The 104,840-nt window shown below is 60.9% G+C and carries 88 protein-coding genes and 2 pseudogenes (1 of these 90 only partly in view); 33 read left to right on the plus strand and 57 right to left on the minus strand.

The features are described 5' to 3' along the window. The 3 genes from urtC to urtA all read right to left on the minus strand — a co-directional run. A protein-coding gene (gene urtC / locus CFE47_RS17450) for an urea ABC transporter permease subunit UrtC (RefSeq protein ID WP_286838879.1) crosses the window boundary here: on the minus strand, positions 1 to 144 show its 5' portion. Its footprint begins 924 nt before the window's first position; 144 of the gene's 1,068 nt are visible here — the first part of the coding sequence; its start codon is at positions 142 to 144; the stop codon falls past the left edge of the window. After that, positions 144 to 1,646, minus strand: coding sequence for an urea ABC transporter permease subunit UrtB (gene urtB / locus CFE47_RS17455; RefSeq protein ID WP_286838881.1), 1,503 nt, complete (start codon positions 1,644 to 1,646; stop codon positions 144 to 146). The genes urtC and urtB overlap by 1 nt, the downstream gene beginning before the upstream one ends. A 140-nt stretch (positions 1,647 to 1,786) precedes the next feature. Continuing rightward, positions 1,787 to 3,052 (minus strand): urea ABC transporter substrate-binding protein, encoded by a 1,266-nt coding sequence (gene urtA, locus CFE47_RS17460; protein ID WP_095014510.1) that lies wholly within the window; start codon positions 3,050 to 3,052, stop codon positions 1,787 to 1,789. 287 nt (positions 3,053 to 3,339) lie between these two features. On the opposite strand from urtA, the gene CFE47_RS17465 reads away from it, so the two are divergent. Continuing rightward, a complete protein-coding gene (locus tag CFE47_RS17465) occupies positions 3,340 to 7,950 on the plus strand; it encodes a DUF4329 domain-containing protein (protein ID WP_286838886.1) in 4,611 nt (1,536 codons plus the stop codon). 41 nt (positions 7,951 to 7,991) lie between these two features. Here the strand turns inward: CFE47_RS17465 and CFE47_RS17470 are convergent, their stop codons facing one another. The 10 genes and pseudogenes from CFE47_RS17470 to CFE47_RS17515 form a co-directional block, all read right to left on the minus strand. Further along, positions 7,992 to 9,002, minus strand: coding sequence for a FecCD family ABC transporter permease (locus tag CFE47_RS17470; protein ID WP_286838889.1), 1,011 nt, complete (start codon positions 9,000 to 9,002; stop codon positions 7,992 to 7,994). Next, on the minus strand, positions 8,999 to 9,931 hold the full coding sequence (locus CFE47_RS17475) for an ABC transporter substrate-binding protein (protein WP_286838978.1): 933 nt from the start codon (positions 9,929 to 9,931) through the stop codon (positions 8,999 to 9,001). Before CFE47_RS17475 ends, CFE47_RS17470 begins: the two co-directional genes overlap by 4 nt. Before the next feature lie 7 nt (positions 9,932 to 9,938). Continuing rightward, a pseudogene (locus CFE47_RS17480) lies at positions 9,939 to 10,706 on the minus strand (ABC transporter ATP-binding protein); the annotation flags it as partial. A 53-nt stretch (positions 10,707 to 10,759) separates the two neighbouring features. Next, positions 10,760 to 12,868, minus strand: coding sequence for a TonB-dependent receptor (locus tag CFE47_RS17485; RefSeq protein ID WP_286838892.1), 2,109 nt, complete (start codon positions 12,866 to 12,868; stop codon positions 10,760 to 10,762). Between the two features lie 149 nt (positions 12,869 to 13,017). Then, on the minus strand, positions 13,018 to 14,400 hold the full coding sequence (locus CFE47_RS17490; RefSeq protein WP_286838894.1) for a PepSY-associated TM helix domain-containing protein: 1,383 nt from the start codon (positions 14,398 to 14,400) through the stop codon (positions 13,018 to 13,020). 115 nt (positions 14,401 to 14,515) lie between these two features. After that, positions 14,516 to 16,567, minus strand: coding sequence for a TonB-dependent copper receptor (locus CFE47_RS17495; RefSeq protein ID WP_286838897.1), 2,052 nt, complete (start codon positions 16,565 to 16,567; stop codon positions 14,516 to 14,518). A gap of 93 nt (positions 16,568 to 16,660) precedes the next feature. Then, positions 16,661 to 17,050, minus strand: a complete 390-nt coding sequence (locus CFE47_RS17500) for a DUF2946 domain-containing protein (protein WP_286838900.1) — start codon at positions 17,048 to 17,050, stop codon at positions 16,661 to 16,663. 11 nt (positions 17,051 to 17,061) lie between these two features. Next, the gene (locus CFE47_RS17505; protein ID WP_286838902.1) at positions 17,062 to 17,544 is read right to left on the minus strand and encodes a copper chaperone PCu(A)C; all 483 of its coding nucleotides are present in this window, start codon (positions 17,542 to 17,544) and stop codon (positions 17,062 to 17,064) included. Positions 17,545 to 17,592: 48 nt separating this feature from the next. After that, the gene (locus CFE47_RS17510; RefSeq protein ID WP_286838904.1) at positions 17,593 to 17,988 is read right to left on the minus strand and encodes a DUF2946 domain-containing protein; all 396 of its coding nucleotides are present in this window, start codon (positions 17,986 to 17,988) and stop codon (positions 17,593 to 17,595) included. A gap of 264 nt (positions 17,989 to 18,252) precedes the next feature. Next, positions 18,253 to 18,609 carry a helix-turn-helix domain-containing transcriptional regulator gene (locus CFE47_RS17515; RefSeq protein ID WP_286838980.1) on the minus strand — a complete coding sequence of 119 codons (357 nt, stop codon included), beginning with the start codon at positions 18,607 to 18,609 and terminating at the stop codon, positions 18,253 to 18,255. A gap of 450 nt (positions 18,610 to 19,059) precedes the next feature. Between CFE47_RS17515 and CFE47_RS17520 the strand changes: the two genes are divergently transcribed. Continuing rightward, a complete protein-coding gene (locus tag CFE47_RS17520) occupies positions 19,060 to 19,308 on the plus strand; it encodes a DUF6124 family protein (protein ID WP_286838906.1) in 249 nt (82 codons plus the stop codon). Positions 19,309 to 19,366: 58 nt separating this feature from the next. On the opposite strand, the gene CFE47_RS17525 is transcribed toward CFE47_RS17520, so the two are convergent. Continuing rightward, positions 19,367 to 20,086, minus strand: coding sequence for a cobalt-precorrin-6A reductase (locus CFE47_RS17525; protein ID WP_286838908.1), 720 nt, complete (start codon positions 20,084 to 20,086; stop codon positions 19,367 to 19,369). After that, positions 20,083 to 21,288 carry a precorrin-6y C5,15-methyltransferase (decarboxylating) subunit CbiE gene (cbiE, locus tag CFE47_RS17530; RefSeq protein WP_286838910.1) on the minus strand — a complete coding sequence of 402 codons (1,206 nt, stop codon included), beginning with the start codon at positions 21,286 to 21,288 and terminating at the stop codon, positions 20,083 to 20,085. Before cbiE ends, CFE47_RS17525 begins: the two co-directional genes overlap by 4 nt. A gap of 38 nt (positions 21,289 to 21,326) precedes the next feature. On the opposite strand from cbiE, the gene cobG reads away from it, so the two are divergent. The 5 genes from cobG (at position 21,327) to CFE47_RS17555 (ending at position 26,676) form a co-directional block, all read left to right on the plus strand. After that, complete coding sequence (gene cobG / locus CFE47_RS17535) at positions 21,327 to 22,673, plus strand: precorrin-3B synthase (protein ID WP_286838913.1); 1,347 nt, start codon at positions 21,327 to 21,329, stop codon at positions 22,671 to 22,673. Further along, positions 22,666 to 23,292 carry a precorrin-8X methylmutase gene (locus CFE47_RS17540; protein WP_233893640.1) on the plus strand — a complete coding sequence of 209 codons (627 nt, stop codon included), beginning with the start codon at positions 22,666 to 22,668 and terminating at the stop codon, positions 23,290 to 23,292. The genes cobG and CFE47_RS17540 overlap by 8 nt, the downstream gene beginning before the upstream one ends. After that, positions 23,292 to 24,023, plus strand: a complete 732-nt coding sequence (locus CFE47_RS17545) for a precorrin-2 C(20)-methyltransferase (RefSeq protein ID WP_185705224.1) — start codon at positions 23,292 to 23,294, stop codon at positions 24,021 to 24,023. The genes CFE47_RS17540 and CFE47_RS17545 overlap by 1 nt, the downstream gene beginning before the upstream one ends. After that, the gene (cobJ, locus tag CFE47_RS17550; protein WP_286838918.1) at positions 24,023 to 25,660 is read left to right on the plus strand and encodes a precorrin-3B C(17)-methyltransferase; all 1,638 of its coding nucleotides are present in this window, start codon (positions 24,023 to 24,025) and stop codon (positions 25,658 to 25,660) included. The genes CFE47_RS17545 and cobJ overlap by 1 nt, the downstream gene beginning before the upstream one ends. Before the next feature lie 236 nt (positions 25,661 to 25,896). After that, positions 25,897 to 26,676, plus strand: a complete 780-nt coding sequence (locus CFE47_RS17555) for a hypothetical protein (RefSeq protein ID WP_286838920.1) — start codon at positions 25,897 to 25,899, stop codon at positions 26,674 to 26,676. Here CFE47_RS17555 and tspR read toward each other — a convergent pair. The 13 genes and pseudogenes from tspR to CFE47_RS17620 all read right to left on the minus strand — a co-directional run bounded on the left by tspR (position 26,673) and on the right by CFE47_RS17620 (position 43,716). Beyond that, positions 26,673 to 27,269, minus strand: coding sequence for a type III secretion system genes modulator TspR (gene tspR, locus CFE47_RS17560; protein WP_185705230.1), 597 nt, complete (start codon positions 27,267 to 27,269; stop codon positions 26,673 to 26,675). The genes CFE47_RS17555 and tspR overlap by 4 nt on opposite strands. A gap of 163 nt (positions 27,270 to 27,432) precedes the next feature. Then, a complete protein-coding gene (locus tag CFE47_RS17565; RefSeq protein ID WP_286838923.1) occupies positions 27,433 to 30,207 on the minus strand; it encodes a hybrid sensor histidine kinase/response regulator in 2,775 nt (924 codons plus the stop codon). Between the two features lie 114 nt (positions 30,208 to 30,321). Beyond that, a complete protein-coding gene (purD, locus tag CFE47_RS17570) occupies positions 30,322 to 31,614 on the minus strand; it encodes a phosphoribosylamine--glycine ligase (RefSeq protein WP_286838926.1) in 1,293 nt (430 codons plus the stop codon). A gap of 171 nt (positions 31,615 to 31,785) precedes the next feature. After that, positions 31,786 to 33,393: a bifunctional phosphoribosylaminoimidazolecarboxamide formyltransferase/IMP cyclohydrolase gene (gene purH / locus CFE47_RS17575; protein ID WP_286838929.1), complete on the minus strand. Its 1,608-nt coding sequence runs from the start codon at positions 33,391 to 33,393 to the stop codon at positions 31,786 to 31,788. 82 nt (positions 33,394 to 33,475) lie between these two features. Continuing rightward, positions 33,476 to 33,796 carry a DNA-binding transcriptional regulator Fis gene (gene fis / locus CFE47_RS17580; protein WP_002555375.1) on the minus strand — a complete coding sequence of 107 codons (321 nt, stop codon included), beginning with the start codon at positions 33,794 to 33,796 and terminating at the stop codon, positions 33,476 to 33,478. Continuing rightward, positions 33,793 to 34,806 (minus strand): tRNA dihydrouridine synthase DusB, encoded by a 1,014-nt coding sequence (gene dusB, locus CFE47_RS17585; protein ID WP_185705238.1) that lies wholly within the window; start codon positions 34,804 to 34,806, stop codon positions 33,793 to 33,795. Before dusB ends, fis begins: the two co-directional genes overlap by 4 nt. A gap of 185 nt (positions 34,807 to 34,991) precedes the next feature. Beyond that, entirely contained in the window at positions 34,992 to 36,230 is a 1,239-nt protein-coding gene (locus tag CFE47_RS17590) for a DUF3426 domain-containing protein (RefSeq protein ID WP_286838932.1), read from the minus strand. 30 nt (positions 36,231 to 36,260) lie between these two features. Beyond that, the gene (gene prmA, locus CFE47_RS17595) at positions 36,261 to 37,139 is read right to left on the minus strand and encodes a 50S ribosomal protein L11 methyltransferase (protein ID WP_185712021.1); all 879 of its coding nucleotides are present in this window, start codon (positions 37,137 to 37,139) and stop codon (positions 36,261 to 36,263) included. 263 nt (positions 37,140 to 37,402) lie between these two features. Beyond that, positions 37,403 to 38,764, minus strand: coding sequence for an acetyl-CoA carboxylase biotin carboxylase subunit (accC, locus tag CFE47_RS17600; RefSeq protein ID WP_135291444.1), 1,362 nt, complete (start codon positions 38,762 to 38,764; stop codon positions 37,403 to 37,405). A 17-nt stretch (positions 38,765 to 38,781) separates the two neighbouring features. Beyond that, positions 38,782 to 39,243, minus strand: coding sequence for an acetyl-CoA carboxylase biotin carboxyl carrier protein (accB, locus tag CFE47_RS17605; RefSeq protein ID WP_116627258.1), 462 nt, complete (start codon positions 39,241 to 39,243; stop codon positions 38,782 to 38,784). 24 nt (positions 39,244 to 39,267) lie between these two features. Further along, positions 39,268 to 39,723, minus strand: a complete 456-nt coding sequence (gene aroQ, locus CFE47_RS17610; protein ID WP_010213488.1) for a type II 3-dehydroquinate dehydratase — start codon at positions 39,721 to 39,723, stop codon at positions 39,268 to 39,270. A 307-nt stretch (positions 39,724 to 40,030) separates the two neighbouring features. Further along, positions 40,031 to 40,546 (minus strand): annotated as a pseudogene (locus CFE47_RS31790) (methyl-accepting chemotaxis protein); the annotation flags it as partial. A 1,499-nt stretch (positions 40,547 to 42,045) separates the two neighbouring features. Then, positions 42,046 to 43,716 carry a response regulator gene (locus CFE47_RS17620; protein WP_032887154.1) on the minus strand — a complete coding sequence of 557 codons (1,671 nt, stop codon included), beginning with the start codon at positions 43,714 to 43,716 and terminating at the stop codon, positions 42,046 to 42,048. 299 nt (positions 43,717 to 44,015) lie between these two features. Here CFE47_RS17620 and CFE47_RS17625 point away from each other — a divergent pair, with 299 nt between their 5' ends. The 5 genes from CFE47_RS17625 (at position 44,016) to CFE47_RS17645 (ending at position 49,214) form a co-directional block, all read left to right on the plus strand. Further along, the gene (locus CFE47_RS17625; RefSeq protein WP_032887153.1) at positions 44,016 to 45,083 is read left to right on the plus strand and encodes a DUF2333 family protein; all 1,068 of its coding nucleotides are present in this window, start codon (positions 44,016 to 44,018) and stop codon (positions 45,081 to 45,083) included. A 2-nt stretch (positions 45,084 to 45,085) separates the two neighbouring features. Further along, positions 45,086 to 45,622 carry an NUDIX hydrolase gene (locus CFE47_RS17630; RefSeq protein ID WP_032887152.1) on the plus strand — a complete coding sequence of 179 codons (537 nt, stop codon included), beginning with the start codon at positions 45,086 to 45,088 and terminating at the stop codon, positions 45,620 to 45,622. A gap of 179 nt (positions 45,623 to 45,801) precedes the next feature. Then, positions 45,802 to 46,173: a translation initiation factor Sui1 gene (locus CFE47_RS17635; protein WP_005784408.1), complete on the plus strand. Its 372-nt coding sequence runs from the start codon at positions 45,802 to 45,804 to the stop codon at positions 46,171 to 46,173. Between the two features lie 142 nt (positions 46,174 to 46,315). Further along, a complete protein-coding gene (gene speA, locus CFE47_RS17640; RefSeq protein ID WP_032887150.1) occupies positions 46,316 to 48,229 on the plus strand; it encodes an arginine decarboxylase in 1,914 nt (637 codons plus the stop codon). A gap of 91 nt (positions 48,230 to 48,320) precedes the next feature. Then, complete coding sequence (locus tag CFE47_RS17645) at positions 48,321 to 49,214, plus strand: alpha/beta hydrolase (protein WP_181644408.1); 894 nt, start codon at positions 48,321 to 48,323, stop codon at positions 49,212 to 49,214. Here CFE47_RS17645 and CFE47_RS17650 read toward each other — a convergent pair. Beyond that, positions 49,159 to 50,496, minus strand: coding sequence for an MATE family efflux transporter (locus tag CFE47_RS17650; protein WP_181644407.1), 1,338 nt, complete (start codon positions 50,494 to 50,496; stop codon positions 49,159 to 49,161). The genes CFE47_RS17645 and CFE47_RS17650 overlap by 56 nt on opposite strands. Positions 50,497 to 50,793: 297 nt before the next feature. Here CFE47_RS17650 and CFE47_RS17655 point away from each other — a divergent pair, with 297 nt between their 5' ends. Further along, positions 50,794 to 55,689 (plus strand): alpha-2-macroglobulin, encoded by a 4,896-nt coding sequence (locus CFE47_RS17655; protein WP_286838945.1) that lies wholly within the window; start codon positions 50,794 to 50,796, stop codon positions 55,687 to 55,689. Positions 55,690 to 55,809: 120 nt separating this feature from the next. Here the strand turns inward: CFE47_RS17655 and CFE47_RS17660 are convergent, their stop codons facing one another. Next, entirely contained in the window at positions 55,810 to 56,103 is a 294-nt protein-coding gene (locus CFE47_RS17660) for a hypothetical protein (RefSeq protein WP_032887145.1), read from the minus strand. An 89-nt stretch (positions 56,104 to 56,192) separates the two neighbouring features. On the opposite strand from CFE47_RS17660, the gene pbpC reads away from it, so the two are divergent. From pbpC to CFE47_RS17690, 6 genes are all read left to right on the plus strand, one after another. Beyond that, positions 56,193 to 58,523, plus strand: a complete 2,331-nt coding sequence (gene pbpC / locus CFE47_RS17665) for a peptidoglycan glycosyltransferase PbpC (protein ID WP_050442835.1) — start codon at positions 56,193 to 56,195, stop codon at positions 58,521 to 58,523. Positions 58,524 to 58,576: 53 nt separating this feature from the next. Continuing rightward, positions 58,577 to 58,885: a MazG-like family protein gene (locus CFE47_RS17670; protein WP_003188211.1), complete on the plus strand. Its 309-nt coding sequence runs from the start codon at positions 58,577 to 58,579 to the stop codon at positions 58,883 to 58,885. Continuing rightward, positions 58,878 to 59,627 carry a methyltransferase domain-containing protein gene (locus CFE47_RS17675; RefSeq protein ID WP_181644405.1) on the plus strand — a complete coding sequence of 250 codons (750 nt, stop codon included), beginning with the start codon at positions 58,878 to 58,880 and terminating at the stop codon, positions 59,625 to 59,627. The genes CFE47_RS17670 and CFE47_RS17675 overlap by 8 nt, the downstream gene beginning before the upstream one ends. 24 nt (positions 59,628 to 59,651) lie before the next feature. Continuing rightward, positions 59,652 to 60,254 carry a DUF4136 domain-containing protein gene (locus CFE47_RS17680; RefSeq protein WP_032887142.1) on the plus strand — a complete coding sequence of 201 codons (603 nt, stop codon included), beginning with the start codon at positions 59,652 to 59,654 and terminating at the stop codon, positions 60,252 to 60,254. A 44-nt stretch (positions 60,255 to 60,298) separates the two neighbouring features. Further along, a complete protein-coding gene (locus CFE47_RS17685; protein ID WP_181644404.1) occupies positions 60,299 to 60,856 on the plus strand; it encodes a DUF4136 domain-containing protein in 558 nt (185 codons plus the stop codon). A gap of 98 nt (positions 60,857 to 60,954) precedes the next feature. Then, the gene (locus CFE47_RS17690) at positions 60,955 to 62,964 is read left to right on the plus strand and encodes a pilus assembly protein TadG-related protein (RefSeq protein ID WP_286838952.1); all 2,010 of its coding nucleotides are present in this window, start codon (positions 60,955 to 60,957) and stop codon (positions 62,962 to 62,964) included. Here CFE47_RS17690 and CFE47_RS17695 read toward each other — a convergent pair. Then, positions 62,961 to 65,702, minus strand: coding sequence for a PAS domain-containing sensor histidine kinase (locus CFE47_RS17695; protein WP_181644402.1), 2,742 nt, complete (start codon positions 65,700 to 65,702; stop codon positions 62,961 to 62,963). The two genes, CFE47_RS17690 and CFE47_RS17695, sit on opposite strands and share 4 nt — an antisense overlap. Further along, positions 65,699 to 66,139, minus strand: a complete 441-nt coding sequence (locus CFE47_RS17700; protein WP_032887137.1) for a TadE/TadG family type IV pilus assembly protein — start codon at positions 66,137 to 66,139, stop codon at positions 65,699 to 65,701. Before CFE47_RS17700 ends, CFE47_RS17695 begins: the two co-directional genes overlap by 4 nt. Positions 66,140 to 66,211: 72 nt before the next feature. Between CFE47_RS17700 and CFE47_RS17705 the strand changes: the two genes are divergently transcribed. Then, positions 66,212 to 66,697, plus strand: a complete 486-nt coding sequence (locus tag CFE47_RS17705; RefSeq protein WP_177434329.1) for a prepilin peptidase — start codon at positions 66,212 to 66,214, stop codon at positions 66,695 to 66,697. A gap of 116 nt (positions 66,698 to 66,813) precedes the next feature. Next, positions 66,814 to 67,602, plus strand: coding sequence for a response regulator transcription factor (locus CFE47_RS17710; RefSeq protein WP_032887159.1), 789 nt, complete (start codon positions 66,814 to 66,816; stop codon positions 67,600 to 67,602). Here CFE47_RS17710 and CFE47_RS17715 read toward each other — a convergent pair. The 8 genes from CFE47_RS17715 to cpaB are packed head-to-tail and all read right to left on the minus strand — an operon-like array spanning position 67,599 to position 75,038. Then, entirely contained in the window at positions 67,599 to 67,871 is a 273-nt protein-coding gene (locus tag CFE47_RS17715; RefSeq protein ID WP_032887136.1) for a DUF3613 domain-containing protein, read from the minus strand. The genes CFE47_RS17710 and CFE47_RS17715 overlap by 4 nt on opposite strands. Then, entirely contained in the window at positions 67,868 to 68,608 is a 741-nt protein-coding gene (locus tag CFE47_RS17720) for a tetratricopeptide repeat protein (protein ID WP_032887135.1), read from the minus strand. Before CFE47_RS17720 ends, CFE47_RS17715 begins: the two co-directional genes overlap by 4 nt. Before the next feature lie 11 nt (positions 68,609 to 68,619). Then, a complete protein-coding gene (locus tag CFE47_RS17725) occupies positions 68,620 to 69,504 on the minus strand; it encodes a type II secretion system F family protein (protein ID WP_032887134.1) in 885 nt (294 codons plus the stop codon). Position 69,505: 1 nt separating this feature from the next. Beyond that, positions 69,506 to 70,390 carry a type II secretion system F family protein gene (locus tag CFE47_RS17730; RefSeq protein ID WP_032887133.1) on the minus strand — a complete coding sequence of 295 codons (885 nt, stop codon included), beginning with the start codon at positions 70,388 to 70,390 and terminating at the stop codon, positions 69,506 to 69,508. 10 nt (positions 70,391 to 70,400) lie between these two features. Continuing rightward, on the minus strand, positions 70,401 to 71,672 hold the full coding sequence (locus CFE47_RS17735) for a TadA family conjugal transfer-associated ATPase (protein ID WP_032887132.1): 1,272 nt from the start codon (positions 71,670 to 71,672) through the stop codon (positions 70,401 to 70,403). Beyond that, positions 71,669 to 72,859, minus strand: a complete 1,191-nt coding sequence (locus CFE47_RS17740; protein WP_032887131.1) for a CpaE/TadZ family protein — start codon at positions 72,857 to 72,859, stop codon at positions 71,669 to 71,671. The genes CFE47_RS17735 and CFE47_RS17740 overlap by 4 nt, the downstream gene beginning before the upstream one ends. After that, positions 72,856 to 74,073: a type II and III secretion system protein family protein gene (locus CFE47_RS17745; protein WP_095186493.1), complete on the minus strand. Its 1,218-nt coding sequence runs from the start codon at positions 74,071 to 74,073 to the stop codon at positions 72,856 to 72,858. The genes CFE47_RS17740 and CFE47_RS17745 overlap by 4 nt, the downstream gene beginning before the upstream one ends. A gap of 17 nt (positions 74,074 to 74,090) precedes the next feature. Further along, complete coding sequence (cpaB, locus tag CFE47_RS17750; protein ID WP_122756797.1) at positions 74,091 to 75,038, minus strand: Flp pilus assembly protein CpaB; 948 nt, start codon at positions 75,036 to 75,038, stop codon at positions 74,091 to 74,093. Positions 75,039 to 75,353: 315 nt separating this feature from the next. Here cpaB and CFE47_RS17755 point away from each other — a divergent pair, with 315 nt between their 5' ends. Genes CFE47_RS17755 through CFE47_RS17765 form a run of 3 tightly spaced genes read left to right on the plus strand, consistent with a single transcriptional unit; the run spans position 75,354 to position 76,212 of the window. Then, complete coding sequence (locus CFE47_RS17755) at positions 75,354 to 75,545, plus strand: Flp family type IVb pilin (RefSeq protein ID WP_032887128.1); 192 nt, start codon at positions 75,354 to 75,356, stop codon at positions 75,543 to 75,545. 26 nt (positions 75,546 to 75,571) lie between these two features. Beyond that, a complete protein-coding gene (locus CFE47_RS17760) occupies positions 75,572 to 75,760 on the plus strand; it encodes a hypothetical protein (protein WP_032887127.1) in 189 nt (62 codons plus the stop codon). Between the two features lie 53 nt (positions 75,761 to 75,813). Continuing rightward, positions 75,814 to 76,212 carry a response regulator gene (locus CFE47_RS17765; RefSeq protein WP_032887125.1) on the plus strand — a complete coding sequence of 133 codons (399 nt, stop codon included), beginning with the start codon at positions 75,814 to 75,816 and terminating at the stop codon, positions 76,210 to 76,212. Positions 76,213 to 76,337: 125 nt separating this feature from the next. On the opposite strand, the gene CFE47_RS17770 is transcribed toward CFE47_RS17765, so the two are convergent. The 4 genes from CFE47_RS17770 to CFE47_RS17785 form a co-directional block, all read right to left on the minus strand. Then, complete coding sequence (locus CFE47_RS17770; protein ID WP_181644401.1) at positions 76,338 to 78,020, minus strand: ShlB/FhaC/HecB family hemolysin secretion/activation protein; 1,683 nt, start codon at positions 78,018 to 78,020, stop codon at positions 76,338 to 76,340. Positions 78,021 to 78,203: 183 nt separating this feature from the next. Further along, a complete protein-coding gene (locus tag CFE47_RS17775; RefSeq protein ID WP_286838962.1) occupies positions 78,204 to 79,766 on the minus strand; it encodes a collagen-like triple helix repeat-containing protein in 1,563 nt (520 codons plus the stop codon). Positions 79,767 to 80,071: 305 nt separating this feature from the next. After that, positions 80,072 to 80,920, minus strand: a complete 849-nt coding sequence (locus CFE47_RS17780; protein WP_181644399.1) for a MaoC family dehydratase — start codon at positions 80,918 to 80,920, stop codon at positions 80,072 to 80,074. Positions 80,921 to 80,922: 2 nt separating this feature from the next. Next, positions 80,923 to 82,266 (minus strand): 3-oxoacyl-ACP reductase, encoded by a 1,344-nt coding sequence (locus CFE47_RS17785; protein ID WP_181644398.1) that lies wholly within the window; start codon positions 82,264 to 82,266, stop codon positions 80,923 to 80,925. Positions 82,267 to 82,370: 104 nt separating this feature from the next. Between CFE47_RS17785 and CFE47_RS17790 the strand changes: the two genes are divergently transcribed. Together CFE47_RS17790 and CFE47_RS17795 are read left to right on the plus strand one after the other, a co-directional pair. After that, positions 82,371 to 83,648, plus strand: coding sequence for an acetyl-CoA C-acetyltransferase (locus tag CFE47_RS17790; RefSeq protein ID WP_181644397.1), 1,278 nt, complete (start codon positions 82,371 to 82,373; stop codon positions 83,646 to 83,648). Between the two features lie 134 nt (positions 83,649 to 83,782). Continuing rightward, on the plus strand, positions 83,783 to 84,682 hold the full coding sequence (locus CFE47_RS17795; RefSeq protein WP_032887119.1) for a PA4780 family RIO1-like protein kinase: 900 nt from the start codon (positions 83,783 to 83,785) through the stop codon (positions 84,680 to 84,682). 141 nt (positions 84,683 to 84,823) lie between these two features. Here CFE47_RS17795 and cueR read toward each other — a convergent pair whose 3' ends face one another. The 3 genes from cueR to CFE47_RS17810 form a co-directional block, all read right to left on the minus strand. Next, entirely contained in the window at positions 84,824 to 85,225 is a 402-nt protein-coding gene (gene cueR / locus CFE47_RS17800; RefSeq protein ID WP_181644396.1) for a Cu(I)-responsive transcriptional regulator, read from the minus strand. Then, the gene (locus CFE47_RS17805) at positions 85,222 to 87,423 is read right to left on the minus strand and encodes a heavy metal translocating P-type ATPase (RefSeq protein WP_181644395.1); all 2,202 of its coding nucleotides are present in this window, start codon (positions 87,421 to 87,423) and stop codon (positions 85,222 to 85,224) included. Before CFE47_RS17805 ends, cueR begins: the two co-directional genes overlap by 4 nt. 66 nt (positions 87,424 to 87,489) lie before the next feature. Then, positions 87,490 to 87,870, minus strand: coding sequence for a hypothetical protein (locus CFE47_RS17810; protein WP_032887115.1), 381 nt, complete (start codon positions 87,868 to 87,870; stop codon positions 87,490 to 87,492). A 147-nt stretch (positions 87,871 to 88,017) separates the two neighbouring features. Between CFE47_RS17810 and CFE47_RS17815 the strand changes: the two genes are divergently transcribed. Beyond that, positions 88,018 to 88,215 (plus strand): heavy-metal-associated domain-containing protein, encoded by a 198-nt coding sequence (locus CFE47_RS17815; RefSeq protein ID WP_032887113.1) that lies wholly within the window; start codon positions 88,018 to 88,020, stop codon positions 88,213 to 88,215. Positions 88,216 to 88,299: 84 nt separating this feature from the next. Then, positions 88,300 to 89,493, plus strand: coding sequence for a multidrug effflux MFS transporter (locus CFE47_RS17820; RefSeq protein WP_181644394.1), 1,194 nt, complete (start codon positions 88,300 to 88,302; stop codon positions 89,491 to 89,493). A gap of 8 nt (positions 89,494 to 89,501) precedes the next feature. On the opposite strand, the gene CFE47_RS17825 is transcribed toward CFE47_RS17820, so the two are convergent. From CFE47_RS17825 to CFE47_RS17835, 3 genes are all read right to left on the minus strand, one after another. Then, entirely contained in the window at positions 89,502 to 89,675 is a 174-nt protein-coding gene (locus tag CFE47_RS17825) for a hypothetical protein (protein ID WP_163033283.1), read from the minus strand. Between the two features lie 147 nt (positions 89,676 to 89,822). Then, positions 89,823 to 90,836 (minus strand): zinc-binding alcohol dehydrogenase family protein, encoded by a 1,014-nt coding sequence (locus CFE47_RS17830; protein ID WP_122682039.1) that lies wholly within the window; start codon positions 90,834 to 90,836, stop codon positions 89,823 to 89,825. A 24-nt stretch (positions 90,837 to 90,860) separates the two neighbouring features. Further along, a complete protein-coding gene (locus CFE47_RS17835; RefSeq protein WP_032887109.1) occupies positions 90,861 to 91,154 on the minus strand; it encodes a putative quinol monooxygenase in 294 nt (97 codons plus the stop codon). Positions 91,155 to 91,270: 116 nt separating this feature from the next. On the opposite strand from CFE47_RS17835, the gene vimR reads away from it, so the two are divergent. Together vimR and CFE47_RS17845 are read left to right on the plus strand one after the other, a co-directional pair. Further along, on the plus strand, positions 91,271 to 92,197 hold the full coding sequence (vimR, locus tag CFE47_RS17840; protein WP_181644393.1) for a transcription regulator VimR: 927 nt from the start codon (positions 91,271 to 91,273) through the stop codon (positions 92,195 to 92,197). 137 nt (positions 92,198 to 92,334) lie between these two features. Next, a complete protein-coding gene (locus CFE47_RS17845; RefSeq protein WP_032887106.1) occupies positions 92,335 to 93,021 on the plus strand; it encodes an ArsR/SmtB family transcription factor in 687 nt (228 codons plus the stop codon). 46 nt (positions 93,022 to 93,067) lie between these two features. On the opposite strand, the gene CFE47_RS17850 is transcribed toward CFE47_RS17845, so the two are convergent. Beyond that, entirely contained in the window at positions 93,068 to 94,021 is a 954-nt protein-coding gene (locus CFE47_RS17850) for an adenosine deaminase (RefSeq protein ID WP_032887105.1), read from the minus strand. Positions 94,022 to 94,215: 194 nt separating this feature from the next. On the opposite strand from CFE47_RS17850, the gene CFE47_RS17855 reads away from it, so the two are divergent. Further along, positions 94,216 to 95,307, plus strand: coding sequence for a calcium:cation antiporter (locus CFE47_RS17855; protein WP_032887104.1), 1,092 nt, complete (start codon positions 94,216 to 94,218; stop codon positions 95,305 to 95,307). Between the two features lie 76 nt (positions 95,308 to 95,383). Here the strand turns inward: CFE47_RS17855 and CFE47_RS17860 are convergent, their stop codons facing one another. The 6 genes from CFE47_RS17860 to CFE47_RS17885 all read right to left on the minus strand — a co-directional run bounded on the left by CFE47_RS17860 (position 95,384) and on the right by CFE47_RS17885 (position 101,374). Then, entirely contained in the window at positions 95,384 to 96,742 is a 1,359-nt protein-coding gene (locus CFE47_RS17860; RefSeq protein ID WP_286838973.1) for an 8-oxoguanine deaminase, read from the minus strand. 144 nt (positions 96,743 to 96,886) lie between these two features. Beyond that, positions 96,887 to 97,573, minus strand: a complete 687-nt coding sequence (locus tag CFE47_RS17865; protein WP_032887102.1) for an SDR family oxidoreductase — start codon at positions 97,571 to 97,573, stop codon at positions 96,887 to 96,889. Between the two features lie 57 nt (positions 97,574 to 97,630). Then, on the minus strand, positions 97,631 to 98,212 hold the full coding sequence (locus tag CFE47_RS17870) for an IMPACT family protein (protein ID WP_032887101.1): 582 nt from the start codon (positions 98,210 to 98,212) through the stop codon (positions 97,631 to 97,633). 12 nt (positions 98,213 to 98,224) lie between these two features. Then, the gene (locus tag CFE47_RS17875; protein WP_032887099.1) at positions 98,225 to 98,884 is read right to left on the minus strand and encodes a TetR/AcrR family transcriptional regulator; all 660 of its coding nucleotides are present in this window, start codon (positions 98,882 to 98,884) and stop codon (positions 98,225 to 98,227) included. 87 nt (positions 98,885 to 98,971) lie between these two features. Continuing rightward, a complete protein-coding gene (locus CFE47_RS17880; RefSeq protein WP_181644392.1) occupies positions 98,972 to 100,366 on the minus strand; it encodes a uracil-xanthine permease family protein in 1,395 nt (464 codons plus the stop codon). An 87-nt stretch (positions 100,367 to 100,453) separates the two neighbouring features. Beyond that, positions 100,454 to 101,374 (minus strand): LysR family transcriptional regulator, encoded by a 921-nt coding sequence (locus CFE47_RS17885; RefSeq protein WP_032887097.1) that lies wholly within the window; start codon positions 101,372 to 101,374, stop codon positions 100,454 to 100,456. A gap of 125 nt (positions 101,375 to 101,499) precedes the next feature. Between CFE47_RS17885 and aptA the strand changes: the two genes are divergently transcribed. Both aptA and CFE47_RS17895 read left to right on the plus strand, forming a co-directional pair. Further along, positions 101,500 to 102,849: an omega-aminotransferase AptA gene (gene aptA, locus CFE47_RS17890; protein WP_032887096.1), complete on the plus strand. Its 1,350-nt coding sequence runs from the start codon at positions 101,500 to 101,502 to the stop codon at positions 102,847 to 102,849. 39 nt (positions 102,850 to 102,888) lie between these two features. After that, complete coding sequence (locus tag CFE47_RS17895) at positions 102,889 to 104,382, plus strand: CoA-acylating methylmalonate-semialdehyde dehydrogenase (protein ID WP_032887095.1); 1,494 nt, start codon at positions 102,889 to 102,891, stop codon at positions 104,380 to 104,382. Positions 104,383 to 104,840 lie beyond the last annotated feature (458 nt).

The raw sequence follows: 104,840 nt of genomic DNA on the forward strand, positions 1-104,840 counted from the left end.
GGCCGACACATGCAGCGGATTATCCGGCGACAACAACGAAAACAACGGCAGCGCCAGCAGCAGGATCAGGATCACCGCACCCACTGCAATCGTCACCTTGGGGCCGGCCTTTTGCGCGGCCGTCAGCATCAATGGTTGGTTCATCAGTCGATCACCCGTCCTTTCAGTGCGAAGAGTCCCTGCGGGCGTTTCTGGATAAACAGAATGATCAGCGCGAGGATCAGGATCTTGCCGAGCACGGCACCGATCTGCGGTTCGAGAATCTTGTTGGCGATCCCTAAGCCAAAGGCTGCCATGACGCTACCGGCCAACTGGCCGACGCCGCCAAGCACCACCACCAGGAACGAGTCGATGATGTAGCTCTGGCCCAGGTCCGGGCCTACGTTGCCGATCTGGCTCAGCGCTACGCCGCCTAACCCGGCAATGCCGGAACCGAGGCCAAAGGCGAGCATGTCCACGCGCCCGGTGGGCACACCGCAGCAGGCGGCCATGTTGCGGTTCTGGGTGACAGCACGCACGTTAAGGCCCAGGCGCGTCTTGTTCAGCAGCAGCCAAGTCAGCACCACCACGCACAGCGCGAAGGCGATGATCACGATGCGGTTGTACGGCAGCACCAGGTTGGGCAGCACTTGAATGCCGCCAGACAACCACGCTGGGTTGGACACTTCGACGTTCTGTGCGCCGAACACCAGGCGCACCAGTTGGATCAGCATCAAGCTGATGCCCCAGGTGGCGAGCAGGGTTTCCAGAGGGCGGCCATACAAATGGCGGATCACCGTTCGTTCCAACGCCATGCCGATCGCGGCGGTGACAAAAAACGCCACCGGTAACGCGATCAATGGGTAGAACTCGATGGCCTGCGGCACATAACGCTGCATCAACAACTGCACCACGTAAGTGGAGTAGGCGCCGAGCATCAGCATCTCGCCGTGGGCCATGTTGATCACACCGAGCAGGCCGAAGGTAATCGCCAAACCCAGAGCCGCCAACAGCAGGATGGAACCCAGGGACATGCCGCTGAAGGCTTGGCCGAGGATTTCACCGAACATCAATTTGCGTTTGACCTGGGCCAGGCTGGTCTCGGCGGCGGTGTGCACGGCGGCGTCTGCTTCTGCACCGGGAGCGAGCAACGCCTCAAGGCGCGTGCGGGCCAGTGGGTCGCCGGTACTGCCCAGCAAGCGCACGGCGGCCAAGCGCACCGCAGGGTCCGGGTCGACCAATTGGAGGTTGGCCAAGGCCAGGCTGAGGGCGGTGTGTACGTCCTCGTTGGTCTCGGCGGCCACCTGTTGGTCGAGGAATTTGAGCTGCGCAGGTTGTGCGCTTTTTTGCAGGGTAACCGCTGCGGCCAGACGCACCTTGGGGTCGGCGGCGAGCAGTTGCTGGCTGGCTTGGACGTTGTCGATCAGGCTGCGCAAGCGGTTGTTCAGGCGCACGGTCTTGGTCTCGCCGTTGACCGTGAGCTGGCCTTGTTGCAGGGCGTCCACCAACTCGATGCGGGCCGGGTTTGGCTGGGCAGCCCAGTCCTGCAGCAGCTTGGCTTGTTGGCTCGGGTTGGCGGCCAGGAAGTCTTCGGCGTCGCTGGCGTGTGCGGCCAAGGGCAGCAACAGCAGGGCCGTGAGGATGAAACGGTACAGGGCAGTGGGCATATTCTTGGGCCTTGCTCAATCTAAGGTGGGAGCTGGCTTGCCTGCGATAGCGGCGACTTGGTGTACCTGGTGCATCGCTATCGCAGGCAAGCCAGCTCCCACAGGGATTGTGTCGGCCTCAAGTGCCGACACCCCTCGGATCAGTTGCTCTTGACGGCGTAATCCGGCTTCTTGTCATTGCCTGGAATGTACGGGCTCCACGGTTGTGCACGGATCGGTTCCTGGGTCTGCCACACCACCGAGAACTGCCCATCGGCCTGGATCTCGCCAATCATCACGGGCTTGTGCAGGTGGTGGTTGGTCTTGTCCATGGTCAAGGTAAAGCCTGACGGCGCAGCGAAGGTTTGGCCGGCCAGGGCTTCACGCACTTTGTCGACGTCGGTGGACTTGGCTTTCTCCGCCGCCTGAGCCCACATGTGGATGCCCACGTAGGTGGCTTCCATTGGGTCGTTGGTCACGGCTTTGTCCGCGCCCGGCAGGTTGTGTTTCTTGGCGTAGGCTTTCCAGTCGGCCACGAACTTCTTGTTCACTGGGTTCTCTACCGACTGGAAGTAGTTCCAGGCGGCCAGGTTGCCCACCAGCGGCTTGGTGTCGATGCCACGCAGTTCCTCTTCACCCACGGAGAACGCCACCACCGGTACGTCGGTAGCTTTCAGGCCCTGGTTAGCCAGCTCTTTGTAGAACGGCACGTTGGAGTCGCCGTTCACGGTGGAGATCACAGCGGTCTTGCCGCCGGCGGAGAACTTCTTGATGTTGGCGACGATGGTCTGGTAATCGGCATGGCCGAACGGGGTGTAGACCTCTTCGATATCTTTATCCGCCACGCCTTTGGAATGCAGGAACGAGCGCAGGATCTTGTTGGTGGTGCGCGGGTACACGTAGTCGGTGCCCAGCAGGAAGAAACGCTTGGCGGCGCCACCTTCTTCGCTCATCAGGTATTCCACTGCCGGGATCGCCTGTTGGTTCGGCGCCGCACCGGTATAGAACACGTTCGGCGACATTTCTTCGCCTTCGTATTGCACCGGGTAGAACAGCAGCCCGTTGAGTTCTTCGAACACCGGCAACACGGATTTGCGTGACACCGAGGTCCAGCAGCCGAACACCACGGCGACCTTGTCCTGAGTCAGCAACTGTCGGCCTTTCTCGGCAAACAACGGCCAGTTCGACGCAGGGTCGACGACTACCGGTTCGAGCATCTTGCCGTTCACACCGCCCTTGGCGTTGATTTCGTCGATGGTCATCAGCGCCATGTCTTTCAGCGAGGTTTCGGAGATGGCCATGGTGCCCGACAGCGAGTGCAGGATGCCGACCTTGATGGTCTCGGCGGCCTGGATCGTCCAGGTCATGCCCATGGCGGCAATGGATGCCGAAAGAGTGAAAGCCTTGATCAAGCTGCGACGCTTCATGGTGCGATCTCCGTGACCGATGTTTTGTTAGGGGGCAGATGAGGGACGTTACGAAGGTGATAGCAAGGGGTGTGCCGAAGTCATCCAACCCTGATGGGCAAGGGCCAAGCAAACGTGCAAGCCGGGTGGGTTGCACCAATGTGGCGCCCAATTGCGCCTGTGGGGCGCGGCGATGTGCTGTTGTGGTGCTGGGGGCTGTCGCTACTTATCTACCGGCTGGACAAGGGACTTCACTCCGAGAATGAAAGTGCTGGGCGATGTGCCCAGGATTTTTTCCAGGAGTTGTCATGGCTATCAGATTGTCACGTGAAGAGCGGGCTGCCAGTTCAAACCGGGGGGCTTCCCAACTGCCGCCATTGAGCCCTGCTTTTTTGCATGAAGTGGACGCAGCGAACTGGGCTCACCAGGAAATTGGTCAACGACGAGACGTTGAATACGGCGGGGTGATTGTGCGAGACCCCACCGGCCAGTATTTCTCGACCGTGCCGGTGGCGGGCGAAGGAATGCAGTTCGATTTGCGGGCGGTGTTGGGCATCGGCACCGATGGCTACTATCTTCAGCCACAAGGCTATACCTGCGTTGCCAGCTACCACTCGCACCCTGCGCAACATGCATTAATTCTTCAGCGAAACCGCAGCTTTGATGAGCGCATGGCCAAGGCGTTTCTGGGGTTCATGTCCGGTACGGACTTTTATCGGGATGTGCATGATCGTGATTTTTTCCCGTCGTCCTATCTTTCCGGACCGGATGGATCGCTGATCCGCCATACCCCAACCGGCTCAGAGGCTGAACGCAGTTTTGCCTTGTGGGTGCAGGCCGGAAAACCACCCGGAAATCGGGTGGGTGTGTACGGCGGGTTTGATGAGTTCATCAAAAAGATTTCGACCTTCGGCTCGCTCAGCTTGATTGTGCCGACCCCATTGTGGGGTGGCTCTCGCGGCAAAGTGCCGTCCGACTGGGTTGTTTTCGAGCCTTTTTCCTCGTCAACGGTGACCGAGCAACCGCTGTTGACTGCGATCTTTCCCGAAGCGTCTCTGGCAGTGACGGCGGCGTTTTCTTTGCAGCCTTCAGAGGCGGTTGAATCGCACACGTGTGTGGTGCTGAAGCACGTTAATCAAGATCGTTACGTTGCAACCGTCGCGTCGCCTGGTCGTGAACCGCTGTTTTCGCTTGATGCGATGTTTCCGAAGGGGCCGGATGGGGATCTGCAATTACCCGCCGGGTATCGCCTGGAAGCCCTGTGCTTGGGTGACGGGCCTGAAGTGAGCCAGATTGCTGCGAGAGAAAGCTGGTTGGCCAGTGTGCTTTTTTCGCCGAAGCAGATGGGTGCGGCTATCCGAGAGGGCAGCAAGAGGTTAGCGCTGCAGGATCCTCAGCGTGGGCTTTCCCTCTACATAAATTCCCAGGATATGGCGTTGCTCAAGCTCAACGTCCCTCCCGAGAGTCTGGCTGCCGAGTTGTTCAAGCGAGGCAGCGATGGTGAGATCAATGACAGCGGCGCCCAGGCCGAGATGGCCGCTGGCACCCTGACGCCGCGCGATTTTTTGCGCCGGGTGATCGACGCCACCGACCTGCGGGTGGTCCGGGCAGGCCAGTTCTGGCGGAAAGTGGGGCCGGTAGATAAGCGGTCGGCGGTGTTGGCTGCGCAGACCCCGCTGACTTTGTCTGGCTCGTTTCTATCATCCCGGGATGCAGCGCTGTACGCCCATGAGTTGATTGGCAACCAACGAAGTGTTTACTACAGCGGTTACGTGCTCAAGAGGCCGGACGGTCAGTTTGTGATCACGCTTCCTCAGGAAAGCTTCGCTAATACATTTGCCTTCATGTTGTTTTTCCCCACGAGCGGAGAAGGAGCACTGATTCCTCCCGAGCACTACGAGCTCCATGCGCGTTATGGTTCCCATCCTGAACTGTCCATGGTCGATTCCGATTGGGTCAAGCAGCGACACTGGACGCGGGATGACGCGTTAATCAACCTGCAGGTGTTTTCCTGCGATGAAATGTACTCAATCCTCTTGGCAGGACGGGTAGCCTACCTTTCCGGGGCGCAGGACTGTTTACTGGAATACTCCCCGAATCGCTCGTCTGCTGAGGAACTGCTACGGGCTAATATCAGCCCCTCAGCCGGGGAGCAGGGGCTGGTGCGCGGGCTCGATCACGGGGAAATCAAACCAGCCGATTGGGTAACGAGATTAGCGTCTGCGGGTGAGTTCAAAATCATCCAGGGCAATCCGTTGTGGGGGCCTCGTGGGGTTGTCTACAGTGACTGGACGCCCAACTATGACTATGCGCCCCGCCTCGGCCCACCCGACTACGTCACCTATGGTTCCTTGTTCTCGACCCTGAATGAGGCTGCCCGCGACTTGCACAAGCGTGTGCATGGGCGCAATTTCGCTGCGCAGGCATACTTCGCATTCATCCTCAAGCGTAGGGATCAGGAACAGTACATTGCGACTGAAGTAGTGGGCGTTGTCTCCTCCAGCGACTTGTTCGATCTCAGTAAATTGTTTCCCAGAACCAGCCGTGACAAGTTCCAGCTGCCCGAGGGGTTTGAGCTGCATGCCTTGTTCAGGTCACAGCAGTGGTCGCCACAGTGGACTGCACCGGTGAGCAATTGGTTGACGTTGTATTTCGTCACGCCGCAGGTACTGTATTCCGCGCTTTATGAAGCTCAGCGCGATCGAACACGCAGCCTGCCGATCTTCTTTTCTACCCTGGACGGTGCGTTGCTGAGTTACCGACCCTCTCCTATCGAAGTGAAAGCCGGCGGCGAGGCGGACCGGTTGTTGGTGCTGGCACGAACGCAGTTGGATTCTGGCATAAAGACACATATGGACTTTGTCAGGGAGTGGGCAGCCAAGGGCGAGCTCCAGGTAGTGCGCACCAGTCAGTGCTGGGATGAGATCGGCCTGGTGAGTAACGACTGGGCTGGCTATAAAACGTTGACGTCGCGGCGCTTGAGCCCTGCGTTTGCTTCGCCGGATGACGCGGCACGGCATGCCCTGAGCTCTATTGGCAACCACTTTCGGCGCGCTTATGGCGGCGTCATTCTCAAGCTGGCCAACGGTCTGTGCGTGGCCACTGAGCCCTTGATACTGCCGCCTCGGGGGGTGACGCTGAACTGGATCTACCCTGACGCCAGCGTTGCCACGGGGCTCTACCCGGGGGGAAGCACCATCATTGCTCGCTATCGGTCGATGCCGGTTCAAGAGGTGCCTATCTTATTGCCAAGCCTGCAAAAAGCGGTCTACCAAAGCATGATACCCAGTGCCGTGCTGGCAGAGTTGCTGCACAGAGAGGTACACATCAAGCGTGACTACGTATTCGGGGCGAACGGGTCGATTCTCAGTTATGACCTGTCGGACTCTGAAGAGGAAAAATTACTGAGCGGCAAGTTGATCGCGCTTAACCGTGTTAAAGGTGATTTGGCCGACAACGAATGTGAGCAGCAACTTCGCACGGGAACGTTGTCACCACAGGACTTTATGAATTCGGTAGCCAAGGCCGGCCTGTTACGCGTAGTGAAGGGAGATGCGTTGTGGGGTCACCCGAGGACGCTCAAACCTCTTTTCGCATTGAACCCATACGTCCTGAGCCCATTGCTCGTGCGGAGGGTCGCAGCCGACCCACCTTGCAGTCCCATTTTTACCCGCGACCTTGATGCCGTCCGTCACGTCCAGCTCGGTTGGAAACCACAGCCTCAAGTGGCTTTTGGTTATGTGCTAAAGGCATTCGGCAGGGAGCTGTACATGGCGACTTTGCCCCTTGTCAGGCAGGAATTTGACGCCTTGAAAGCCGTGTTTGTCGACGGCCAGTTACCCCAGGGCTACGTGATGTATGGCTTGTACGTGTGCGCATCGACCGAAATGATCGCCCCGGCGAGTGACGAAATGGCCCGCTACTTCTTCACGCCTGTCACGATTGCGAGAGCACTGACATACGTGACCAGCCCCCGAAATGGACTGACACTGCCGCTTTACCTGCTGTGTTCGGACGGCGCATTGCTGTGGTACACCACGCCGAAAACGGCGGATGTGTTGCAGACGTGGTTGAATAAGCTGTACGACGACGCTAAGCGAGTGCGTGAAGGCACCCTGACGGTGCGCGATTATGTGCGTCTGATGGCGGGCAACGGAACGTTGCACATTCGGATCACCAGCCCGACCTGGAGTCGCAAGGAGCAGGTTGATGCCCAGTGGTCGCCCAAGCGCCCGCCACATGCTTTCGCCGACGACCCTTATTACCATTCATTCTGCGGTCCGCTGTATTTCTACGCCGACGACGCCGCTCGGTACGCTCAGCGATCGATTGCCCCCTTTGTCGACAAAGCGTACCTGGGGGCTGTACTGGTGCCGCCGCGCATTTCCGGGTTTGTCGCAATCGATCCCGTGGAGGACCGCCCCGGCTACGGCGACAGTACGTTGGAAGAGTTGTTCTGGAAGGGTCATGCCGGGTTCGACGTGCCGGAGACCAATGTGCTGCACAGCTACAAGATTGCAGCAGTGCATGCCTTTTATAAGGCAATTCCCAGCACTCCCAACCTGAACCGGGTTGACATAAACCTGCTGGCTAATTTTGTCTCCAGCGCTGATCTGGGTAATTACCTCTCTGTCATACGGAGCAATTTACCTGACGCCAAGAGCGTCTACCTGTCTTGCCGTGGGGGAGGAATGCTTCAGTACATACCTGCGATGACAGGGGAGGAAACCGCCATGCTCAGTGCCCGGCCAGCGGTCAGCCCCAGCATGTTGGTGAGTCAGTTACGACGCGTGGGCCGCCTATCAGTGTTAGTCACCGACAGATTCTGGAACGCACTAGGGCCTTTGGGTGATACAACCGACCCAACGGGGCTTGGGGCAAGTGAACCCTGGTATGGGCGCAACAAGGATGAACTTTGATAATCCCTCTCAAAGCAGCCGCCCAAAACACCTCATTCTGATCACGGCTTGCGCATCAGCCCGATAAAAAACAACCCGCCAATCGCCGCCGTGGCCACGCCAATCGGCAAGTCTTCGGGGGCGATCAAGGTGCGGGCAGCCACATCCACCCACACTAAAAACAGGCTGCCGAGCAGCGCGCACACGGGCAATAACCGGCGGTGTTCGGCACCGACAAGGCGTCGGGCGATATGCGGCACCATCAGACCGACAAAGCCGATGGAACCGCTGATGGACACCAGTACACCGGTCATCAGCGAGGCCACCATAAACACCTTCAAGCGCACATTGCGTGCGTTGAGACCGAGGGTCACGGCGGTCTGTTCACCGGCCATCAGCGCGTTCAGCGGGCGCGCCATGCCTACCAGCACGAGTAATCCCAGCAGCACCGTTGCGCTGGGAATTGCCAGCAGTTCCCAGCGTGCCAGCCCCAGGCCGCCGAGCATCCAGAACATCACCGCCGACGCTGCGCGATGATCGCCCATGAATAGCAACAGATTGGCCGCCGCCATCATCACGAACGATACCGCCACGCCGCACAGCAACAGGCGATCACTCTCCAGCCGACCATTACGACTGGCCACCGCCAGCACTACCAGCATGCTCATCAAGGCGCCAATAAAGGCGGCGATGGGCAAGGTCAGCAGGCCGACGATTTCACCCACATGCAGCACCACGATCACCGCGCCCAACGTGGCGCCGGACGTGACGCCGAGCAGGTGTGGATCCGCCAGCGGGTTGCGCGTGACAGCCTGCAATACCGCGCCGATCAGCGCCAGCCCGGCCCCCACCAAGGCACCCAGCAACATGCGCGGCACACGAATAAGCCAGACGATATGTTCCTGCCCGGCCGGCCAGTTCACCTCGCCAATTCCAAAGGCCTTGTACACCACGATCCGCCACACCACATCCACCGGCACCCGCGCAGGGCCGAAGCCCAGCGAGATGACGCAAGTGACCAGCAACACCGCAGCCAGGGCGGCCAGCAGCAAGGCATAGCGACGGGTGATCATTCGCCGTGGAACCCCTTTGCCAGGGTCTCGACGGCCAACACGTTGTCGATGCCCGGCGTGGCTTGCACGTAGGGGATCACGATGAAGCGTTGGTTCTTGATGGCATCCACGGCTTGCAGCGCCGGGTTGTTCATCAAGAAGGCCTGTTTTTGTTCAGCGGTGATTTCGCTGTAATCGACAATCACGATCACCTGCGGGTTGCGCTCCACCACGGTCTCCCAGTTGACGCGGGTCCAGCTGGCATCCACGTCATCGAGAATATTGTGCCCGCCGGCTGCCTCGATCAGCGCTTGCGGCATGCCCAGCCGACCTGATGTCATCGCGCGGTCTTCACCGCTGTCGTAGAGGAACACTCGTGGCTTGTCGGCGGGCAGGTCCTTTTGCACCTCGGCAATTTGCGCCTGCATCTGCGCGATCAGGGCGTTGGCGCGGTCTTGTACGTCGAAGATCTTGCCCAGGTTGCGCAGGTCGTTATAGGTGTCTTCCAGGGTTGCCGCCGGACGCTTCATGACGAAGGCACACGACTCGGTCAACTCGTACACGTTGATGCCCAAGGGTTGCAGGGTGGCAGGCGTGAGGTCGCCGCCTACGCGCATGCCGTAGTCCCAGCCGGCGAAGAAGAAATCCACGTTGGCGTTGAGCAGGGTTTCCGGTGAGGGATACTTGCTCGCCAGCTCCGGCAGGCCGTCGAGGGTGCTGGCCATTTCCGGGGACACCGACTTCCAGCCCGTGACCCCGCTGTAGCCGGCCATGCGTGGCTTGAGGCCCAGGGCGAGCATCATTTGGGTCATGTTGATGTCGTGGCTGACCGCGTGCTTGGGCGCCTCCTGAAAGGTCACGTTGCGGTTGCAGCTTTTGACAGTGACCGGGTAATGAGTCGCTTCGGCAAAGGCCACGGAAGTACCGAACAGCAACGTGAGGGGCAGCAGGGCGCGCCCAGGTGATTCGGGGGTAGCCGGACAAGGGGTGGGGGTCGATCAGTGCTTCGACGCCGAACACATCGCGCAGCAGCTCGGCAGTAAGCACGTCATGGGGCGAGCCGCTGGCGACGATGCGCCCGTGGTTGATCACGTACAGGCGATCACAGAAGGCGGCGGCCAGGTTGAGATCGTGGATGCTGGCGAGGGTGCCGATATTCAGGCGCTTGACCAGCCTTAAAAGCTCCAACTGGTAGCGTGGGTCGAGGTGGTTGGTGGGTTCGTCGAGGATCAGCAATTGCGGCTGTTGGGCCAGTGCGCGAGCGAGGATGACGCGTTGTTTTTCACCGCCGGAGAGGGTGGCGAAGGCGTGGTCTTCGAAGCCCTGCATGCCCACCGCCGCCAGCGCCTGCTGGATCAGTTGCTGGTCGTGCAAGGTGTCGCTGTCGAACAAGCCCTTGTGCGGCGTGCGGCCCATGGCGACGACTTCATCCACCCGCAGGCCGAAGGCATCGGGGAACTCCTGCAGCACCACGGCGATGCGTTGCGCGCACCATTTGGCGCTTTGCTTCCACACGTTCTGATGGTCGAGCAGCACGTCGCCCTGTACCGGTTTGGTGAAGCGATAGGCGCAGCGCAACAGGCTGGTCTTGCCGCTGCCGTTGGGCCCGATCAGCCCGACAAACTCCCCCGCACCGACCTGCAGGCTGGCGTCACGCAGGTGGAACTGGTGATGGCAGTGCTCCACGGGGGACCAGTTGAGGTCGCTTAGGGTGAGTGAGGTCATCAATACTCTCGGGTTCAACACCGCTCCCACATTGGGGCCTGTGTTTTGTTGGGTTAGAAGGTGTAGTCCGCCGTGACGAAGAACGAGCGCGGTTCGCCCAGGATCCACTGTTGGCCGTCATTGTATTGGCTGACCGCGTACGTGCGGTCGAACAGGTTATTGAGTTGCAGGCCCAGCGTGGTGTTGCGCATCGCTTTCCACGATACCGTTGCATCCACCACGGTGTAGCTCGGCAGCTCGTTCTGGTTGGCCATGTCGGCGTAACGCGCATCCACATAACGCACGCCGGCACCGGCGCGAATGTCGTCGGTCACGGCCTTGCTCAGCCACAGGTTGGCGGTACGGCGCGGGACGTCGACCGGGCGATTGCCGTCGCGAGAGACTTGCACGCCGTCAACGTCCTGTTTGAAGTCGTCGTACTGCGCATGCACGATCGCTGCGTTGGCTTGCAATTCCCAGGCATGGGGCAGTTGCAGGTCGAGGCTGGCTTCCAGGCCACGGGACGATTGCTGGCCGACTTGCTGCTTGAGGTCTGGGTCACCCGGAACATCGGTGAGCAGTTTCTTTTTAACGATATGGTAGGCGGCCAGCGTCCATTCACCACGCTGGTTCCAGAACGCTTGCTTGATACCGATTTCGGTCTGCTTGGCGGTGGACAGGTCGAATTGTTGCTGGCTCGGGCTCAGGGAAATCAGGCCGCCGACGCCATCGGTGCTGGTGGAATATTGGCCGTAGAGCGAGGTGTCAGGGGTGATTGCATACACCAGCCCAGCCTTCCAGTTGTTGCCGGTGAGGGTCTTGTCGGACTGGGCGCCAGTGCGCAAATCATCGCGGTCGACGTGGGCGTAGTCGCGGCGGATACCGGTGATCAACGACAGCTGGTCGGTGAGTTGCAGGCGGTTTTCCGCGAAGCCTGCGACGGTTTTGGTGGTGGTGGCGAAGACCGGACTGAACGCACTTTGGCTGTCGAACGCGGCGGGCGCCGGGTGGTTGATATCGACGGGCTGGCCATCTTCCAACACATCCTTGAACGGCGTGTTGCTGGCCAGGCGGAAGCGGATACGGTTGTATTCCACGCCGGTCACCGTCTGGCTGTCGAGGCCGAACAAGGTGTGCTTGAAGGTGAAGGTCTGGCGGTCGCCCACTTGTTCCTGGTTGTGCTTGATGCCGAAGTTGCCACTGCGGGTGAGCTGGCCGTTGGTGAAGTTGTAGTTCTCGGCGTTCTGCCAGCGGCGCTGGTTTTTCAGGTAGAACAACTCGTTGGTCGCGCTGACGCTATCGTTGATCTGCCACTCGCTGGTCAAGCGTGTCCATTGATCGTTGTAGTGCTGGATGTCGTCGCTGACGTTGTAGTTCTTGTCGCGCAGGCCCTTGTGCAATTGGCCGTTGATCAACGGTGTGCCGAAGTAGTTTTGCGGTCGCTGGTCGCCGTAGTCACTGGCCAACGTGAAGCTCAGGTTATCGGCCGCTTGCCAGCGCAGGGCGCCGCTGACGAAATCACTGCTGGAGTCGCCATGGTCGATGAAACCGTTGCTGCGCAGGCGATTGAGGTTCAGGCGATAGCTCAGGGTGTCGGTCAGCGAGCCGCCGCTGTCGAGGGCTTGCTGTTGGCGATCGTAGGAGCCGTAGCCCAGGCGGATGTGGTTTTCGATTTCGCCTTCAAACGGCTTTTTCGGCAGCGTATTGACCACCGCACCGGTGGCGCCTTCGCCGTACAGAACCGACGCCGGGCCGCGCAACACATCGACGCGTTCCACCGACCAGGTGTCCACCGGGAAGGTCGAGGTGCCCATGCCCATGTACATGCGGTTGCCGTCATACAACTGCATCACCGAGCCTTGGCCGGTGAAACCACGGGCCGACAACGAGGTACCGCCATCGCCCGGCGTGCCGGTGCGGCTGATGCCGGTGGCGCGGGAAATCGCGTCCTGCACACTGGCGTCGCCGCGCTCGCGGATCTGCGTGCCGGTCAGGCTTTCGACGCTGCCCGGGGTTTGCAGTGCCGTGAGGTCCAGGCGTGAACCCGCAGTGGTCGGGGTCTTGGGGTCGACGCGTTCGTCATCCACGGCCGCTGCGTTGACGGAGCTGGCGGGCAGGGTCAGGGCCTGGGCGTTGTTATGCAAGGCGAGCAGGCACAGCCCGGACGCGAGGTACTTGTTCATGGGGCAATCAGTCTTCTTGGAGGGATGCTCGCCGCTGATGGCGGCGAGCAACGATAACGCAGAAAGTGTTATAAGTTAACACTTATTCGCTGCGCGGCGAAAGTCGCGCAAGGCTACAGAAGCGCTTTGCATCGGGCATCTCACTGCGTTCATGCCGAACCTGAGGCAGATTCATGTTGGCGGAAAAAACGCGATAGGATCAGGCGATCCAACGCCCACACCGCGATCAGCGACGCGCCCACCAGAGGGAAAATGATCGCCAGGCCGAGCATGATCACCATGGCGGTTTTCCACTTCGGCAGGTCATGGCGCAACGGCGGAACACCAAGCCCGCCTTGGGGGCGGCGCTTCCACCAGATCACCACCCCGCTGACGGCGCTGAGCAAAATCATCAGGCAAATCAGCAGCACGATAATCTGGTTCACCACGCCGAACATCTTGCCTTCATGCAGCATCACGCCGGTCTCGGTGGCCCGCGCCACGAGGTTGTAGTGCTCCCAACGTACATCGGCGAGGACCTTGCCGGTGTACTGGTCCACATGCAGGGTGGCGTCATTGCGCGGGTCGTCGGCGAACACTGCGATGGTGAACACGCCGGTGGCGGTGGTGGGGAAGGTGATGCTGTAGCCGGGTTCGACGTTGCGTGCGCTGGCCAGGTCCACCACCTGTTGCAGGCGCACGTTGGGCGCGGCGGGGCCGGCATGCATGGCGCCGTGGTTCATGTGCTCGGCATGGTCGCCGGACATCGGCATGGGCGTGTTTTCCATGGCCCACGGCACGGTCTGTTGGCTCGCCGTGTTGAGCACGCGCGCCTGTTGGTCAGACTGCGGCACGTTGTTCCACATGGCGGCTGGGAATTTATTCCATAACTCGGCGTACTGCTTGCCCCAGAAGCCGGTCCAGGTCATGCCGCTGAGCAACATCACCAACAGCAAGGCTGCGCCCCAGAAACCGGTGACGGCGTGCAGGTCGCGCCAGAACACCCGGCCGCGTGTGTTGAAGCGTGGCCACAACACTCCCGCCGATGACTTGCCGCGCGGCCACCACAGATACACGCCGGACACCACCAGCATCACGCCCCAACCGGCGGCGAGTTCTACCAGGCGGTCGCCCACGGTGCCGATCATCAGTTCACCGTGCAGCGCGCGGGCGATGGCTTGCAGGTTGTACTTGGCGTCTTGCTCGCCGAGCACGGTGCCGCGATACGGGTCGACGAATACCGTCACTTCGCGGCCTTCGTTGTGCATCACGAATTGCGCACTGCTGGTGGCGGTGGCCGGTGGCAGGTATTTACTGATCGCGCCTTGGGGGTAGGCGGCCTGGGCGCGTTGCAATAGCTCGTCGGCGGTGAGTGAGTGTTCGGCTGCCGGGACGGTGAGCAACTCGCCGTACATCAGCGGATCGAGTTGTGGTTTGAACAGGTAGATGATGCCGGTCAGGGCCAGCAGCACCATGAAAGGGGCGACGAAGAGACCGGCGTAGAAGTGCCAGCGCCAGGCCAGGTTGTAGAAAGAGACTTTTTGAGTGTTCATCAGGGGCTCCGCAAGGCTTTAAGAATTTTTGTCTGTTATGCCGCCTTCGCGAGCAAGCCCGCTCCCACATTTGAAATGCATTCCAACTGTGGGAGCGGGCTTGCTCGCGAAGCTTTTAGAAGCTCATATCAACTTTGGTCCACAGGGTTCGCCCGGGCTCCTTGATGGCCTGCGGGTCATTGGCTGGGTAGCCGAACCCGGCGTTGCCGGCCAGGTTCAAGTGCTCGGCGTAGGCCTTGCCAAACAGGTTGTCGACGCCTGTGCTGACCTTGAAGTTTTTGTTGATGCGGTACGCCGCGTTCAGCGAGAACACGCCAAAGCCCGCGCTCTTGTCGAAGTCCTTGCCGACCACGTTGCCCTTGTTCTGGTCGATGCGGTTTTGCGCCGCGACCAGCCGCCACAAGGCGCCGGCACTCCAGTCGTCTTCGCTGTAGGTGAGGCCCAGGCGAGCATCAAGCGGCGGGATTTGTGGCAGGGCCTTGCCGTCACTGCTGTTCTTACCCCAGGCGTAGGCGAGGGTGGCGTCGGTTTTCCAGTGGCGGGTCAGCTTGTACGCCGCACCCAATTCACCACCCATGATGCGTGCGTCGACGTTGCGCGCCTGGGAGGTGGTGCCCATCATCCCGGGCTTGTAGTCGAACAGGATGAAGTCCTGCACGCGCCCGATGTAGCCCGAGGCCCAGGCTTCAAGGTCTTCGGCTTTGTATTGCGCGCCGAAGTCGAACTGGGTGGTTTTCTCGGGCTTTACGCCGTCGAAAGCATTCACTGAACCGACTGCGCCGGTGTTGGGGGAAAACAGTTCCCAGTAATCCGGGAAACGTTCCGAGTGGCCCAAGCCCGCGTAGAGCGTGGTGGGGCTGTCGGCGAGGTCGTGTTCATAACGCACAAAGCCTGAGGGCAACGTGTTGGCGCGGGTTTCATCGGCGGTCGGGTTTGCGCGGGCGCTCATCCCGGAACCGGTGGTCTGGCGAAAATCCTTGGCCGAGGCGCGGTCCAGGCGGGCGCCGGTGATCAGGCGCTCGCGGTCGGCGGCATACCAGGTGAGTTCGCCGAACACGCCGTAGTTATGGAAGTTGGCGTCCTTCACCCGGGGCAGGTCCTTGTAGGTGTCGATGCCCATGCTGCTGCGCTGGCGGTGCTCGTTGGTTTGCGCGTCGAGCCCGCCGATCAGTTGCACGTCGGCCCAGCGCCAGGTGGCCTTGACCCGTGCGCCGAGGGTACGGCGGTCGACGTTGGAGGCCATGGGCCCGGCCATCATCCCGGTGCCGGACGGCGTGCGCAGGCTGTAGTTGTCCATCACGTGGTCGGCGTAGTTGTAGTAGACCTGGGCTTCGACCTTGTCCAGCACGTCACCGATGTTGGACTTTTCAAAGCGCAGCCCCAGGCTCTCGCGCAGGAACTGCGAGCCGTCCATGCCGCGTCCGGCATAGCGCGCTTCGCCATCGCCACGGCCGGCGGTGAGTTCCAGCAAGGTGTCGGCGTCGGGGGTGAACCCGACGGCCACGTCGCCGTTCCACTTGTCGTAGCGCGAGGCCACGGTGTCGTTGTTGCCGTCCTTGTAGTCGTCGGCATGGGCCTGGTTGCCGATCACGCGCACGTAGCCCAATGGCCCGCCGGCGGCGGCGTCGATGACTTTGTCGAAGCGCCCGTTCGAGCCGGCCAACACACTGGCGTTGAGGCGTGTGCCCAACTCGCCGAACTGCTCCGGCTCGCGTTCGAACAGAATCGTGCCGGCCGATGCACCCGGCCCCCAGAGCACGGTTTGCGGGCCTTTGATCACGGTGAGCTTGTCGTAGGTTTCCGGGGAAATGTACGAAGTGGGCGCATCCATGCGGCCGGGGCAGGCGCCGAGCATCATGCTGCCATTGGTGAGGATGTTCAGGCGCGAGCCGAACATGCCGCGCAGCACCGGGTCGCCATTGGTGCCGCCGTTTCGCACCAGGGCAAAGCCGGGGATGGTCTTGAGGTAGTCCCCGCCATCGCTGGCGGGCACCGGTTGGCGCGGGTCTTTGGGGTTGGTGATCACGGTCAGCGGTGAACTGGGGGCGATCGCAGTGATCACCGTGGGGCTCAGTTCATGCTCGTCGTGCTCGTCAGCGTGGGCCAAAGGGACCAACAGTGCGCCGCACAATACGGCTAAACGGGTGTCAGCAGAAAACCTGGACATGAAAAATTCCATCAATCAATCGTAAACAACACGGCCAGCAGCCTGCGGCTGTCTGTCTAGAGTCGGCCGGGGTGAAGTAACGCTGTGAAGTGCTTACGCGATGATGGGTGGCGCGCGGCTGCGGGCGCCGGGGAAGATGCTCTGCCGGGCATGGCCCAGGCGTGTGGCGGGGGTGAGGGCGTTGGCCGGCGGTGGGCTGCTCAGGGTGAACGTTGAAATGCCGCCAGGCAGGGCAGGGCAGCTGTAGAGCAGGTCGCAATAGCCGCACTTGGACCAGAGCGCGTGGTGTTCGTCAGGCGCTTTTTGGGTATGCGGTTCGCAGTGCTCCATCGGCATGTCCATCGACATACCGGCGTGATGGTCCATCGGCATCGCTTGGGAAATCAGCGGACCGATAAAGATCATCAGCATGGCGAACAGGCTGATCCAACTGCCGCGTCTTAAGCGGGCGGGTGGAGAGAGCCTGGCGCGAGGGGCGCCCATCGAGTGTCAGTCTATTGCGGGTGCTTATGCTCGTGGCTGGCCATTGGCGGCACCTTTTGCACCGACACTTCGACCTCGACCTTGCCGGCTTTTTCGAAGGTGAGGGTCAGCGGGAATTGCTTGCCATCGGCCAGCAGGCTGCGGTCTTTGAGGCCCAGCAGCATCACGTGATAAGCCATGGGCGCGAAGGTCAGGTCTCCCTTGGCCGGTACGGCGACGCTGGGCACTTGCTGCATCTTCATCAGGTCGCCCTGCATCACATGCTCATGCAACTCGGCCTTGTCGGCCACCGGCGTTTCGACGCTAAGTAGGCGGTCCGGCGTTTCGCCGGTGTTGTGAATCACGAAGTACGCCGCGACGGTGGGCGCATTCGGCGGCAACTCCTGGGACCAGGGATCGCTGACCAGCAGGTCGCCGGCCTTGTAGTCATCGGCATTGGCAGCACTGAACACCGGCAGCAACAACGCGGCCAGAAGCAGGGAAGATTTAAGCATGGCAGTTCTCCAGAACGGTTCTAAAAACGCAGTTCACTTGCGAAGAAATCAGACCGTTGGAGAGGCGCGGGGGTTGAGGCTCGGCCACTGCTGGCGCGGTGTAGGGTTTTGCAGTGAGGGGGGCGGCAAGCTCTGCAGGGCTTCGAACCGCGTGACATACAACTGCGGCACATGCCCCGGCAACGCCACCAACGGCGCAGAGCCGGAGCAACACCAGCAATGTTGCATGGCCGAATGGTCGTCCTGCTGCGGCGCCGGAATCTCCAGCTTGCCCAGGGCAATCGTCTTCAGGCTGGCGCCATTGGAGGAGCAGAAACTGCCCCACAGCAATTGCTGCACCGGGTCCTGGGACTGTTGCATCGCACTGGCCATCGGCATGGCAAAGGCGTTGAACAGCACTGCAAAGCAGGCGATCCAGACGATTGCAAAGCGTTGACGGGCCATGGCGGACAATCCGTAGGGTTAAACGATCAGACGGGTATTTAGCCTGATCGTAGGGAAGAAGTAAAAAGAGGGTGTGTGGTTTGGTGTCGCAGTGGCTGTGGTTGAGGATAGACGGGAACTCATAAGTTGCCGGTATCAAAGACAGCGCTGCTCTAAATGTGGGAGCGGGCTTGCTCGCGAAGGCTGCGTGTCAGTCACCAAATGTATAGCCTGATACTCCGCATTCGCGAGCAAGCCCGCTCCCACATTTTGGATTGTGTTCGCTTATTGCTTGGTGTTGATCCTGTGGGTTGCGCGGGCAATGTCGTCTTGGGCTCTTTTGATCAATGAGCCATCGCCAGGGTCTTCCTCTAAGCAGGCTTCGAGGTAGGCGTCTATATCTTCTTGTGTGCATAGATAGTCGGCAGTGTCGAAATCCGTGAACGTTGTCTTTCTATCAGGTAGGTATTGGGCTTTTTCCAGCCATTGGTTCAACCGTGCTGCGACTTCGGGTTCATCTGATTCCAGGGCCTCGGCTTCAAGGCTTAAGGCGTGCGCAAACTCGGGATTAGCGATTATGTGTTCGATAATCGTCTGTTCGACAGGGCGGGTCGAATGCAGGCTATGGGACTTTTCAGTCATGTGATGAACCTCATGTTTACGTCGGTGGACGAATGTTGAGGATCATCGCCAAGGGCATATGTGTCTCGGAAGTCAGCGGGCTCCGGTGCGTGTGTAGGCCGATTCCCATTGGTATCTGCGCCTAGGAAATTTGGAGGACCTTCTCAGAAATTTCCGACAAGTCTTTGAGGTTGCCCCTAGGAAGCTCGATCTCTAGTCTCCGTACACCGCTGCAAATGCAGCGGCCGGGCGTCGCGGCCCGAACTTCTCCAGACGCAGAAGCGTCATCGTCTCCTTTCAGTTGGCGCTTTTTTATCGTCTACTGTCCGGCGCTATGGCGGCTGTGCGTGGGATACCTTCGGGTATGCCGGTGTTCTGGAGAATCGGTCCGCGAACCTGCGTACAGCTGCCACCCTCATCGCGTCGCGGCGATCAGTGGCAGCTCCTCTACTACTTCTCCGGAGCTTCACAATGATCAAACCTACCCCCAATCCCCCCATCCGGCTATTCACCGTAGCCGACGGCATCAGCACCGAAGACCTACTGGTCAACCTCAGCGAAACCCTCGCTTCGGCCAATGCGTTGAGCTGTGATCTCGCATTCAACCTGGAAGGCTCGAAACGAGAGGAGCTGATGGGCGTTGCGCAATTGATTGAGCTGGCGCTGCTATTGGCTGATCGTGTGCACGCTGGCGTAGAACCGGCGACAACCGCAGCCTGATAATGCAATTCAAAATGTGGGAGCGAGCAAGCCCGCTCCCACATTGGATTTGCAGTGTTTAGAGAGTGGTGATTGCCTGTAGCAACGCAGGCACGGTAGCGAACTCTTGATCCACCGCTGCCAACACCGGCCGCTTCAACACCAACACTGGCACACCAAGCTCCCGCGCCACTTCCAGCTTCGGTTCCGTCGCGGTGCTGCCGCTGTTCTTGCTGATCAACACATCAATGCCGCGTCGTGCAAACAACGCACGCTCATCCTCGATCAAGAACGGCCCACGTGCGCCAATCACTTCGCACCGCGCATTCCCCGGATACACATCCAGCGCTCGCAGCGTCCAGAATTGCTCTGGTGGGATTTCATCCAGGTGCTGCAACGGCTCACGCCCCAACGTGAACAGCGGTCGTTTGAATGGCCTCAACGCTTCAATCAATGCGGCCCAATCGCTGACCTCGCGCCAATCATCTCCCGCCTGCGGTTGCCACGCCGGTCGGCGCAATGCCCAACACGGCACGCCGCTCAACTGCGCAGCTTCGGCCGCATTGCGACTGATCTGCGCGGCATACGGATGGGTCGCGTCGAGAATCAGGCCAATCCCTTCATCCCGAACAAACTGCGCCAGGCCCTCAGCCCCGCCATAACCACCCACCCGCACCTGGCAGGTCAGGTCTGTTGGCACGCGACCAACGCCGGCCAGGCTGTAGATATGTTCCGAGCCCAGGGTGCGGGCGATGGCCAGGGCTTCGGTCACGCCGCCCAGCAGCAGGATGCGTTTCATAGCGGCTTGACCACTTCCAGCAACGTGATCGGCAGCGCCTGCCGCCACGTATCAAAGTCCCCCAGCGGCTGCGCCTGGGCCACGTGGATGCGCGTCAGTTCGCCGCCATAACGCACCCGCCAGTCCATCAAGGTCATTTCGCTTTGCAGGGTCACGGCGTTGGCGACCAACCGGCCGCCCGGCTTCAGGTGTTGCCAGCAGGTGTCGAGCACGCCGTCGCGGGTAACGCCGCCGCCGATGAAGATGGCGTCCGGTGCCTCCAGGCCATGCAACGCGTCCGGCGCCTTGCCACGAATCAGTTGCAACCCAGGCACGCCGAGCACATCACGGTTGTGTTCGATCAGGCCTTGGCGGCCTTCATCGGCTTCAATCGCCAACGCACGGCAGCTGGGGTGGGCGCGCATCCACTCGATGCCGATGGAGCCGCTGCCCGCGCCCACATCCCACAGCAATTCGCCGGGCATTGGCGCGAGGCGGGCCAGGGTCATGGCGCGCACGTCGCGTTTGGTCAGTTGGCCGTCGTGCTTGAAGGCAGCGTCTGGCAACCCGGCCAGGCGGGATAGGCGCACAGTCTGCGCATCCGCCACGCATTCGATGGCGACCAGATTAAGATCGGCCACCTTCACATCTCCCCACGCCTGCGCCAGCCCGTCGATACGCTGCTCGTGCGCGCCGCCCAAATGTTCAAACACGCTCAACCGGCTCGGCCCGAACCCGGATGCAGTCAGCAGGAAGGCAATCGACGCGGGGCTGCTGCCGTCGTTGCTCAGGACCAACAACCGCACCCCACTGGCCAGATGCGCATTCAACGCCGCCAACGGCCGAGCCACCACAGACAGCGTCACGACCTCCTGCAACGGCCAACCCAACCGCGCTGCCGCCAACGACACCGACGACGGCGCAGGCAAGATCAGCAACTCATCCGCTGCCACCTTTCGCGCCAAACTGGCGCCCACGCCATAGAACATCGGATCACCGCTGGCCAGCACGCACACAGGCTCCCCGCGCCGCGACAGCACCGGTTCCAGCGAGAACGGGCTCGGCCACAACTCGCGCTCGCCACGAATACACACCGGCAACAGGTCCAACTGGCGCTGAGCACCTATAATCCGCGTGGCGCGCAACAGGGCGTGCCGGGCATTCCTGCCCAGCCCCTTGAAGCCGTCTTCACCGATGCCTACAACCGTCAGCCAGGGCGACATATCAATTCCTTGAACGACATCCGACGGGCAGGCTTTTCATGCCGCCGGACAAAGCAGGCATAATACCGCGCCTTTACCCGTCAACCGGTAGCCCCGTGAACCAGACGCCCGCTGTAAATACCTTGCGCCCCTCGGCTTGTCCGGGGTTGCTGCGTATTGTCCAGGCGTTGGATGGCGGCATTTGCCGGATCAAATTGGCCGGTGGTTCGATCACCGCCGTGCAGGCCCATGCGGTCGCGGACGCGGCCCAGTCCTATGCGGGCGGCGTGATCGAGGCGACCAACCGGGCCAACCTGCAGATTCGCGGCATCGGAACCGAAGAAAATGCCCTGATTGCGATGCTGCTGGCGGCCAATCTCGGCCCCAGCAATGCCGCCGGCGACGACGTGCGCAACCTGATGCTCAGCCCCAGCGCCGGCATCGACCCGCAGATGCTGTTCGACACCCGCCCGCTGGCAGACCAGATCCTGGCCACCCTGCAAAACCACCCGCGTTTCCACGAGCTGTCGGCCAAGTTCGCCGTGCAGCTAGATGGCGGTGAAGCCCTGGCGATGCTCGAACATCACCATGACGTGTGGCTGTCGGCGTTCGTACGTAATGGTCAGACGCTCCTCGCGTTTGGCCTGGCGGGTTGCCCGGGGCTGGATGCACCGTTGGCGGCTGTACTACTGGAGCAGGGCCATGCCTTGGTGGTGGCTGTGCTGGAAGCGTTTCTAGACCTCGCCACCCCGGAACAGACCCGCATGCGTCAGCTGCCTGTGGATAACCTACTGAGCCGTTTAAATCTGCCGCTGCTGCCGGTCGACGGCTTCAAACGCCCGCCCAGCGACGCTTTGCTGCACCTCGGAACTTATCCACAGGTCCAGAAAAATCAGTTCTACGTCGCCGCCGTTGCTCCCTTGGGCCGCCTGGATTCGACGATGCTCAAGGGCGCCGCACGCCTCGCCAGCGAGTACGGCGACGGCACGCTGCGTTTCACACCTTGGCAGGGCGTGCTGCTGCCCAACGTCGAAAAACCTCACGCGGTGACCGAACGCCTGGCGCAGCTTGGTTTTCTTTGTTCAGTCGACCAACCGCTGGCACGCATGACGGCTTGTACCGGTTCCAGCGGTTGTGGCAAGGCCCTGGCCGACACCAAGACCGACGCCGTGCAACTGGCCGCGTTGCAACCCGGTGAAGACGTGCATTTATCGGGCTGCCCACGTTCCTGCGCCGCCGCACACACCGCTCCGGTCACGTTACTGGCGGTGAGCCCCGGCCACTACGACCTCTATTTTCGCGATGCAGCCTACCCAGGCTTCGGCCGGCTGCACGCGCGCACCCTTTCTATTGAAGCGACGGGCGCCTTGCTGCGCGCTCGCCCACGGAGCAACACCGATGATTGATTACATCCGCGACGGTCAGGAGATCTATCGCAACTCCTTCGCCATTATTCGCGCGGAAGCCAAGTTGGACCGTATTCCGGCCGACTTGGAAAAACTCGCGGTGCGGGTGATTCATGCTTGCGGCATGGTCGACGCCATCGACGGCCTGCAGTTCTCCGAAGGTGCAGGCAAGGCCGGGCGTGATGCGCTGGCCGCTGGCGCGCCGATCCTGTGCGATGCGCGGATGGTCTCCGAAGGCGTGACCCGCGCACGCCTGCCGGCCAATAACGAAGTGATCTGCACCCTGCGCGACGACAGCGTGCCGGAGTTGGCACGTGAACTGGGCAACACCCGTTCCGCCGCCGCACTTGAACTGTGGCGTCCGCACCTGGAAGGCAGCGTGGTGGTGATCGGCAACGCGCCGACTGCACTCTTTTACCTGCTGGAAATGCTCGACGCGGGCGCACCGAAACCTGCGCTGATCCTCGGTTTCCCCGTCGGTTTTGTTGGCGCCGCCGAGTCCAAGGCGATGCTGGCCGCCGACAGCCGTGGCGTGCCGTTCGTGATCATGCAGGGCCGCCTGGGCGGCAGTGCGATGGCCGCTGCTGCGGTGAATGCCTTGGCCACGGAGGTCGAATAATGCAGGCTCGCGGACGTTTGATTGGCCTGGGCGTGGGCCCCGGCGACCCGGAGTTGATCACCCTCAAGGCCCTGCGCCTGCTGCGCGAGTCGCCGGTAGTGGCGTACTTCGTGGCCAAGGGCAAGAAGGGCAACGCGTTCGGCATCATAGAAGACCACTTGGTGCCACAACAGACCTTGATGCCGCTGGTGTACCCGGTGACCACCGAGGTGTTGCCGGCGCCGATGTCCTACGAGCAAGTGATCAGCGACTTCTACGACGCCGCCAGCGTCGACGTGGCTGCGCACCTGGATGCAGGCCGCGATGTGGCGGTGATCTGCGAAGGTGACCCGTTCTTCTACGGCTCCTACATGTACCTGCATGACCGTCTGGCCGAGCGCTATGAAGCCCAAGTGATTCCCGGTGTGTGCTCGATGCTCGGCGGCGCCTCGGTGCTGGGCGCGCCGTTGGTGTATCGCAACCAGAGCTTGTCGGTGCTCTCGGGCGTGTTGCCCCATGTTGATCTCAAGCGTCGCCTGGCGGATGCCGATGCGGCAGTGATCATGAAGCTGGGTCGCAACTTCCCGAAGGTGCGCCAGGTACTTGAAGAACTTGGCCTGGCCGAACGCGCGCTGTATGTGGAGCGCGCGACCATGGCCAACCAGAAAATCGTGCCGCTGGATCAGGTCGATCCTTCGTCGTCGCCGTACTTCTCGCTGATCATCGTGCCAGGTGAACGGTGGCAAGGTTGATGAGCCCGGCGATTGTCATCCTCGGCCAGGGCAGCCTGGCCACTGCGCGCAGGATCCAGCAGGTTTACCCTGGTGCGTTGATCCATGGCCTGGCGGGCCGTGTCGAAGGCGCGGACCAGGCCTACAACGAATTCGGTGCGACCCTGCGTCAGCTGTATCAACAGGGCACGCCGCTGATTGCCCTGTGCGCGGCTGGCATCGTCATTCGCACGCTGGCGCCGCTGCTGTTGGAGAAAGGCGAAGAGCCCGCTGTGCTGGCCGTTGCCGAAGACGGCAGTGCCGTGGTGCCTCTGCTCGGCGGCCTGGGCGGTGTGAACGTCATGGCGCGGGAAATCGCTGCGGCCTTGGACGTGGCGGCTGCCATCACTACCAGTGGCGAGCTGCGTTTTGGCACTTGCCTGCTCAACCCGCCGAGTGGTTATGAATTGGCGGATCTGGAGCTGGGCAAGCGCTTCGTCTCCGACCTGCTGGCTGGCGAAAGCGTGCGCATTGAAGGGGCCGCGCCGTGGCTGGACCAGGCCAATCTGCCGCAGGATCAGCAGGCGCGCCTGGCGATTCACGTGGGCAGTGCCGAACGCGCGCCTGCGGCCAATGAATTGTTGATCTACCCAAAAAACGTCAGCGTGACCTGCAAGCCAGGTACGCAGTTGGCTGAGCGTGTACGCACGGCGTTGCATGAGGCGGGTATCGCCGTGCAATCGCTGGCGTGCCTGCTGGCCAGTGATGCGCAAATGGCCGAAGCGTCGTTGCATGAAGCCGCGTTGGCACTGGGTGTGCCGCTGCGTTTCACCGAGGTCAATCAGGAAGCCGATATCGTCATCGATGTGGCCGAGCAGCCGTTGGACCTGTCCCAAGCCGGGCGTGTACGTGGCCGTCTCGCCGTGATCGGCCTGGGGCCCGGCGCTGCCGAGCTGATGGTGCCGGCGGTGAAGGCCGAGCTGGCGCGCTGCACTGACGTGCTGGGTTACGAAACCTATGTGCGCATGGCCGGGCCGTTTCGCGACGATCAAGTGCAACACTGCACGGATAACCGCGAAGAAATGCAGCGGGCACGCCACGCGTTTGAGTTGGCGGCCCAAGGCCGTTCGGTGGTGGTGGTGTCGTCCGGCGACCCGGGTGTGTTCGCCATGGCTGCAGCGGTGATCGAAGCGCTGCATGAGTCCGGCGAGCCGGCCTGGCATCAGGTTGACCTGGAGATCCTGCCGGGTGTCTCGGCTTCGCTGGCCACCGCCGCGCAGGCGGGGGCACCGTTGGGGCATGACTTCTGCGTGATGTCGCTGTCGGACAACCTCAAGCCGTGGTCGATCATCGAAAAACGCCTGGACCTCGCGTCCCAGGCGGACCTGGCGTTGGCGTTCTATAACCCGATCTCCCGTTCGCGGCCCTGGCAGTTGGGCCGCGCGCTGGAAATTGTCGCGTTGCACCGCACGCCGGAAACGCCGGTAGTGCTGGGCCGTGATGTCGGTCGCCCAGGCCAGACCTTGCGTGTCACCACCTTGGGGTTGCTTACCCCGGACCAAGTGGACATGCGCACCATGGTATTGATCGGCTCGTCCACGACCTGCGTGTTCCCGCGCGCTGGTGGTGGCGAGTGGGTGTACACACCGCGCTGGTATGGCGAAAAACCAGCCTCCTGAAAACCGCCTCGCAGCAGTCGGAAAGCTCCGAATAGCCCAGGGATTTACCTGTGGTTATTCGGGGCTTTTTGTTTTTTTTACAAGGAAAACCGGAAGGCCCATGGATGTGCTGCGAGATTGCTGGGCGCCGGGTTCTGGCAAGGTAGGTCAAGACATGTTTGTCGCGTGGAAAGCCCGACGGCCACTGGACTAGTGTGGAAGCAAGCCCCATGTGGGGTGCTTGTGGAGAACTGAAAATGGAGCGACATCACAAAAGGATCATCAGTGCGAAACGGCGCAAGTTGATTGCCGCCTACAAGCTGCCAGGATCGCCGGGATTGAATAGCGCAATGCCGGTGGACATGGCGGATGACTCTAATGCGGCGGTGGTCAACAACGGCGTGATCTCGTTCGTCGAGGGCATGTCGGCGTTGAACCGGGAATACATTCGCAAGAGTTATTTGTTGGCGAGCAGTTACGTCAGCGATGTGCTGAAGATTCATCGAGGGACCGAGGCGTGGTATGACGAATTTATCAAGGTCATGATCAGCTTGGGCTGGCTGCCAATACGCAGCAGTTTTGAGCGGGTCTCGCGATCCGGCAAGGGCCTGACCGTGCAATTGGCGGTGCTGAACATGATTACGGCGATGCTCGCCTCGACATCACTGGCCGGGCCCGTGCTGGCGGCGCTGCCCAAGCTGGCGGCGGACGCGTTGGAGGCCATGAAGCAGCAGCCTGCGTCGTTCGAGTTGTTCAAGCGAAATAGCACGGTGCACCAAGGCGGTGATTTTGGCCTGGCCTCCTGTGCTGAAAGCGCGGGCGAAGTCACCATGGTGCTGGTGACATACAGTACCTACGGGGTGAGCAAGCAAGTTGGCCTGCCGTTTCTTGAGTGGGACAGCTCGTCCTCCGAGGCCTTCAGCGGGCAAACCTGCCTGGTGTTGAATACCTCGGTGGTCAACGAGAAAACTATCCAGCTGATGCGTGAGAGCGCCGGCGACAAGGTGCAGTTGGCAATCGCCAAGTACCGCATCTAAGGGACCAGGTAGCCGCGCACCCCGGTGAAGATGATTTGCGCGGCGAGGGCGCACACGAACAGGCCCATCAAGCGGCTGACAATCTGCAAGCCCTGGTCACCGAGAATGCGTTCGATACGGTTGGACAAGTACAACACTACGCCAACCGTAAAGCTGGCCAGGGCGATGCTGAGGATGGCAGTAAGCTTGTCATCCCAGTGTGGCTGGCTTACGCCCATTACCAATAGCGCACCGATGGTGCCGGGGCCAACGGTGAGGGGGATGGTCAGCGGCACGATGGTCACATCCTGCTGCACGTTGTCGGACTGCACCGCCGACTTGCCCTGGGCCATGCCCAGGGCGGAAATGAACAGCACGCTGCCGGCGCCGATGCGGAAGGCATCCACCGTGATGCCGAACACACTGAAAATCACCCGCCCAAACAGGTAGAGCAATACGCTCGATACCAGCGTTGCCAATGCCACCTTCCAGGCCAACCGCCGCCGCTCTTTGTTGGAGTAGCCACGGGTGAGGCTGATAAAGCAGGACAGCACGAAGAACGGGCTGTAGAGCACCAGCATTTTCAGGTAGACGCTGAATAACACGTGGAGCATGGGGACGGCTCGTTGGGGGATAAGTGTGGAGAGTCTATCAGGCGAAACCGATCAAATGTGGGAGCTGGCTTGCCTGCAATAGCGGCGTGACAGGCAACGGGTGTGTGGCTGACACACCGCTATCGCAGGCAAGCCAGCTCCCACAGGGGATTTATATTTCGGGTCAGGAGACGGGGCTGTGCTCTTGTTTCTGTTGGCGCTGCGCCACCCAAAACTCCACCAGCTCACGCAACTGCGACAACTCCACCGGCTTGGCCATATGCCCGTCCATCCCGGCCTGGCGCGCGCGTTCTTTATGTTCCGAGAGGATGTGCGCGGTCAGCGCCACGATCGGCGTGCGGATACGCTGGTGGCTGACTTCCCACGCCCGCAGTTGCTGGGTTGCCGAGAAGCCGTCGAGGATCGGCATTTCACAGTCCATCAACACCAGGTCGTAACGCTGGGCCTTCATCGCCTCCAACGCTTCTTCGCCGTTGCTGGCGGTGTCCGGGTTGAGGTTGAGCTTGCCGAGCATGCCGCGAATCACTTTGGTGGAGATGCTGTTGTCCTCGGCCACCAGGATGCGGAAGTCCGCGGGCACGGCAACGGCCGCCGGTGCGGTGAGGACCGGGCGTTGCGGGGCGCCGCCCTTGCTGCGCTGGGTCAACTCGTCGGCCAGGGTGGTCTTGAGCGTATACCCGGCCACCGGCTTGGCAAGGATGCGCTTGATCCCGCAGTTGCGCGCGATGATCTTGCTCGGCGCATTGCTGATGCCGGTTAGCATGATCAACAGGATGTCGTGGTTCAGGCTCGGGTCTTCCTTGATCTTCGCCGCCAGTTGCATGCCGGTCATGCCGGGCATGTTCTGGTCCAGCAGCACCACGTCGAAGTAGTCACGCAGGTGCGCCTTGGTGCGCAGCAGCGCCAAGGCTTCCTTGCCCGAAGGCACGGCACTGACATTCAGGCCCCAGGCGGTGCATTGCTGCACCAGCACTTTGCGGCAGGTGTCGTTGTCGTCCACCACCAACACGCGTGCATCCTTGAGCGGGCCGTCGAGGTCGGAGGTCGGGTGCTCCAGGCGTTCCGGGTCCAGCGGCAAGGTCAGCCATAACGTGCTGCCCTGATGGCTGCCGCTCTTGATGCCGAACTCGCCGTTCATCAACAGGATCAACTGCCGGGCGATGACCAGGCCCAGGTGACCGCTCAAGCGGGTGGCCGAGAGGAAGTTCTTGCTGTGCAGTTCGCTGTGCAGCAACGCGTCACGCTCGGCTGCTTCCATCGGCAGGCCGCTGTCTTGTACGGCGATGCGAAGGCGCGGCTTGTTGCTGCGGTCGTCCAGGGCAACCACGATCAGGACTTCGCCCTCATCGGTTTTTTGCAGAGCGTTTTCCAGCAGGCTCAGCAGCGTCTGACGCAGGCGGGTCGGGTCGCCACTGATGACGCGCGGTACCTGCGGCTGGATAAAGCTGATCAGTTCGACGTTCTGCTGCTCGGCCTTGGCGCGGAAGATGCTCAGGCAGTCTTCGATCAGTGCATTAAGGTCGAACTGCACGTCATCCAGTTCGATCTGCCCGGACTCGAGCTTGGAGATATCGAGGATTTCGTTGATCAGCGTGAGCAATTCATTGCCGGCGCTGTGGATGGTCTGCACATAGTCGCGTTGTTTCACCGACAGCGGCGTGCCCAGCAGCAACTCGGTCATGCCCAGCACGCCGTTCATGGGGGTGCGGATTTCGTGGCTGATCTTGGCCAGGAACTCTGCCTTGGCCGCGATCTCGGCATTACTGGCGGCCAGGTCACGACTCAGGCTGAAACGCGCCTCGACAATTGCGCGCTGACGCTCGCCAAGGGCCAGGCTCATCAACAGGCCGCTGAGGCAGATAAAGCCCAGCAGGGTCATGATCAAGCCTTGTGGCGCCAACAGCGTGAGGCCGAGCAGGGCGGGCAGGATGATCAAGGTACCAATGTTGAACACCACCATCGCGGCCACGAACAAGCGCGCCGGGCGGTAGCCTTTCTGCCAGTGATAGGCCGAGACGAACAGCATGCTCAGGCCGGCCAATGCCACCAAGGCGTAGGTGATGATGTTCAGCGGCAAGGTGTTGACGAACAACAGCAGCAGGCCACACAACACGGTAATCAGGATATCGGCCATCAACAGCTTGTTCAGCGGGTGCGGGCCCAGGGGCATGAAGAAACGATAGGCAAACATCAGCCCGCACGGCGCGGTGAGCAGCAGGGCCAGGTAGGCGCCAGGGGTCTGGATCGCGTGCCAGTTCGGCAGCCACGGGCCTACCAGGTTGAGCAGCAGCGCCAGGCTGAGCATCAACAGCACCTCGCAGGCTGCCAGCCACAGGCTGCTGCGCGAGCGATGGTAGGCGAAGCGTGTGAGGTTATGCAGGATCAGCATCAGCAAGACGCCAAACAGCAGGCCGTAGATCAGCGTCTGGGTCTGGTCGGCGGCCGCCAGTACGGCCGGCTCCAGGGTGATATAGGGGCGCAACTCGTGCTCTGAAACCAGGCGCAAGTAGACCTCAAGGGGTCTCTGGCTCTGGGGCATCGGCAGCATGAAGTCGCTGCTGGGTAACGGGCGTTCTGCCTGGGGCTGGCGGGTACCGGTGGTTTGTTGTTCTACCAGCATTTCGCCGTCCAGAACGTACAGGCTCAGGTTGGACAGGTCTGGGGCGAACACGCGCAGCACTTGTTCGTGCTTGCCGGGTTGCAGCTTGAAACGTACCCACAACGCTCCGTCCGGTTGCGCGGCGGTAATCCGGTCCAGTTCGATGGGGCTAAATTGATTGGTGTAGCGGGGGGAGCGGATGTCGCTCAGTTGCAGGTCGGCCTGCTCATCAAGCAATACTGCCCAGCCACTGCCTTGCGCGGCGGCCTGGGCCGGGAACAGGCAGAGCAGCGTCAGCAGACTGACAGTAAAACCTATGGCGATCCTGAGCCAGCGCACGGCGAAATCCCTTCGTAGGTTGATGCACGGGTTAACTATGCGCGGGGAGGCTTGTGTACGGCAAGGGCCCAAGGCCCTTGCCTAGCCGAACGGATAGCTACTGACGCCTGCTACTTACTGGTTCTCGCCACGTTCACGGGCGATGGCGCGGTAGCCGATGTCCTTGCGGTAGAAACAGCCGTTCCAGTCGATTTTCGCGGCCAGCTTGTAGGCCTGTTGTTGCGCGGCGTCGACGCTGGCACCCATCGCGGTGGCACACAGCACACGGCCACCTGCGGTCACAACCTTGCCATCCTTGAGCGCGGTGCCTGCATGGAACACCTTGCCTTCCAGCGTAGCAGCCGCATCCAGGCCTTCAATCACATCGCCCTTGGCGTAATCGGCAGGGTAACCACCGGCTGCCAGCACCACGCCGACGCTTGGACGCGGGTCCCATTGAGCTTCAACCTTGTCCAGGGCCTGGGCCAGCGCGGCTTCCACCAGCAGTACCAGGCTCGACTGCAGACGCAGCATCACCGGTTGGGTTTCCGGGTCGCCGAAGCGGCAGTTGAACTCGATGACTTTCGGGTTGCCCGCTTTGTCGATCATCAGGCCGGCGTACAGGAAACCGGTGTACACATTGCCTTCGTCAGCCATGCCACGCACGGTCGGCCAGATCACCAGGTCCATCACGCGCTTGTGCACGTCGCTGGTGACGACTGGGGCAGGGGAGTAGGCACCCATGCCGCCCGTGTTCGGGCCAGTGTCAGCGTCGCCGACGCGTTTGTGGTCTTGGCTGGTGGCCATCGGCAGCACGTTCTTGCCGTCGACCATCACGATAAAGCTGGCTTCTTCGCCGTCGAGGAATTCCTCGATGACTACGCGCGAACCTGCATCACCAAAAGCGTTGCCAGCGAGCATGTCGCGCACGGCGTCTTCGGCTTCCTGCAAGGTCATCGCCACGATCACGCCTTTACCGGCGGCCAGGCCATCGGCCTTGATCACGATCGGCGCACCTTTTTCACGCAGGTAAGCCAGGGCCGGCTCGATCTCGGTGAAGTTCTGATAGTCGGCGGTCGGGATCTTGTGGCGCGCCAGGAAGTCCTTGGTAAACGCTTTGGAACCTTCCAGCTGGGCAGCGCCGGCGGTTGGGCCGAAGCAGTCCAGGCCACGGCTGCGGAACAGGTCCACGACGCCGGCAACCAGTGGGACTTCCGGGCCGACGATGGTCAGGGATACATTCTTTTCAGCAAAATCGGCCAGTTGTTCCAGGGCCAGCACGTCGATAGCGACGTTCTCGCACTTGGCTTCAATGGCGGTACCGGCGTTGCCGGGTGCTACGAATACTTTTTGGACGCGCGGGTCCTGGGCAACTTTCCAGGCCAGGGCGTGTTCACGGCCACCGCTGCCAATGATCAAAACATTCATTTCAAAAACCTCAAATTCTGTTGGCGCTGCTGGAGCGCTTTTAAATGTGGGAGGTTCTTTGTAGTGAGGGGGCTTGTCCCCCGCCAGGTTCACTGGAGATCCAGTGGGGCTGCTGCGCAGCCCAGCGCGGGGCAAGCCCGCTCACTACAAAAAGCCCCTCCCACATTTGGATCAGTGGCGGAAGTGGCGCATGCCGGTGAAGACCATGGCGATGCCAGCTTCATCAGCAGCAGCGATGACTTCAGCGTCGCGCATCGAACCACCCGGTTGGATTACGGCGGTAACGCCGGCTTTGGCGGCATTATCCAAACCATCACGGAACGGGAAGAACGCATCGGAAGCCATCACCGAACCCACTACCTGCAAACCAGCGTGCTCAGCCTTGATCGCGGCGATACGTGCCGAGTTCACGCGGCTCATCTGGCCGGCGCCGACACCGATGGTCTGGCGATTCTTGGCGTAGACGATAGCGTTGGACTTAACGTACTTGGCCACTTTCCAGGCAAAGATCAGGTCGTTGATCTCTTGCTCGGTCGGGGCGCGCTTGGTCACCACTTTCAGGTCTTCGCTGCCGATCATGCCGATGTCGCGGCTCTGTACCAGCAAGCCGCCATTGACGCGCTTGTAGTCCCAGGCTGCAGCGCGGTCAGCCGACCACTCGCCGCAGGCCAGCAGGCGCACGTTGGCTTTGGCCGCCACGATGGCGCGAGCCTCTTCGCTTACGGATGGCGCGATGATCACTTCAACGAACTGACGCTCGACGATCGCCTTGGCGGTCTCGGCATCCAGTTCACGGTTGAAGGCGATGATGCCGCCGAAGGCCGATTCAGTGTCAGTTGCGTAGGCCAGTTCGTACGCCTGGCGGATACCGCCTTCAGCGTCCGGGCTCACGGCCACGCCGCATGGGTTGGCGTGCTTGACGATCACGCAGGCCGGCTTGACGAAGCTCTTCACACATTCCAGCGCGGCGTCGGTGTCGGCCACGTTGTTGTAGGACAGTTCCTTGCCTTGCAGTTGGGTCGCGGTGGCGATGCCCACTTCGGCGGGCTTGGCTTCTACGTAGAATGCCGCGCTCTGGTGCGGGTTCTCGCCGTAGCGCATTTCCTGGGCCTTGATGAACTGGCTGTTGAAGGTGCGCGGGAACTGGCTGCGGCCTTCGGTGCTCAGGGTTTCAGCCGTTTGGTTAACGGTGCCCATGTAGTTGGCGATCATGCCGTCGTAGGCGGCGGTGTGTTCGAACGCCTTGAGCATCAGGTCGAAACGCTGGGCGTAGGTCAGGCCGCCGGCTTTCAGGCCTTCCAGCACATTGGCGTAATCGCTGGCGTTAACCACGATGGCCACGTCTTTGTGGTTCTTGGCTGCCGAGCGAACCATGGTCGGGCCACCGATATCGATGTTTTCGATGGCGGTCGGCAGATCGCAGCCTGGCTTGTTGATGGTGGCTTCGAACGGGTAGAGGTTAACGGCTACCAGGTCGATTGGCTTGATGCCGTGCTCGGCCATGATCGCGTCGTCGGTACCGCGACGGCCAAGGATGCCGCCGTGGATTTTCGGGTGCAGGGTCTTGACCCGACCGTCCATCATTTCTGCGAAACCGGTGTAGTCCGCCACTTCTACTGCGGCCACGCCGTTGTCCTGCAGCAGTTTGAAGGTCCCGCCTGTGGAGAGGATTTCCACGCCCAGGGCTTCCAGCTCCCGGGCAAATTCGAGGATGCCGGTCTTGTCGGAGACGCTGATCAAAGCGCGGCGGATCGGCAGGCGGGTAGTCTGGTCGGTCATTTCAATTTCCATCAAAAGCAAAGGAGTCAGCAAAAAAGGCGACCGTTTTTTACGCGGGCGCCTTTCTGGTTTGATTGAATGCTTACAACAAATCGTACTGCTTGAGCTTTTTGCGCAAGGTGCCACGGTTGAGGCCCAGCAGCTCACTGGCTTTGGTCTGGTTGCCCTTGACGTAGTTCATCACGCTTTCGAGCAAGGGCGCCTCGACTTCGGAGAGCACCAGGTTGTACACGTCCGTGACGGAAGCGCCCTCTAGGTGGGCGAAATAATTGTGCAGCGCCTTCTCGACACTCCCGCGAAGGGTCTGGCCTTCTTCGCTCGGCGTGTTGAGGTGCTGTTTCAAATTGACGTTGTCGCTCACGGGTGTTGTTCCACTCACTAAAGTCTCGGTCATCATCGTCATGCGGCCACCCCCTCTCCGTCCCCTGTCCCCAGGCTCTTGTAACGCTCGCTGAAGAACTCACGAACGTTGGCGCACTGTGCTTCCGTATCATCCAAACGATTGAAGTGGGCGCGAAACTCCCTGGCGCCCGGCAGGGTTGCGAGATACCAGCCGACATGCTTGCGAGCAATGCGTACTCCCATCACGTCTCCGTAGAAAGCGTGCAGGGCGGCCAGATGCTCTAGCAGAATACGTTCCACCTCGATCAGCTCCGGTGCCGGCATGACTTCACCGGTACGCAGAAAATGCTCGATCTCACGGAAAATCCACGGCCGCCCCTGGGCGGCCCGGCCAATCAACAAGCCATCGGCACCGGTGGCGTGCAGTACGCGCCGGGCTTTCTCGGCTGAATCGATGTCGCCATTGGCAAACACCGGCATCGACACTGCCTGCTTGATCGCAGCAATGGTGTCGTACTCGGCTTCACCGGTATAAAGGTCGGCGCGGGTGCGGCCATGCACTGCCAGCGCTGTAATTCCTGCCTGTTCAGCGATCTTCGCCACCGTCAGGCCGTTCTTGTTGTCCCGGTCCCAACCGGTACGGATCTTCAGGGTGACCGGCACATCGACTGCGGCGACAACGGCCTGCAGGATCTCGGCAACCAACTGCTCATCTTTCAGCAGGGCGGAACCGGCGGCCTTGTTGCAGACCTTCTTGGCCGGGCAGCCCATGTTGATGTCGATGATCTGCGCCCCCAACTCCACGTTGGCCCGGGCCGCATCCGCCAGCATCTGTGCATCACCCCCGGCGATCTGTACCGAGCGGGGCTCGGGATCACCTTCGTGGATCATGCGCATCCGCGATTTGCGGGTGTTCCACAAGCTCATGTCGCTGGTGACCATTTCCGAGACTACTAGACCCGCGCCCAAACGCTTGCACAGCTGACGAAAGGGCTGGTCGGTGACGCCCGCCATCGGGGCGAGAATCAAGCCGTTTTGCAATGTGTATGGGCCGATGCGTACCGCCGACATAGGACTTCCCTGTTGTGGGGCCGGATCATTAGAGTTCGAAAAAGGGTTGGCATGATACCCGCTCTCGATGACTGGATAAAGGCTGAATTGGATAAAATCTGAACAGTTATTTCTTTATCGCCGCCGGTTTGGTTGCGCGGGGCTCAGTCAAGAATCCGCCGTCAAACCTTGATGCATCAGCCGATTCACTCGGGCGAGTGAAAGCTCAGGCTGTAATTCACGGCTTTATTGCCCGGATCGAGGATATCCAGCGAGATATGGATCGGCGTTTGCGATGGCATTTCGCTCACGCCGGCCAGTTCACCGCTGAGGTATTCGGCAGGTTTGAAGCGACGACTGGCGATCAGGTTGCCGTTCAGATCGGCAAAGCGTAGCTCCAGCAGCGGAAATGGCTGGGAGAATGTCGCGCGGTTATAGATGATCGCATCCACGACCAGCGCCCCGGCGAAATCCGGGTGGCTGCGCACCACCAGGTTGCTGCTCTTGATGTGCGCGATATCCACCCGTGATGGTACGGTGCAGCCTAGTGTCGGGCACAGTTGCTGGAACCATGGGCGATAGGCGTCCTGGCGGGCCAGGTCATCGAATTGATAGGCGATGTATTGGCCAGCGAGACCCGCGGCAGCGACCAGCACCAGCAGGATCCAGATCAGGCGTCGGCCCCAGCTCGGCGGGCGTTTTTGCGCGTAGAGGTGCAGCGGGTCGTCTTCCAGGTCCTGGAGTACATCGTCGTGAATGTTGGCCTCGACGCGGGCGCGCTTGCGGCGGGGCTGGGTGCGCTCTTGTGGCTCGGCTTCTTGCGTCGCCTGGGTCAGCGGCGTGAAAGGCGGGTCGATCTCTTCATCTTCCAGCGTTGAGCGCAGTGGCGGTTCGTCATCGATGTCGTCGATGTGGAATGACATCGAGGGTTCGGTGCGCTGCTTGGTCGCAGGGGCTTTCGTCGACTCGGGTTCATCCGCGACGATGTGGTCGCGCTCTTCAGGCGGTTCGCTGAAGAGGCTGGCGGCCCACTTTTCCTCTTCGGCCTTGACCGTGTCGCGGCTCGCGCTGAATGACTCTTCCTTTTGCCGACGGTCGGCGCCGGGTTGGCGGCGTTCCGCGCCTGCCGGTAGCGTGTGCTGAATCTCGCGGCGTTCCAGCTTGGCCAGTTCTTCGTCCAGGTCCAGGTTGTCCAGGTCCAGCTCTTGCGCAGTCCACTGCTTCTGGCTGATTGCCCGTGGCGGCTCAGGCTCAATCGCCGGCGGCAGCTCAGGCTCCGGCGCTGTTGCTTCGCCAGCACGTTGCTCCATCAACTGGCGAACGGCATTGAAGACTTGCAGGCACGAGCCGCAGCGCACCACGCCACGTGCCACGTTCAATTGACCGTGGCTGACGCGGAAGCGGGTTTGGCAATGCGGGCACTGGGTGACGAAACTGTCGGTCATGCGGCCATCCGATTCAGGCAAGCGCTCATTCTAGCGCCGACGACCGCTGATGCGTACCCAACCATCGCGGTTGGCGATCGGGTCCAGCTCGAAATCCTTGGCGTAGGCAGCGGCCACGTCTTCACCTTGCTCGGCGAGGATGCCCGACAGCGCCAGGCGGCCGCCCGGCTTGACCAGGCTCGATAGTTGCGGTGCCAGGGACACTAGCGGCCCGGCGAGGATGTTCGCCACCAGCACGTCGGCCTGCACCTGGGGCAGTTGCTCCGGCAGGTAGAGTGGGAATTTGGCTTCAGGAATGTTGTTGCGTCCGGCGTTATCGCGGGAAGCTTCCAGAGCTTGCACGTCGATATCGGTACCGACTGCTTCTTTGGCGCCTAGCAGCAGGGCAGCAATCGCGAGGATCCCCGAGCCGCAACCGAAGTCCAGCACGTGGCTGTCGGTCAGGTCCTGGCCGTCCAGCCATTCCAGGCACAGGGCGGTGGTGGGGTGGGTGCCGGTGCCGAACGCCAGGCCTGGGTCCAGTAACAGGTTGACCGCGTCAGGCTCGGGCGCTGCGTGCCAGCTCGGCACGATCCACAGGCGCTGGCCGAAACGCATTGGCTGGAAGTTGTCCATCCAGCTGCGTTCCCAGTCCTGGTCTTCGATCACTTCGCTGTGATGCTCTGGCAGCGGGCCGCCGGTGAGCAGTTCCATGTGGGCCAGGACGCTGGCGGCATCGGTGCCGTCTTCGAATAGGGCCAACAAATGGGTATGGGACCACAGCGGGGTGGTGTTGAGTTCGGGTTCGAAGATCGGTTGGTCTTCGGCGTCCATGAAGGTCACCGATACAGCACCCACTTCGAGGAAAGCGTCTTCGTAGGTTTCGGCTTGTTCTGGGCTGATGGCGAGACGGACTTGCAGCCAAGGCATGGCGGGCACCTTTGAAAAAATTGAATGTGCGACGGGTAGGTCGCGAAAGGGCGCAAGTTTACGCGAGCGGCGGGAGGGGTGTACACATAACAAATGTGGGAGCGGGCTTGCTCGCGAATGCGCTGTGTCAGTGAATAATATCTTAGCTGATGCACCGCATTCGCGAGCAAGCCCGCTCCCACAGGGGGAAGGCATCCATCCAACAAAGTCAGTGCCGCACAAACAACAAAACCGCCCGAAGGCGGCTTTGTTGGGTGGAGCACTTACTGGTTGGCCAGCTTGTGTTCCAGGTAGTGAATGTTCACACCACCTTCGCAGAAGCCTTCATCACGGACCAGGTCCCGGTGCAGCGGGATGTTGGTCTTGATGCCGTCGACCACGATTTCGTCCAGGGCGTTACGCATGCGGGCCATGGCCTCGTCACGGGTAGCGCCCCAGGTGATCAGCTTGCCGATCAGCGAGTCGTAGTTGGACGGAACCTTGTAGCCGCTGTACAGGTGCGAATCGACGCGAACGCCGTTGCCGCCCGGAGCATGGAAATGCTTGACCAGGCCTGGACTTGGGATAAAGGTTTTCGGGTCTTCGGCGTTGATGCGGCACTCCAGAGAGTGGCCGTGCATCTTCACGTCGTCCTGGGTGAAGGACAGCGGGTTGCCAGCGGCGATGCTCAGCATCTCCTTGACGATGTCGATACCGGTGACCATCTCCGAAACCGGGTGCTCTACTTGCACACGAGTGTTCATCTCGATGAAGTAGAAACGACCGTTCTCGTAGAGGAACTCAAAGGTACCGGCGCCACGGTAGTTGATGTCGATGCACGCCTTGACGCAGCGAGCCAGTACTTCGGCGCGTGCTTTTTCGTCCAGGCCCGGTGCCGGTGCTTCTTCCAGTACCTTCTGGTGACGACGTTGCAGCGAGCAATCGCGGTCGCCCAGGTGGATGGCGTGGCCTTGGCCGTCGGACAGTACTTGCACTTCCACGTGACGTGGGTTGGTCAGGTACTTTTCCAGGTAGACCATCGGGTTGCCAAACCAGGCACCCGCTTCGGAGCGCGTCTGCTTGGCCGCTTCGATCAGGTCTTCTTCCTTGTGCACAACGCGCATGCCGCGACCACCGCCGCCACCGGCGGCCTTGATGATCACCGGGTAACCGACTTCACGACCAATGCGCAGAGCGGTTTCCTCGTCTTCCGGCAGCGGGCCGTCGGAACCAGGAACGGTTGGTACGCCGGCCGCGATCATCGCGTCCTTGGCCGATACCTTGTCGCCCATCAGGCGAATGGTCTCGGCTTTCGGGCCGATGAAGGCAAAACCGGATTTTTCCACCTGTTCGGCGAAATCGGCGTTTTCCGCGAGGAAGCCGTAGCCCGGGTGGATGCCATCAGCGCCGGTCACTTCTGCGGCCGCGATGATGTTCGAGACTTTCAGGTACGAGTTCGTCGCCAGTGGCGGGCCGATGCAGATGCTTTCGTCCGCCAGTTTCACGTGCATCAATTCGGTATCGGCCGTCGAGTAAACAGCGACGGTCTTGATGCCCTCTTCCTTACAGGCGCGCAGGATCCGCAGCGCGATCTCGCCGCGGTTGGCGATCAGGACTTTTTGCAGTTTCTTCGCAGGTTTCAACATCGAAGGCGCTCCGCGGTTCAAACGATGGTGAACAGCGGCTGGTCGTACTCAACCGGCTGACCGTTTTCTACCAGGATGGATTCGATGACGCCGGCTTTTTCAGCGGTGATGTGGTTCATCATTTTCATCGCTTCAACGATGCAGATGGTGTCGCCCACTTTCACAGTCTTGCCGACTTCAACGAAGGCTGGCGAGGTCGGTGCCGGGGTACGGTAGAACGTACCGACCATTGGCGATTTGACCACGAAGCCGTTCAGCACTGGAGCAGCTGGTGCGGCTGGAGCAGCGGCGGCGGCAGGTGCAGCGGCCGGGGCAGCAGCAGGCGCCGGTGCTTGCATCTGTGGCGCGTAGAACTGTTGGGCCGGGGTCTTGCTGTGGCGGCTGATCCGGACGGACTCTTCGCCTTCCTTGATTTCCAGCTCGTCGATACCGGATTCTTCCAGCAGTTCGATCAGTTTCTTAACTTTACGGATATCCATGAATCATCAACTCCCAAGGGTCGGTCAGGGGCGCTTGGCCGGTTGTTCAAGTTGTTCCAGGGCGGCCTCCAGGGCCAGTCGGTAACCGCTGGCGCCAAGGCCGCAGATCACACCTACCGCTACATCGGAGAAGTAGGAGTGATGGCGGAAAGCTTCGCGTTTATGCACGTTCGATAAATGCACTTCGATGAATGGGATGCTCACCGCTAGCAGCGCGTCACGTAATGCAACACTTGTGTGCGTAAAAGCGGCGGGATTGATCAGGATGAAGTCCACACCTTCGCCGCGCGCGGCGTGGATGCGATCAATCAATTCGTACTCGGCATTGCTTTGCAGGTAGAGCAGATGGTGGCCAGCTTCACGAGCCCGTCGCTCCAGATCAAGGTTGATCTGATCCAGGGTCACAGCCCCGTAGACGCCCGGTTCGCGGGTGCCGAGCAGGTTCAGGTTGGGTCCGTGAAGAACCAGTAGGGTCGCCATCGGCTGTTCCTTGTTATTGATGGGAGTACGGCAGAACCCGGCGACTATGCCGCAAAGCCTTTGTGACTGTCCAGTTCTATGCAGTAGGCAGCACGATTAGCGAGGATTGCGCAAAATTTGTGACTGGTGGTCGAGATCTGGTCATTGGTAATACGCCCTTGAATCCCGTGGAGATCAAATGTGGGAGGGGGCTTGCTCCCGATAGCGGTGGATCAGTTACAGGTGCTGAGACTGACACACCGCAATCGGGAGCAAGCCCCCTCCCAGATGTTGATCTTCATTTGATTTTGGATCTGCATGGGGCAGGTCAGACGCGGAACGCCTGCACCGCCGTATTGAGCTGCCCACCCAGTACCAACAGTTGCTCGCCCTGGCTTCGGCCTTGGCCGATGCGCAGCAAATTATCCTCACCCAGCTGATGAATTCGCTCACTGTTATCGCGAATCTCGCTCACCGCACCACTCTGCTGCGCCGTCACATCGGCAATCCGCACAGCGGTGTCGGAAATGGTCTGGATTGCCCCGACGATTTCATCCAGTGCGCCGTCAGCCGCTTGAGCTTGCTGGGCGGTGGCTTCGGCGTGTTCGACCTGGGCGCGCATGCCCTCCACTGACTGGTGGGCGGCGTTTTGCAGGCCGGTGATCAAACCCTGGATTTCGGCGGTGGCGCCGGCGGTGCGCTGGGCGAGGGTACGTACTTCGTCCGCGACCACAGCAAATCCACGTCCGGCCTCCCCGGCGCGGGCGGCTTCGATGGCGGCGTTGAGTGCCAGCAAGTTGGTCTGGTCGGCAATCGAGCGAATAACGGTGAGCACGCCGCCGATGGTGGCGGACTCTTCAGCAAGTTTCTCGATCATCTGCGCGTTTTGCTGCACTTCGCCGACCAACGCATGCAAACCGGTCAGGCTCAGGCCGATCACCCGCTGGCCTTGTTCCACCGCCTGGCCCGCGCTGCGGCTGGCGCTGGCGGCTTGGCTCGCATCGCCGGCGACCTGTTGGATGGTCGCTTCGAGTTCGCCCAGGGAGTCGCGGATTTGCGCCGTGTCGCCCGCTTGGCGTTCAGCGCCGTCATGCAGGCCGCTGCTCAGTTCGGCGAGGGCGCGGCTGCTGCCGGCCACTTCTTCGGCATTGCCGCGAATGGTGCCCACCAAGTCCACCAAGTAAGCGCGCAAACGGTTCAGAGAGGCTTCGATGTCGCGCAGTTCGCGGTTGGTCTTGCCCAGTGCGATCGGCTGGCTGAAGTTGCCTTCGGCCCAGGTGGATAGGGCGGGTGCCAGATTGGTCAGCACCCGTGCCAAGCGGCGTTGCAGGGTGTCGATCAACAGCGCGATCAGCAGGATCAGGCCGATCATCACCCCTTGCATCAGGCGTACTTCGCCTTGGATGAGCCCATGTTGTGCGCGCACGACAGGTTCAAGCCCAGCGATGGCCTGTTGCACGGCGTTGATCTTCTGGTGGGTGCTGGCGGCCAGGTCGGCGCGTTGCTGGATCTGTTCGCGGGTGCGCTTGAGTTCGGCGGGGTAGCGGGTCAGCAGGCTGTTGAGCTCGCGCTTGAGGTCGACGCCGGTGTCCTGGGCTTCGGTTTTTTCGGTGTTTTCCAGGCCCATCAAGGCGGAAAAATCATCGGTGTTGGATTCGCTGCTGGCTTTGACGCCAAGCAATGGCAGTTGCCCCAGTACGTCGGCTTGGGCGCGAATATTGGCGACTTCGCGCTCAACATCATCGGCCAACTCCGCGCGCCCGCTGCTCACCAGCTTGTCGCGGGCCAGGGACAACCTGCCCAGGTGCTGGGACGCGGTCAGCAGTGGCGGCAAGTAGCGTGCGGCTTCAGGGGAATTGACGCTGATGGCGTACTGGCTCAACTGGTCCAGATTGGCGCCCAATTCGCGCTCTGCTTGCAGCAGCAACGCTTGTGGGTCGCCGGCCAGCTTGCCGGCGGCCAGCAAGTCGGTCTTGCTGAATGCATCCAGGGCCACCAGGCTGGGGCGCAGGTTCTGCGCCAGATCAGCGGGCAATTCATCCAGATGTTGCAGCAGGTTTTCCAGGCTTTGGCTGGCGCTGCTCAGGCGCAGGGCGTCGCCGCTCGCCAGGTACTCGTCGATATTGCGCGCAGCTTGGTTTTGGAACGTCTGGGACAACCCCAGGTAGCGCTCCATCAGCAAATACGGCCGTTCAAGCGCCCGCTGCGACCACCACAGCGTCGCCCCAAGTGCCAGGCACACGGCCACCAGAAGAAGGGTATTGAGATTGGTCAGCAGCTTCAGGCGCATGCGTGGTTTCAACCGACAGCAAAAGGTAAGTGCCTGAAGTTATTGCGTTTTCATTACAGCGTTATGACGGAATCAGTGGATTCCGGTGAAAAGGTGGCACTTTGCTTTGATGCGCGCGCGGCTTGCACACGGTTGCGTCCGGCATGCTTGGCGCGATACAGCGCCTCGTCGGCCTGGGCGGCCATCATCAGGCTGTCGGAGCCGTCGCACAACTCAACCAGCCCGGCGCTGAAAGTGCACCACAAGTCCTGGGGTTGTGCCGGATAGTGAATTTCGGCAAAGCGCCCGCGGATTTCATCCAGCACCTTGCAGGCCGACTCCAGGTCGGTGTCGGGCATCACGATGGCGAATTCTTCACCGCCGTAGCGCCCGATGTAGTCGGTCTTGCGCAAACGCTGCTTGAGAAACAGCGCCAGGCTCTTGATCACGCGGTCGCCCATCGGGTGGCCGTGACTGTCATTCACGCGCTTGAAGTGGTCGATGTCGAGCATGGCAAAGCTCAGCGGCTTGTTCTCGCGGCGCGCGCGGAAGCTGCAGTCTTCGAGCAATTGCAGGATATGGGTGTGGTTGTACAGCCCGGTCAGGCTGTCGCGCACCATTCGCGCCTTGAGGTGGCGGGCGCGGGCGGCGCGGTTGCGCACGGTGGTGATCAGGTGGCGCGGTTTGATCGGCTTGGTGAGGAAGTCGTCACCGCCTTCGCTCATCGCATCCAATTGCTTGTCGAGGTCGTCTTCGGCCGACAAGTAAATGATCGGCACGCTCACATAGCGGTCGTTATGGCGGATCACCTTGGCCAGTTCGGTGCCGGTGCAGGCGGGCATGTACATGTCGAGGATGATCAGGTCGGGCTGGAAGTCCGCCAGTTCCGCCATGGCCTGGATCGGCTCAATCAAGGTGCGGGTGACGATCCCGGCGCTGTTGAGTAAGCGCTCGGTGTGCAGCGCCTGGGCGCGCGAGTCATCGATGATCAGCACTTTATAGGGCTCGTACTGGGCGACGCAGGTCAGCACTTCGATTTTTTCCAGCAGGCTGGAGGCTTCCAGTGTGCCGGTCAAAAACTCCTGGCCACCGGCGCGCACGGCGGCCAGGCGGGTCGGGGTATCGGTTTCGTGCAGGCTGAAAAATAACAGCGGCAGCTTTTGCTCCAGGCCTTCCTGGGCTTCGGCAGCGAGCTTGAGGCCCAGGCCTGGGCCGCAGAAATCCACGTCCATCACGATTGCCGACGGCAGGCGCTCAGCCATGGACGCGCGAAACGCTGCCACGCTGTCCAGGGATTGGGCGCTCATACCAAAAAATTCCAGCTGCTTGGCCAGGCGCTCAGCGCGGTCGTGATCGGCCAGCATCACGTAGATCGGCTTGCGCATCGGCGGCAGGAAGGTTTGTTCCAACTGGTCGCCCTGGCGCAGGCCGGTGCGGGACAGGCGCTGCATCAAGCGGTTGAGTTCGGTGATCAGTTGGCTGCTCAGGCGGCCACGATTTTCATCCACAGCTTTGAGTGATTCACCGATGTTGCGTGCCAACTGGCCGTGTTCGGGTTGCTCAAAACGCTCAGCGAAGCGCAGCAGGCGCAGGTTGGCCTCACTGAGTTCTGAGAGGTCGGCGCCTGACCATTCGCTGCGTTGCAGGCGCTGCCAGATCTCAAGAATTTGACGTGCCTGATGAATTACCCGCTGGGCAAAATGCTGCTTGAGACGCTCACGGCTGGGGTCTTCTGGCTCGGTCATATCCTGACTACTAGTAAGGGTGCATGCTGAGGTCGAACTGATGGCTCTATGCTAGCACCTCTTGTCAGCGGGATGAGTGTCATATGTCAATTAACTGCATGTCGGCGATATTCAGTTAATGACCTAACAGTCGCACAGCGTAAAACGCGTGCATCCTTTATAGTCGAATGCTTCCCGCGCGCCAGTTTGGTGAAAAGCCCCGCATGGGCGGGCACGATGGGGTAGGGTTGTGGTCGGAGTGTTTGAACGCACGCCGTCAATTCAAGTGCATGAACTCAAGTGATTGAAAGGATATCGCCATGCTGGACTGGAAAAACCGCGCAGGCAGTGCCAAAGGCCCCGCCCCTGAGCCAAAGTCGGCCAACCGCAGCTATTTTCGTACCCTGCTGATGAGTCGGGCGCTGCTTAGCGTGCTTGGCTTGTACCTGTTGGTCACAGGTGCCCTTGGTTGGTACTGGAGCGAAGAGCCGGCGCTGTTCCCGGTCCAGCAGAACGCGCAAATTGCTGCCGAGAAAGAAGGCAAGCAGATGGTGGTGGGCTATACCACCGTCGAAACCCTCAAGACCGTGGTCGGCACCTTGCTGAACAAGCCAGGTGGCTATATTTCCAACGACCGTTTCCCGCCGGGCCTGTGGATGGACAACATGCCGAGCTGGGAATACGGCGTGCTGGTGCAAGTGCGCGACCTGACCCGTGCCTTGCGTAAAGATTTCGCCCGTTCCCAGTCGCAGTCGGCTGAAGACGCCGACTTGGCGAAGGCCGAGCCGCGCTTCAACTTCGACAACAAGAGCTGGGTGCTGCCATCGAGCGAGTCGGAGTATCAGGAAGGCATCAACTCCCTGAACCGCTATGAAGCGCGCCTGTCCGACCCCAACCAACGCGGCGCACTGTTCTATTCGCGTGCCGACAACCTGAACAACTGGCTGGGTGATGTTGCTACCCGTCTGGGTTCGTTGTCCCAACGCCTGTCGGCCAGCGTGGGCCGGGTCAAATTGAACACCGCACTGAAAACCGAAGCCCTGGCACCGGGTGAAGTGCCGCAGGTCGACGAAGAAGTGGTGGAAACCCCATGGATGCAGATCGACAACGTGTTCTACGAAGCCCGTGGCCAGGCATGGGCACTGTCCCATCTGCTGCGCGCTATCGAAGTTGACTTCGCCGACGTACTGGCCAAGAAAAACGCCACGGTCAGCGTGCGCCAGATCATCCGTGAGCTGGAAGCCTCCCAAGAACCTGTCTGGAGCCCGATGATCCTCAACGGCAGCGGCTTCGGCGTACTGGCGAACCACTCGCTGGTGATGGCCAACTACATCTCGCGGGCCAACGCTGCGGTGATTGATCTGCGTCAGTTGCTTAACCAGGGTTGATGATGGACGCTTCTCAACAGGAGGCCGCGCACCGTGCGGCTTCCGATGCTGAACTGATTTGCTGGGTCGACGAGCAGGACAACCTGCTCGGCACCCTCGTCAGGTCCGACCTTCGCCAGCGCGGCCTGATTGGCCGCTGCACGTTTATCTTCCTGTTCAACTCTGCCGGCGAGCTGTGTGTGCACCGGCGTACCCTGAGCAAAGCCATGTACCCAGGATTTTGGGATACGGCGGCCGGCGGCATGGTGGCGGCCGGGGAAGAGTACGCCGACTCTGCAGCGCGTGAGCTGGAGGAAGAACTGGGTGTGGGCGGGGTGGAATTGGTCGAGCATGATCATTTCTACTTCGAGGACGGTAACAACCGGCTCTGGTGCAGATCCTATTCCGCCGTGTGGGATGGCCCCCTGCGGTTGCAGCCCGAAGAAGTCATGGAAGCGCGCTTTTTGCCCATCGAAATTGTCCTGCAGGAGGCCGAACAAAAGCCCTACTGCCCGGACGCACAAGAGGGCTTGCGCCGCTATCTGGCCTCGCGTCGCTAAAGTTGCATAAATTGGCGCCATTTGGCCCTTAGCAAGTCGGCCTTTTGCCGTTACACTGCGCGACTTTTCACCCGAGCCACCTTGGCGGTTCGGTAGCGCTGCCCCTGCCTGAGTGGGGCTTCGCGGTCGGTCGTGCTTGAGCGCGCCGATCAGTCTTCATCCTCCCAAGAGGATTGCCGGTGGCCAAAAAAGCCGCATCCTTCGCCGCCCTTGGTGGCCTGGTATTTTCCACCGATGCAGGTCGACACTGCCCGGACTGTCGTCAGCCCGTGGATTCGTGTACCTGCAAACAGACCCTGATCCCTGAAGGCGACGGTATTGCCCGCGTGAGACGCGAGAGCAAGGGCCGTGGCGGCAAGACGGTGACGACTATCACCGGCGTGCCCCTGGCTGAAGATGCGCTCAAGGAACTGGCTACCACGCTGAAAAAGCGTTGTGGCACCGGTGGCGCGTTGAAAGACGGCGTCATCGAGATCCAGGGCGATCACGTCGAACTGCTGTTGGCCGAGCTGATCAAGCTCGGTTACAAGGCCAAGAAGTCCGGCGGCTGACAGCCTCTTCCCAACCTGTGTCTAAACTCTGTCCTGCGAGTGGGGTCTACCTTCCTTACAGGCAAATCGTCATTTTCATTCTTTAGACTGCGCCAGCCTCCCTGAGAGGTGGCGCCTTCGCCTTCATTTATAGGGGACTTCGATGTCCGTACGACGCACACGCAAAGACGATGGCAGCCAATGGACAGTTGCGGACAGCCGCAGTGTTTACGGGATCCGCCATTGGGGGGCCGGGTATTTCGCGATCAATGACGCCGGTCGCGTTGAAGTCCGTCCGAACGGCCCGAACAGCACGCCTGTCGATCTCTTCGAGCAAGTCGACCAGTTGCGCAAAAGCGGCCTGTCGTTACCGTTGCTGGTGCGCTTCCCTGACATCCTGCAAGACCGTGTACGCCAGTTGACCGGCGCCTTCGACGCCAACATCGAGCGCCTTGAATACCAGAGCAAGTACACCGCGCTGTACCCGATCAAAGTGAACCAGCAGGAAGCGGTGATCGAGAACATCATCGCCACTCAGGACGTGTCTATCGGCCTTGAAGCCGGCTCCAAGCCTGAGCTGCTGGCCGTACTGGCCCTGGCGCCGAAGGGCGGCACCATCGTCTGCAACGGTTACAAAGACCGTGAGTTCATCCGCCTTGCGCTGATGGGCCAGAAGCTCGGTCACAACGTGTTTATCGTGATCGAGAAAGAATCCGAAGTCGGCCTGGTGATCGAAGAGGCTGCCAACCTCAAGGTCAAGCCACAGGTTGGCCTGCGTGTGCGCTTGTCGTCCCTGGCGTCGAGCAAATGGGCAGACACCGGTGGCGAGAAGTCCAAGTTCGGTTTGTCGGCGGCGCAGCTGTTGTCCGTGGTTGAGCGCTTCCGCGCGGCCGGGCTGGACCAGGGCATTCGCCTGCTGCACTTCCACATGGGTTCGCAGATCGCCAACCTGGCCGATTACCAGCACGGGTTCAAGGAAGCCATTCGTTACTACGGCGAACTGCGCAACCTCGGCCTGCCGGTGGACCACATCGACGTGGGCGGCGGCCTGGGCGTCGACTACGACGGTACCCACTCGCGTAACGCCAGCTCGATCAACTACGACATGGACGACTACGCCGGCGTGGTCGTGGGCATGCTCAAGGAGTTCTGCGACGCGCAGAGCCTGCCGCACCCGAATATCTTCTCCGAAAGCGGTCGTTCCCTGACTGCTCACCACGCCATGCTGGTGGTGCAGGTGACCGACGTCGAGAAACACAACGACGAAATCCCGGTCATCGAAAACAAGGAAAGCCTGCCGGAAACCGTGCAATGGCTGGTGGACCTGCTGGGTCCGACCGATATCGAGATGGTCACCGAAACCTACTGGCGCGCCACTCACTACATGAGCGACGTGGCCACCCAGTACGCCGACGGCAAACTGACCCTGGCCGAAAAAGCCCTGGCCGAACAGTGCTACTTCGCGGTGTGCCGCCGTCTGCACAACTCGCTCAAAGCCCGCCAGCGCTCGCACCGCCAAGTGCTGGACGAACTCAACGACAAGCTGGCCGACAAGTACATCTGCAACTTCTCGGTATTCCAGAGCCTGCCGGACACCTGGGCCATCGGCCAGGTACTGCCGATCCTGCCGCTGCACCGTCTCGACGAAGAGCCGCTGCGCCGCGCCGTGCTGCAAGACCTGACCTGCGACTCCGACGGCAAGATCAAGCAGTACGTCGACGAGCAGAGCATCGAGACCAGCTTGCCGGTACACGCCCTGAACGAAGGTGAAGACTACCTGTTGGGTATCTTCCTGGTCGGCGCCTATCAGGAAATCCTGGGCGACATGCACAACCTGTTCGGTGACACCGATTCGGTGAACATCTACCAGCGTGAAGACGGTTCGGTGTACAGCGCCGGGATCGAGACACACGACACCATCGAAGACATGCTGCGCTACGTGCACTTGTCGCCGGAGGAGTTGATGACTCACTACCGTGACAAGTGCGCCAGCGCGAAGATCTCCGCCAGCGAACGTACCCAGTTCCTCGACGCCTTGCGCCTGGGCCTGACGCGCTCTTCGTACCTTTCCTCGTAAGCACAGGCGACACAGATCCAGTGTGGGAAGGGGCTTGCCCCCTCCCATAGCTGGGCCTCGTTTGGCAGCACCTTCTTCGTGGGGGTCAATGATGTCGAGCAAATACCTGCAAGCGTTTACCCTGGCCTTCGCCGCCTTTCTGGCAGCCTGCTCCCCAATAAAAGTGCTCAACGCACTCACCCCCAACAGTACCTTTACCAAGACTTCAGCCATTGCCTACGGCGATGATCCCCGCCAGAAACTCGATATATACCGAGCCGTTCCTGCCGTGCCCAACGCTCCCGTAGTGGTGTTCTTTTACGGCGGCAGCTGGAACAGCGGATCCAAGGACGACTACAGCTTCGTCGGCGAAGCCCTGGCTTCAAGGGGCATCGTGGTGGTGATCGCCGATTACCGGCTGTACCCGCAAGTGCGTTACCCCGCCTTTCTTCAGGACGGCGCCAAAGCGGTGGCCTGGACGTATGACCACGCCGCTGAATATGGCGCCGATCCCCAGCAGCTTTATGTGATGGGCCATAGCTCCGGCGCCTACAACGCCTCGATGCTGGCGCTGGATGGGCTTTGGCTAAAAGAAGTGGGCTTGGCGCCGTCGATCTTCAAGGGATGGATTGGCCTGGCCGGGCCTTATGACTTCCTGCCGATTGAAAACCAGGACGTGCGCCCGGTGTTCTTCTTCCCCGATTCACCGCCGGAGTCGCAGCCGATCAACCACGTCAGCCGTGACGCGCCGCCGACGCTGCTGATGGCCTCGACCGACGACAACTTGGTCAACCCGACGCGCAATACCGCAGGGCTGGCGAAAAAATTGCGCGAGGCGGGTGTGCCGGTCGAGGCGTTCTACTTCACCAGGACCAACCACGCGACGTTAGTGGCGTCTTTCGCCAAACCGTTGCGCTGGCTGGCGCCAGTGTTGAACCAAGTGACAGCGTTTATCCAAGCCACTGATCCCGCTGGTTCAAGCGCCAGGCTATCGCCCACAAAGTGAGGCTGCGCAGGGCCATGAACAGCAGAAAGGTTATCCACAACCCATGGTTGCCCAGGCCCTGCAACGCCCAGGCAAACGGCAGTGTCAGCAATACCGTCAGTAGCATCCCATTGCGCATTTCTCGCGCGCGGGTGGCGCCGATAAACAGACCGTCCAGCAGGTAACTCCACACCGCAATCAGTGGCAGCAGCGCCAGGTAAGGCAGGTAGGTGTCAGCGGTGTCGCGCACGCTGGGGATATCGGTCTGCATGGCGATAAACAGGTGCCCGGCAAAGCTGAACAGCAGCGCAAACCCGACGCTGGCGATCAGCGACCAGCCACCGGCGACCACCAATGAGCGGTGCAGCGACTGGCGGTCGCGGGCGCCGATGGCGTGGCCGCAGAGGGCTTCGACCGCGTGGGCCAGACCGTCCAGCGCATGCGCCGTCAGCAGCAGGCCGTTAAGCAGCAAGGCATTGGCAGCAACGGTGGCATCCCCCAGCCGCGCGCCTTGCACCGTGATCATGAAAAACACCGATTGCAGCGCCAGGCTGCGGATAAAGATGTCGCGGTTGACGGCCAGCAATGGGCGCCAGCTTTGCCACACTTTCAACGCGGCCCAAGCGATATGGCCTGGATAGGCGCGCAGGGCCTTTTGTGTGAGCGCCAGGCCGAGCAGGGCGCCGGTCCATTCGGCGATGACCGACGCTCTCGCCGACCCGACGACCCCCCAATCCAAACCGAGTACGAACCACAGGTTGAGAGCGATATTCACCAGGTTAGTGGTCAGCAGAATTGCCAGCGGCGCACGGGCGTTCTGTGTGCCGAGGAACCAGCCGACCAGCGCATAAGTGGCCAGGGCTGCGGGCAGGCCGAACAGGCGCGTGTGGAAGAAGTCGCGGGTGAGCTGATTCAGCTCGGGGGAGGGCTGCATCCATTCCAGGGCGAGGTGGCTCAGGGGGATGCCCACGGTGCCCAGCAGCATCGCCAGCCCCAGTGCCAGCAACAGACCTTGCAGCAGGATTTGCCGCAGTGCCGCCCCGTCATTGCGCCCTGCAGCCTGCGCGGCAAAACCGGTGGAGCCCATGCGCAGAAAACCCATGGCCCACGCGAGAAAGGTATACAGGCTGGCCCCGACGGCCACGGCGCCCAGTTGATGGGCATGGGGCAGGTGGCCGATGACCATGCTGTCGACCAGGGCTACCAGCGGCACCGAGATGTTCGACAGAATCATTGGCGCGGCAAGGGCCCAGACGCGTCGATGGGTAGGGCGGTGGCGCCAGTCGGTGAGTAAGGTGGGCATGCAGGCTCCTTGGGGGAGCGGCATTGTAACCGTCCAGTAGCTACGCAGCAGAACCAATGTGGGAGGGGGCTTGCCCCCGATAGCAATAGATCAGCCAGCCTATCTGTAGCTGACCCACTGCTGTCGGGAGCAAGCCCCCTCCCACAGTTTGATCTCCAGTGGGTGTGGGAACTGGCTTGGCTTGAGCCGATCGAGAACCAAACCACCCTCCGTCGGTCAATGTGACCAGCGCCACATCGGCTTCGCCGGCACTGATATATAGTTCACCCCTCGGTTCCCTCTGACTACGAGTGCCCCATGCTTAACAAAGGATTGTTCCTGGCCTGCGCGCTGGCTCTGCTGAGCGCCTGCGATTCCTCCGATAAACCGGCTACGCCGCCCGCACCTACAGTGGCGGCAGCGCCGAAACCGGCCAAGGCGGCGGTGGATGTACCAGCGCTCAAGCAGCGCTACGCCGGGCGTGAGTTGAGCGTGGTGGACGTGTCCGAGGTTCAGTTGGACGGGGCCAGCACCTTGTCGGTGAGTTTTTCCATTCCCTTGGACCCCGATCAGAAATTCGCCGACAAGCTCCATCTGGTGGACAGCAAGTCGGGCAAGGTCGATGGCGCCTGGGAGCTCTCGGATAACCTGATGGAGCTGCGCCTGCGCCACCTTGAGCCGCAACGCAAACTGGTGCTGACGGTAGACGCCGGTGTAAAGGCGGTCAACGACAGCACGCTCGCCGCCGAGTACATCGCCCGCCTGGAAACCCGTGACCTGCAAGCCACTGTCGGCTTTGCCAGCCGTGGCACCTTGCTGCCGACGCGCCTCGCTGAGGGCCTGCCGGTGATCGCGCTGAACGTCGACAAAATCGACGTTGAATTCTTCCGCATCAAGCCTGAATCCCTACCGTCATTCCTGGCGCAGTGGGGGCGCAACACCAGCCTGCAAAGTTATGAATCCCGCGAACTGCTGCCGCTGGCGGATCTGGTCTACGGCGGCCGTTTCGACCTCAACCCGGCGCGCAACACCCGAGAAACCCTGTTGCTGCCGATCGCCGGCCTTAAGCAATTGCAACAACCGGGCGTGTACCTGGCGGTAATGCGCGCGTCGGGCACCTACAACTATTCGCAACCGGCGACGCTGTTCACCCTGAGTGATATCGGGCTGTCGGTGCACCGCTATGCCAATCGCCTGGATGTGTTTACCCAGGCGCTGGAAGGCGGCAAGGCGCTCGATGGCGTGGACCTGGAAGTGCTCGATGCCGATGGCCGCGTGTTGGGCCAGGGCAAGACCGAGAAGGGCGGCCACGCTGAGTTGCCGTTGCCGAAAAAGGCCCAGGTCTTGCTCGCCAAGCAGGGCGAACAGACCAGCCTGTTGCGCCTCGACAGCGCCGCGCTGGACCTTGCCGAGTTCGACATCGGCGGCCAACCCTCGCACCCGTTGCAGTTTTTTGTGTTCGGCCCACGCGACCTGTATCGCCCCGGCGAAACCGTGCTGCTCAACGCCCTGCTGCGCGACAAGGACGGCAACGCCGTCAAGCCGCAACCGGTGAGCGTCGAGGTACGTCGCCCGGATGAACAGGTCAGCCGCAAATTCGTGTGGGATGCTGACGCATCCGGCCTGTATCAATATCAACTGCAACTGGCCGGCGAAGCACCGACCGGGCGCTGGCAGTTGGTGTTCGACCTGGGTGACGGTAAACCGCAGCTGTATGAATTCCTCGTCGAAGACTTCCTGCCCGAGCGCCTGGCGTTGGAACTCAAGGGCAGCGACACGGCGCTGAGCCCGGCGGATAACCCGGTCATCCAGGTTAACGGTCGTTACCTGTACGGCGCGCCTGCGTCGGGTAATCGGGTCAGCGGGCAAGTGTATGTGCGGCCGCTGCGCGAAGCGGTCAAGTCGCTCCCTGGTTATCAGTTCGGCTCGGTCACCGAAGAAGAACTGAGCCAGGATTTCGAACTGGACGAAAGCGTCCTCGACGCCAAGGGCCAGGAAAAACTGACCCTCGAAAGCAAATGGGCCGAAGCTAAATCCCCCTTGCAACTGATCGTGCAGGCCAGCCTGCAAGAGTCGGGCGGTCGGCCGATCACCCGTCGCCTGGTGCAACCGATCTGGCCGGCCGAGCAACTGCCGGGCCTGCGCGGGCTGTTTGACGGCACCGAAACCAATGGTGATGGCCCGGCGGAATTCGAAGTGCTGCTGGCCGATCAGGACGGGCAGAAACTCGCTGCGCAAAACCTCAAGGTGCGCCTGGTGCGCGAGCGCCGCGACTATTACTGGAACTACTCCGACAATGACGGCTGGAGTTACCACTACAACGAGAAATTCCTCAACCTCGACGAACAAACCCTGAATATCAAGGCCGGCGACACCGCCAAGGTCAGCTTCCAAGTGGAGTGGGGGCCGTACCGCGTCGAAGTCGAAGACCCGCAGACCGGGCTGATCAGCAGTCTGCGTTTCTGGGCCGGTTATCAGGCCCAGGACAACACCGAAGGCGGCGCCGTACGGCCCGATCAGGTCAAGCTGGCGCTGGATAAACCGGCCTATGGCGACGGCGACACCGCCAACGTCACCGTGACGCCGCCCGCTGCCGGTAAAGGCTACTTGCTGGTGGAGTCCGCCGAAGGACCGCTGTGGTGGCAGGAAATCGACGTACCGGCCGAGGGCAAAAGCTTCGCCGTGAAGCTTGACCCGAAATGGTCGCGCCACGACCTGTACGTGAGCGCCTTGGTGATTCGCCCCGGCGAGCGCAAAGCCAACATCACCCCCAAACGCGCAGTGGGCCTGCTGCATCTGCCGCTCGATCGCACCCAGCGCAAGCTTGGCGTGACCCTCAGCGCGCCGGAAAAAATGCGCCCCAAACAACCGCTGACGGTGAAGATCTCCGCCAAAAATGCCGACGGCAGCGTGCCGAAACAGGTGCATGTGCTGGTGGCAGCCGTGGACGTGGGCATCCTCAATATCACCGAGTATCCGACGCCCGATCCGTACTCCAGCCTCTTCGGCCGCAAGGCCTATGGCGTGGACCAATTCGACATCTACGGCCAGTTGATCGAAGCCGGGCAGGGCCGTTTGGCCAGCCTGGCCTTTGGTGGTGACGCCGCGCTGGCCAAAGGCGGCAAGCGCCCGGACACCAGCGTGACCATCGTCGCCCTGCAAAGCGCGCCGGTGACGTTGAACGACAAAGGCGAGGGTGAAGTCAGCGTCAATATCCCCGACTTCAACGGCGAGTTGCGCCTGATGGCCCAAGCCTGGAGCGATGACCGTTACGGCATGGCCGAAGCCAAGACCGTGATTGCCGCACCGCTGATTGCTGAACTGTCAGCGCCGCGCTTCCTCGCCGGCGGTGACCAGACCACCTTGGCCTTGGACCTGTCGAACCTGTCGGGCAAGGCGCAGAAACTCGATGTGCAATTGAGCGCCGAGGGGCAGTTGGAATTGGTCAACACTGCCGCGCAGACCGTTGAGCTCAAGCAAGGCCAGCGCACCACCCTGCGCATCCCGGTGAAAGCCTGGGGCGGGTTGGGCAAAGGCAAGGTGAAAGTGACAGTCAACGGGCTGGATCTGCCGGGTGAAAACCTGCCGCCGTTCAGCCGTGAGTGGACCTTGGGCGTGCGTCCGGCCTATCCCGCGTTGCTCAAGCATTACCGCGCAGTGCTTAAAAGCGAACCCTGGAGTTTGCCAGCCGGCACCCTGGATCAGTTCGACACCTCCGGGCGCGAGGCGCTCTTGAGCCTGTCGAGCCGGCCGCCGCTGAACCTCGGCGCACAGATCTCGGCGCTCAAGGCTTACCCCTATGGTTGCCTGGAGCAAACCGCCAGCGGCCTGTACCCGTCGCTGTACGCTGACGATGCCTTGCTCAAGCGACTGAGCATCAAGGGCGAGCCGGATGCCGAGCGCAAGCGCAAGATCGAGCTGGGCATTGAACGCCTGCTGGGCATGCAGCGCTACAACGGCAGTTTTGGTTTGTGGGGCGCTGACGGTGAAGAGGAATATTGGCTGACGGCCTACGTCACCGACTTCCTGCTGCGCGCCCGCGACCAGGGTTTTGCCGTGCCGCCTGAAGCCTTGAAAAAGGCCAGCGAGCGCCTGCTGCGGTACGTGCAGGAGCGCAACCTGATCGAAGTCGACTACAGCGACAACGCCGAACACACACGCTTCGCCGTGCAGGCCTACGCCGGCATGGTGCTGGCGCGCAGTCAGCAGGCGCCACTGGGGGCGCTGCGCAGCATTTTCGAACGGCGCAGCGATGCGCGTTCCGGGTTGCCGCTGGTGCAGTTGGCCATTGCCTTGCAGAAGATGGGCGACCAGCCACGCGCGGACCAGGCCTTGCAGGCTGGCTTGGCAGCCCAACGTAGCGCCAAGGAATGGCTGGCCGACTACGGCAGCCCGCTGCGGGACCAAGCGATGATCCTGGCGTTGCTGGAAGAAAATGACTTGGCCAAGGGCAAGCGTGAGGAGCGTCTGTTCACGTTGTCGGATCAACTGGCTGCCAGTCCGTACCTGTCGACCCAGGAGCGCAATTCACTGTTTCTGGCGGGGCGGCTTGGGTTTGCCAAGCCTGAGGCGAACTGGCAAGTGTCCCTCACCGGCAGCGGCGGTGTGCACGAGTTGAACAACCAGCAGTCGACGTTGGCGCTGGAAGGCAACCTGCTGTCCAGCGACCTGAGCCTGAGCAATCAGGGCGAAACACCGGTGTACCAGCAACTGACGATCTCGGGTTACCCGCAAGTGCCCCCGGCACCGGGTGGCGACAACCTGAGCATCCGCCGCGAATACCTGGGCATGAACGGCCAGCCGCTGAACCTGCGCAACCTCAACAGCGGCGACCTGGTGCTGGTGCACTTGGCGGTCAGCGCCAAGCAGCGTGTACCGGATGCCTTGGTGGTCGACCTGCTGCCCGCGGGCCTGGAGCTGGAAAACCAGAACCTGGCCCAGAGTGCCGCCAGCTTGGAAAACGCCAGCAGCCAAGTGAAGGAATGGCGCGAGTCGATGCAGAATGCGGCGCTTAAGCATCAGGAGTTCCGCGATGATCGCTACGTGGCGGCGATCAACCTGGACGGCGATGGCACCACGCACCTGCTGTACCTGGCGCGTGCGGTGACTCCGGGCACCTATCGCGTGCCGCCTCCGCAAGTGGAGTCCATGTATCGACCGAACTGGCAGGCGGTGGGAGAGACCCCGGTGGACTTGGTCATTAAGGGTCGTTGAAGAAGCAATGTGGGAGGGGGCTTGCTCCCGAGAGCGGTGGGTCAGTTGCCAGATGCATTGACTGAAACACTGCTATCGGGAGCAAGCCCCCTCCCACAGGCGATTGCTGACCGTCCTGGCTTAGTGCACGACCCAACTAAGCAGCCAAAGGCCCAGCAGCAGCCAGATAATCCCCATGATGATCGACGCCCGCATAAACGCGCGTACTGCCGAGTACAGCAGCATCAGGCCGACGATCAGCGTGATGATGCTGATAATCGACGTATCCATGCCCAAGGTTCGGGACAGGCCTTCGACAAAGTTGCCCCCGGCATGAGTCAGGGCCCCGAATAATCCGCTGAGGCCGTCGACGATAAAACGGATGATGGAACCGAGCGCCTGGCCCAACCATTCGAAAAAGCTTTCTACCTGCATGTGCATGTCCTGATAAGAGGTGGGCGTGTCTGTGCCTTTGGTTGTTAATGCAACAGGCTAGTTCCCTACCAGCATAGAGGTTTGCCCGTTTGAATTTGCGTTTAGTTGCCCGCTGGACCCTGGCGACCCTTCTGTTGGTGATTGCCCTGCTGTGGCTGGCCGACCGCATCTGGCCGCTGCCCCTGCCCAAGGACGACTTGGCGCGGGTGGTGCTGGCCGAGGATGGCACACCCTTGTGGCGGTTTGCCGATGCCAATGGGGTGTGGCGCTACCCCGTGCAAACCGGTGAAGTCTCGCCGTATTACCTGGATGCCTTGCTCACCTACGAAGACCGCTGGTTCTACCAACACCCTGGCGTAAACCCGTTGGCGTTGGTGCGCGCGACGTGGCAGAACCTGACCGGCGCGCGGGTAGTGTCGGGCGGCAGCACCTTGTCGATGCAGGTCGCCCGTTTGCTCGACCCGCATTCGCGCACCTTCCATGGCAAGTTGCGTCAGCTGTGGCGCACGGCGCAGTTGGAGTGGCACCTGTCCAAGGAAGAGATCCTCAACCTCTACCTGAACCGCGCGCCGTTTGGCGGCACGTTGCAGGGCGTGGCGGCGGCCAGTTGGGCGTACCTGGGCAAATCCCCTGCGCAATTGACCCATGCCGAAGCGGCCTTGCTCGCGGTACTGCCACAGGCGCCGAGCCGCCTGCGTCCAGATCGGCATCCGCAGCGCGCCCAGGAGGCTCGGGACAAGGTCTTGCGCCGCCTCGCCGAGTTCCAGGTATGGCCGCAATCGGCGGTCGACGAAGCCCTTGAAGAACCGCTGCTACTTGCCCCGCGTCTGGAACCGAGCCTGGCGCCCTTGCTCGCTCGCCGCCTGAACCGCCCCGACAGCCCGCCGCTGATCCGCACGACCGTTGACGCCACCCTGCAACGCCGCCTCGAAGATCTGTTGCTGGGCTGGCGCGCGCGGCTGCCGGAGCACACTTCGGCGGCGATCCTGGTGGTGGAAGAGGAAACCATGGCGGTGCGGGCGTACCTGGGCTCGGTGGATATCAACGACGCCAAGCGCTTTGGCCATGTGGACATGATCAGCGCGCTGCGCTCGCCGGGCTCGACGTTGAAACCTTTTCTGTATGGCATGGCCCTGGATGATGGGTTGATTCACTCCGAATCGCTGTTGCAGGACGTGCCCCGGCGGTATGGCGATTATCGGCCGGGCAACTTCTCCATGGGGTTTACCGGCGCGGTGCCGGCGAGTACTGCGTTGTCCAGCTCCCTTAACCTACCAGCGGTGCAGTTGCTGGAAGCCTACGGGCCCAAGCGGTTTGCCGCCGAGATGCGCATCGGCGGTGTGCCCTTGGCATTGCCCGCGCTGGCCGAGCCGAACCTGGCGCTGATCCTGGGCGGCGCGGGCAGCCGTCTGGAAGATCTGGTGGGCGGTTACAGCGCCTTCGCCCGGGACGGCAAGAGCGCCTCTATCCGACTACAGCCGGACGACGCGCTGAGAGAGCGGCCAATGCTGTCGCCGGGCTCTGCCTGGATTGTGCGGCGCATCCTCAGTGGGCAAGCGCGGCCGGATCGCGACCCGCGTGCCGAGTTGGTGCAGCGCCCGGTGCTCGCCTGGAAAACCGGCACCAGCTATGGCTTTCGCGATGCCTGGGCGATTGGCGTGGGGCCGCGTTACCTGATTGGCGTGTGGATCGGCCGACCGGACGGCACGCCCGTGCCGGGCCAGTTCGGCTTGGCGTCAGCGGCGCCACTGATGTTGCAGGTGCACGACGTGTTGACCAACCGCGACAGCCAGCGCGGCATCAGCGCGCCAGTCAAACCGGTGCCGGCCAACGTCGGCGTGGCGGCGATCTGTTGGCCGCTGGGCCAGCCCATGAGTCGCAGCGATCCCAATTGCCGCCGCCAACGCTTCGCCTGGACCCTGGACAACACCACGCCGCCGACCTTGCAGGCGTTGGATCAACCGCTGAGTGTGGGGTTGATGGAAAGCGTCTGGGTCAATGCCAAGGGCTTGCGGGTCGATGCTCATTGCCCCGGCGCAGTCGCCAAGCCTATCGCCCTGTGGCCAGCACCGCTGGAACCTTGGCTGCCAAGGGCCGAACGCCGTGAAGCACGCATCCCAGCCGCCGACGCGGATTGCCCGCCGCCGGCGCTGGCCGCGTCTTCACCGTTGTCCATCGTCGGCGTGCGTGAAGGCGACCAATTGCGCCTGCCCGCCGCCAGCCAACAAGCCCTGCGTCTTAAAATCTCCGCCTTGGGCGGCAGTGGTCGACGGTGGTGGTTCCTTAATGGCGCGCCGTTGGGCGACAGCGCCAATCAGGACTTTATCAATGCCAGTTTCGAGCGACTGGGCCGCTATCAATTAAGCGTGCTCGATGAGGCGGGGCAGACGGCCAGGATTGAGTTCAGCGTGGTGGATTAACTTGCCTTCTCTGAATTTCCGCCGGAAGCTACACACCTTCAGGAGCCCCTCCCATGAACCTCGAACACCTCACCGAACGTCTGCACCGCATCCGCGATACCAACGACTGGAAGCAGTTCCACAGCCCCAAAAACCTGGCCATGGCTGCCAGCGTGGAAATGGCCGAGCTGGTGGAAATCTTCCAATGGCTGACCGAAGACCAATCTCGCCAGTTACCCGCTGACAAACTCGCCCACGCCGGCCAGGAAGTCGGCGATATCGTGCTGTACCTGCTGCTGTTGTGCAGTGAGCTGGGCCTGGACATGAATGAGGTGGTGCGCGCCAAACTGGCTGACAGCGAACGGCGGTTTGCCCATGAGTGATCGTCATTTCGACCAGTTGGCTACACGCTTTGCAGAGAAAATCTACGGCGGTGCCAAAGGCGCAATCCGCCTGGCGGTGCTTCAGGCCGACATGGCCGAAGCCCTGCCGGAACGCCCGTTGCGCGTGCTGGATATCGGCGCAGGCCTGGGGCATATGTCGCTGTGGTTGGCCGAGCGCGGCCACCTGGTGACCCTGGCCGAACCCGCCGAGCCGATGCTTGAGGGTGCGCGCCAACGCTTCGCCGAGGCCGGGCAAACGGCGACCTTTATCCAGGCGCCCTGGCAAGACCTGCTTGGCCAGCTCACCGAACCTTACGATCTGGTGCTGTGTCACGCGGTGCTGGAATGGCTGGCCGAACCCCATGCGATCCTGCCGGTGCTGCACCAGCTGACCGTGCCCGGTGGCTGGCTGTCCCTGGCGTTTTACAACCGTGATGCGCTGATTTATCGCAACCTGCTCAAAGGCCACTTCCGCAAAATGCGCAAGAACGACATGGCCGGCGAAAAGCAGAGCCTGACCCCGCAACAGCCCCTCGACCCCCGCGAATTAGCGGCGCAACTCGACGGGCTTTGGCAGGTCGAAAGCCAAAGTGGTGTGCGGGTTTTTCACGACTATATGCCGGTGGAATTCCAGGCCCGCGCGGATTTACAGGACCTTGTAGAGATGGAACTCGCTCACCGTCGTCACCCAAGCTTTGCCGGACTTGGGCGTTATTTGCACTGGATCTGCCGTCCGGTTTAAGCGGCCCAGCCTGCGGAGGTCGAAATGCGTCGTCTCTGTTTGATTTTGTTATCCCTTGGGCTGGGCGCGTGCTCCAGCCCTAACCCTTATGTGGCGGCTTCTGCGCCCATGCCACCGGCGCCGGCCCAGGCAGCCACTACGTTCGATGCCAGTGCGTACCCTGCGCCGGTACGCGACTACGGGGCCTACCGTAATTGGGCCTGGCGCAACGGCCAACTGCCGGCGGGCTCGGCATGGGCTGATTCGGCGCAGATTGCCGAAGCCGTCAGCGGCGCCCTCGACCAGCGTGGCCTGCGCCCTTTGCACGACAACCGGGCGCCCGACCTGCTGGTCAGCGCGGATGTGCGCCTTGAGAAGCGTCTCAAGCAAGTCCAGGACGATTATGGCTACGGTTACGGCGGCTATAACCGCTACGGCAATGGCTATGGCATGTACAACTCGGCGCCGATCGTGCGCACCTACGAGGTGACGGTTGCGGTGGTGCGGGTCAACCTGTTTGATGCCCGCAGCGGTCAGCCCGTGTGGAGCACCAGTGCCGAAACTGCCAGCCAGGGCAGCCTGAGCGAACGTGCTGACGCTTTGCGCCAGGCCGTGCAAAAGGCCATGACCGCTTACCCGCCCAGTTAACCGCTATTCTCATTTCAAGCGCAGTTCGCTCTTTGGAGAAAACCATGTTTCGTCGCATCGCTATGCTCGCTTTTGTCGTGCTGCTGGGCGGTTGCCAGACCAACCAGGTCAACCACGATTTTGACGCCAGCCGAGACTTCGGCGCCTACCGCAACTGGGCCTGGAAAGATCCGGCCCTGCAATACCGCCCAGATGATCCACGGATCAAGAGTGACCTCACCGAACAACGCATCCGCCAGGCGGTAGGCGAGCAACTCGACCAACGGGGCCTGCGCCCAGCCGCAGCGGGCACCAAGGCTGACCTGATCGTTCAGGCCTACCTGATCGTCGAAGACCGCCAGCAACAAGTCACCACCAATTACGGCGGCGGCTGGGGTGGCCCGTGGAACGGCTACTGGGGTGGGCCGATGTACAACGAAACGCGCAACATCACCTACAAAGTGGCGACCATCCAGATCGACCTGCTCGATGGCAAGGACGGCAAACTGGTATGGCGCGGCAGTGATGAACATATGATGGGCAGCACGCCCAACCCACAGGACCGCAACAACGCGATCCGCACGACGGTGACGCACATCCTCTCCAGCTATCCGCCGCACTGACTTCAGCCGCCGCGATTTGTGGCGCTTGGCCAGCGCACATTCCAAGCCTTGTCTACACTCCACAGCACCTACGGAGAGTAAGCGCTAAGGAGTGCTCGATGTCTCCCGGACTTCGTTGCAGGCAGCGTGGTGCGATCGGCTTGATGGCGGCCTTGACGCTCGGTTTGGCGTTGGTCTTCTTACTGCTGGTGGTCGACAGCGGGCGGCTCTATCTCGAAAAGCGCAAGTTGCAAGGCATTGCCGACATGGCCGCGCTGGAAGCTGTCCAGCGCAATGGCGATTGCCTGGCCGCGAACAACAACACCGCCACCACCTACGCCGGCGCCAGTGCGGTGCGCAACGGCTACATCATTCCCCCCGCCAATGCACTGGACGTGCGCTGTGGTTCGTTGACCACGGCGGCTTCGAATCTAAGGGTGTTTTCCGCAGATGCCACCAAGCGCGATGCGATTCAAGTGATCGCCTCGCGCCCGGTGTTGACCAGTGTCGCCGGTGGTATCTGGTCGATGTTCAATGGCGGCGCCTACAGCCTGACCACCCTGTTGACGGCCAAGGCCGTGGCCGCGCCGAAGATTTTGCCGCCCCAGGCACAATTGACGATCAAGTCCACGTTGGTGACGGTCAACTCTACCGATTCCGCCGCGCTGAACCTGCTGTTCGGCAAGTTGTTGGGCGGTAACCTGTCGCTCGATGTGGCGGGTTGGCAGGGGTTGGTGGACACCGATCTCAACCTGTTGAGTTACCTGAACCAGTTGGCACTGAACGTGGGCGTCCAGGCGGGCAATTACGACGAGTTGCTGGCCAAGAACCTCAAGCTCGGTCAACTGATCGATGCGGCGGTAACCGTGCTTCAAGCCGGGTCGGGTACCGCGACGGTGGCCGCCTCAGGGCTTACGAAGATCAATGCATTGGTGGGCAATCTCGACGTGACGCTGGGCAGCCTGTTGCAATTGCAGACAGGGGCTGTGTCCGCCGGGCTTAACACCACGTTGAACGCGTTCCAGCTGGCTGAGGCTTTTGTGCAATTGGCCAACAAAAAGAACGGGGTGGTGGCTGCGGTGCCTGTGACCATTCCCGGTGTGACGGCAAATCTCAAGCTCAAGGTCATTGAGCCGCCCATACTGTCCGCGATCGGTGACCCCACCTATGCCAAGAATAAAACCGATGCGAGTACGCGGATTTATGTGCGCACGGCGCAGGTAAGCCTGGGGCTGACAGTGACGCTGCCGGTACTCAACATCCCTGCGGTGAATCTGGTTGTGAACGGCTTGGTCGCTCCGCTTACGGACGTGCTGAACAATTTGCTCAGCCTGAACCTGGCCGGGACTGTCAGTTCGCTGCTGTGTGCCGTGGGAGGCGTTCCTTGTCAGACCACAGACTTGAGGCTGCTGTCTTCCGCCACTAACCCGCCGGTTCCCAGTGTGGATGTGATTCTTGAGCTGGGCATTGCTGAAAGCTATGTCACAGGGTTTACCTGCGCGAGTGACGCGACCAAAACGCTGACCACCCAAACCAATGCGTCGGTGGTGAGCATCAAAATCGGCCAGAGCCCTACCCTGATCGATTCACTGGGAGCCAGCCCGCCGCTGGCGGCCGTGCCACCGCTGCCGGTGATCGATATCGGCGCGGTGACGTGCCTCAAGCCGCTGCTCGGGCTCGGCCCCACCGTCTGCGATTACCCTAATCGCAAAGCGTTTTATGGCGGGGGGATTGGGATGCTTATCGACCCCAGCGTGGGCTCAGTGACTTCGGCGGGTGGCGCTTACACCTACAACCAGCCACCAGAGATTAAGCAGCCACCGCTCTATCATTCGCTATCGACGGCTAGCCTGGTGACGTCCCTCGGACAGGCTTTGCAAACAGGGCTGAAATTCCAGGTTTACAAGCCCACGGGGTTCAATCTGCTGGGCGGGTTATTGGCAACCAGTGCGACGCTGCTTAACGATTTGAATAGCACACTGGGCAACGTCATCGGCACTGTCCTTAGCCCAATTGTCGACCCGCTGGTAAACGGCTTGCTGTACACCTTGGGCATCAACCTCAACAAAGTTGAAGTCGGCGCCAACCTCAGTTGCAGACCCCACGGGCAAGCGGCATTGGTGCTTTAAGCCTCCACGATCGGTAACTCCACACAAAACCTGGCGCCTTCTGCGCCGTTGACGACGCTCAGCCGGCCGCCCATGTTTTCCACAATTCCGTAGCTCACCGACAACCCCAGCCCCGTGCCCACGCCAATCGGCTTGGTGGTGAAGAACGGTTCGAAAATCCGTTCCAGCAGGCGAGGGTCAATACCGCCGCCGTTGTCCTCGACCCAGATCCGCACGTGGCGGCTGTCGTGCTCGCAATGCAGTGCGATCCAAGGGCGCAGTGCCGGGTTATGTTCGCGATTGCTCAGCAGTGCATCACGGGCGTTGACCATCAGGTTGATCAGTACTTGTTCCAACTGGTCGACGTAGCCTTTGACCTGCACGGTGAAGTCCACCGGGGTGACGCGCAGGTCCATGCCTTTGCCCTTCAAGCCTTCGCTGAGCATCGACAGCGTGCCCTCCACCGCCTGTGCCGGGTCGAAGGGCTGCTGCTCGATTTCCGAGCGGCGCCCAAACACCCGCATATGGTCCACCACCCGCGCCGCGCGCAGCACTTGGGCGTCGATGCGCTGAAGTTTTTCGGTGAGGTAATCGACGTCTGCGTTGCCGCTACTCAGGCGCTTGAGCACGTTGACGATGGCCATGCGCATCACGTTCAGCGGTTGGTTGATTTCATGCGCCAGGCCCGTAGCCATTTCGCCGAGGGTGGCCATCTTGGCGCTTTGGGTCAGCTGTTGCTGGGAGCGGCGCACTTCCGTGTTATCCCGGCCTACGGCTTGCACTTCCACCAGCGCGCCGCGCTCATCAAACACCCCGCGGTCCGACCAGACCCACCAGGCATGCTCGCGGCCAGGCAGTTCCAGGCTGATTTCGGCGGTGCTGACCGGGAACTCCGGAGTCAGTTGGTTGATGCGCTGCTCAAAGGCTTGGCGCTGCTCTACCGACAACCAATGCCCCAGGTTCATCCCCGGCAGCTGCGTGGGCAAACATTCCAGATAGTTGGCCAGCGGTGTGTTGCCGAAGGTCAGGGTCAGGTCTGGTCGGTAGCGGCAGATCATGGCCGGGGAGTCTTCCACCAGGATGCGATAGCGCTCTTCGCTCTTTTTGATCTGTTCGGCGGCCAGGGTCGCTTCGGTGACGTCCAGCCATAGCCCGACGGCCTCTACCGGTAGACCCAGTTCATCGCGCAGCAGCTTGGCTTCGTCGAGCAACCAATGGTCTACGCCGTGTTTATCGCGAACGCGGTAGCGGCTGCGCACGTTGCCTTCGCGAAGCAGTTGGCGAGTGCGCTCGAAGTAGAGGTCACGGTCATCGGGATGAATCCATTCGATAAGACTGGCCGGCGTGCATTCTTCGAGGGTGCGGCCAAGTAGAGGCAGCAGGCTGTCGCTGAAAAACAGCGGCTGCAGGGTGCCTTCGACATACCGTTGTACGTAGATGATTGCAGGTGAGCTGGCGATCAGGTTGTCCAGCCTTGCGTGAGCGGCGGCGGCTTGATGCTGCTGGTTTTTTATATCGCTGATATCCAGCATGAAGCCGATCAGCCGCCGTGTGCTTCCCACCCCTAACGCTTGGCCTTGAACGCGGTACCAAAGGGGGTTTTGTGCGGCGTCCATACGATGCAGACGTACGCTGGTGGACACCGGTTTGCTCGCTGTCTGCAAGTCTTGCAGGCGACTGGCGAGCTCCTGGCGGTCAGCGGGGTGGATCAGCATCAGCCAGTCTGTCAGGGCCATGCGCGGGGTGCTGTGGTTGGGGCTCAGGTGCTGTAACAACTGCGGTGCCAGCTGGATCTCTTCAGTGTCTGGTTGGAGTTCCCACCAACCGGTGCCCAGTAACCCCTGCAACGCTTCCAGCCGGTCAAGTTGCTGCTGATGACGCTGCTCGCGAAGGCGGCTGAGTAATGGGGCGGCGATGGCGGCGGTCAGTTGTAGCCAGTCACGGTCACTGGCCTTTTCTTCGCCGCGATAAAACCCGCAAAGCAGCCAGGCGGCAACGCCATGGTCGTCACGGTAGGGCACCAGGAAGCCTGCGGCATTGTTGAAAATGCCCTGCAAACGCGGGTGCTCGCTGTGGCCATGGTTCAGGGTCAGGTTCAAGGGGGTCTTGCCGTCGAGGCTGTCCAGCGCGGTTCCCAGGGGCTGTCCGTCGTGCCACAGGGCCGGTGCATCGTGTGCGCGATAGTGGCTGTGGATCAACCAACCCTGCTCCTGGCTATCGAGCAGGGCAATGGCGACACAGGGAATCTGCAAGCATTGCGCAATGCTTTGCAGGTTGTCTTGGAGCTCCTCGGGCAGGCGCGCCAGGCTGCAAACCCACAGTCGCTCACTGATCTGGGCACTCAGGTACTGATTCTGTTCGCGGGTTTCAGCTTGATTGCGGTGGGCAATCAAGTCGCCGATGTCGAGCAGTTGTAATACCCAGCCATCACCTTGAGGTTGAATCCAGCCTCGGGTTTGCAGGACGCGCCCCGCATGCGCCTTGAAATCCAGGTCCAGGGTTTGTCCTTGCCAGTCGCCGGGGCAGCCCTCGATCACCACGGCGCTGTGGGCATCTACATAGTCCAGCAGTGGCATCGGTTGTTGCGGGTCGGTTGTTTTCGCCAAGCGATGGCGCAGCGCGCCGTCGGTTTGCAGCACGCGACCCTGATTATCCAGATAAATGTGCAGGCCGGCGTTCGCGGGGGCGTGTGCTGGCGAAGCAGAGATACCCGGAGGACGGCCTAGGAGTCGATCGAAAAACCTTTCCCCCGAGTTCAAAACTGCAGGCTCGCTTGGGCCGAGAGTGTCGTAGGCAAGTTGGGCACAGTGCCGAAGCCCGGCAGGACCAGGAAGGGCAGAACGCTCTTGAGGTTGTCGGAGGGGTAATTGATTCGTACGGTCAGCATCCCGGTGCCCGAATAGTCTGCTGTGACATAGGCCGGTACGAATTTGAAGGCCGGCGGCAGCCACTGCAATTGCGCCTGGGCGGCACTGATCGCGCGGGTTTTCAGCGCATCGGTGTAGCCAGGCGTCGTAGGGTCAAGCGCCACGCCGCGTCTTACACCTTCTGCCGTTGCCTGGTTGAACGATTGCAGCAGCAGTAACGGCAGGCTGTAACTGACCAAACCATAAAACACGGCAAAAAAAATCATGAATACCATCGCGAACTCAAGCGCGGCGGCACCTTTCTGTTTTCTAGGGAGGCCCTTTTTCATGACTGCGTCTACCCTGACAACCACTACCTGATATCAGCATAGAATCATTCAGCGAAAAGGGATTTTTTTTACGTGATTCATAGCCTGTTGCTGTTTGTTTGGCTGGCGTTATGCGCCGTGCAAGATATCCGTCAACGCCAGATCGCCAACCGCCTGACGTGGGGTGGGCTGCTGCTGGCGTTGGTTTATTTGCTCTGGAGCGGGTCCACCTGGCTAGGGGCATCCGCTGCCGAGGGCGGATGGGCGTTTACCCTGGCGCTGCTGTTTACCTTGCCCGGTTATGCCTTAGGTCGGCTGGGCGCGGCGGATGTGAAGTTATTGGCGGCGTTGGCGTTGGCAACCAACAGCCAGTACTTGCTCGGCACGTTTGTCGGCGCAGGGCTGGCGAGCGTTGCGTGGTTGTTGGTGGCGCCCAGGATGTGGCCGCTGATGAATCAAGGAGTTAGAAGCGCTCTTTGTCACCTTGAGCCGCAGGCGTCAAACAAACAGCCATTTGCGCCCTTTTTATTCGTCGGATTTGTACTCGCTTGGGCTTGGATCCCATTAGTCGTGACGTAGCCTAGTGCTATGTACATAGTAAGAAAGTACGTCTACGTTTAAGGGTGAGTTGTACGGAAAATAAGCGGTTGGAATGGAACGGTTGGTCTTTGGCTTGCCCAGGCATGGAGTCGCGCGTGAACAAGCTTACCTCTCTAGTGAAAGTGCTCGTTGTCGATGATCAACCTTTGATCGTGGAAGAGCTGTGCGAATACCTCGAAAGCAGCGGCTATCGCTGCATCCCATGCCATTCCAGCCTCCAGGCTGTAAAACGTTTCAGCGAAGACGCTGACATCGGCCTGGTGCTGTGCGACCTGCATATGCCGGAAATGGACGGTATCGAGTTGGTGCAGGCGTTGCAGCGTTTGGCCGGTAAACAGCGTGCCTTTGAATCCATCATGCTGACGGGGCGCGCCGACAAACAAGATGTCATCAAGGCCCTGCGCGCAGGAATCGCGGACTATTATCAAAAACCGATCAATCTCCCCGAGTTGCTCGAAGGGTTGCAACGTCAGGAGGCGGTGCTGCAGGAACGGCATAAAAGCCTTGAGCTGGGGCACCTGAACCAGAAGCTGCAATACCTGTCGGCGTCCATCGATGACCTTTATCACGATCTCGACAAGGTGCGTAGCAACCCTCAATCCTCCATCAGCGCCACCGAGGCGCAGGGGGAGGGTGAAGCACTTGATGTGGAGATGCCGGTTATTTTCAAACAGCTGTCACCGCGTCAATTGGACGTTGCACGGCTGGTGGGCAAGGGGCAGACCAACTACCAGATTGCCTGTGAGCTGGGCATCACTGAAAACACGGTGAAGCTCTACGTTTCCCAGGTGTTGCGCCTCACCCATATGCATAACCGCACGCAGTTGGCGCTGGCGCTGTCACCGAGCAATTCGGCGATACGCCAGCGGGTGACCGCCCACTAGTTGCTACCGCTCGGCGAGGTACCGCCTTGTTTCTGATCGTAGTACTCAGGAATAGGGTGCTTGTAGCTCTCTATCAGGCGCAGCATGGCGCCCTCGCGTTCAGCGGGGGTCGCCTTCTGCGGCTTGGACGACGCCAGTTGGCCGCTGACCTGCAGCTGTAGCCAGCCTTCGGTCTGTTTCTGTTGAGGCGAAGACGGGCCGGGCTCAATGGCCATGGCGGTCAGTGGCAGCGTTGCCAGCAGCAGGTTGGCGAGCAATGCGAGTTTCATCTGGATTCTCCCTGATTGACTGACTTGATAGGCGCCTGCAAGGCATCTCTGACCGCCGCTATTTGATCCTTGGCGGGCGACGCAGGCGAACGCTTGAGTTGCTGCGCCCGGGCCTGGGCCTGGCTGACTTGAACGGGGCTCAACCCCATGCGACTGACCACTTGCGCGGCCTGCCCCCAGTTGTCCTGGTAGATCAGCAGGGTGACCAGGTTAATGGCGGCCAACTGATTGCTCTGGTTGAGCTCCATGGCGGTGAGGAACTCGAAACGTGCATCGTCCATACGCAGTTGGTTGAGGTAGACCACTCCTAAGTCATTGCGGATTTTTTCATCGGTAGGCGAGAGCTGGGCGGCCCGTTGCAAATGGGCCAGGGCTTTACCGTTGTCGCCCTTGGCGACGGCGAGTTGCCCGAGTCCATGTTCGCCTTCAGCCGACAAGCATGTACCCAGCAGAGTTTTGTACAACGGCTCTGCGTCGTTGCGCCCTAACAGCCGGTAGACCTTTGCTTTGCGCAAGCGTACTTGAGGCAAGGAGTCCGGCAGATTTTGCAGATTGGCCAGGCTGGCGTGCAGCTTGCCGTCGTTGGCCATGTCGTCGGCGAGGTTCAGCGAAAGCTCCTGGTCGGCGCTGGGCTTGGAGCAACTGCCGTTAGCGGCGAACCCGGACCAAGGCGTCTGGCCCAGGTTCGCGCAGCCGCTCATGAGCAACAAACTGCACGCGGCAATCAGTGTTTTCATCGGTTGTCCTTTCAAGGCCCCATGGCCTTCGAGATGGCGATAAAGCCGGGACCGGCCAGTACGATCAGTAACGCCGGAAACAGAAAGACCATCATGACCACGGACATCTTGGCCGACATCTTGGAAATGTATTCCTGCATGCGCGTCAGGCGCCGGTCGTCCAGCAGTTGCTTGAGTGCCTGCAGCGACTTCATGGCGCCGCCGCCCTGATGCAGCAGCTGTTGCAGAATCGTGCAGGTGTCGCTGAACTCATCGACGCTCAGCATCAGGCTGGTTTTGTTCAACTCTTCGCCAAGCTCCAGGCCCGAGTCCACCCTGGCCAGCACAATGCGCAATTCCGAAGTGAGTACCGGCAGCAGCTTTTGCGCTTCTTGGGACATCACGCGCAAGGTTTGCTCAACGGCCATGCCGGATTCAAACAGGATGCGCAGCAGCGGAATGAAGGTCGAGATTTCCTGGGTGATCTGCTCCTGGCGCCGTTTGGCCAGCGACGCGAGCACGCGCTTGGGCAGCAGGTAACCGGTGGCCAGCCCGAGGAAGGGCGCTAGCCAAACGGGGTCCGCATCAGGGAAAAACACGCTTTGTATCAGCAGCGTCAGGCCCAGCAGTACCAGTGGCGCGCCCACTTGGCAGGCGGCGAACATCGAGCGCTGCCCGGCCTTGCGCCAGCCAATACGGTTGAGCAGGGTTTGGGTTTCGTTGTCGAGGCTGATGGTGCGTTGGCCAATCCGGGTGTTGCCCAGCGTGCGCAACCATCGGCCTATCTTGTCTTCACGCTCGGTCTCGCCCTGCAGCCGCGAGGTGACCACGCGCTGTTGACGACGGTGAGCGAGGACGTTACCGACCAGCAGTAACGTCGCCGCGAAAAACAATACTGCGCTGATCAACATGGCCATGTCAGACGCTCCTCAGCATGCGCCACAGGGCGATGCAACCGAAGACCTGCATGGCGAAGGCACCAATCAACATCCACCTGCCGCTGTCATCGGCCCACATACCCACCAGATACGTTGGGTTGGTCACCAGGAAGTAACCGGCCACGCTGATCGGCAGCAACGCCAGCACCACGGCGGTCACGCGAGTCTCCCCCGTCATCGCCCTGAGTTGGCGAGCGCCCTGGTCCCGTTCGCGGATCATTTTGATCAGGTTTTCCAGCAACTCGCTGGCGTTGCCGCCATAGCGATGATTGACCTTCAACCCCAGGGCAAAGAGGCGCAGCTCATCCTGTTCGTAAAACTCGGCAAAGTCGTGCACCGCATCCGGCAGGCTGACCCCGAGGATGACATTGCGCTTGATGCGTCCCATGGACTTCTTCAGCGGGTCATCACTGGCTTCAATGCCACCCAGCACGGCGTCCGCCAGCGTGCGGCCGGATTTGAGGCTGCGTACGGCGTGATCCAGCAACTGAGGCAACTGCTCAATCATCCGACGCAAACGGCGTTGATAGCGCAGGGCCAGGTAGAACCGCAGGATCAGTGGCGGCAGTACGACCATCGTCAGCAAGCCCAGCCATTCGGCAGCCAGGAAACCGAGCGCCACGCCAAAGCCCCAAAGCATGAGCCATAGCCCCAGGCGTTCGGTGGGCTTGCCCAGACCGGCACGAATGAACATACGTTCAAGGCTGGTCACGACGGCCTTGTCATTCACTGCCTTAGGTTGGCCCTGGCCCAGTCGCTCCATCACACGCTCGGCCTGTGCCTGGCGCAAGCCACTGCGCATCATGTGCGTCGCCAGCAACAGCATGCCCAGAGAGATCAATGCGAGCAGGATCGGACCGATCATCAGGCGGCTCCTACAACGGCAGCGGGATTTCGCGGCGCAGTTTGTCGCCGGCGGGGTTGATGGCTTCGCGCAGGAAACCGAAGCCGGTGCGCTTGTCATGCCGGAACAGCGTGTTGGTGACGTACACGTCATCACGCACGCCCACGACTTCCACCACTTCACTGACGCAACGGCGACCGTCGGGCAAACGCGTCAGTTGGATCACCACATCCAGTGCCGCGCAGATCATCTGGCGCAGGGTTTTCTCCGCGACCACGCGGCCGGTGAGTCCAACCAGCGTCTCCAGGCGCAGCAGCGCATCCTGTGCGTTGTTGGCGTGCACGGTGCTCATCGACCCGTCGTGGCCGGTGTTCATCGCCGTGAGTACATCGAGCACTTCCACGCCACGAATCTCCCCCAGAATGATGCGGTCCGGGCGCATCCGCAGGGCGTTGCGAATCAGGTCGCTGGCCTTCACTTCGCCGTGCCCTTCGGCATTCGGCGGGCGGGTTTCCAGGCGTACTACGTGGGGGTGGCCCAGTTGCAGTTCGGCCACATCTTCGATGGTGACGAGCCGCTCATGGGGGTTGATCAGTTGGCTCAGAATGTTCAGCAGCGTGGTTTTACCGGTGCCGGTACCGCCGCTGATCAAGATGTTGCAGCGCTTGCCCACGGCCTCTTGGAAGAACTCGAAAATCAGTTGATCGATGGTCTGCATGGCCATCAGGTCGCTGCTTTTGAGCATGTCCTTGCGAAACTTTCGGATCGACAGGCAGGGGCCGTCCAGGGCAATCGGAGGAATGATCGCATTGACCCGACTCCCGTCCGGCAACCGCGCATCGACCATGGGTGACGACTCATCCAGTCGTCGCCCCAAGGGTGCGAGGATGCGTTGCATGACCCGCTCCACATGGTGGTCGTCGATGAAACGCAGGTCGCTTTGGTGCAGCAGGCCGTCGCGTTCGACGAACACTCGGTGCGGGCCGTTGACCAGGATTTCAGTGACGGATGTATCGCGCAGCAGCACCTCAAGCGGCCCGAAACCGGTGAGTTCGTCGACGATTTCTTCTGCCAGGCGCTCCATTTCATAGCGGGAGATCGCCAGGTGCATGCGGGTGATGTACTCGGCGACTTTATCCATCACAAATTGCGCCAAAGATTGGCGCGTGCCTTCCAACAGGTTTTTCCCCGACTCCTCTATGGCATCGATGATGTAGCGGTGCAGGACCAGTTTGAGGCCGTCGTGATCGGTGTTGTCGACGGTGCCGCGTAAGGGCGAACCGAACAGTTTATCGCTGCTCATTTCGTACTCCAGAGACGGGTAAGCCAGTTGGCCGGTGGTTTCTCAAGGCCTTCGGAGCGTTTGGCCAGGCGCTCGCCAAGGGTGCGCAGGCCTTGGGTGAGCGGCTCGCGGGGCGATAAGGCGAATAAGGTCTGGCCCTGATTTTTGGCATTCAGGCGGATTTCCGCGCTCAGGGGCAGCACGGCAATCACTTCCAGGCCGAAGGTCTTGCCCAGCGCTTCGGCCTCCGGTGCGGCGCCTTTGATGTAGCGGTCGACCAGCAGACGGCCGTGCTCCAGTTTCATGCCTTTTTCACGCCATCGATTGAGCACCGCCAGGTTGCGTCGGCAGTCGAGCACGCTTTGATCGGTGCACCACAGCAACTTGTCGCAATGGCTGACGAAGGTGCGCAGCGCTTCGCTGTCCGGCTGGCCGGTTAGGTTGACGACAATGTGCTGGAAGTGTTGGCGCAGGGCGCTGAGCAGCATGTACAGCTCGGCAGCGCTGGTTTGCTCCAGCGATTCGTCGCCGTCGGTGTAGGCCAGAATGCGCAGACCAGCCTCGGCCGAGGTAAAGGCGCTGTTGATCAAGGTGGCATCCAGGCGTCGTAAGTGGCGCAGGGCATCACCGAAGTGAAACGAGCTTTCCAGGCCCAACAGCGCCAGGCTGTCGCCCCGAGGCAGTCCCAAATCCAGTACCAGGGTTTGCTGCCCGCTTTTTTGCACCACTTGCGCCAGGTGGGTGGCCAGTAACGCGCCGTCGGTACCGCACTGGGTGCCATAGAGCACCGTCAGGCCACCCAGGTGAGTGGTGTGGCTGACCGTCGGCAGGCGCTTGCTCAGGCGTCGAACCAGGCCGGCCACTTCACTGGAACGCGAGCCATAGGCGACAAAGTCGCGGGCGCCGGCCCGCATGGCATTGAGTACGAGTTGATTGTCCATGCCGTCGCCCAGCGCGACGATGGCCAACATGGGTTTGGCCTCCAGTGCCCCTTCAATCAGGGCACATTGCGTGGTGACGTTTTCACGGTCCAGGCCGATGAAGACCAGGTTGGCGAAGGTCACGTCGACCAGTGCCAGCAGTTCGTCCAGACTGCCGCCGCCGGCACTGACCACTTGGCCCAACGGTGCAAGCGCGCCCTGAAGCCACTCCAGATCGGTGCTGTTACGCGTTATTGCCAGAAACGTTTGGCTCAGGCTTTCGCTCATTGGGACAGCCCCGTGCGACGGTCGAAGTTGCCATTTTCAAGGAAAAACAGGCGGTACCAATTTGGGTCGTAGCTGCGCAGCTTTTCGCCGGGCAGGGACGGCAACTGCGCATCGGCCGCCAGGGGTTGTACGAGGTGGGGGGTGACGATCATCAGCAACTCTTTTTCCTCGCGGCTGATGTTGGAATCGCGGAAGAACGCACCCAGGATCGGGATGTCGCCCAGGCCGGGAAATTTGTTGATGGTGGAACGGTTGTTGGTACTGATCAGGCCACTGATGACGAAGCTTTCGCCATCGGCCAGGGACACGCTGGTGTCGGTGCGACGCACAGTGAGTGCGGGTACCTGAATGCCCTGGATCTGCACGGCGTTGCTGTAGTCCAGTTCGCTGACCTCCGGTGCGACCTTGAGGGTGATGCGGTTTCGATCGACCACGGTGGGGGTCAGGGTCAACCGAATACCAAACTCCTTGTACTCGATGGAGATGGTGTCGCTGCCGGCGCTGGGCACCGGAACAGGCACTTCGCCCCCGGCCAGGAACGTTGCGCTTTGCCCGCTCAGGGCGACCAGGCTGGGTCGCGCCAAGGTGTAGGCAAAACCGCTGCTTTCCAAGGCATTGATCATCGCCGACACGCGCCCGCCGCCGAAGCCGATATTGAAGTTGGAGGCGCTCACCGGCAGAGCCAAGGTGTTAGCGCTGGGCACCGCGAGGTTGGGGCTGCCGATCAGGAAGTTTTTGCCAATCCCCAGGATCGAGGTGCTTGCCTCCTTGAGCTTGGTGCGACTGACTTCGACGAAGCGGATATCGGTCTGTACCTGGCTCGGCAGCAAGGGGTCGTCCGAGGGGGACAGCGACAAGCTGGTTAACGCTGAAGTGGCTTTGCCTTTGACGAACACCATGCTCTGGCGTGGGGTGTTAGAGCACGCGGTCCAGATCATAAGGCTGGTGGCGCCTTGGGAGATGCCAGTCAGCAGGAACGCCTGGTTGCCGTTGACTTGAACGTCGGCGATTTTGGGGTCGCCGACCGCCAGGCGGGTAATGGCAACCGGGGATTGCATGGCTTGTTGCATGCCTTCACCGACTTCGAGCGTCGCAGGAAGCTTGCCCAGGCTGGCGCAGTTGCCCGGTGCTGCCTGTGCGAGCGCGATGGGCAGCGTCAGGGTGACGAGGGCCCAGAACGCTCGTGAAAAAAACCTCAGGGAACGACTGCTCATTCAAGGCATCCTTAGCGCTATCTGGGCGTTTGTTGAGTAACCTGGTTGCCGCGTATCACCTCGACACCCGAGCGACGTGGAGCGCTGGTGGTGGCCGATGGGCTGAAGTTGCTGGTGGGTGGTGCAGTAAAGGCCAACTGATTGAACTGGTAGAGGTCGCGCTTGGCGTTGTCGAGGTTTGCCGCTGATTCATTGGTGCCCGACCAGTATTGGCTCAAGCGTTGTTCGTCAGCGCTGCGCAGGGCCAGGCGCATTGCACCGGCTTGCGTGGCAAGCACCAACCGACTCATCAGTTGTTCTGGAACGGCCAGCAACACGGTGCGCGCACTGGCACGGCTCTGTTGTTGCTTGGCTTTGTCTTCGGCCGTTGTTGCTACAGGGGAGCCGGGTTTACCGTCATTGGTCAGCCCGAGTTGGTCACCCACTCCAAGCAGGCGAAGTGCGGGGACTACGGTTTGCGCCGAGGGTTGCGGGTTACCGTTTTCCTGGCGCAGGTACAGCATCACGTCAACATAATCACCCGGGTTCAATTGCCCAGCGGCGCCGGTTACTTCATCCACGGCAACGGCCAGCGCGCGTTCGTCAGAGCGGATCATCCGGGCGAGGCTTCCGCCAGCCTCGAAGCTTTGTTCGGTCAGCCAGGTTCCGGCTTCCAGGCTGCGCCAAGGCGTGCGTCCGATGGCTTGCTCCAGCGTGGTGAGGCTGCCAGCCGGTGCAGTGCGCAGTTTTTCCAGGGTCAGGTCGGCGGCGGTGAGGGCGACGAAGGGCGGCACGTCGTGGGCCAGTACCACCACGGGTTGACGTGTCGGGTCTTCGACGGGGGCCACTGAAGAGGGGTTGGCAACGGGCTGAGCAACCACGGCGGCCGCCGGTTCCGGACGGCTCAACACGAGGCCCCAATAACCGGCAATCAGCGCTCCCAACAAGAGCAACCCGGCCAGAATCATACTGATGCGACTGCTCATAAAGGCTCTCCCTTTCCCACTGCAGAACCTGCTGTCTGGTCCATCCAGCACTGCGCAATCAGTTCACTATCAAGGTCTAACTATTTCGCTATTTGAAGGTAGTTCAGCTAGGACGAAATGCCATTACTCCTTGGAAAATTTCTCTTCATTAGTGGGAAATAAGGTTCTTCAGGCGTCATCGATTTGGCTACTACTTTGTGATTAGTCGCTTATTACAGTTGTTGGGAGTGGATTTGCCGACAATGCTCTAATGGCACAGCGAGATCATGCTGTAGCCCAGCTACATCAGCGCCCGGAGCGCAAAGGAGAAGTCAAATGTTCCTTGACGTCATTCGCAAGGTGTTTATCAAAATCCAGATTTTGTCTTACGGAAGAGAGGGGGCCTCCGGTATCGAATATGCAATTGTCGCGGCGATGTGTGCAGCGGTGATCGGGCTGTTCATGACGCCCATCAGCACTAAAGTGAAAGCCATTTTTACATCGATTCAGACCGGTATCGGCACTTGAGCTTTTAACCCTTGTTGGAGAGTCGCATGTCAGCAATTGGCAAGGTGTTCTTAAAGCTTCAACTGATGGTCTGCGCCAGGGATGGTGCTTCCGGTATTGAGTACGCCATTGTGGCTGCCATGTGTGCAGCTGTGATCGGTATCTTCATGACGCCCATCAGCGACAGAGTCACTGCGCTGTTCAAGTTGGTCGAAGCCAGTATCTTGTCCACTTGATCAATGGCGCGATACGACTACCCTGAGTGCACGTTTAGTATCAGGATCCTTACATGAGCCCCATGTCGTCCCCCCGGCAACAAATCCTGTTAGTGGACGACGAAGAGGACGCGCTGATCGAGCTCGCCGAATCCCTCGGAAACGAGGGGTTCGTGTGCTTCACGGCAACATCCGTCACCTTCGCCCTGCAAGAGTTGACACTTCACCCCGATATCGCCTTGGTCATCACCGACCTGCGCATGCCCGAGGAAAGCGGTATCTCCTTGATCAAGCGCCTGCGCGAACACACCTCACGCTCGCACCTGCCGGTGATTGTGATGTCCGGTCATGCCGAAATGGATGACGTCAGCGACATGCTGCGCCTGCAGGTCCTGGATCTGTTTCGCAAGCCGATTTACCTGGTGCGGTTGATTGATACGTTGGACAGCTTGTTTCCTCTCAGCAAACGGTAGGGCTTTTGGGGACTGCTGCGCAGTCGAACACGAGCAAGCCCGCTCGCCACAACAAGCCCTCTTACCACAGCAAACTCGTCTGCCGCAGAACCCCGCTCAGCCTAAACTGAGCGCTGTAGGCCGTGTCAGAGTTGATAGCTGAAACTCAAGGTATACCGCGGCTGGCGGTTGAGGCTGTCGAGGGCCTCGTCCGACATCGGCTTGGCCGCTTCGAGCGCGATGTTGTAATACTTCGCGTCGCCAAAGCGCAGGCCCACGGCGGCTGAAGACAGGTTGTTGCCTTTGATGGGCTGGTCGTTGAACCAGGTCTTGGCACGGTCGAACACGATGTAGGGTTGCAGGATTCTCACCCACTCGCCGGCACGGTTGTAGCTGTAGTTGACCTCATAGGCCATGCCCCAGCCCTTGTCGCCCGAGCCTTGATCATCGGGGTAGCCACGACCGAAGTTCTGCCCGCCGAAGGTGGCGCGCTCGCTGTCGGGCAAGGTGTCGTCACTCCAATAGAGCGCTCCTGACAGCACGCCCTGAACGTTGCCGAACAGCTTGTTGCTTTGCACGCCCGACAGGCGCAGGCGGAAGAAGTCCAAGTCAGGTTTGAGGCCTTCGAGGTCGCTGCGTGTCTTGGCGCCCATGCCGTCGATGCCTTGGTACAGCCCCGCGCTGAGGATGCGCAGTTGGTCGGCGTCGGCCTTGCGCCAGTCGCCTTCGAACGCCACGGCGCGCAGGTTGGTTTCGATGTCAAAGCGCTGGGGGAATCCCACCAGTTGATAGCGGGTTTTCTGGTCGACCCCATAGAACCGCGTGCCCAGGGTCAACGACTCGGTGGGCGAGGCGATCATCGGGTGACTCAGGCCAATGGAGAATCGGTCGATTGCCTGATGGGGCTTGAGTTCGAAGCCGCCGCCCAGTTGCAGGTTGGTGCCGGGGTCGGCGCGATAGCGTTCACCGGATAGCACCAGTTGGGTGCCCTCGGCATTGACGAATTGGCTGTAGGCGGCGCGGTAGTAGTGTTCTTTGTCGTCGCCCGGTGGGAACAGGCCGCTCACGCTCAGTTGTTCACCCATGGCGGTCTGGGAATTGCTGGTGGCGGTTAACAAGGCTTGCGTGCCGCCACGACTGGCCTGGTTGAGGCTCATGCTGGTGGTGAAAGGCTTGCGGCTGGCAGTGATCTGCATGTGGGTGCCGCCGTCGGTGGTGCCAGGTGGCGGCACTTGCGCTTGCAAGGTGACGCCGGGGATCGCGCCCATGAGTGTGGTGTAGCGCTCGAAGGTTTTACGGGTCAGTGGGCGCTCGGCCTTGAGTTTGTCGGCGAGCTTTTCGACGTAGGACGACACTGAGCCAATATCGCCTTGTACTTGGTAATCGCGGATATAACCCTCCACCAGAATGACGTGCACCAGGCCGTCATCGAAGCGTTGCTCCGGCAGGAACGCATAGGACAGTAGGTAGCCGTCTGCCTGGTAGCGCCGGGTGATGCTGCGTGTCGCCTCGATCAATTGGGCCAGGTTGGTTTCGTGGCCGATCAAGGGCTCGAACGCCAGGGCAACGTCGTTGAGCGGGTAGACCGTGCCGCCGTCGATCTGCAGTTTGCGAATGGTCACCTTGGTGTCCATCAGTAACGGTTGCGCCTCACTCGCCGCAGGGGTGGGCAGCTGCGTTTGCGGGGTGTTCGGGCGGTAGGCATCGGCGGGCAGATTGGGCACCGGCAGGTTGCGGATGGTGTCGTTGCTATTGAGGAAGCTGGGCAGGGTATCGGCGTGGGCGTAAGCACTGAGGGTGAGCAATAACAACGGTGTCAAAGCGCGCATAGGACACTCCATGGTCAAAGCAGCAGCGTTTTGCAGGTGCCCGCCGGGCTCTGGAGGCGCGGTTCGGGTGTTTTTCAGGGGCCGTTCAGTGGCCCTAAAAAAAGACGAGAGATTTATTAGATCTCTCGTCTCAACCAAGCGTAGGCGCTGTAGGTGAGGCCGTCTAATCGGCCAGGTGCAATTCTATTTTTTGCCGGTGAGCCCACCGAGCAACCCCCCCAGGCCACCGCTGGTGCTGGCCCCGGCACTGGCACTGGCGCCGGCAGATGCGCTGCCGCCCAGGTTCAAGCCGCCGCCGAGCAACCCGCCGCCGCTGGTACCGCCGGTGACCAGGCCACCCACCGACGCCACGGTGCCGCCGACAGCGCTCACGGTGCCGCCCAGGGCGTTGGTGACCGGGTTGGCATTGGCGCCGCTGATTTTGCCGCCCAGGCTGTTGACGGCGCCGCCGACGTTAGTCACCAGGCCATTGACTGGCGCGCCCAGGCCGGTGGCGTTGCCGACGTTTTGGGTCAGGCTGGCGATGCCACTGGTGGCAGGGTTAAGTGCGCTGCCGAGGTTGGTGGTCACCGCCATGATCGGAGCGCCCGCGGCGGTGTTTGGAGTGCCGCTGCCGCCCAGCAAGGTGCCCAGAGATGCTACCGTGCCGCCGGCGCTGGCGCCGGTGACGCCAGCAGCGCTCACCACGCCATTGGTATTGCCGGCGTTGAGGCCGTTGCCGGCGCCGGCGATGACACCACCGATCAGTTCCGGCAGACCGAGTTTGACGCCACTGCCGCTACCGCCGCCGTTGCCGGTGGCTGGGTCGACATAGCCGCTTGCGGTGCCGACCACGGTGCCGACGCCATTGAGCAGGTTACCCACGGCGCCGGTCACAGGGTTACCGGTGCCGCCAGCGCCGGCGACTTTATCGCCGAGGCCATCGACGGTGCTGCCGACTTTATCCAGCAGGCCGCCGACCGGGCTGTCCAGGCCCGTTGCGTTGCCAACTTTGCCGGTGGTTTTTTCCACCAGCGAGACGACCGGCACCAGCACTCGGGCGCCCACGGCATTTGTCACATTGCCCAGCGGGCCGGTGGTGCTGGCGGTGCTCAGGGTATCGCCGAGCATGGTCACCACGTTGCCGACTTTGTCGACCGCGCCGCCCACCACTGGCGCAGTTGCGCTGACCACGGGTACTTTACCCAGCAGCGTGCGCACGTTAGCGCCGGTGGTGCTGACGCCATCGCCCAGATCGGAAACACCTTGGCCTACGCCGTCGAGAGTGTTGCCCAGTGCATTGCTGTCAGTGCCCAACGAGCCGAGCCCATCCGACAGGCCGTTGCCGATGCTGCCGACCGCAGTGCCGGTGGCCACCACCAGACCTTGGGTGGTCGCGCCAACAATCGGCAAGCTGCCGAGGGTGGTGCCGAGACTGCTGACGGTGCCGCCCACGCCGGTCACGGTGTTGCCCAGCGTGTCGACGACGGTCGCGGTGACCAGTGGCGTGGTGGTGCCTCCACCGGTGCCTCCACCAGTGCCTCCACCGGTACCTCCACCAGTGCCGCCACCAGTGCCGCCACCAGTACCGCCACCGGTACCGCCACCGGTACCTCCGCCAGTACCTCCACCGGTTCCGGCAGTATCCGAAGAGGAGGAGCCGCTACTGTGATGCCCGCCACCACCGCTGCTGCAGCCACCGAGTGTCATTGCTATTGCCAGGGCCAACGCGGTACTTGCTTTCCAAAACACTACTTGAGTTTTCATGATTGAATTCCTTGCACCCGTACAACCTTAGTTGTCTTCAAACGCTCGTTATTTCTTGGGATAGCGATGCGTTTGTCCGTAGGTCTATAACAGACCCGGGTGCGTGTTCGCTCAAGGTTCAACTTGGTATTAACGATTTATATAGAGGGGGTTAAGTGTGTGCTTAATGACTAGTCGTAAGGGTATAAGGGGAGGGCGTATCAAGATGTATATATCTATTGAATCAGTCGCTTAGATAAACAAATAGCGGACTTTTTCAAGTCCGCTATTACTTATGGCGTATATATACAATTAAGCAGGTTTTGTTATGCGATTGGCCGCCATTTCCCCACCATATGTTCAATATCCCCCGCGCCTTTCAACAGTAATTCGCCACTGGAACCGGCGGTGCTGCTGTGCAACGTCACTTCGCTGGGCAGGCGCACCGGTTTTTTGAATACCACTTCGATTTCTACATTGGCAGCGGGCAGGTGCTCACCGAGTGCGGCCAGTGTGCGGGCCTTGTTCCACAGTCCATGGGCGATGGCCTGGGGGAAGCCAAACAACTTGGCGGTCGGGGCACTCAGGTGAATCGGGTTGTAGTCGCCGGAGACCCTCGCATAGCGACGGCCGATATCCGAAGGGGCCTTCCAGCGGGTCAGTTCGCTGATGTGTGCAGGTGTGGGCTGGGTGTCATCGGCAGCTTCGCCTTCGAGTTTTACGCCTCGGCAGAGCATTCGGCTCTCGGCTTCCCACAGCACTCCGAGAGAATCTTCGACGGTGGTTACCACCTCAAAGGTTGCGCCCTTGGCGTGAGGTTGGAGGTTTTGCGCGTGCACGCTTATGAAGAGTTCGTTTACCCCGCCCAATGGGCGATGGATTCGAATGCAATTGCTCAGGTGGATCAACCCCAGCAACGGGAAGGAAAATGCCTTGGCCGTGAGCAACTGCATTTGCAATCCAAACGCCAGGATGTGTGGGTAGGTCGCCGGTAGGATCGGGCTGTCGGCAAAACCGCATACCTTGCGATACGCCGCGACGTCCTTGGGGTTGACGCTGACCCGGCAGCGCAGCCCCTGTTCAGGCAGTGTGCTGCCGGTAATCTTGCGCTTGAGCGCCGCTCGCCAATACAACGGCGGCAGAAACGGGGTATTGCCTAAGGTCTGCCATTCCATGCTCACGCTCCCAATAGACTTTGCCCGCACACCCGCAATGCTTGCCCGCTGACCGCGCCGGAACCGGGCTGGCCCAGCCAGGCCACAGCTTCGGCGACGTCCTGCGGCAAACCGCCTTGGCCCAGGGAGCTCATGCGGCGCCCGGCTTCACGCAGGGCGAACGGGATGTGTGCGGTCATCTGGGTTTCGATAAAGCCTGGCGCCACGGCATTGATGCTGATCCCGCGCTCCTTGAGCAACGGTGCCCACGCCTGCACCAGGCCGATCAAACCCGCCTTACTCGCGGCATAGTTGGTTTGCCCACGGTTACCGGCGATGCCGCTGATGGACGCCAGCACCACCACGCGGGCGTTGTCGTGCAGGCTGCCGCTGTCGAGCAGCGCTTTGGTCAATACCTGCGGTGCATTGAGATTGACCGCGAGCACCGCATCCCAATATTCCGGGGTCATGTTGGCAAGGGTTTTGTCACGGGTGATACCGGCGTTATGCACCAGAATATCGAGGCCATCGGGCAGGTGTTCGATCAACTGGCTGGCGGCGTCTTCGGCGCAGATATCCAGCACCACCGTGCGAGCACCCAGGCGCGCCGCCAGGGCTTCGAGGTCGGCCTTGGCCTGGGGGACGTCAAGGAGAATGACCTCAGCGCCGTCGCGGGTCAGGGTTTCAGCGATAGACGCACCGATGCCACGCGCCGCACCCGTGACCAGCGCCTTGCGCCCGGCCAGTGGGCGGGTCCAGTCCTCAACGGGCGTGGCGCAAGCCTCCAGGCGAATCACCTGGCCGGAAATGTAGGCGCTTTTCGGTGAGAGGAAGAAACGCAGCGCGCCTTCCAGCTGGTCTTCGGCACCTTCGCCGACGTAGAGCAATTGCAACACTCCGCCGTTGCGCAGTTCCTTGGCCAAGGAGCGGCTGAACCCTTCCAAGGCCCGCTGGGCGCTGGCGGCAAACGGGTCGCTGAGACTTTCCGGGGCGCGGCCGAGGATCACCAGGTGGGCGCTGTTATCGAGGTTTTTCAGCAGGGGCTGGAAGAACTCGCGCAGTTGCTTGAGCTGGTCGGTGTGTTGCAGCTCGCTGGCATCGAACACCACGGCCTTAAGCTTGGGGCCGTGCCCGGGAATCCACGTCGATGACTCGGCGCCGTAGGTATAAATCGCGTCGGTGAGTTTGTTGGCAAATGCCTGCACCTTGCTTGTCATGGCTCCACCGCCCAGCAGCAGTGCACCGTCTACCGGGCGTAGGCGTCCGGCTTGCCAGCGTTCCAGGCGTACCGGTGACGGCAGGCCAAGGGCGGCGACCAGGCGATGGCCGAGGCTTGAGTTGGCGAAGTCGATATAACGGTCAGACATGGAACGCTCTCCGAAGGCTGGGGTTCAAAGGTTGACCATCCCAGGGTAGCAGTCGTTCGACTAGGCTCAGTGATCAAGCCCATAACAGACAGAGGGAGCTTTCCATGACTCAATTGCGCCGTGTAGCGATCATTGGCGGTAACCGCATTCCTTTCGCCCGTTCCAATGGCCCCTACGCCACGGCGAGCAACCAGGCGATGCTGACCGCCGCCTTGGAAGGCTTGATCGAACGCTACAACCTGCACGGCCTGCGCATGGGCGAGGTGGCCGCCGGCGCGGTGCTCAAGCATTCGCGCGACTTCAACCTGACCCGCGAATGCGTGCTGGGCTCGCGCCTGTCACCGCAGACCCCAGCCTATGACATCCAGCAAGCCTGCGGCACCGGGCTGGAGTCGGCATTGCTGGTGGCCAACAAGATTGCCTTGGGCCAGATCGAATGCGGCATCGCCGGCGGGGTGGACACCACGTCAGACGCACCGATTGGGGTGAATGAAGGGCTGCGCAAGATCCTGCTGCAAGCCAACCGCAGCAAATCCATGGCGGATAAATTAAAAGTCCTGTTACAACTTCGTCCCCATCACCTCAAACCAGAACTGCCGCGCAATGGCGAGCCGCGTACCGGTTTGTCCATGGGCCAGCACTGTGAGTTGATGGCGCAGACCTGGCAGATCCCCCGGGCCGAGCAAGACCAGCTTGCGCTGGAGAGCCACCAGAAAATGGCGGCCGCCTATGCCGAAGGCTGGCACAACGATCTGCTCACCCCGTTTCTGGGCCTGACCCGCGACAACAACCTGCGTCCCGACCTGACCCTGGAAAAACTCGCCGCCCTCAAGCCCGCCTTCGAGCGCAGCGAAAAGGGCACGCTCACCGCTGGCAACTCCACACCGCTCACCGATGGTGCATCCCTGGTGCTGCTGGGCAGTGAGGCTTGGGCGAAGGAGCGGGGGCTGCCGATCCTGGCGTATCTGCGCGATGGCGAAGCGGCGGCGGTGGATTTCGTCAACGGCGCCGAAGGCCTGTTGATGGCTCCGGTGTATGCGGTGCCGCGTCTGTTGGCGAGGAATGGCCTGACGCTGCAGGACTTCGATTATTACGAGATCCATGAAGCATTCGCGGCCCAGGTGTTGTGCACGCTAAAAGCCTGGGAAGATGCGGATTACTGCAAGACCCGCCTGGGGCTGGACGCGCCGTTGGGCGCCATCGACCGCAGCCGGTTGAATGTGAAGGGCAGCTCCCTGGCCGCCGGGCACCCATTTGCCGCCACCGGCGGGCGTATCGTCGCCAACCTGGCTAAGTTGCTGGATGCGGCGGGCAAGGGCCGAGGGCTGATTTCGATCTGCGCGGCGGGCGGTCAAGGGGTGACGGCGATCATTGAGCGTTGATTGCAGCCGAAACTGGCATATAGGATGCATTCTTGAGTGGTCAAAGATCGGTAGCCCCTCCCACCGGCGAGCCGATTGCCGTATAACGAGTGCCATACGCGTATTTGGTAATAAAGGACCCACAATAAAAGCTGATGAAGACTCCTAAACGCATTGAACCCCTGATCGAAGACGGTCTGGTCGACGAAGTGCTGCGCCCTCTCATGAGTGGTAAAGAAGCAGCTGTTTATGTGGTGCGCTGCGGCAACGAATTGCGTTGCGCCAAGGTTTACAAGGAGGCGAACAAACGAAGTTTTCGTCAGGCATCCGAATACCAGGAAGGCCGTAAGGTCCGTAACAGCCGTCAGGCCCGGGCCATGGCCAAGGGCTCCAAGTTCGGTAAGAAAGAAACCGAAGATGCCTGGCAGAACGCCGAAGTGGCGGCACTGTTCCGCCTGGCCGGCGCGGGCGTTCGCGTGCCCAAGCCCTACGACTTCCTCGAAGGCGTGCTGTTGATGGAGCTGGTGGCCGACGAGTACGGCGATGCGGCGCCGCGTCTGAATGACGTGACACTGGAGCCGGACCAGGCGCGCGAATACCACGCCTTCCTGATTTCCCAGATCGTGCTGATGCTGTGTACCGGCCTGGTACACGGTGACTTGTCCGAGTTCAACGTACTGCTTACCCCCACGGGCCCGGTGATTATTGACCTGCCCCAGGCGGTGGATGCGGCGGGCAACAACCACGCGTTCAACATGCTGGAACGGGATGTGGGCAACATGGCCTCCTACTTCGGGCGTTTTGCCCCGGAGTTGAAGAAGACCAAGTACGCCAAGGAAATGTGGGCGCTGTACGAAGCCGGTACCTTGCACCCGGCCAGCGTCTTGACCGGCGAGTTCGACGAGCCGGAAGAGTTGGCGGATGTGGGCGGTGTGATTCGCGAGATTGAAGCGGCGCGGCTGGATGAAGAGCGCAAGCAAGCGATTCGGGCGGCAGATGATGCTCCGCCGAGCAAAGCGTCCGAAGAACCGCCACCGCCGCCTTGGATGCAATGATCTTCGGGTAAATGAAGATCAAAATGTGGGAGGAGGCTTGCTCCCAATAGCGGTGTGTCAGTTACAGATATTGAGACTGACCCACCGCCATCGGGAGCAAGCCCCCTCCCACATTGGTTTTGTAGTCAGTCAGTTAGAGCCTCACGCGCAGCAGCTTCCCGACGCCAACTCCTTGAGAATCGGACAATCCGGCCGATGATCGCCCTGGCAGTGCTCAACCAGATCTTGCAACGTATCCCGCAACTGCCCCAGCTCCAGAATCTTCTGGTTCAGCGCCTCGATATGCTGGCGCGCCAAGGCTTTCACGTCGGCGCTGGCCCGTTGCCGGTCCTGCCACAGGGTCAGCAGCTTGCCGACCTCTTCCAATGAAAACCCCAGATCCCGCGAGCGTTTGATAAACGCCAATGTGTGCAAGTCGTCCGGGCCGTACACACGGTAGCCACTGTCGGTGCGTTGGGCGGCTTTGAGCAGGCCGATGGATTCGTAGTAGCGAATCATCTTGGCGCTCAGCCCGCTTTGGCGTGCGGCTTGGCCGATGTTCATGGGCGTTGATCCTCCAGGTCAGTGGGTTTCCAGGTTTTCAACAACAGTGCATTGCTCACCACGCTGACGCTGGACAAGGCCATAGCCGCGCCCGCCAGCACCGGGTTGAGCAGGCCGAATGCGGCCAGGGGAATACCGATCAAGTTATACACAAACGCCCAGAACAGGTTCTGGCGGATTTTTGCGTAGGTCTTGCGGCTGATCTCCAGAGCGGCCGGCACCAGGCGTGGATCGCCGCGCATCAGGGTGATACCGGCAGCATGCATGGCCACGTCGGTGCCTCCGCCCATGGCGATGCCGATATCGGCCGCCGCCAGGGCCGGGGCGTCGTTGATGCCGTCGCCGACCATCGCCACCACGTCGGTTTTTTTCAGCTCGGCGACGGTGGCGGCTTTATCGGCGGGCAGCACTTCAGCGTGAACATCTTCGATGCCCAGTGCGTGCGCCACCACGCGGGCGCTGCCGCGGTTGTCGCCGGTGAGCAAGTGGCTGCTGATGTGCTGGGCCTTGAGTTGCTCAACGGCTTCCAACGCACCGGGTTTGAGGGTGTCGCCAAAGGCGAACAACCCGAGTACGCGCGGTTGTGGACCCTGTTCGATCAGCCAGGACAGGGTGCGGCCTTCGGACTCCCAATCGCTGGCGACACCTGCCAAGTCACCCGCGCTCAAGCCGATTTCTTCCAGCAGACGGCGATTGCCCAGTGCCAGTGGCCGACCGTCGAGGGTGCCGGCAATGCCGCGCCCGGTCAGGGATTGGCTGACGCTTACATCAGGCACCTTCAGCCCTTGTTCGCTGCAGGCATCCAACACGGCTTTTGCCAGGGGATGTTCGCTGCCGCGTTGCAGCGCGCCGGCCTGTTGCAGCAGCAGGGCTTGATTGCCATCCACCGCGACCAAGTGGGCGATTTTTGGCGTGCCGGAGGTGAGGGTGCCCGTCTTGTCGAAGACCACGGCGCTCACTGCGTGGGCGCGCTCCAGCGCTTCGGCGTCCTTGATCAAGATGCCGTAGCGGGCGGCGACACCGGTGCCGGCCATGATTGCAGTCGGCGTGGCCAGGCCAAGGGCGCAAGGGCAGGCGATCACCAGCACCGCCACGGCGTTGATAATCGCGGTCTCCAGCGACGCGCCGTACAGCCACCATCCCACCAGCGTGAGCACCGCCAGTACCAGCACGGTCGGGACGAAGACCTGGCTGACTTTATCCACCAGTTTCTGAATCGGCGCCTTGGCGGCCTGGGCGTCTTCCACCAGGCGGATGATGCGTGCCAGGACACTTTCGGCACCAAGGGCGGTGGTGCGCACCAGCAGACGACCTTCGCCGTTGATGGCACCGCCGGTGACTTTATCGCCGGGTTGTTTCGGCACCGGCAGGCTTTCACCGCTGATCAACGCCTCGTCGGCATGGCTTTGGCCTTCGATCACTTCACCGTCCACCGGGAAACGCTCGCCGGGTTTGACCAACACCAGGTCATCGAGCTTCAACGCGCTGATGGCGACGTCTTCTTCACGGCCATCCTGCACACGCAGTGCACGTTCAGGGCGCAGGGCTTCCAGCGCACGGATGGCGCTGGCAGTCTGGCGTTTAGCACGGCTTTCCAGGTATTTGCCCAGCAATACCAAGGCAATTACCACCGCTGAAGCTTCGAAGTACAGGTGCGGTGCCATACCCGCATGTGCGGTGAGCCATTCATAAATGCTCAGGCCGTAACCGGCGCTGGTGCCGATGGCGACCAGCAGGTCCATATTACCGGCGCCGGCGCGTACGGCTTTCCAGGCGGCTATGTAGAAGCGCGCACCGAAAATGAATTGCACCGGCGTGGCGAGGGCGAACTGCACCCAGGGGGGGAGCATCCAGTGCAGGCCAAAGGGCTCCACCAGCATCGGCAGCACCAACGGCAATGCCAGCGCAATGGCCAGCAGCAGCGACCAACGCTCGCGGTGCAGGCGCTGGGCTTGATCGGTATCGGTGGCGATTTCGCTTTGAGGCAGGCTGGCGCTGTAACCGGCCTTGTCGACCGCCGCAATCAGCACGGCGGGGTCCATTTGGCCCTGCACTTCGACGTGGGCGCGCTCGTTGGCCAGGTTGACACTGACGCTTTGCACCCCCGGCACCTTGCCCAGCGCACGCTCGACACGCCCGGCACAGCTGGCGCAGGTCATGCCGCTGATGGGCAGATCAAAGGTGGTGGATCCATTCATGGGGCATTCCTCCAGAAGAAGTTGCCCCTAGCATCAACCTTGACCTGTGGGTAAGGTCAAGCGCCTTCAGTAATCCAATGCAGCCGCTTTGAGGTACATGCCATCCGGGCCCTGGGCGATCCGTAACTTGCGTACGTCACCGGCCTTGAGCGTGATGTTTTGCGCGGGCGGGGCGAGCAGGCCAGGCAGGCAGCCCGCAGCTTGGCCCGGCAGCAGCTTCAGGCGCAGTGACACATTGCCGGCGGGCAGGTTGAACGAGGTGGCCTGCTCCTGGTACAGGCGCCCGGCCAACTGGTCTTGGATGTACAGGCCGATCTCGCAATTGGTCAGCACTTCCAGGCGTTCCCGGGAAATGATCAACACCGCATAGTCTTGATCGGCACTGGCCATGGGCGCAGCGGCAGACAAACTCATCAAGCCGGCAAGGGCAAAATACGACCAGCGCATGGCGAATGCTCCGTGGTGTGAATCAAAGATGGTTCAAGCTTGGCCGACAGTGCCGCCGAATACCAGCCCGGCCGATTTTTTCAGAACTTGACCTTGCCATTGTGGCAAGGTCGAGACTGGGTTCAACCTCATCAAAGGAGTTATGTCATGCAAGTATTCAGTGTTGAAGGAATGACCTGCGGCCATTGCGTCCGGGCGGTGACCCAGGCGGTACAGAGTAAGGATTCAAGCGCCAGTGTGAAGGTCGACCTGGCCGCCAAGGAAGTGGGCGTGGAAAGCCGCTTGTCTGCCGAAGAGGTGATCAGCTTGATCACTGAGGAAGGCTACAGCGCCAAGCTCGCCTGATTTTAATAGTTAGCGAGCTATCGTTATGTTCAAGGCATCCAGGCCCGGCTAGACTGTCGGGCTGCCGACTCTCTTGGGTGCCTGATGAACCTTCGCATAATCCTGATTCTGGGTGCCTTGAGCGCCTTTGCGCCGCTGGCGATCGATTTCTACCTGCCGGGCTTCCCGGCGATGGCCACGGCGTTTGCCACCGATGAAAAACACATCCAGCTGACCCTGGCGGTGTACTTCGCCGGCCTGGCCATTGGCCAATTGATCTATGGCCCGCTGGCGGACCGTTTTGGTCGGCGCGGGCCGCTGCTCAGCGGCGTGACCCTGTTTACCCTGGCGTCCTTCGCCTGCGCCTACGCGCCCTCCCTCGATTGGCTGATTGGCGCGCGCTTCGTGCAGGCCCTGGGCGGTTGCGCGGGCATGGTGATTTCCCGCGCGGTGGTCAGCGACAAATGCGATGCCGTGGGCTCGGCCAAGGTGTTTTCCCAGTTGATGCTGGTGACCGGCCTGGCGCCGATTCTTGCGCCGCTGGCCGGCGGGGTGATGGTCGGGTTGTGGGGCTGGCAGTCGATTTTCCTGGCATTGACGGTCTTCAGTGTGATGGCCGCTATCGCCGTGGCATTCGGCTTGCCTGAAACCTTTCCAGCCCATCAGCCACGCCAGCCGTTGTCGGGCTCGTTGCGCCGCTATTTTGGGCTGTTGTCCGACCGGGTTTACCTCGGTTACGCCCTTACCGGCGCGCTGTCGATTGCCGGGATGTTTGCCTACATCGCGGGTTCACCGTTCGTGTTTATCAAACTGTATGGCGTGCCCGCTGAGCATTACGGCTGGGTATTCGGCTCCAACGCCGCTGGCTTCATCCTGGTGGCGCAGCTCAACGCTCGCTTGCTGGCCAAGCGTGGCCCGGCGTTTTTGCTGTCGCGTTCGGTGTGGGTGTATCTGCTGGCGGGTCTGACGCTGCTGGGCATCACGGCGTTGCGCACCGATGCGCTATGGCCATTGCTGGTGCCGCTGTTTATCTGCATCGCCAGTCTGGGCTGCATTTTGCCCAACACCTCGGCGTGTGCCATGAGCGGGCAGGGCGCTCGGGCAGGCAGTGCGTCGGCATTGCTCGGCTGCATCCAGTTCGGTGTGGCGGCGGGGGCGGCGTCGCTGGTGGGGGTGTTGCACGATGGCACGGCCATGCCAATGGCTATGGTCATCAGCCTGTGCGGTGTATTGGCGGTGACGGTGGCCGTGTCGACCCAACGCCTGCAACGGGCCAGAGCCTTGCAGGCGCAGGGCTGAGAGGTGGGTCAGCCAGCGGCGGAGTGTTGCTGGCTGATTGGAAAACGGTGGGGCGCCTTGATACGCGCTTGCAGGGTATCGGCAAAGGCGCGCGCCTCGGCTTCAGTGTGGAAAGTAATGGCTTTCTGGTCCAGACGGACCTCCCACTGGGATTTTGCTAACGCTTTTATCAGGATCTTCATTGCTGACTTCCTCACGTAAAAGAATCGTGGCAAAGGCGGCCAATATAAACCCCGGATACGCTCACAAATATGACAAAGATCAACTCTCTGACTAGCGGTGTCGTCCATTACTCACACGAATAACGGACAACACTGACAGCCGTTGTTTTAGAACCCTTCCAGCACGATCTTGCCCTTGGCCTTGCCGCTTTCCAGCAGTGCATGGGCCCGGCGCAGATTCGCCGCATTGATCACGCCGAAGTGCTCGCCCACCGTGGTTTTCAAGGTGCCAGCGTCGATCAGCTCGGCCACGCGATTGAGTAGGTTGTGCTGCTCAATCATGTCCGGCGTCTCGAACATCGAGCGCGTGTACATAAACTCCCAATGCAGCGACAGGCTCTTGCGCTTAAGTTTGCTCACGTCCAACGCCTTGGGGTCGTCGATCAGTGCCAGCTTGCCTTGAGGTTGCAGCGCTTCGACCAACTGGTCCAGGTGATGCTCGGTTTGGGTCAGGCTGGCGACGTGGGTGACCTGCGGGTGGCCGGCTTGTTTCAACGCTTCACTCAGCGGTTGGCTGTGGTCGATCACCAGGTCGGCGCCGAGGGCCTTGGTCCATTCCTGGGTTTCCGGGCGCGAGGCGGTGCCGATTACTTTCAATCCGGTGAGCTGGCTGGCCAGTTGGGTCAGGATCGAACCCACGCCACCTGCGGCACCAACGATAAGCAGGCTCTGGCCTTCGTCTTCTTTACCTTCACGCACCTGCAGGCGCTCGAACAGCAGTTCCCAGGCGGTGATGGCGGTCAGCGGCAGCGCGGCGGCTTCGGCAAAGCTCAGGCTCTTGGGCATATGGCCGACGATACGCTCGTCCACAGTGTGCAGTTCACTGTTGCCACCTGGGCGTACCAAGGAGCCGGCGTAGAACACCTTGTCGCCGACCTTGAACAGGCTCACGTCACTGCCGACTGCCTTGACCACACCGGCGACGTCCCAGCCCAGCACTTTGGCGGCGCCGTTTTCCGGGGCGACGTTCTGGCGGACCTTGGTGTCCACGGGGTTCACCGAGATGGCTTTGACTTCCACCAGCAGGTCGCGTGGGCCGGCGACGGGCGCCGGCAATTCGATGTCTTGCAGGGATTTTTCATCGGTGATTGGCAGTGATGCGTAGTAGGCAATGGCTTTCATGAGGGCTCCGGAAAAAGGCGGTGATCAGGCGAGAAACTTCAGGCGCTTGAGTTCGAAGTGTTCGAGTACATCAGCGGCCTTGGCGCGAAAACTTTGGATATGTGCGCTTTGGTCATGGTCGGCCAGTGCGGCGTCATCGCTCCAGCGTTCGAGCATGTAGAAAGTCTCGGGGTGTTGCAGGTCTTGGTGCAGGTCGTATTGCTCGCAACCGGCTTCAAGGCGGGTAGGTTCCAGCAGGCCGCGCAGCAGGGTTTCCAGGGTGGCCTGTTGGCCAGGTTTGGCGATCAGCGTTGCGATGACGTTAAAAGCTGTGGGCATATTCAATTCCAGATACGTAATGAACGGGATGGACAGATGATTGGTCATTTCCCCTGAAGATAAAAGCGGCTAAAACAGCACTCTGTTTCAATAATATTTTGATAATGGGTGGGTGGATGCTGCGTTTTGATGATTTGCAGTTGTTTGTGCGCGCTGCGGACTTGGGGAGTTTGTCGGCGGCGGCGCGGGTGATGGACCTGTCGCCTGCCGTGGCCAGCGCGGCGCTCAAGCGTATCGAGCAACAATTGGGCGCGCGCTTGCTGGCCCGTTCCACCCGCAGCCTGCGCCTGACTGCCGAAGGCGAGGGCTTTCTGGAATACGCCCGCGCCTCGTTGAGCTCCCTTGATGAAGGGCGACGTCTTTTGGCCAGCGGTCAGGACCATGTCAGCGGTGTGCTGCAACTGTCGGCGCCCTCGGATTTCGGCCGCAACCAACTGCTGCCGTGGCTGGACGAGTTCCAGCGTGAGTATCCGCAGCTCGCCGTACGCCTGCTGTTGGGTGACCGGATTGCCGACCTGTTCCGCCAGCCGGTGGACATTGCCCTGCGTTATGGTGAGCCCGAGGACTCCAGCCTGATTGCACTGCCCGTCGCGCCGCGCAACGTTCGTGTGCTGTGCGCAGCCCCCAGTTACCTCGCACGCCACGGTGAGCCTCGACACCTGGAGCAATTGGCCCAGCACAATTGCTTGCTGTATATGCTCGGCACCCGAGTGCATGACCACTGGACGTTTCACGACGGCAAGCGCGAAGTCAGCCTGACGGTCAGCGGCGACCGCTTCAGCGACGATGCCGATGTGGTGCGCCGCTGGGCCGTGGCGGGTATGGGCATTGCCTATAAATCCTGGCTGGATGTGAGCACCGACGTGCTGGCTGGACGACTGCGCCTGATCCTGCCGGAGCTGCGCGGCGAGCGCACGCCGCTCAATCTGCTGTGTGCCCATCGCGCGCAGTTGAGCAAACCCATCAACCTGCTGCGGGAAATGCTTGTAGCTCGCTGTGCGACATTGACGGCTCAATTGTCGGAGCGATTGGACGTCGTGTAATAGCCTCCGTAACGCAAGGAAATTTCACTCAAAACCCGTCCCTACTCTGGCTGTCAGACGCCACGGAACCCGCCCTTGGCGCACTTATACTCTGGCGCCTACCGCATCAGAAAAGTAATTCGACAGGGAGTGAATCGATGGAAGAAGCACCATGCATTAGTCAGATTGCCAGCTTGCTTGCTGAGCCAAAACGCACAGCCATGCTGTGGTCCTTGATGGACGGCTCGGCGAAGTCGTCGAAGGAACTGGCGGCACTTACCGGTCTACCGTCGGCCTCGGCCAATGCACATCTGGCGCGGCTGACCAGTAGCGGCTTGCTGCGAACCGAAGCGCGGTATGGCAAGCGACTGTTTCGCTTGGCAGACGGCGATGTCAGCGCCGCCATCCATGCCTTGGCCAGTACTACCCTGGCCAGTGCCACACGCAGTGCGCCGGGTGTTTCAACGCAGGTCTTGGTTGCGCCGCCGTCATTACGCCGTGCTCGGCTGTGTCATGGTCATCTTGGTGGCGAGCTGGCGGCGCAGTTGTATGAACGAATGATGGCGGCGAGGTGGATCGAGCGCCATGAGCAACGCCTCGCCGTCACATTCAAGGGCGCGCAGCAAATGGCGGGCCTGGGCATTTTTACCCAAGCATTGGCAATGCCGCTGCTGTGCGATTGTTTTGACTGGAGCCAGCAGCAACCACACCTCGGGGGCGCGCTGGGTGCTGGGCTGTTTCAGTTGTTCCTGCAATCGAACTGGATCAGCCTGGTCAACGAGTCCCAGGCTGTGGTGGTCAACGACGTCGGGCTTGAAGAGATCGCCCGATTGGCCGCGCTGTAGGAGCAGGCGCCGTGGTCACAGGCGCTCACTCCAACATTCGCTCACGTCAGGGCTTTACGAGTCGCGCATCCAGGCTGTTCTGCGCCAGGCGTTTGGCCTGGTCCTGGGTCATGCCCAAGGAGGTGTACAGCGCGTGGAAGTTCTCGGTGACATAACCGCCGAAGTAGGCAGGGTCATCGGAGTTCACGGTCACTTTCACGCCACGCTCAAGCATGTCGAGGATGTTGTGCTGGGCCATGTCGTCGAACACGCAGAGCTTGGTGTTGGACAGCGGGCACACGGTGAGTGGGATCTGCTCGTCGATGATGCGCTGCATCAGGCGTTCGTCTTCGATGGCGCGCACGCCATGGTCGATTCGCTGGATTTTCAGCAGGTCGATGGCTTCCCAGATGTACTCCGGTGGGCCTTCTTCGCCGGCGTGGGCAACGGTGAGGAAGCCTTCATGGCGGGCACGGTCGAACACGCGCTGGAACTTGCTTGGCGGGTGACCCATCTCGGAGCTGTCCAGGCCCACGGCCACGAACGCATCACGGAACGGCAGCGCCTGGTCGAGGGTTTTTTGTGCTTCGTCTTCGCTCAGGTGACGCAGGAAGCTGAGGATCAGCCCGCTGGTGATGCCCAGTTGCTGCTCGCCATCTTTGAGTGCTGCGGCGATACCGTTGAGTACGACTTCGAACGGCACGCCACGGTCGGTGTGGGTTTGCGGGTCGAAGAAGGGTTCGGTGTGGATCACGTTCTGCTCTTTGCAGCGCAGCAGGTAGGCCCAGGTCAGGTCGTAGAAGTCCTGAGACGTGCGCAGCACATCGGCGCCCTTGTAATACAGGTCCAGAAACTCTTGCAGGTTGTTGAACGCGTAGGCCTTGCGCAAGGTTTCGACGTCGTTCCATGGCAGCGCAATCTTGTTGCGCTCGGCCAGGGCGAACAGCAGCTCAGGCTCCAGCGAGCCCTCCAGGTGCAGGTGCAGTTCAGCCTTGGGCAGGGCGTTGAGCCAATCGTACATGTCTAAATTCTCATCAGGTGCAATGGCGGCATTCTACAGGGCATAGCCGAAATAATCGGTAAAACCTGACCGGCAGGAGAGTATTCGTTTTATTCGCGCAAGAGGGTTGTGAACTAAGGTGTAACGAAACGTTAGCAGCGTGGCGCAGTCTGTACCCCATCAATGACTGATTTGCTGTACGAAAAAGGCCTCGAATGCTCACCTCCCTCAAGCAAGAAAAATTCATGCTACTGGCGCTGATTGCCGCCATCGCCGCCTACCCGCTGGAGCACTGGATGCTGCACAGCGGGCAAATAGTCGCGCTGTTGGCAGGCGTGGCGCTGATTGGTTTTATCGTAGTGGCGTCGATGCGCGTGGCCCACCACGCCGAGCAACTGGCGGAGAAAGTTGGCGACCCCTACGGCACCATGATCCTTACCCTGGCCGCCGTGCTGGTGGAAGTGGTGATCCTGGCGATCATGATGAGTAATGAGCCATCGCCCACCCTGGTGCGTGACACTATTTATTCGGCAGTGATGCTGGATATCAACGGCATCCTCGGCCTGGCCGCCTTGATGGGCGGCATCAAGCACGGCGAGCAGTCCTATAACGACGACTCGGCGCGCACCTACAGCGTGATGATCCTCACCGCCATGGGCGTGTCGATGGTGGTGCCGGAATTCATCCCCGAAGCTGACTGGAAAATTTACTCGGCCTTCACCATTGGCGCGATGGTGGTGCTCTACACCTTGTTCCTGCGCATGCAGGTGGGGCCGCACAGTTATTTCTTCAGCTACAGCTATCCGGAAAAACGCCGCAAAAAACTGCCGGAAGAGGAGCAAACGCCGCCGGTGAATCTGGTGTTCTCCATCGGCACGTTGGTGTTTGGCGTGATTGTGATTGGCGCGTTGGCCGAGGTGATGTCCAAGACCCTCGACCTGGGTCTGGAAGGCACGGGCGCACCGCCGGTGATTACGGCGATTGTGGTTGCAGCCATTTCGGCGGCACCGGAAATTCTCACGGCCTTGCGCGCCGCATTGGCCAACCGCATGCAGTCGGTGGTGAATATTGCACTGGGAGCGTCGTTGTCGACGGTGATTTTGACGGTGCCGGTGATGGAGGCCATGGCGCTCTACACTGGCCAGCCTTTCCAGATGGCGATGACGCCGGTGCAAACGGTGATGGTGTTTATCACGCTGATTGTCAGTGCGATCAACCTCAACGATGGCGAAACCAACGCTATCGAAGGCATGACCCATTTTGTGCTGTTTGCGACATTCATCATGTTGTCGCTGCTGGGATTGTAAGAACACCGCAGATAAAAAGCGGGAGGGGCGGTGCGACGAATCGACGTTCCCCTCCCGCATGTTGAACGGTGTTTACTTAGGTCCCTGCGATCAATCGTCGCGCCGCCTGGCTGTGATCGGCGATCAAACGTTTCAGATCCAGGCCCTCGACCTGCCCGTCGATCACTCGCCATTTGCCCGCGACCATCACCCGATCCGCACGATCCGCACCACACAACAGCAGCGCCGAAATCGGATCATGGCTACCGGAGAACCGCAGCTCATCAAGTTTGAACAGCGCCAGATCCGCCTGTTTACCCACGGCCAATTCACCGATATCCGTACGCCCCAGCAACTGCGCCGAACCTTTGGTGGCCCAGCCGAGCACGCCTTCGGGGGTGATCTTTTCTGCGCCATAACGTAGACGCTGGATGTACAGGGCCTGTCGTGCTTCGAGAATCATGTTCGATGCATCATTGGAGGCGGAACCGTCCACGCCCAGGCCGATGGGCGCGCCCGCGGCTAGCAAGTCGAGGGTAGGGCAGATGCCGGACGCCAGGCGCATATTTGAGCTTGGGCAGTGGCAGATACCGGTACCGGCGGCGCCAAGGCGGGCGATTTCATCAGGGTTGAAGTGAATGCCATGTGCCAGCCAAGTGCGTGGGCCGAGCCAGCCCACGCTGTCGAGGTAATCCACGGTGCGCAGGCCGAAGCGTTGCAGGCAGAAATCTTCTTCGTCGAGGGTTTCCGCCAGATGGGTGTGCAGGCGCACGTCTAGGCTGTTGGCCAGTTCGGCGCTGGCACGCATGATTTCCTGTGTGACGGAGAACGGCGAGCAAGGCGCCAGGGCAATCTGGATCTGTGCGCCGTCGCCGCGTTGGTGGTATTCGCGGATCAGGCGCTGGCTGTCGTCGAGGATGACCTGCCCTTGTTGCACGGTCTGTTGCGGCGGGAGGCCACCGTCGGCTTCGCCCAGGCTCATGGAGCCCCGGGTAAGCATGGCGCGCATGCCCAATTCGCGCACCGTATCAACTTGCACGTCGATGGCATTTTCCAGGCCGTCGGGGAACAGGTAGTGGTGGTCGGCGGCGGTGGTGCAGCCCGAGAGCAGCAATTCGGCCAAGGCGACTTTGGTGGCCAGAGCAAGTTTCTCGGGCGTCAGACGCGCCCACACCGGGTACAGGGTTTTCAGCCAGGGGAACAACGGCTGATTGACCACCGGCGCCCAGGCACGGGTGAGGGTTTGGTAAAAATGATGGTGGGTGTTGATCAGGCCGGGCAGGATCACGTGTTCGCGTGCGTCGAACACCTGTCCACAAGGCACAGCGGGCTCTTTTCCCCAGCCCAGCACTTCGGTGATCACACCGTCCTGCTGCACCAGGCCGCCACGGGCATCAAGGCCATTGGCAGTGAAAATCGCGAGGGGGTTTTTTAACCAGATACGGGTCGCAGGCATTGGCCGGCTCCTCTGAATGATGGGTTCAGGTTTGCCAGCTCAGTGTTGCCCTGTCTGCTGATCCAGGGTCGCCGGTTGGGGCGAGGGCGCAGTCTACGCGCGCAGCGTTATCGACGGCAATCAGTCGATAACGCTGCTCGTCGCTTACCAGGCGATGGTGTCGCCTTTGTAGTCCACGAAGTGGTGACCACCTTTGCCGGTGTAGGCATTTACCTGATCCACCAGGCCGCGCACGCTGGTGTCGACATCGATGTGCGCGTTTTCGCCGCCCATGTCGGTCTTCACCCAGCCCGGATGCAGTGACAGAACAGTGAGTGTGTGGTCGCCCAGTTGAGTGATGAAGCTGTTGGTCATGGAGTTCAGCGCGGCCTTGCTGGCCTTGTACAGCGCCAGGTCTGAGCCGTCGGGGATCGTTACGCTGCCCAATACCGAACTCATGAATGCGAGCACGCCGCTGTCTTTGCGGATCTGCCCGACAAAGCGCTGCGCCAGGTTGATCGGCGCCACGGCATTAGTGAAAAACAACTGGCCGACTTCCGCGAGAGTGGCGTGACCGGGCTCCTGGTTGGCCGGACCCTTGACGCCGGCGTTGACGAACAGCAGGTCGAAGGTGCGCTCTTTGAGGCGCTGGGCCAGGGCGATCACGGCTTGCTGATCGTCCATGTCCAGTTTTTCGATCTGCACCGGACCCACCGCTTTAAGGGCATCAGCCTTGCTCGGATCACGCACGGTGGCGGTCACGTCCCAGCCGTCCTGGAGCAATTGCTTGACCAGGCCAAGGCCCAGCCCGCGCGAGGCGCCGATGATCAGTGCGGTTTTTGGCGTAGACATGAAAAGCTTCCTTTAGAGTCGCGGTTCAGGGGGATTCAGCAAATAACAGTAACAGTTTCAGCGTTGCAGCAGGATACGCCCACGGCTCAGGTCGGCGAGTTGGGCTTGGAGCGTGTCGATGTGCGCCTCACCCAGTGCCAGTTGCAACTCCACACCGTTGGCGGTGAAGTTTTCTTCCACCACTAGCCCGCCAAGTTCAGCAACGCGTAGCTTCACCAAGTTCAGTTCGGAGAATCCACAGGCGCAACTCAGTGGTACGCGGCTGATCAGTTCGAGACGCTCGGCATTCTGCAGGCATTTGTTCGCTCCGCCGCCATAGGCACGGGCGAGGCCGCCGGTGCCCAATTGGATGCCGCCGTACCAGCGAATCACCAATACCGCGACTTGATCAAAACCCTGGGCTTCGATGGCTGCGAGAATCGGCCGCCCGGCAGTGCCACCGGGTTCGCCGTCGTCACTGCTGCGGTATTGGTCGGCCAGCTTCCAGGCCCAGCAGTTATGCGTGGCGTTCAGGTCGCTGTGTTGCTCGAAAAAAGCCTGAGCGTCCTGCGGGCTGGTGATCGGGGCGGCGAGGGTGATGAAGCGGCTTTTGCGTATTTCTTCACGAAACTCGCAAAGGCCGGTGAGCGTGAAAGGCATAAGTGACTTCGTCTAGAGGCTCGGCTTGATGCCGCAGCCTTTGAGAATGATGTGGATCAGGTTGGTGCCGGCATCTTCCATATCTTGCTTGGTCAGCTTGGTGCGACCGGTGACGCGGCAGATCTGGGTGGCGAAGTCTGCGTAGTGCTGGGTGCTGCCCCACAGCAGGAAGATCAGGTGCACGGGGTCGATGGGGTCCATCTTGCCGGCGTCGATCCAGGCTTGGAACACTGCCGCCCGGCCACTGAACCACGTGCGGTAATCCTGGCTGAAATATTCGGTGAGGCATTCGCCGCCGCTGATGATCTCCATGGCGAAGATCCGCGAGGCCTGGGGTTGGCGTCGCGAAAACTCCATCTTGGTGCGGATGTAGCGGGAGAGGGCCACGGCAGGGTCGTCCTCGGCGGTCAGCGTGTTGAAGGTGCTGTCCCACAGTTCGAGGATATTGCTGAGCACGGCGATATACAGGCCCAGCTTGTTCGTGAAGTAGTAGTGCAAGTTGGCCTTCGGCAATCCGGCGCTGGCAGCAATAGTGTTCATGCTGGTGCCCTTGTAGCCATGGCGCGCGAATTCATCTTCAGCAGCCTGGAGAATCGCTTGTTCGTTCTTTTGCCGAATGCGGCTGGCGGGCTTACCGGCGTGGTTGCTGTGGGCAGGAACTTCGAGGCTCATGGAGATTACCGTGCTGATCGATAGAGACGACGTGTGCACAGATAACCCACCCTCAAGCCTCAGACAAGTCCCGATGCAATAAAACCCTTAAAGCAGTTCCAAGGTGTCGCTTTCCGGCGCTTGGTTTGCGGCAGTTTCGATCGCCTTGGATTCCGGCAGTAGCAGGCACAGTACGATGGCGGTCAGCCCGCCGCTGGTGATGGCGGAGTCGAACAAGTTCTGCACCAGGGTTGGCATCAGGTGAAGCAGATTGGGTTGGGCGGCGATGCCCAGGCCGACGCCAAACGACGTGGCGATGATCAGCATGCTGCGTCGGTCCAGCGGCGCCTGGGCGAGGATGCGCACGCCAGCGGCGGCCACACTGCCGAACATCACCAGGGTCGCGCCGCCCAATACGGGTTTGGGGATTTGCTGCAGCACCGCACCAATCAACGGAAACAAACCGAGGCAAAACAGCACCACGCCTATATATAAACCAACGTAACGGCTGGCCACGCCAGTGAGTTGGATCACGCCATTGTTCTGAGCAAAGGTGGTGTTGGGGAAGGCACTGAAAGTGGCCGCGATCATGCAACTCACGCCATCACCCAGTACGCCTCCCTTGAGTCGGCTTATATAAGAAGGGCCGCTGATGGGCTGGCGGGCGATCATGCAGTTGGCGGTGAGGTCGCCGACGGTCTCGATGCTGCTGATCAGGTAAATCAGCGCGATCGGTAGGAAAGCGCTCCAGTCGAAGTTGAATCCAAAGCGAAACGGAATCGGCAGGCTCACCAGAGGTAAGTCCGGCAGGGCTTGGGGCACGAGTTTGCCGCTGAACCACGCCGCCAGGCTGCCAAGGGCCAGGCCGATAATGATCGCCGAGAGCCGCACCCAGGGCGTGTTGGAACGGTTGAGCAGAATGATCGTCAGCACCACGAACAGGCCCAATGCAAGATTGGTGGGCGCGCCGAAGTCAGGGGCGTTGAAGCCACCGCCGAGGTCGGTAATGCCGACTTTGATCAGGCTGATGCCGATTAGCGTGATGACAATCCCTGTCACCAAAGGCGTGATGACTCGGCGCAGTTGGCCGATAAAACGGCTCAGCACGATCTGCACCGCCGCGCCGAAAAAGCACACGCCGAAGATCATCGCCATGATGTCTTCCGGGCTGCCGCCGCGTTGTTTCACCAGGAAGCCTGCCGACAGTACCGCGCCGAGAAAGGCAAAGCTGGTGCCTTGCAGGCAAATCATCCCGGCGCCTATCCCAAATGGCCTACGCGCCTGGATGAATGTGCCGACACCGGACACCATCAACGCCATGCTGATCAGATAGGGCAAATGGGCGGTCAGGCCCAGAGTGGAGCCGATGATCAGTGGCGGAGTGATGATGCCGACAAAAGCGGCCAGCACGTGCTGCAGTGCGGCCAGAAATGCCGGGGCGGGTTTGGGGCGGTCGTTGAGGCCGTAGATCAGGTCGCTGGGGGTGGATGATTCTGGTGGCATGGCGGGTTAACTCAAGGCGGATGGTCAAGTTCCATCTGTTCTTGCAAAAAGCTGTCCAGTTGCTCAGCTTTTAGCGTAAAGCCTGAGCTAGCGCGTTGTGGCCAGGCTGTCGAGGAAGCTTTCCAGCACCAAATGAGGGCGACGGCCCTTGCGTGTGACCGATGCGAGGCTTAAATCGTAAAAACGCGTAGCCGATTTCAGCGCACGCAGTCGGCCTTGTTGTACCCAGAGGCTGGCGTAGTGGTCGGGCAGGTAGCCGATGTAGCGGCCGGTCAGGATCAGGAACGCCATGCCTTCGCGGTCCGAGGCGCTGGCGGTGCAGTTGAGCGCTTGGTAATGGGCCTGGATTTCGGCAGGCAAACGGAATGTTGGAGCGATGGCGTCCTGGCTGTCGATGCGCTCGTCGCCCAACTGCTTGTCTTCGGCGTAAAACAACGGATGGCCGACTGCGCAATAGAGCAGCGAGCGTTCGCTGTACAGCGGTTGGTACTCCAATCCCGAAAGGGCGCTGGCCTGGGGCACTACGCCCACATGCAAACGACCATCGAGTACGCCTTGTTCGACTTCATTGGGGGCGATCATGCGGATTTGGATCTGCACGTCTGGGCCGCGCTCCTTTAATTGGGCCAAGGCGTGAGTGATGCGCATGTGGGGCAGGGTGACGAGGTTGTCGGTGAGGCCAATGATCAACTCGCCGCGCAAATGCTGGTGCAGACCGTTGACCTCGGTGCGAAAACTTTCCAGTGCACTTAATAGTTGCAGGGCTGACTGATAGACCTCGCGGCCTTCTTCGGTCAGTGAGAACCCCGCGCGGCCACGTTGGCAGAGGCGCAATCCGAGACGCTGTTCAAGGTCGCTCATTTGCTGACTGATGGCCGAGCGCCCGATGCCGAGCACGGTTTCCGCTGCCGAGAAGCCGCCGCATTCCACCACACTCCGGAAGATGCGCAGCAGGCGAATATCAAAGTCGCTCACTTGGGCGAGGGGATCGGGTCGACGGCTGCTCATAGTTTAGTGAAGGCCTGACTGAAGGTTAGAAGAGTTGAATTTCACCGACTTTATCGCCGTGGCAATTTAGCTGCAACAACGCGTTTCAATCCCGACGCGGCCTTTTGCCCTGCGAGGTTTTGCTGATGAACATGCCTGAAAACGCCCCATCGTCCCTGGCCAGCCAACTGAAGTTGGACGCGCACTGGATGCCCTACACGGCCAACCGCAACTTCCAGCGTGACCCGCGCCTGATCGTGGCCGCCGAAGGTAGCTGGTTGACCGATGACAAAGGCCGCAAGGTGTACGACTCGTTGTCTGGCCTGTGGACGTGCGGCGCCGGGCACACACGCAAGGAAATCCAGGAAGCGGTGGCCAAGCAATTGGGTACGTTGGATTACTCCCCGGGCTTCCAGTACGGTCATCCGTTGTCCTTCCAGCTGGCGGAAAAGATTACCGACCTGACCCCAGGCAACCTTAATCATGTGTTCTTCACTGACTCCGGCTCCGAGTGTGCCGATACTGCGGTGAAGATGGTGCGTGCCTACTGGCGCCTGAAGGGCCAAGCCACCAAGACCAAGATGATCGGCCGCGCCCGTGGCTATCACGGTGTGAACATCGCGGGCACCAGCCTGGGCGGCGTGAACGGCAACCGTAAGATGTTTGGCCAGGCGATGATGGACGTTGACCATTTGCCGCACACCTTGCTGGCAAGCAATGCCTTCTCCCGCGGCATGCCTGAGCTGGGCGGCATCGCATTGGCCGATGAGTTGCTCAAGCTGATCGAGCTGCATGACGCTTCCAACATCGCGGCAGTGTTTGTCGAACCGATGGCTGGTTCCGCTGGCGTGTTGGTGCCGCCGCAGGGTTATCTCAAGCGCCTGCGAGAGATTTGTGACCAGCACAACATCCTGCTGGTGTTTGACGAAGTGATTACCGGTTTTGGCCGTACCGGCTCGATGTTCGGCGCCGACAGCTTCGGCGTGACTCCGGATCTGATGTGCATCGCCAAACAAGTCACCAATGGCGCGATCCCCATGGGCGCGGTGATTGCCAGCAGCGAGATCTATCAGACCTTTATGAACCAGGCGACGCCTGAGTACGCGGTGGAATTTCCACACGGCTACACCTACTCGGCGCACCCCGTTGCTTGCGCGGCTGGCCTGGCGGCACTCGACCTGTTGCAGAAGGAAAACCTGGTGCAGAGCGTAGCCGAAGTCGCTCCGCACTTTGAGAATGCGCTGCACGGTTTGAAGGGCAGCAAGAACGTGATCGACATTCGCAACTACGGCTTGGCCGGCGCGATCCAGATTGCCCCGCGTGACGGTGATGCCATCGTGCGTCCATTCGAGGCAGGCATGGCTTTGTGGAAGGCGGGTTTCTACGTGCGCTTTGGCGGCGACACCCTGCAGTTCGGGCCAACCTTCAACAGCAAGCCGCAGGATCTGGATCGTCTGTTTGATGCGGTCGGCGAAGTGCTGAACAAGATCGACTGATTTCTCTTTCTATATAGAACAACTTTTCAGGAGCCCTGCATGAGCCTTATCCAGCATTTGATCAACGGTGAGTTGGTCAACGACAGTGGTCGCAGTGCCGACGTATATAACCCGTCCACCGGCCAGGTGATTCACCAAGTTCCGCTGGCCAGCCGTGAAACCATTCAACAGGCGATCGACTCGGCCAAGGCCGCATTCCCGGCGTGGCGTAATACCCCGCCGGCCAAGCGTGCCCAGGTGATGTTTCGTTTCAAGCAGTTGCTGGAACAGAACGAAGCGCGAATCTCGCAGTTGATCAGCGAGGAGCATGGCAAGACCCTGGAAGACGCGGCGGGTGAGTTGAAGCGTGGCATCGAGAACGTTGAGTACGCATGCTCGGCGCCGGAGATTCTGAAGGGCGAGTACAGCCGCAACGTTGGGCCGAACATTGATGCTTGGTCGGACTTCCAGCCGTTGGGCGTGGTAGCGGGTATTACGCCGTTCAACTTCCCGGCGATGGTGCCGCTGTGGATGTATCCGCTGGCAATCGTGTGCGGTAACTGCTTCATCCTGAAGCCTTCGGAGCGTGATCCGAGTTCGACGCTCCTGATTGCGCAACTGTTGCAGGAAGCCGGTCTGCCTAAAGGCGTACTGAGTGTGGTGCACGGTGATAAGGGCGCGGTTGACGCATTGATTGAGGCGCCGGAAGTCAAAGCGCTGAGTTTTGTGGGGTCGACGCCGATTGCTGAGTACATCTATTCCGAAGCGACCAAGCGCGGCAAGCGCGTGCAGGCGCTGGGCGGGGCGAAGAACCACGCCGTACTGATGCCAGATGCGGACTTGGATAATGCGGTCAGTGCGCTGATGGGCGCGGCGTATGGTTCCTGCGGGGAGCGCTGCATGGCCATCTCTGTGGCCGTCTGCGTAGGTGACCAAGTAGCTGATGCGTTGATCGCCAAGCTGGTGCCGCAGATTAAGGCGCTGAAGATAGGTGCGGGCACGACGTGTGGGCTGGATATGGGGCCGCTGGTAACCGGTCAGGCGCGGGATAAGGTCAGCGGCTACATAGAAGACGGTGTTGCTTCGGGTGCAGAGTTGGTGGTCGATGGCCGTGGGCTAAGTATTACCGGGAATGAAGATGGCTTCTTCCTCGGTGGCAGCCTGTTTGACCGTGTGACGCCTGAGATGCGCATCTATAAGGAGGAGATCTTCGGTCCGGTGTTGTGCGTGGTCCGGGTGAGCAGCCTGGAGGCGGCGATGCAATTGATCAACGACCATGAGTATGGGAACGGTACGTGCATCTTCACCCGTGATGGTGAGGCGGCCCGTCTGTTCTGCGATGAGATTGAAGTGGGTATGGTTGGGGTGAACGTTCCACTGCCAGTTCCGGTGGCTTATCACAGCTTTGGTGGCTGGAAACGATCGCTGTTTGGTGACTTACATGCGTACGGTCCGGATGGCGTGCGTTTTTACACCCGGCGCAAGGCGATTACCCAGCGCTGGCCTCAGCGGGCCAGTCATGAGGCGTCGCAGTTTGCTTTCCCTAGTCTGTAAGGCTCTATGAGCAGAAAGCCGGCCCTTTTGGGCCGGCTTTTTCGTTTCTAGGGCTTTTTTTGAGTTATATGGCAAAAATATGAAAAAGAAGGTTGACCACAGATTCTAGGAGCCTATAATTCGCCCCACTTCCGGCGCAGTCGAAACGGAAAACTCCTTGGTAAACAACGAGTTACGCAGTTTTCGGCAGTAGGTTGCTTCAGTCCATCGAAGCCAAAAGGAAGTTGAAAGAGAGGTGTTGACAGCAGCGTGTAACGCTGTAGAATTCGCCTCCCGCTGATGAGAGATCAGAAGCGCAAGTGGTTGAAGTTGTTGAAGAAATCTTCGAAAGCTTCTGAAAATAATCACTTGACAGCAAATGAGGCTGCTGTAGAATGCGCGCCTCGGTTGAGACGAAAGATCTTAACCAGCCGCTCTTTAACAACTGAATCAAGCAATTCGTGTGGGTGCTTGTGGAG

Origin of the sequence: Pseudomonas sp. PGPPP1, assembly GCF_002255865.1 — a bacterium.
GTDB lineage: Bacteria > Pseudomonadota > Gammaproteobacteria > Pseudomonadales > Pseudomonadaceae > Aquipseudomonas > Aquipseudomonas cremoris.

Coding starts and splice junctions, on each gene's coding strand:
- purD (WP_286838926.1), bottom strand. CDS start 31,614: ATGAATGTTTTGATCATTGGCAGCGGTGGCCGTGAACACGCCCTGGCC.
- CFE47_RS17815 (WP_032887113.1), top strand. CDS start 88,018: ATGCAAGTATTCAGTGTTGAAGGAATGACCTGCGGCCATTGCGTCCGG.
- cbiE (WP_286838910.1), bottom strand. CDS start 21,288: ATGTCGCCCTGGCTGACGGTTGTAGGCATCGGTGAAGACGGCTTCAAG.
- CFE47_RS17875 (WP_032887099.1), bottom strand. CDS start 98,884: ATGAGCCTCGAAGTTCCTGCCCACAGCAACCACGCCGGTAAGCCCGCC.
- cpaB (WP_122756797.1), bottom strand. CDS start 75,038: ATGAGCAGTCGCATCAGTATGATTCTGGCCGGGTTGCTCTTGTTGGGA.
- CFE47_RS17870 (WP_032887101.1), bottom strand. CDS start 98,212: ATGCCTTTCACGCTCACCGGCCTTTGCGAGTTTCGTGAAGAAATACGC.
- CFE47_RS17620 (WP_032887154.1), bottom strand. CDS start 43,716: ATGACCGAGCCAGAAGACCCCAGCCGTGAGCGTCTCAAGCAGCATTTT.
- CFE47_RS17645 (WP_181644408.1), top strand. CDS start 48,321: ATGTCGAGCAAATACCTGCAAGCGTTTACCCTGGCCTTCGCCGCCTTT.
- CFE47_RS17510 (WP_286838904.1), bottom strand. CDS start 17,988: ATGGCCCGTCAACGCTTTGCAATCGTCTGGATCGCCTGCTTTGCAGTG.
- CFE47_RS17650 (WP_181644407.1), bottom strand. CDS start 50,496: ATGCCCACCTTACTCACCGACTGGCGCCACCGCCCTACCCATCGACGC.
- CFE47_RS17660 (WP_032887145.1), bottom strand. CDS start 56,103: ATGCAGGTAGAAAGCTTTTTCGAATGGTTGGGCCAGGCGCTCGGTTCC.
- CFE47_RS17755 (WP_032887128.1), top strand. CDS start 75,354: ATGTTCCTTGACGTCATTCGCAAGGTGTTTATCAAAATCCAGATTTTG.
- CFE47_RS17545 (WP_185705224.1), top strand. CDS start 23,292: ATGCAGGCTCGCGGACGTTTGATTGGCCTGGGCGTGGGCCCCGGCGAC.
- CFE47_RS17820 (WP_181644394.1), top strand. CDS start 88,300: ATGAACCTTCGCATAATCCTGATTCTGGGTGCCTTGAGCGCCTTTGCG.
- speA (WP_032887150.1), top strand. CDS start 46,316: ATGTCCGTACGACGCACACGCAAAGACGATGGCAGCCAATGGACAGTT.
- CFE47_RS17730 (WP_032887133.1), bottom strand. CDS start 70,390: ATGATCGGTCCGATCCTGCTCGCATTGATCTCTCTGGGCATGCTGTTG.
- cueR (WP_181644396.1), bottom strand. CDS start 85,225: ATGAACATCGGCCAAGCCGCACGCCAAAGCGGGCTGAGCGCCAAGATG.
- CFE47_RS17825 (WP_163033283.1), bottom strand. CDS start 89,675: ATGAAGATCCTGATAAAAGCGTTAGCAAAATCCCAGTGGGAGGTCCGT.
- tspR (WP_185705230.1), bottom strand. CDS start 27,269: ATGCTCCACGTGTTATTCAGCGTCTACCTGAAAATGCTGGTGCTCTAC.
- CFE47_RS17770 (WP_181644401.1), bottom strand. CDS start 78,020: ATGCGCGCTTTGACACCGTTGTTATTGCTCACCCTCAGTGCTTACGCC.
- CFE47_RS17760 (WP_032887127.1), top strand. CDS start 75,572: ATGTCAGCAATTGGCAAGGTGTTCTTAAAGCTTCAACTGATGGTCTGC.
- CFE47_RS17790 (WP_181644397.1), top strand. CDS start 82,371: ATGACTCAATTGCGCCGTGTAGCGATCATTGGCGGTAACCGCATTCCT.
- CFE47_RS17690 (WP_286838952.1), top strand. CDS start 60,955: ATGTCTCCCGGACTTCGTTGCAGGCAGCGTGGTGCGATCGGCTTGATG.
- CFE47_RS17515 (WP_286838980.1), bottom strand. CDS start 18,609: ATGACTGAAAAGTCCCATAGCCTGCATTCGACCCGCCCTGTCGAACAG.
- CFE47_RS17540 (WP_233893640.1), top strand. CDS start 22,666: ATGATTGATTACATCCGCGACGGTCAGGAGATCTATCGCAACTCCTTC.
- CFE47_RS17555 (WP_286838920.1), top strand. CDS start 25,897: ATGGAGCGACATCACAAAAGGATCATCAGTGCGAAACGGCGCAAGTTG.
- aroQ (WP_010213488.1), bottom strand. CDS start 39,723: ATGGCGACCCTACTGGTTCTTCACGGACCCAACCTGAACCTGCTCGGC.
- CFE47_RS17845 (WP_032887106.1), top strand. CDS start 92,335: ATGGAAGAAGCACCATGCATTAGTCAGATTGCCAGCTTGCTTGCTGAG.
- CFE47_RS17850 (WP_032887105.1), bottom strand. CDS start 94,021: ATGTACGATTGGCTCAACGCCCTGCCCAAGGCTGAACTGCACCTGCAC.
- prmA (WP_185712021.1), bottom strand. CDS start 37,139: ATGCCTTGGCTGCAAGTCCGTCTCGCCATCAGCCCAGAACAAGCCGAA.
- CFE47_RS17835 (WP_032887109.1), bottom strand. CDS start 91,154: ATGCCCACAGCTTTTAACGTCATCGCAACGCTGATCGCCAAACCTGGC.
- CFE47_RS17860 (WP_286838973.1), bottom strand. CDS start 96,742: ATGCCTGCGACCCGTATCTGGTTAAAAAACCCCCTCGCGATTTTCACT.
- CFE47_RS17525 (WP_286838908.1), bottom strand. CDS start 20,086: ATGAAACGCATCCTGCTGCTGGGCGGCGTGACCGAAGCCCTGGCCATC.
- CFE47_RS17720 (WP_032887135.1), bottom strand. CDS start 68,608: ATGAAAACACTGATTGCCGCGTGCAGTTTGTTGCTCATGAGCGGCTGC.
- purH (WP_286838929.1), bottom strand. CDS start 33,393: ATGACCGACCAGACTACCCGCCTGCCGATCCGCCGCGCTTTGATCAGC.
- CFE47_RS17500 (WP_286838900.1), bottom strand. CDS start 17,050: ATGGGCGCCCCTCGCGCCAGGCTCTCTCCACCCGCCCGCTTAAGACGC.
- CFE47_RS17735 (WP_032887132.1), bottom strand. CDS start 71,672: ATGAGCAGCGATAAACTGTTCGGTTCGCCCTTACGCGGCACCGTCGAC.
- CFE47_RS17680 (WP_032887142.1), top strand. CDS start 59,652: ATGCGTCGTCTCTGTTTGATTTTGTTATCCCTTGGGCTGGGCGCGTGC.
- CFE47_RS17830 (WP_122682039.1), bottom strand. CDS start 90,836: ATGAAAGCCATTGCCTACTACGCATCACTGCCAATCACCGATGAAAAA.
- CFE47_RS17880 (WP_181644392.1), bottom strand. CDS start 100,366: ATGCCACCAGAATCATCCACCCCCAGCGACCTGATCTACGGCCTCAAC.
- CFE47_RS17780 (WP_181644399.1), bottom strand. CDS start 80,920: ATGGAATGGCAGACCTTAGGCAATACCCCGTTTCTGCCGCCGTTGTAT.
- CFE47_RS17865 (WP_032887102.1), bottom strand. CDS start 97,573: ATGTCTACGCCAAAAACCGCACTGATCATCGGCGCCTCGCGCGGGCTG.
- CFE47_RS17715 (WP_032887136.1), bottom strand. CDS start 67,871: ATGAAACTCGCATTGCTCGCCAACCTGCTGCTGGCAACGCTGCCACTG.
- cobG (WP_286838913.1), top strand. CDS start 21,327: ATGCCGCCGGACAAAGCAGGCATAATACCGCGCCTTTACCCGTCAACC.
- CFE47_RS17505 (WP_286838902.1), bottom strand. CDS start 17,544: ATGCTTAAATCTTCCCTGCTTCTGGCCGCGTTGTTGCTGCCGGTGTTC.
- CFE47_RS17675 (WP_181644405.1), top strand. CDS start 58,878: ATGAGTGATCGTCATTTCGACCAGTTGGCTACACGCTTTGCAGAGAAA.
- accC (WP_135291444.1), bottom strand. CDS start 38,764: ATGTTGAAACCTGCGAAGAAACTGCAAAAAGTCCTGATCGCCAACCGC.
- CFE47_RS17775 (WP_286838962.1), bottom strand. CDS start 79,766: ATGAAAACTCAAGTAGTGTTTTGGAAAGCAAGTACCGCGTTGGCCCTG.
- CFE47_RS17805 (WP_181644395.1), bottom strand. CDS start 87,423: ATGAATGGATCCACCACCTTTGATCTGCCCATCAGCGGCATGACCTGC.
- vimR (WP_181644393.1), top strand. CDS start 91,271: ATGCTGCGTTTTGATGATTTGCAGTTGTTTGTGCGCGCTGCGGACTTG.
- CFE47_RS17520 (WP_286838906.1), top strand. CDS start 19,060: ATGATCAAACCTACCCCCAATCCCCCCATCCGGCTATTCACCGTAGCC.
- CFE47_RS17630 (WP_032887152.1), top strand. CDS start 45,086: ATGGACGCTTCTCAACAGGAGGCCGCGCACCGTGCGGCTTCCGATGCT.
- CFE47_RS17490 (WP_286838894.1), bottom strand. CDS start 14,400: ATGAACACTCAAAAAGTCTCTTTCTACAACCTGGCCTGGCGCTGGCAC.
- CFE47_RS17765 (WP_032887125.1), top strand. CDS start 75,814: ATGAGCCCCATGTCGTCCCCCCGGCAACAAATCCTGTTAGTGGACGAC.
- CFE47_RS17470 (WP_286838889.1), bottom strand. CDS start 9,002: ATGATCACCCGTCGCTATGCCTTGCTGCTGGCCGCCCTGGCTGCGGTG.
- CFE47_RS17785 (WP_181644398.1), bottom strand. CDS start 82,266: ATGTCTGACCGTTATATCGACTTCGCCAACTCAAGCCTCGGCCATCGC.
- CFE47_RS17495 (WP_286838897.1), bottom strand. CDS start 16,567: ATGTCCAGGTTTTCTGCTGACACCCGTTTAGCCGTATTGTGCGGCGCA.
- CFE47_RS17745 (WP_095186493.1), bottom strand. CDS start 74,073: ATGAGCAGTCGTTCCCTGAGGTTTTTTTCACGAGCGTTCTGGGCCCTC.
- dusB (WP_185705238.1), bottom strand. CDS start 34,806: ATGTCGGCGGTACGCATCGGCCCATACACATTGCAAAACGGCTTGATT.
- CFE47_RS17795 (WP_032887119.1), top strand. CDS start 83,783: ATGAAGACTCCTAAACGCATTGAACCCCTGATCGAAGACGGTCTGGTC.
- CFE47_RS17885 (WP_032887097.1), bottom strand. CDS start 101,374: ATGAGCAGCCGTCGACCCGATCCCCTCGCCCAAGTGAGCGACTTTGAT.
- CFE47_RS17590 (WP_286838932.1), bottom strand. CDS start 36,230: ATGACCGACAGTTTCGTCACCCAGTGCCCGCATTGCCAAACCCGCTTC.
- cobJ (WP_286838918.1), top strand. CDS start 24,023: ATGAGCCCGGCGATTGTCATCCTCGGCCAGGGCAGCCTGGCCACTGCG.
- aptA (WP_032887096.1), top strand. CDS start 101,500: ATGAACATGCCTGAAAACGCCCCATCGTCCCTGGCCAGCCAACTGAAG.
- CFE47_RS17485 (WP_286838892.1), bottom strand. CDS start 12,868: ATGAACAAGTACCTCGCGTCCGGGCTGTGCCTGCTCGCCTTGCATAAC.
- CFE47_RS17700 (WP_032887137.1), bottom strand. CDS start 66,139: ATGAAAAAGGGCCTCCCTAGAAAACAGAAAGGTGCCGCCGCGCTTGAG.
- CFE47_RS17740 (WP_032887131.1), bottom strand. CDS start 72,859: ATGAGCGAAAGCCTGAGCCAAACGTTTCTGGCAATAACGCGTAACAGC.
- accB (WP_116627258.1), bottom strand. CDS start 39,243: ATGGATATCCGTAAAGTTAAGAAACTGATCGAACTGCTGGAAGAATCC.
- urtA (WP_095014510.1), bottom strand. CDS start 3,052: ATGAAGCGTCGCAGCTTGATCAAGGCTTTCACTCTTTCGGCATCCATT.
- CFE47_RS17625 (WP_032887153.1), top strand. CDS start 44,016: ATGCTGGACTGGAAAAACCGCGCAGGCAGTGCCAAAGGCCCCGCCCCT.
- CFE47_RS17465 (WP_286838886.1), top strand. CDS start 3,340: ATGGCTATCAGATTGTCACGTGAAGAGCGGGCTGCCAGTTCAAACCGG.
- CFE47_RS17685 (WP_181644404.1), top strand. CDS start 60,299: ATGTTTCGTCGCATCGCTATGCTCGCTTTTGTCGTGCTGCTGGGCGGT.
- CFE47_RS17810 (WP_032887115.1), bottom strand. CDS start 87,870: ATGCGCTGGTCGTATTTTGCCCTTGCCGGCTTGATGAGTTTGTCTGCC.
- CFE47_RS17895 (WP_032887095.1), top strand. CDS start 102,889: ATGAGCCTTATCCAGCATTTGATCAACGGTGAGTTGGTCAACGACAGT.
- fis (WP_002555375.1), bottom strand. CDS start 33,796: ATGACGATGATGACCGAGACTTTAGTGAGTGGAACAACACCCGTGAGC.
- CFE47_RS17855 (WP_032887104.1), top strand. CDS start 94,216: ATGCTCACCTCCCTCAAGCAAGAAAAATTCATGCTACTGGCGCTGATT.
- CFE47_RS17670 (WP_003188211.1), top strand. CDS start 58,577: ATGAACCTCGAACACCTCACCGAACGTCTGCACCGCATCCGCGATACC.
- CFE47_RS17725 (WP_032887134.1), bottom strand. CDS start 69,504: ATGGCCATGTTGATCAGCGCAGTATTGTTTTTCGCGGCGACGTTACTG.
- urtB (WP_286838881.1), bottom strand. CDS start 1,646: ATGCCCACTGCCCTGTACCGTTTCATCCTCACGGCCCTGCTGTTGCTG.
- CFE47_RS17655 (WP_286838945.1), top strand. CDS start 50,794: ATGCTTAACAAAGGATTGTTCCTGGCCTGCGCGCTGGCTCTGCTGAGC.